This window comes from Paracoccus niistensis (assembly GCF_042432925.1).
GTDB lineage: Bacteria > Pseudomonadota > Alphaproteobacteria > Rhodobacterales > Rhodobacteraceae > Paracoccus > Paracoccus niistensis.
The window spans coordinates 1-111,803 of record NZ_JBHLWE010000004.1 but is presented as its reverse complement, the minus strand read 5'-3'; the positions used below and the strand labels follow the sequence as shown (position 1 = coordinate 111,803).

At 68.2% G+C, this 111,803-nt stretch carries 103 protein-coding genes and 5 pseudogenes (1 of these 108 running past the window's edge); 66 read left to right on the top strand and 42 right to left on the bottom strand.

Going from position 1 to position 111,803, the window contains the following annotated elements:
- Positions 1 to 692 carry the 5' portion of a LysR family transcriptional regulator gene (locus ACFFII_RS01600; RefSeq protein WP_377697135.1) on the bottom strand. The gene continues 262 nt to the left of window position 1, outside the view, so the window shows 692 of its 954 coding nt (coding positions 1-692); the start codon lies at positions 690 to 692; its stop codon lies beyond the left edge, outside the window.
- 141 nt (positions 693 to 833) lie between these two features.
- Between ACFFII_RS01600 and araD1 the strand changes: the two genes are divergently transcribed.
- The 10 genes from araD1 (at position 834) to ACFFII_RS01550 (ending at position 11,309) form a co-directional block, all read left to right on the top strand.
- The gene (gene araD1 / locus ACFFII_RS01595; protein WP_377697134.1) at positions 834 to 1,829 is read left to right on the top strand and encodes an AraD1 family protein; all 996 of its coding nucleotides are present in this window, start codon (positions 834 to 836) and stop codon (positions 1,827 to 1,829) included.
- A gap of 15 nt (positions 1,830 to 1,844) precedes the next feature.
- Positions 1,845 to 3,587 (top strand): L-arabinonate dehydratase, encoded by a 1,743-nt coding sequence (gene araD, locus ACFFII_RS01590; RefSeq protein ID WP_377697133.1) that lies wholly within the window; start codon positions 1,845 to 1,847, stop codon positions 3,585 to 3,587.
- Positions 3,574 to 4,515 carry a Gfo/Idh/MocA family protein gene (locus ACFFII_RS01585; protein ID WP_377697132.1) on the top strand — a complete coding sequence of 314 codons (942 nt, stop codon included), beginning with the start codon at positions 3,574 to 3,576 and terminating at the stop codon, positions 4,513 to 4,515. The genes araD and ACFFII_RS01585 overlap by 14 nt, the downstream gene beginning before the upstream one ends.
- Before the next feature lie 4 nt (positions 4,516 to 4,519).
- Positions 4,520 to 5,629: an aldose epimerase family protein gene (locus ACFFII_RS01580; protein WP_377697130.1), complete on the top strand. Its 1,110-nt coding sequence runs from the start codon at positions 4,520 to 4,522 to the stop codon at positions 5,627 to 5,629.
- A complete protein-coding gene (ytfQ, locus tag ACFFII_RS01575; RefSeq protein WP_377697128.1) occupies positions 5,626 to 6,576 on the top strand; it encodes a galactofuranose ABC transporter, galactofuranose-binding protein YtfQ in 951 nt (316 codons plus the stop codon). The genes ACFFII_RS01580 and ytfQ overlap by 4 nt, the downstream gene beginning before the upstream one ends.
- 73 nt (positions 6,577 to 6,649) lie before the next feature.
- Positions 6,650 to 8,161 carry a sugar ABC transporter ATP-binding protein gene (locus tag ACFFII_RS01570; RefSeq protein ID WP_377697127.1) on the top strand — a complete coding sequence of 504 codons (1,512 nt, stop codon included), beginning with the start codon at positions 6,650 to 6,652 and terminating at the stop codon, positions 8,159 to 8,161.
- On the top strand, positions 8,158 to 9,159 hold the full coding sequence (locus tag ACFFII_RS01565; protein ID WP_377697126.1) for an ABC transporter permease: 1,002 nt from the start codon (positions 8,158 to 8,160) through the stop codon (positions 9,157 to 9,159). The genes ACFFII_RS01570 and ACFFII_RS01565 overlap by 4 nt, the downstream gene beginning before the upstream one ends.
- Positions 9,156 to 10,166, top strand: coding sequence for a galactofuranose ABC transporter, permease protein YjfF (yjfF, locus tag ACFFII_RS01560; protein ID WP_377697125.1), 1,011 nt, complete (start codon positions 9,156 to 9,158; stop codon positions 10,164 to 10,166). The genes ACFFII_RS01565 and yjfF overlap by 4 nt, the downstream gene beginning before the upstream one ends.
- A gap of 332 nt (positions 10,167 to 10,498) precedes the next feature.
- A complete protein-coding gene (locus tag ACFFII_RS01555) occupies positions 10,499 to 10,654 on the top strand; it encodes a hypothetical protein (RefSeq protein WP_377697124.1) in 156 nt (51 codons plus the stop codon).
- Positions 10,655 to 10,679: 25 nt separating this feature from the next.
- Positions 10,680 to 11,309 carry a LysE family translocator gene (locus ACFFII_RS01550; protein ID WP_377697123.1) on the top strand — a complete coding sequence of 210 codons (630 nt, stop codon included), beginning with the start codon at positions 10,680 to 10,682 and terminating at the stop codon, positions 11,307 to 11,309.
- Positions 11,310 to 11,438: 129 nt separating this feature from the next.
- Here ACFFII_RS01550 and ACFFII_RS01545 read toward each other — a convergent pair whose 3' ends face one another.
- Positions 11,439 to 12,254 (bottom strand): cyclase family protein, encoded by an 816-nt coding sequence (locus ACFFII_RS01545; protein ID WP_377697122.1) that lies wholly within the window; start codon positions 12,252 to 12,254, stop codon positions 11,439 to 11,441.
- A gap of 245 nt (positions 12,255 to 12,499) precedes the next feature.
- Here ACFFII_RS01545 and ACFFII_RS01540 point away from each other — a divergent pair, with 245 nt between their 5' ends.
- From ACFFII_RS01540 to urtE, 16 genes are all read left to right on the top strand, one after another.
- Positions 12,500 to 13,957 carry a Na+/H+ antiporter NhaC family protein gene (locus ACFFII_RS01540; protein WP_377697121.1) on the top strand — a complete coding sequence of 486 codons (1,458 nt, stop codon included), beginning with the start codon at positions 12,500 to 12,502 and terminating at the stop codon, positions 13,955 to 13,957.
- Between the two features lie 72 nt (positions 13,958 to 14,029).
- Positions 14,030 to 15,496 carry an alanine/glycine:cation symporter family protein gene (locus ACFFII_RS01535; RefSeq protein WP_377697120.1) on the top strand — a complete coding sequence of 489 codons (1,467 nt, stop codon included), beginning with the start codon at positions 14,030 to 14,032 and terminating at the stop codon, positions 15,494 to 15,496.
- A 189-nt stretch (positions 15,497 to 15,685) separates the two neighbouring features.
- Positions 15,686 to 16,480 carry an SDR family oxidoreductase gene (locus ACFFII_RS01530; protein ID WP_377697119.1) on the top strand — a complete coding sequence of 265 codons (795 nt, stop codon included), beginning with the start codon at positions 15,686 to 15,688 and terminating at the stop codon, positions 16,478 to 16,480.
- 222 nt (positions 16,481 to 16,702) lie between these two features.
- A complete protein-coding gene (locus ACFFII_RS01525; protein WP_377697118.1) occupies positions 16,703 to 17,506 on the top strand; it encodes an urease accessory protein UreD in 804 nt (267 codons plus the stop codon).
- Between the two features lie 9 nt (positions 17,507 to 17,515).
- Positions 17,516 to 17,818, top strand: a complete 303-nt coding sequence (locus tag ACFFII_RS01520; protein ID WP_377697117.1) for an urease subunit gamma — start codon at positions 17,516 to 17,518, stop codon at positions 17,816 to 17,818.
- A 9-nt stretch (positions 17,819 to 17,827) separates the two neighbouring features.
- Complete coding sequence (locus tag ACFFII_RS01515; protein ID WP_377697116.1) at positions 17,828 to 18,382, top strand: HupE/UreJ family protein; 555 nt, start codon at positions 17,828 to 17,830, stop codon at positions 18,380 to 18,382.
- Between the two features lies 1 nt (position 18,383).
- Positions 18,384 to 18,698: an urease subunit beta gene (locus tag ACFFII_RS01510; RefSeq protein ID WP_377697115.1), complete on the top strand. Its 315-nt coding sequence runs from the start codon at positions 18,384 to 18,386 to the stop codon at positions 18,696 to 18,698.
- The gene (gene ureC, locus ACFFII_RS01505; protein WP_377697114.1) at positions 18,688 to 20,391 is read left to right on the top strand and encodes an urease subunit alpha; all 1,704 of its coding nucleotides are present in this window, start codon (positions 18,688 to 18,690) and stop codon (positions 20,389 to 20,391) included. The genes ACFFII_RS01510 and ureC overlap by 11 nt, the downstream gene beginning before the upstream one ends.
- A 28-nt stretch (positions 20,392 to 20,419) precedes the next feature.
- Complete coding sequence (locus ACFFII_RS01500) at positions 20,420 to 20,869, top strand: urease accessory protein UreE (protein ID WP_377697143.1); 450 nt, start codon at positions 20,420 to 20,422, stop codon at positions 20,867 to 20,869.
- The gene (locus ACFFII_RS01495; RefSeq protein WP_377697113.1) at positions 20,853 to 21,500 is read left to right on the top strand and encodes an urease accessory protein UreF; all 648 of its coding nucleotides are present in this window, start codon (positions 20,853 to 20,855) and stop codon (positions 21,498 to 21,500) included. Before ACFFII_RS01500 ends, ACFFII_RS01495 begins: the two co-directional genes overlap by 17 nt.
- Positions 21,497 to 22,114 (top strand): urease accessory protein UreG, encoded by a 618-nt coding sequence (ureG, locus tag ACFFII_RS01490; RefSeq protein WP_377697112.1) that lies wholly within the window; start codon positions 21,497 to 21,499, stop codon positions 22,112 to 22,114. The genes ACFFII_RS01495 and ureG overlap by 4 nt, the downstream gene beginning before the upstream one ends.
- Positions 22,115 to 22,383: 269 nt before the next feature.
- Positions 22,384 to 23,661 carry an urea ABC transporter substrate-binding protein gene (urtA, locus tag ACFFII_RS01485; RefSeq protein ID WP_377697111.1) on the top strand — a complete coding sequence of 426 codons (1,278 nt, stop codon included), beginning with the start codon at positions 22,384 to 22,386 and terminating at the stop codon, positions 23,659 to 23,661.
- A gap of 50 nt (positions 23,662 to 23,711) precedes the next feature.
- Positions 23,712 to 25,610, top strand: coding sequence for an urea ABC transporter permease subunit UrtB (gene urtB, locus ACFFII_RS01480; RefSeq protein ID WP_377697110.1), 1,899 nt, complete (start codon positions 23,712 to 23,714; stop codon positions 25,608 to 25,610).
- Between the two features lie 3 nt (positions 25,611 to 25,613).
- Positions 25,614 to 26,837, top strand: coding sequence for an urea ABC transporter permease subunit UrtC (gene urtC / locus ACFFII_RS01475; RefSeq protein ID WP_377697109.1), 1,224 nt, complete (start codon positions 25,614 to 25,616; stop codon positions 26,835 to 26,837).
- A complete protein-coding gene (urtD, locus tag ACFFII_RS01470) occupies positions 26,834 to 27,574 on the top strand; it encodes an urea ABC transporter ATP-binding protein UrtD (protein WP_377697108.1) in 741 nt (246 codons plus the stop codon). The genes urtC and urtD overlap by 4 nt, the downstream gene beginning before the upstream one ends.
- Position 27,575: 1 nt before the next feature.
- The gene (gene urtE, locus ACFFII_RS01465) at positions 27,576 to 28,283 is read left to right on the top strand and encodes an urea ABC transporter ATP-binding subunit UrtE (RefSeq protein ID WP_377697107.1); all 708 of its coding nucleotides are present in this window, start codon (positions 27,576 to 27,578) and stop codon (positions 28,281 to 28,283) included.
- A 125-nt stretch (positions 28,284 to 28,408) separates the two neighbouring features.
- Here the strand turns inward: urtE and ACFFII_RS01460 are convergent, their stop codons facing one another.
- From ACFFII_RS01460 to ACFFII_RS01450, 3 genes are read right to left on the bottom strand one after another with little or no spacing between them, the layout of a single operon-like run.
- The gene (locus ACFFII_RS01460) at positions 28,409 to 28,978 is read right to left on the bottom strand and encodes a biotin transporter BioY (RefSeq protein ID WP_377697106.1); all 570 of its coding nucleotides are present in this window, start codon (positions 28,976 to 28,978) and stop codon (positions 28,409 to 28,411) included.
- Positions 28,979 to 28,983: 5 nt separating this feature from the next.
- Positions 28,984 to 29,601 carry an energy-coupling factor transporter transmembrane component T family protein gene (locus ACFFII_RS01455; protein WP_377697105.1) on the bottom strand — a complete coding sequence of 206 codons (618 nt, stop codon included), beginning with the start codon at positions 29,599 to 29,601 and terminating at the stop codon, positions 28,984 to 28,986.
- Positions 29,576 to 30,316 (bottom strand): energy-coupling factor ABC transporter ATP-binding protein, encoded by a 741-nt coding sequence (locus ACFFII_RS01450; protein ID WP_377697104.1) that lies wholly within the window; start codon positions 30,314 to 30,316, stop codon positions 29,576 to 29,578. Before ACFFII_RS01450 ends, ACFFII_RS01455 begins: the two co-directional genes overlap by 26 nt.
- Positions 30,317 to 30,686: 370 nt before the next feature.
- On the opposite strand from ACFFII_RS01450, the gene ACFFII_RS01445 reads away from it, so the two are divergent.
- Together ACFFII_RS01445 and ACFFII_RS01440 are read left to right on the top strand one after the other, a co-directional pair.
- Positions 30,687 to 31,109 (top strand): hypothetical protein, encoded by a 423-nt coding sequence (locus ACFFII_RS01445; RefSeq protein WP_377697103.1) that lies wholly within the window; start codon positions 30,687 to 30,689, stop codon positions 31,107 to 31,109.
- A gap of 145 nt (positions 31,110 to 31,254) precedes the next feature.
- Positions 31,255 to 31,752 (top strand): DUF305 domain-containing protein, encoded by a 498-nt coding sequence (locus ACFFII_RS01440; protein ID WP_377697102.1) that lies wholly within the window; start codon positions 31,255 to 31,257, stop codon positions 31,750 to 31,752.
- A 764-nt stretch (positions 31,753 to 32,516) separates the two neighbouring features.
- Here ACFFII_RS01440 and ACFFII_RS01435 read toward each other — a convergent pair.
- Genes ACFFII_RS01435 through ACFFII_RS01425 form a run of 3 tightly spaced genes read right to left on the bottom strand, consistent with a single transcriptional unit; the run spans position 32,517 to position 35,870 of the window.
- Entirely contained in the window at positions 32,517 to 34,511 is a 1,995-nt protein-coding gene (locus ACFFII_RS01435; RefSeq protein WP_377697101.1) for a heavy metal translocating P-type ATPase, read from the bottom strand.
- Between the two features lie 21 nt (positions 34,512 to 34,532).
- Entirely contained in the window at positions 34,533 to 35,339 is an 807-nt protein-coding gene (locus tag ACFFII_RS01430; RefSeq protein WP_377697100.1) for a sensor histidine kinase, read from the bottom strand.
- A gap of 18 nt (positions 35,340 to 35,357) precedes the next feature.
- Positions 35,358 to 35,870, bottom strand: coding sequence for a sensor histidine kinase N-terminal domain-containing protein (locus ACFFII_RS01425; protein WP_377697099.1), 513 nt, complete (start codon positions 35,868 to 35,870; stop codon positions 35,358 to 35,360).
- A gap of 117 nt (positions 35,871 to 35,987) precedes the next feature.
- Between ACFFII_RS01425 and ACFFII_RS01420 the strand changes: the two are divergent.
- Positions 35,988 to 36,948: pseudogene (locus ACFFII_RS01420) on the top strand (IS481 family transposase).
- Here the strand turns inward: ACFFII_RS01420 and ACFFII_RS01415 are convergent.
- Positions 36,939 to 37,414 (bottom strand): annotated as a pseudogene (locus ACFFII_RS01415) (IS3 family transposase); the annotation flags it as partial. The pseudogenes ACFFII_RS01420 and ACFFII_RS01415 overlap by 10 nt on opposite strands.
- A 33-nt stretch (positions 37,415 to 37,447) precedes the next feature.
- Positions 37,448 to 38,073: pseudogene (locus tag ACFFII_RS01410) on the bottom strand (integrase core domain-containing protein); the annotation flags it as partial.
- 409 nt (positions 38,074 to 38,482) lie between these two features.
- On the opposite strand from ACFFII_RS01410, the pseudogene ACFFII_RS01405 reads away from it, so the two are divergent.
- Positions 38,483 to 39,468 (top strand): annotated as a pseudogene (locus tag ACFFII_RS01405) (DmpA family aminopeptidase).
- Positions 39,469 to 39,616: 148 nt separating this feature from the next.
- On the opposite strand, the gene ACFFII_RS01400 reads toward ACFFII_RS01405, so the two are convergent.
- The 6 genes from ACFFII_RS01400 to ACFFII_RS01375 all read right to left on the bottom strand — a co-directional run bounded on the left by ACFFII_RS01400 (position 39,617) and on the right by ACFFII_RS01375 (position 46,590).
- The gene (locus ACFFII_RS01400) at positions 39,617 to 40,591 is read right to left on the bottom strand and encodes an ATP-binding cassette domain-containing protein (RefSeq protein WP_377697098.1); all 975 of its coding nucleotides are present in this window, start codon (positions 40,589 to 40,591) and stop codon (positions 39,617 to 39,619) included.
- The gene (locus ACFFII_RS01395; RefSeq protein WP_377697097.1) at positions 40,588 to 41,490 is read right to left on the bottom strand and encodes an ABC transporter ATP-binding protein; all 903 of its coding nucleotides are present in this window, start codon (positions 41,488 to 41,490) and stop codon (positions 40,588 to 40,590) included. Before ACFFII_RS01395 ends, ACFFII_RS01400 begins: the two co-directional genes overlap by 4 nt.
- A complete protein-coding gene (locus ACFFII_RS01390; protein WP_377697096.1) occupies positions 41,487 to 42,311 on the bottom strand; it encodes an ABC transporter permease in 825 nt (274 codons plus the stop codon). The genes ACFFII_RS01395 and ACFFII_RS01390 overlap by 4 nt, the downstream gene beginning before the upstream one ends.
- Before the next feature lie 10 nt (positions 42,312 to 42,321).
- Positions 42,322 to 43,257: an ABC transporter permease gene (locus ACFFII_RS01385; protein ID WP_377697095.1), complete on the bottom strand. Its 936-nt coding sequence runs from the start codon at positions 43,255 to 43,257 to the stop codon at positions 42,322 to 42,324.
- A gap of 67 nt (positions 43,258 to 43,324) precedes the next feature.
- On the bottom strand, positions 43,325 to 44,929 hold the full coding sequence (locus ACFFII_RS01380) for an ABC transporter substrate-binding protein (protein WP_377697094.1): 1,605 nt from the start codon (positions 44,927 to 44,929) through the stop codon (positions 43,325 to 43,327).
- A 35-nt stretch (positions 44,930 to 44,964) separates the two neighbouring features.
- A complete protein-coding gene (locus tag ACFFII_RS01375; RefSeq protein ID WP_377697093.1) occupies positions 44,965 to 46,590 on the bottom strand; it encodes an amidohydrolase in 1,626 nt (541 codons plus the stop codon).
- A gap of 138 nt (positions 46,591 to 46,728) precedes the next feature.
- Here ACFFII_RS01375 and ACFFII_RS01370 point away from each other — a divergent pair, with 138 nt between their 5' ends.
- From ACFFII_RS01370 to ACFFII_RS01345, 6 genes are all read left to right on the top strand, one after another.
- A complete protein-coding gene (locus tag ACFFII_RS01370; RefSeq protein ID WP_377697092.1) occupies positions 46,729 to 47,526 on the top strand; it encodes a M55 family metallopeptidase in 798 nt (265 codons plus the stop codon).
- A 295-nt stretch (positions 47,527 to 47,821) separates the two neighbouring features.
- Positions 47,822 to 48,352, top strand: a complete 531-nt coding sequence (locus tag ACFFII_RS01365) for a sigma-70 family RNA polymerase sigma factor (protein WP_377697091.1) — start codon at positions 47,822 to 47,824, stop codon at positions 48,350 to 48,352.
- Positions 48,339 to 49,109 carry an anti-sigma factor family protein gene (locus ACFFII_RS01360; protein WP_377697090.1) on the top strand — a complete coding sequence of 257 codons (771 nt, stop codon included), beginning with the start codon at positions 48,339 to 48,341 and terminating at the stop codon, positions 49,107 to 49,109. Before ACFFII_RS01365 ends, ACFFII_RS01360 begins: the two co-directional genes overlap by 14 nt.
- A gap of 21 nt (positions 49,110 to 49,130) precedes the next feature.
- Complete coding sequence (locus ACFFII_RS01355) at positions 49,131 to 49,847, top strand: Bax inhibitor-1/YccA family protein (protein WP_377697089.1); 717 nt, start codon at positions 49,131 to 49,133, stop codon at positions 49,845 to 49,847.
- A gap of 27 nt (positions 49,848 to 49,874) precedes the next feature.
- Complete coding sequence (locus ACFFII_RS01350) at positions 49,875 to 50,444, top strand: DUF2076 domain-containing protein (protein ID WP_377697088.1); 570 nt, start codon at positions 49,875 to 49,877, stop codon at positions 50,442 to 50,444.
- A gap of 452 nt (positions 50,445 to 50,896) precedes the next feature.
- Entirely contained in the window at positions 50,897 to 51,856 is a 960-nt protein-coding gene (locus ACFFII_RS01345) for an aldo/keto reductase (RefSeq protein WP_377697087.1), read from the top strand.
- 343 nt (positions 51,857 to 52,199) lie between these two features.
- On the opposite strand, the gene ACFFII_RS01340 is transcribed toward ACFFII_RS01345, so the two are convergent.
- Positions 52,200 to 53,036, bottom strand: coding sequence for a class I SAM-dependent methyltransferase (locus tag ACFFII_RS01340; RefSeq protein WP_377697086.1), 837 nt, complete (start codon positions 53,034 to 53,036; stop codon positions 52,200 to 52,202).
- Positions 53,037 to 53,186: 150 nt separating this feature from the next.
- Here ACFFII_RS01340 and ACFFII_RS01335 point away from each other — a divergent pair, with 150 nt between their 5' ends.
- Positions 53,187 to 54,749: a winged helix-turn-helix domain-containing tetratricopeptide repeat protein gene (locus tag ACFFII_RS01335; protein ID WP_377697085.1), complete on the top strand. Its 1,563-nt coding sequence runs from the start codon at positions 53,187 to 53,189 to the stop codon at positions 54,747 to 54,749.
- 57 nt (positions 54,750 to 54,806) lie between these two features.
- On the opposite strand, the gene ACFFII_RS01330 is transcribed toward ACFFII_RS01335, so the two are convergent.
- Entirely contained in the window at positions 54,807 to 55,622 is an 816-nt protein-coding gene (locus tag ACFFII_RS01330; RefSeq protein WP_377697084.1) for a c-type cytochrome, read from the bottom strand.
- A 313-nt stretch (positions 55,623 to 55,935) separates the two neighbouring features.
- Between ACFFII_RS01330 and ACFFII_RS01325 the strand changes: the two genes are divergently transcribed.
- The gene (locus ACFFII_RS01325; RefSeq protein WP_377697083.1) at positions 55,936 to 57,153 is read left to right on the top strand and encodes an RtcB family protein; all 1,218 of its coding nucleotides are present in this window, start codon (positions 55,936 to 55,938) and stop codon (positions 57,151 to 57,153) included.
- Positions 57,154 to 57,570: 417 nt separating this feature from the next.
- Here ACFFII_RS01325 and hydA read toward each other — a convergent pair whose 3' ends face one another.
- The 5 genes from hydA to ACFFII_RS01300 form a co-directional block, all read right to left on the bottom strand.
- The gene (hydA, locus tag ACFFII_RS01320; protein WP_377697082.1) at positions 57,571 to 59,013 is read right to left on the bottom strand and encodes a dihydropyrimidinase; all 1,443 of its coding nucleotides are present in this window, start codon (positions 59,011 to 59,013) and stop codon (positions 57,571 to 57,573) included.
- On the bottom strand, positions 59,010 to 60,251 hold the full coding sequence (locus ACFFII_RS01315) for a cysteine desulfurase-like protein (protein WP_377697081.1): 1,242 nt from the start codon (positions 60,249 to 60,251) through the stop codon (positions 59,010 to 59,012). Before ACFFII_RS01315 ends, hydA begins: the two co-directional genes overlap by 4 nt.
- A 13-nt stretch (positions 60,252 to 60,264) precedes the next feature.
- Positions 60,265 to 61,002, bottom strand: a complete 738-nt coding sequence (locus tag ACFFII_RS01310) for an amino acid ABC transporter ATP-binding protein (protein ID WP_377697080.1) — start codon at positions 61,000 to 61,002, stop codon at positions 60,265 to 60,267.
- A gap of 1 nt (position 61,003) precedes the next feature.
- A complete protein-coding gene (locus ACFFII_RS01305; RefSeq protein ID WP_377697079.1) occupies positions 61,004 to 61,675 on the bottom strand; it encodes an amino acid ABC transporter permease in 672 nt (223 codons plus the stop codon).
- Positions 61,676 to 61,736: 61 nt separating this feature from the next.
- Positions 61,737 to 62,531 (bottom strand): basic amino acid ABC transporter substrate-binding protein, encoded by a 795-nt coding sequence (locus ACFFII_RS01300; RefSeq protein WP_377697078.1) that lies wholly within the window; start codon positions 62,529 to 62,531, stop codon positions 61,737 to 61,739.
- A 144-nt stretch (positions 62,532 to 62,675) separates the two neighbouring features.
- Here ACFFII_RS01300 and ACFFII_RS01295 point away from each other — a divergent pair, with 144 nt between their 5' ends.
- The gene (locus ACFFII_RS01295) at positions 62,676 to 63,362 is read left to right on the top strand and encodes a FadR/GntR family transcriptional regulator (RefSeq protein WP_377697077.1); all 687 of its coding nucleotides are present in this window, start codon (positions 62,676 to 62,678) and stop codon (positions 63,360 to 63,362) included.
- A gap of 316 nt (positions 63,363 to 63,678) precedes the next feature.
- On the opposite strand, the gene kce is transcribed toward ACFFII_RS01295, so the two are convergent.
- From kce to ACFFII_RS01280, 3 genes are read right to left on the bottom strand one after another with little or no spacing between them, the layout of a single operon-like run.
- On the bottom strand, positions 63,679 to 64,611 hold the full coding sequence (gene kce / locus ACFFII_RS01290; protein WP_377697076.1) for a 3,5-dioxohexanoate:acetyl-CoA acetone transferase: 933 nt from the start codon (positions 64,609 to 64,611) through the stop codon (positions 63,679 to 63,681).
- 2 nt (positions 64,612 to 64,613) lie between these two features.
- A complete protein-coding gene (locus ACFFII_RS01285; RefSeq protein WP_377697075.1) occupies positions 64,614 to 65,525 on the bottom strand; it encodes a 3-hydroxyacyl-CoA dehydrogenase in 912 nt (303 codons plus the stop codon).
- 29 nt (positions 65,526 to 65,554) lie between these two features.
- On the bottom strand, positions 65,555 to 66,283 hold the full coding sequence (locus ACFFII_RS01280; RefSeq protein ID WP_377697074.1) for a GntR family transcriptional regulator: 729 nt from the start codon (positions 66,281 to 66,283) through the stop codon (positions 65,555 to 65,557).
- Positions 66,284 to 66,471: 188 nt separating this feature from the next.
- On the opposite strand from ACFFII_RS01280, the gene ACFFII_RS01275 reads away from it, so the two are divergent.
- From ACFFII_RS01275 to ACFFII_RS01250, 6 genes are read left to right on the top strand one after another with little or no spacing between them, the layout of a single operon-like run.
- Positions 66,472 to 67,458, top strand: coding sequence for a TRAP transporter substrate-binding protein (locus tag ACFFII_RS01275; RefSeq protein ID WP_377697072.1), 987 nt, complete (start codon positions 66,472 to 66,474; stop codon positions 67,456 to 67,458).
- 53 nt (positions 67,459 to 67,511) lie between these two features.
- Positions 67,512 to 68,012: a TRAP transporter small permease gene (locus tag ACFFII_RS01270; RefSeq protein WP_377697071.1), complete on the top strand. Its 501-nt coding sequence runs from the start codon at positions 67,512 to 67,514 to the stop codon at positions 68,010 to 68,012.
- Complete coding sequence (locus ACFFII_RS01265; protein ID WP_377697070.1) at positions 68,009 to 69,277, top strand: TRAP transporter large permease; 1,269 nt, start codon at positions 68,009 to 68,011, stop codon at positions 69,275 to 69,277. Before ACFFII_RS01270 ends, ACFFII_RS01265 begins: the two co-directional genes overlap by 4 nt.
- A gap of 12 nt (positions 69,278 to 69,289) precedes the next feature.
- Positions 69,290 to 70,057 (top strand): SDR family oxidoreductase, encoded by a 768-nt coding sequence (locus ACFFII_RS01260; RefSeq protein WP_377697069.1) that lies wholly within the window; start codon positions 69,290 to 69,292, stop codon positions 70,055 to 70,057.
- Positions 70,058 to 70,067: 10 nt separating this feature from the next.
- The gene (gene hisD / locus ACFFII_RS01255) at positions 70,068 to 71,378 is read left to right on the top strand and encodes a histidinol dehydrogenase (protein ID WP_377697068.1); all 1,311 of its coding nucleotides are present in this window, start codon (positions 70,068 to 70,070) and stop codon (positions 71,376 to 71,378) included.
- Positions 71,375 to 72,130 carry an SDR family NAD(P)-dependent oxidoreductase gene (locus ACFFII_RS01250; RefSeq protein WP_377697067.1) on the top strand — a complete coding sequence of 252 codons (756 nt, stop codon included), beginning with the start codon at positions 71,375 to 71,377 and terminating at the stop codon, positions 72,128 to 72,130. Before hisD ends, ACFFII_RS01250 begins: the two co-directional genes overlap by 4 nt.
- A gap of 256 nt (positions 72,131 to 72,386) precedes the next feature.
- Here the strand turns inward: ACFFII_RS01250 and yghU are convergent, their stop codons facing one another.
- Positions 72,387 to 73,271: a glutathione-dependent disulfide-bond oxidoreductase gene (yghU, locus tag ACFFII_RS01245; protein WP_377697066.1), complete on the bottom strand. Its 885-nt coding sequence runs from the start codon at positions 73,269 to 73,271 to the stop codon at positions 72,387 to 72,389.
- 187 nt (positions 73,272 to 73,458) lie between these two features.
- Positions 73,459 to 73,737 carry a DUF1330 domain-containing protein gene (locus ACFFII_RS01240; protein WP_377697065.1) on the bottom strand — a complete coding sequence of 93 codons (279 nt, stop codon included), beginning with the start codon at positions 73,735 to 73,737 and terminating at the stop codon, positions 73,459 to 73,461.
- A 342-nt stretch (positions 73,738 to 74,079) separates the two neighbouring features.
- Here ACFFII_RS01240 and ACFFII_RS01235 point away from each other — a divergent pair, with 342 nt between their 5' ends.
- Complete coding sequence (locus ACFFII_RS01235) at positions 74,080 to 76,668, top strand: penicillin acylase family protein (protein ID WP_377697064.1); 2,589 nt, start codon at positions 74,080 to 74,082, stop codon at positions 76,666 to 76,668.
- A gap of 119 nt (positions 76,669 to 76,787) precedes the next feature.
- On the opposite strand, the gene ACFFII_RS01230 is transcribed toward ACFFII_RS01235, so the two are convergent.
- Genes ACFFII_RS01230 through ACFFII_RS01210 form a run of 5 tightly spaced genes read right to left on the bottom strand, consistent with a single transcriptional unit; the run spans position 76,788 to position 80,958 of the window.
- The gene (locus ACFFII_RS01230; protein WP_377697063.1) at positions 76,788 to 77,471 is read right to left on the bottom strand and encodes a 4-carboxy-4-hydroxy-2-oxoadipate aldolase/oxaloacetate decarboxylase; all 684 of its coding nucleotides are present in this window, start codon (positions 77,469 to 77,471) and stop codon (positions 76,788 to 76,790) included.
- The gene (locus tag ACFFII_RS01225) at positions 77,468 to 78,274 is read right to left on the bottom strand and encodes a GntR family transcriptional regulator (protein WP_377697062.1); all 807 of its coding nucleotides are present in this window, start codon (positions 78,272 to 78,274) and stop codon (positions 77,468 to 77,470) included. Before ACFFII_RS01225 ends, ACFFII_RS01230 begins: the two co-directional genes overlap by 4 nt.
- 1 nt (position 78,275) lies before the next feature.
- Complete coding sequence (locus ACFFII_RS01220) at positions 78,276 to 79,115, bottom strand: ABC transporter permease (RefSeq protein WP_377697061.1); 840 nt, start codon at positions 79,113 to 79,115, stop codon at positions 78,276 to 78,278.
- Entirely contained in the window at positions 79,112 to 79,927 is an 816-nt protein-coding gene (locus ACFFII_RS01215; protein ID WP_377697060.1) for an ABC transporter ATP-binding protein, read from the bottom strand. Before ACFFII_RS01215 ends, ACFFII_RS01220 begins: the two co-directional genes overlap by 4 nt.
- On the bottom strand, positions 79,924 to 80,958 hold the full coding sequence (locus ACFFII_RS01210) for an ABC transporter substrate-binding protein (protein WP_377697059.1): 1,035 nt from the start codon (positions 80,956 to 80,958) through the stop codon (positions 79,924 to 79,926). The genes ACFFII_RS01215 and ACFFII_RS01210 overlap by 4 nt, the downstream gene beginning before the upstream one ends.
- A 154-nt stretch (positions 80,959 to 81,112) precedes the next feature.
- Between ACFFII_RS01210 and ACFFII_RS01205 the strand changes: the two genes are divergently transcribed.
- From ACFFII_RS01205 to ACFFII_RS01195, 3 genes are read left to right on the top strand one after another with little or no spacing between them, the layout of a single operon-like run.
- Complete coding sequence (locus ACFFII_RS01205) at positions 81,113 to 81,808, top strand: fumarylacetoacetate hydrolase family protein (protein WP_377697058.1); 696 nt, start codon at positions 81,113 to 81,115, stop codon at positions 81,806 to 81,808.
- A gap of 38 nt (positions 81,809 to 81,846) precedes the next feature.
- Entirely contained in the window at positions 81,847 to 82,728 is an 882-nt protein-coding gene (locus ACFFII_RS01200; RefSeq protein WP_377697057.1) for an NAD(P)-dependent oxidoreductase, read from the top strand.
- Positions 82,725 to 83,555 carry a sulfite exporter TauE/SafE family protein gene (locus ACFFII_RS01195; protein ID WP_377697056.1) on the top strand — a complete coding sequence of 277 codons (831 nt, stop codon included), beginning with the start codon at positions 82,725 to 82,727 and terminating at the stop codon, positions 83,553 to 83,555. The genes ACFFII_RS01200 and ACFFII_RS01195 overlap by 4 nt, the downstream gene beginning before the upstream one ends.
- 46 nt (positions 83,556 to 83,601) lie before the next feature.
- Here ACFFII_RS01195 and ACFFII_RS01190 read toward each other — a convergent pair whose 3' ends face one another.
- The 5 genes from ACFFII_RS01190 to ACFFII_RS01170 are packed head-to-tail and all read right to left on the bottom strand — an operon-like array spanning position 83,602 to position 89,218.
- Positions 83,602 to 84,564 (bottom strand): ABC transporter substrate-binding protein, encoded by a 963-nt coding sequence (locus ACFFII_RS01190; protein ID WP_377697055.1) that lies wholly within the window; start codon positions 84,562 to 84,564, stop codon positions 83,602 to 83,604.
- A 29-nt stretch (positions 84,565 to 84,593) separates the two neighbouring features.
- On the bottom strand, positions 84,594 to 85,559 hold the full coding sequence (locus ACFFII_RS01185; RefSeq protein ID WP_090753092.1) for an ABC transporter permease: 966 nt from the start codon (positions 85,557 to 85,559) through the stop codon (positions 84,594 to 84,596).
- On the bottom strand, positions 85,556 to 87,055 hold the full coding sequence (locus tag ACFFII_RS01180) for a sugar ABC transporter ATP-binding protein (RefSeq protein WP_377697054.1): 1,500 nt from the start codon (positions 87,053 to 87,055) through the stop codon (positions 85,556 to 85,558). Before ACFFII_RS01180 ends, ACFFII_RS01185 begins: the two co-directional genes overlap by 4 nt.
- Positions 87,052 to 88,161: a Gfo/Idh/MocA family protein gene (locus tag ACFFII_RS01175; protein WP_377697053.1), complete on the bottom strand. Its 1,110-nt coding sequence runs from the start codon at positions 88,159 to 88,161 to the stop codon at positions 87,052 to 87,054. The genes ACFFII_RS01180 and ACFFII_RS01175 overlap by 4 nt, the downstream gene beginning before the upstream one ends.
- Positions 88,154 to 89,218, bottom strand: a complete 1,065-nt coding sequence (locus tag ACFFII_RS01170; RefSeq protein ID WP_377697052.1) for a sugar phosphate isomerase/epimerase family protein — start codon at positions 89,216 to 89,218, stop codon at positions 88,154 to 88,156. Before ACFFII_RS01170 ends, ACFFII_RS01175 begins: the two co-directional genes overlap by 8 nt.
- Positions 89,219 to 89,334: 116 nt before the next feature.
- On the opposite strand from ACFFII_RS01170, the gene ACFFII_RS01165 reads away from it, so the two are divergent.
- Positions 89,335 to 90,357, top strand: coding sequence for a LacI family DNA-binding transcriptional regulator (locus ACFFII_RS01165; protein WP_377697051.1), 1,023 nt, complete (start codon positions 89,335 to 89,337; stop codon positions 90,355 to 90,357).
- 182 nt (positions 90,358 to 90,539) lie between these two features.
- Here ACFFII_RS01165 and ACFFII_RS01160 read toward each other — a convergent pair whose 3' ends face one another.
- Positions 90,540 to 90,710, bottom strand: a complete 171-nt coding sequence (locus ACFFII_RS01160) for a hypothetical protein (RefSeq protein WP_377697050.1) — start codon at positions 90,708 to 90,710, stop codon at positions 90,540 to 90,542.
- 223 nt (positions 90,711 to 90,933) lie between these two features.
- On the bottom strand, positions 90,934 to 91,875 hold the full coding sequence (locus ACFFII_RS01155) for a siderophore-interacting protein (RefSeq protein WP_377697049.1): 942 nt from the start codon (positions 91,873 to 91,875) through the stop codon (positions 90,934 to 90,936).
- Positions 91,876 to 92,021: 146 nt separating this feature from the next.
- Between ACFFII_RS01155 and ACFFII_RS01150 the strand changes: the two genes are divergently transcribed.
- From ACFFII_RS01150 to ACFFII_RS01130, 5 genes are read left to right on the top strand one after another with little or no spacing between them, the layout of a single operon-like run.
- Entirely contained in the window at positions 92,022 to 94,139 is a 2,118-nt protein-coding gene (locus ACFFII_RS01150; RefSeq protein ID WP_377697048.1) for a TonB-dependent siderophore receptor, read from the top strand.
- A complete protein-coding gene (locus ACFFII_RS01145; protein ID WP_377697047.1) occupies positions 94,133 to 95,041 on the top strand; it encodes an iron-siderophore ABC transporter substrate-binding protein in 909 nt (302 codons plus the stop codon). Before ACFFII_RS01150 ends, ACFFII_RS01145 begins: the two co-directional genes overlap by 7 nt.
- Positions 95,038 to 97,014, top strand: a complete 1,977-nt coding sequence (gene fhuB, locus ACFFII_RS01140; RefSeq protein WP_377697046.1) for a Fe(3+)-hydroxamate ABC transporter permease FhuB — start codon at positions 95,038 to 95,040, stop codon at positions 97,012 to 97,014. Before ACFFII_RS01145 ends, fhuB begins: the two co-directional genes overlap by 4 nt.
- Complete coding sequence (locus ACFFII_RS01135) at positions 97,011 to 97,778, top strand: ABC transporter ATP-binding protein (protein ID WP_377697045.1); 768 nt, start codon at positions 97,011 to 97,013, stop codon at positions 97,776 to 97,778. The genes fhuB and ACFFII_RS01135 overlap by 4 nt, the downstream gene beginning before the upstream one ends.
- 7 nt (positions 97,779 to 97,785) lie before the next feature.
- On the top strand, positions 97,786 to 99,486 hold the full coding sequence (locus ACFFII_RS01130; protein WP_377697044.1) for an ABC transporter ATP-binding protein: 1,701 nt from the start codon (positions 97,786 to 97,788) through the stop codon (positions 99,484 to 99,486).
- A 109-nt stretch (positions 99,487 to 99,595) separates the two neighbouring features.
- Here the strand turns inward: ACFFII_RS01130 and ACFFII_RS01125 are convergent, their stop codons facing one another.
- Positions 99,596 to 100,444 (bottom strand): universal stress protein, encoded by an 849-nt coding sequence (locus ACFFII_RS01125; RefSeq protein ID WP_377697043.1) that lies wholly within the window; start codon positions 100,442 to 100,444, stop codon positions 99,596 to 99,598.
- A gap of 10 nt (positions 100,445 to 100,454) precedes the next feature.
- A pseudogene (locus ACFFII_RS01120) lies at positions 100,455 to 100,691 on the bottom strand (STAS domain-containing protein); the annotation flags it as partial.
- A gap of 80 nt (positions 100,692 to 100,771) precedes the next feature.
- Here ACFFII_RS01120 and ACFFII_RS01115 point away from each other — a divergent pair.
- The 11 genes from ACFFII_RS01115 to ACFFII_RS01065 all read left to right on the top strand — a co-directional run.
- Positions 100,772 to 101,473, top strand: a complete 702-nt coding sequence (locus ACFFII_RS01115; protein WP_377697042.1) for a GntR family transcriptional regulator — start codon at positions 100,772 to 100,774, stop codon at positions 101,471 to 101,473.
- Complete coding sequence (locus ACFFII_RS01110; protein ID WP_377697041.1) at positions 101,470 to 102,675, top strand: AGE family epimerase/isomerase; 1,206 nt, start codon at positions 101,470 to 101,472, stop codon at positions 102,673 to 102,675. The genes ACFFII_RS01115 and ACFFII_RS01110 overlap by 4 nt, the downstream gene beginning before the upstream one ends.
- A gap of 22 nt (positions 102,676 to 102,697) precedes the next feature.
- Positions 102,698 to 103,678 (top strand): C4-dicarboxylate TRAP transporter substrate-binding protein, encoded by a 981-nt coding sequence (locus tag ACFFII_RS01105; protein WP_377697040.1) that lies wholly within the window; start codon positions 102,698 to 102,700, stop codon positions 103,676 to 103,678.
- Between the two features lie 61 nt (positions 103,679 to 103,739).
- Positions 103,740 to 104,231 (top strand): TRAP transporter small permease, encoded by a 492-nt coding sequence (locus ACFFII_RS01100; protein ID WP_377697039.1) that lies wholly within the window; start codon positions 103,740 to 103,742, stop codon positions 104,229 to 104,231.
- On the top strand, positions 104,228 to 105,520 hold the full coding sequence (locus ACFFII_RS01095; RefSeq protein ID WP_377697038.1) for a TRAP transporter large permease: 1,293 nt from the start codon (positions 104,228 to 104,230) through the stop codon (positions 105,518 to 105,520). The genes ACFFII_RS01100 and ACFFII_RS01095 overlap by 4 nt, the downstream gene beginning before the upstream one ends.
- A gap of 4 nt (positions 105,521 to 105,524) precedes the next feature.
- Positions 105,525 to 107,018, top strand: coding sequence for a glucuronate isomerase (uxaC, locus tag ACFFII_RS01090; RefSeq protein WP_377697037.1), 1,494 nt, complete (start codon positions 105,525 to 105,527; stop codon positions 107,016 to 107,018).
- Positions 107,019 to 107,028: 10 nt separating this feature from the next.
- Entirely contained in the window at positions 107,029 to 108,237 is a 1,209-nt protein-coding gene (gene uxuA, locus ACFFII_RS01085) for a mannonate dehydratase (protein WP_377697036.1), read from the top strand.
- The gene (locus tag ACFFII_RS01080) at positions 108,234 to 109,691 is read left to right on the top strand and encodes a mannitol dehydrogenase family protein (protein WP_377697035.1); all 1,458 of its coding nucleotides are present in this window, start codon (positions 108,234 to 108,236) and stop codon (positions 109,689 to 109,691) included. The genes uxuA and ACFFII_RS01080 overlap by 4 nt, the downstream gene beginning before the upstream one ends.
- Entirely contained in the window at positions 109,688 to 110,608 is a 921-nt protein-coding gene (locus ACFFII_RS01075) for a sugar kinase (protein WP_377697034.1), read from the top strand. The genes ACFFII_RS01080 and ACFFII_RS01075 overlap by 4 nt, the downstream gene beginning before the upstream one ends.
- A gap of 67 nt (positions 110,609 to 110,675) precedes the next feature.
- Entirely contained in the window at positions 110,676 to 111,320 is a 645-nt protein-coding gene (gene eda / locus ACFFII_RS01070; RefSeq protein WP_377697033.1) for a bifunctional 4-hydroxy-2-oxoglutarate aldolase/2-dehydro-3-deoxy-phosphogluconate aldolase, read from the top strand.
- A gap of 189 nt (positions 111,321 to 111,509) precedes the next feature.
- The coding region (locus ACFFII_RS01065; protein ID WP_377697032.1) for a hypothetical protein at positions 111,510 to 111,803 on the top strand (294 nt) is incomplete at its 3' end.

Here is a 111,803-nt window from a genome sequence, read left to right as displayed (position 1 = left end):
TGGGGCAGGGGCAGCCCGCGCTCCATCAGGTAGGCCTCGACCGTGCGGCGCAAGAGCCCGGCGCGCGGCTGCATGACCCAATCGAAGCGCAGCGTCTCGGTCAGGTCCGAGGGCGGATGCACGTCCAGTTCGTGCCCCGCGCGCACGATCAGGGACATCGGCTCGGCGCCGATGGTCCGCATGGCGAACTGGGTCGCATCGACGTGGTCCGGGATGCGGCCCAGGTAGAAATTGACCTCGCCCGCGATCAGCTCTCCCACCAGCCGGTCGCTTGAATCGACCATCACGTCAAAGCGGATCTGCGGCCGCATGATCCGCAGGTTCTGAAGCACCGGCAGCACCAGGTCTAGGGATGGCCCCGAGACCGAGCCGAGGCTGACGAATCCGGCCTTTCCGTTGTTGATGTCCCGCACCTCGGTCGCGGCGCTGTCGATCTCGTGCAGGATGCCGCGGGCAAGCTCGGCCAGCCGCGTGCCCGCCGCCGTCAGGTTCACCCCGCGCGGATGCCGTGCCGTCAGCTTGACGCCCAGCAGGTGTTCCAGTTCCGACAGCATCCGCGAGGCGGCGGGCTGGGTCATGTTCAGCCGCTGCGCCGCCGCCACGACCTGGCCCGTGTCCGCGACATCGACGATCAGTTGCAGCTGTCGCAGCTTCAGCCCGCGCGCGGCGAGCGGCGGCGGTCCCTTGGTCATGGTGTCTCCTTCTCCCCTTGCGCGACATTGCAGGAACGTCATGTCGGGCGTCAATAATCGCATTTGACCGCATGACGCACGCCTCGCTACGCAAGACGTGACGCGGCCAGATCGACCGGCGGCGCAGGAAAGGGTGGACCGATGCTGCTGTCCCAGATCACGACCCGCGACGGTCGCACCACGGTGGTGATGCGCGACGGCACCGAGGCGCATGAGGTTCAGGGCTTCGCCTCGACGCTCGAACTGGCGCAGCACTGCATCGCCGAAGGAAGGACATTGGCCGAGGTGCTGTTCTCGCGCCGTCCCGGACCGGCGGTGGACCTGCGCGCCGCGCTGGACGAAGGGCGCGTGCTGCCGCCGCTGACCCATCCCGATCCGGCGCATCTGCTGGTGACGGGCACCGGGCTGACCCATCTCGGCTCGGCCTCGACCCGCGATGCCATGCACCGCGAGGATGATGTAGCGGGCACCCCGATGACGGACTCGATGCGGATGTTCCGCATGGGGCTGGAGGGCGGGCGCCCCGAGGCGGGACGCGAGGGCGTGCAGCCCGAATGGTTCTACAAGGGCGACGGCCATTGCGTCGTCGCACCGGGGGCTGAACTGCGGATGCCCGGCTTCGCCCAGGATGGCGGCGAAGAGCCCGAGATCGCGGGCCTTTACGTCATCGGTCCCGACGGCGTGCCCTTCCGTCTGGGCTTTGCGCTGGCCAACGAGTTCTCGGACCACGTGATGGAGAAGGTGAACTACCTTTACCTCGCCCATTCCAAGCTGCGCCAAGCGAGCTATGGCCCCGAGATCCTGGTGGGCCAGCTGCCCGAGGACATCTGCGGCACCTCGCGCGTCCGCCGCGGCGGCGAGGTGCTGTTCGAGCAGCCCTTCCTGTCGGGCGAGGCGAACATGTCCCACAGCATCGCCAACCTGGAACACCACCATTTCAAGTATGACCAGTTCCGCCGTCCAGGCGACGTCCATGTCCACATGTTCGGGACCGCGACGCTGAGCTTCGCGGCCGGCGTGGCGACCGAGCCGGGCGACGTGTTCGAGATCGAGGCTTCCGCCTTCGGCCTGCCCCTGACGAACAGGCTGGGCCGCGCCCCCGCCACAACGGCGGCTGTCGCCGTCCGCGCGCTGTAAGACGGGGGGAACGCGATGACCTTCGCCCCCGCTTCCTGGCCGCGCCGCCTCCGCTCGCAGGAATGGTTCGGGGGCGACAGCCGCGACAACATCTACCACCGCAGCTGGATGAAGAACCAGGGCTTCCCGGCGGACCTGTTCGACGGCCGCCCGGTGATCGGCATCCTGAACACCTGGTCCGAGCTGACCCCCTGCAACGCGCATCTGCACGACCTCGCCCAGCGCGTGAAGCACGGCATCTTCGAGGCCGGGGGCTTCCCGGTCGAGGTGCCCGTCTTCTCGGCCGCTGAATCGAGCTTTCGCCCCAGCGCGATGATGTTCCGCAACCTTGCCGCCATGGCGGTCGAAGAGGCGATCCGAGGCCAGCCGATGGACGGCTGCGTGCTGATGGTGGGCTGCGACAAGACCACGCCCAGCCTTCTGATGGGCGCGGCCAGCGTCGATCTGCCGGCCATCGTCGTCACGGGCGGGCCGATGCTGAACGGCTGGTTCCGGGGCGAGCGCGTGGGCTCTGGCACCGCGCTGTGGCAGATGTCCGAGGACATCAAGGCGGGCCGGATGAGCCGCGCCGACTTCTTGGAAGCCGAGACCGCCATGAGCCGCAGCCCGGGCAGTTGCAACACGATGGGCACCGCCTCGACCATGGCCAGCATGGCCGAGGCGCTGGGCATGGCGCTTTCAGGCAACGCGGCGATCCCGGCGGTGGACTCGCGCCGCCGGATGATGGCGCAACTGACCGGGCGGCGCATCGTGCAGATGGTCAAGGACGACCTGAAGCCCAGCAACGTGCTGACCCGCGCGGCCTTCGAGAACGCGATCCGCTGCAACGGCGCCATCGGCGGGTCCACCAATGCCGTGATCCACCTGCTGGCGCTGGCGGGTCGCGTCGGCCTGGACCTGACGCTGGACGACTGGGACCGGTTGGGCCGCGACGTGCCGACGATCGTCAACCTGATGCCCTCGGGCAAGTATCTGATGGAGGAGTTCTTCTACGCCGGCGGCCTGCCCGTGGTGCTCAAGCGGCTGGGCGAGGCCGGGCTTCTGAACCGCGACGCTCTGACCGTCAGCGGCCAGACCGCATGGGAGCAGGTGCAGGACGCCGTGAACTGGAACGAGGACGTGATCCTGCCGGTCGAGCGGGCACTCACGCAGAACGGCGGCATCGCCGTGCTGCGCGGCAACCTCGCGCCGCAGGGGGCGGTGCTGAAGCCCTCGGCCGCCAGTCCGCACCTGCTGCGCCATCGCGGCCGGGCGGTCGTGTTCGAGGACATCGATGACTACAAGGCGCGGATCAACGACGAGGCGCTCGACATCGACGAGACCTGCGTCATGGTTCTGAAGAACTGCGGGCCGCGCGGCTATCCCGGCATGCCCGAGGTCGGCAACATGGGCCTGCCGCCCAAGGTGCTGCGCAAGGGGATCACCGACATGGTGCGCATCTCGGACGCCCGCATGTCGGGCACCGCCTATGGCACCGTCCTGCTGCACACCAGCCCCGAGGCGGCGCGGGGCGGTCCCCTGGCCATCGTGCGGACCGGCGACATCATCGAGATCGACGTGCCTGCCCGTCGCGTCCATCTGGACGTCAGCGACAACGAGATCGCTGCCCGGCTGCGCGACTGGACCCCGCCGCTGCCGCGCCCCTCGGGCGGCTATGCGCAGCTTTTCCACGACCATGTGCAGGGCGCGGACACGGGCGCCGACTTCGACTTTCTCCTCGGTTGCCGCGGATCGGAGGTGGGCCGTGACAGCCACTGAGCCGGTCGGGATCGCCGTCGTGGGCCTGGGCAAGATCGCCCGGGACCAGCACCTGCCCTCCATCGCGGCCAGCCCCTCCTTCCGACTGGCGGCGACGGTCAGCCGCAACGCCAGCCTGCCGGACGTGCCCTCCTTCGCAGGGCTGGAGGAGGCGCTGGACGCGATGCCCGATGTGGGGGCGGTGGCGCTATGCGTGCCGCCGCAGGTGCGCTTCGGCATGGCGCGCGCGGCGCTGGAGGCCGGACGCGACGTGCTGCTTGAAAAGCCGCCCGGCGCCTCGGTTGCCGAGGTCATGGCACTGGACCGGGTGGCGCGCGACACGGGCCGGGTCCTTTACGCCACCTGGCACTCGCGCCATGCCGCGGGCGTCGCCCCGGCGCGGGACTGGCTTGCGGGGCGGCGTATCCTGGGCGGGCGCATCACTTGGCGCGAGGATGTGCGACGCTGGCATCCGGGACAGGACTGGATCTGGCAGGCGGGCGGCCTTGGCGTCTTCGATCCCGGCATCAACGCGCTGTCGGTGCTGACCACCATCCTGCCGGTCGAGGTCTTCGTCAGCGCGGCCGAGCTGGAGTTCCCGTCCAACCGCGACACCCCCATCGCCGCGCGCCTGACCCTGCGGACGACGGGGGGGCAGGCGATCGAGGCCGATTTCGACTGGCGTCAGACCGGCCCCCAGACATGGGAGATCGAGATTGAGACCGACGCGGGCCCCCTGCTGCTGACCGGGGGCGGCGCGCAGGCGCAAGCGGGCAGCGCGGTGCTGGCGCAGGCCGAGGCGCTCGCCTCGGAATACGACGGCATCTATTCCGAGTTCGCGCGTCTTGTCGCGGCGCGGGAAAGTGCCGTGGACCTGCGGCCGCAGCTGCATGTGGCGGATGCCTTCATGCTGGGCAGGCGGACCCAGACAGATGCCTTCGAGGACTGAGGCGATGCGAGCCCCCCGAGAAACCGGACTGGGGGGACAGGCTTCCGCCATCGACGATTTCGGCCTGCGCCCCGACGGGCAACGCGTGAGCCGCGTCGCCGTCTCGGGGCACGGGCTGTCGGCCTGGGTGCTGACGCATGGCGCGACGGTGCAGGACCTGCGTCTGGCGGGTTTTCCGCAGCCGCTGGTGCTGGGCTTCCCCCGGCTTGAGCCTTACCTGACCGAGGGGATGTATTTCGGCGCCGTCGTCGGACGCTTCGCCAACCGCATCGGCAATGGCCTCGCATGGATCGGGGGCAAGGAACGGCAACTCGACCGCAACTTCTTGGGCCGCCACCTGCTGCATGGCGGCACGGACGGGACGGGTGTGCGCAACTGGCGGCTGGGCGAGGTCACGGGGGACAGCGTGACGCTGCATGACCGCCTGCCCGACGGGCACATGGGCTTTCCCGGCGCCATGGATGTGACGGTGCGCTATGCGATCACTGCCGGGCCGGTGCTGGAAATCGGGATCACCGCCGCCACGGACGCCGAGACGCTCTGCAACTTCGCGCAGCATTCCTTCTTCAACCTGTCGGGTCAGCCCACCATTGCCGACCATCTTCTGTGCTGCCCGGCAGAGCGGTATACCGCGACCGATCCCGATCTGATCCCCACCGGCGAGACACCCGCCGTTGAAGGCACGCGCCGCGACTGGCGCCAGCCGATGCGGCTGGGCGAGCGGCTCGACGCCGGGCTGATCGACGACAACCTCTGCCTTGGCGACAGGCGTATTGCCTCGCCGCGTCCGGTGGCATGGTTGTCGGCGCCGGGCTGTCCCGTCCTGCAGCTCGAATCGACCGAACCGGGGTTGCAGGTCTATGCCGGCGATCACATCCGTCCCGGCGCGCCCGGCCTTGCGGGCCGACCCTACCAGCGTTTCGCAGGCATCGCGCTCGAGCCGCAGCTGTGGCCCGACGCGCCCAACCATCAGGGCTTCCCCTCGGCGCTCCTGCGCCCCGGCGAAACCTACCGGCAGATCACGCGGATTCGGCTGACGCCCGCAGAGGCCTCGCCGGACAGGCCCGAGGGCCATCAACGGGGCGGGGAGAGCCCCCAGAGGAGGACAAGATGAAGAACCTGACCACAGCCGCGTTGTTCGCCAGCACCGCCCTTGCTGCCCTGCCCGCGGCGGCCGAAACCGTGGGCTTCGCCCAGATCGGTTCGGAGTCCGGCTGGCGTGCCGCCGAGACCACCGTGACCCGGCAGGAAGCCGAGAAGCGCGGCCATGACCTCAAGTTCGCCGATGCCCAGCAGAAGCAGGAAAACCAGATCAAGGCGGTGAAGACCTTCATCGCCCAGGGCGTGGACGCCATCCTTCTGGCCCCGGTCGTCGCCACAGGCTGGGACCAGGTGCTGCAGGAAGCGAAGGAGGCCGAGATCCCGGTCGTGCTGCTGGACCGGCAGGTCGACTCCAGCGAGGACCTGTACCTGACCGCCGTCGGCTCGGATCTCGAACACGAAGGCCGGGTGGCAGGGGAGTGGCTGGTGCAGCAGGTCGGCGACAGGACCTGCAACGTGGTCGAACTGCAGGGCACCACCGGATCGTCCCCGGCCATCAAGCGCAAGGCCGGTTTCGAGGCGGGGATCGCCGGGCATGACAACATCACCATCACCCGCAGCCAGACCGCCGACTTCACCCGGACCAAGGGCAAGGAAGTGATGGAAAGCTTCCTCAAGGCCGAGGGCGGGGACGAGATCTGCGCGCTTTACGCCCACAACGACGACATGGCCGTGGGTGCCATCCAGGCGATCAAGGAAGCGGGCAAGAAGCCGGGCACCGACATCCTTGTCGTGTCGATCGACGCCGTGCCCGACATCTTCCAGGCAATGGCGGCCGGCGAGGCGAATGCCACGGTCGAGCTGACCCCGAACATGGCGGGACCCGCCTTCGACGCGCTGGAAGCCTATTGGAAGAACGGGACGGTGCCGCCGAAGTTCATCCAGACCGAGTCGAAGCTCTATACCCAAGCCGACGACCCGCAGGCGATCTACGAGTCCAAGAAGGACCTCGGCTACTGAGCCGCGAACCACCGGGGGCGGCCTGTCGCTGCCCTCGGTCCACCCGGACGACGCGCAGGGGGAGGGCGCTGGAATGGAGGCGGTTCTTGAGGCGCGCGGGATCACGAAACTGTTCCCCGGGACAAAGGCGCTGGACGCGGTGGACCTTGTTCTCGCCCGGGGCGAGGTCCAAGCGCTGCTGGGAGAGAACGGCGCGGGCAAGTCCACCCTGATCAAGTGCCTGACCGGCGCCTATGCGCGCGACGGCGGAACGGTGCTGCTGGACGGCCGGCCGGTCGCCCCGCGCAGCACCGCCGACGCCCAGGCGCTGGGCATCGGCACCGTCTATCAGGAGGTGAATCTGCTGCCCAACCTGACAGTGGCCGAGAACCTGATGCTGGGACGCGAGCCGCGGCGGCTGGGCCTGACCCACCGCCGCAGTGCCTGCCGCGAGGCGGCGCGGATGCTGGCGGACTATGACCTCGACATCGACGTGACCCGGCCGCTGGACGGCTATTCGGTCGCGATCCAGCAGATCGTCGCCATCGCCCGCGCGGTTTCACTGTCCGACAAGGTGCTGATCCTGGACGAACCGACCGCCAGCCTTGATGCGGCCGAAGTCGAGCGGCTGTTCGGCATCGTGCGACGGCTGCGCGACCGGGGGCTGGCGATCGTCTTCATCTCTCATTTCCTCGACCAAGTTTATGCCATCTCGGATCGCCTGACCGTGCTGCGCAACGGCCGAAACGTCGGGGGCGGCCCCATGGCCGAAGTGGACCGGCTGGCGCTGGTCAACATGATGCTGGGCCACGATCTTGCGCAGGCCGAGACCGGGCACCGTGCCCGCGCGCCCGGCGATGGCCCCCCGGCGGCACAGTTCCGCGGCTTCGGCCGCCGTGGTCGGGTCGAGCCCTTCGACCTGACAGTCCGCAAGGGCGAGATCGTGGGCCTCGCGGGGCTTCTCGGCTCGGGCCGAACCGAGATGGCCGAGGCAATCTTCGGGATCGACGGGCATGACAGCGGCACGGCCGAGGTCGGCGGCACAGCGCGGCGGCTGGATAGCCCGCGTGCCGCCATCCGCGCCGGAATGGGCTTCTGTCCAGAGGACCGCAAGACTGACGGCATTGTCGCCGATCTGGGCGTGCGCGAGAACATGATGCTGGCGCTGCAGGCCCGGCGCGGATGGACCCGCCCCGTTGCGCGACGCGAACAGGACCGGATGGTCGCCGACTACATCCGCCGCCTCGACATCCGCACGCCCCATGCCGAGAAACCGGTGGGCGAGCTGTCGGGGGGCAACCAGCAGAAGGTGATCCTCGCCCGCTGGCTGCTGATGAACCCCGACTTCCTGATCCTGGACGAGCCCACGCGCGGCATCGACGTGGGCGCCCATGCCGAGATCATCCGCGTCATCGAGGAGCTTTGTGATCGCGGCATGTCGCTGCTGGTGATCTCGTCCGAGCTGGACGAGCTGGCCACCTATTCGGACCGGGTGATCGTCATGCGTGACCGCCGCCAGGTGGCCGAGCTTGCGGGCGCCGAGGTCAGCACAGGGGCGATCGTCGCGGCCATTGCCGCCGCTCCGCAGCAAAGGACCGCGCCATGACCCTGCCCGCCGGTCTTGCCCGTATCCTGCCGATGCTGGCGACCTTGGCGCTGCTGGTTGTCGCGATCAGCCTGGTCTCGCCCGGCTTTCTCGACATCTCGGTGGCGAACGGGCGCCTATACGGCAGCCCCATCGACGTGCTGAACCGCGGCGCCCCTGTGGCGCTGCTGGCCATCGGCATGACGCTGGTGATCGCGACCGGCGGCATCGACCTGTCGGTCGGTGCCGTCATGGCCATCTGCGGCGCGGTGGCGGCGAAGATGGTGACGCTGGGCTATCCGCTGCCGGTGACGCTGCTGGCGGCGCTGGCGACCGGCGCGGCCTGCGGGTTGTGGAACGGGCTGCTGGTTTCGGTGCTGCGCATCCAGCCGATCATCGCCACGCTGATCCTGATGGTAGCCGGGCGCGGCATCGCGCAACTGGTGACCGAGGGGGCGATCCTGACCTTCTCGGACCCGGGTTTCGCCTTTCTCGGGTCGGGCGCGGCCCTGGGCGTGCCATTCCCCGTCCTCTTGTGGGCCGCCGCCGCCGTCGGCACGATCCTTGTCCTGCGCCGCACCGCGCTGGGCTTCCTGATCGAGGCGGTCGGCATCAACGCCCGCGCCGCCTATCGCGCCGGCGTGAACACGCGGGCCACGATCATCGCCGTTTACGTCGTCTCGGGCCTCTGCGCGGCGCTGGCCGGGCTTGTGGTGACGGCGGATATCCGCGGCGCCGACGCCAACAACGCGGGGCTGTGGCTCGAGCTTGACGCGATCCTCGCGGTGGTGATCGGCGGCAACTCGCTTCTGGGGGGACGCTTCTCGATCATCGCCTCGCTGATCGGGGCCATGATCACCCAGACGGTCAACACCGGCATCCTGCTGGCGGGGTTCCCGCCCGAATACAACCTGCTGATCAAGGCCTGGATCGTGCTGGTGATCCTGCTGGTGCAATCGCCGCGCCTGCGGCCGCTGCTGGCCCGCCGCAGGGCCATGCGACAGGGAACACCGACATGAGCGCGCGCCTTCTGCCCTTTGCCGTCACCTGCGCCATCTTCGTTCTGGCCTATGGCCTGGCCTGGTTGCAGTTCCCGGCCATCCTGTCCACGCGGGTGATCGGCAACCTGCTGACCGACAACGCCTATCTCGGCATCGTCGCGGTGGGCATGACGGTGGTGATCCTGTCGGGCGGGATCGACCTGTCGGTGGGCGCGGTGATCGCCTTCTCGGGCGTGTTCATCGGCGTGATGCTGCGCGACACGGGCCTGCACCCCTATGCCGTGTTCCTGCTGCTGCTGGTGATCACGACGCTTTTCGGCTTGGCCATGGGTGCGGTCATCCACCTGCTGGAGATGCCGCCCTTCATTGTCACGCTTGCCGGCATGTTCATGGCCCGCGGCGCGGCCTATGTGCTGTCGATCGACTCGATCCCGATCCGGCACCCGGCGATCGAGGCGATCCAGTCCGCCTACTGGCTGATGCCAGGAAAGGGCCGGCTGACGCTGATCGCGGGGCTGATGCTGCTGACGGTGGCGGCGGTCACGCTGCTGATCCACCGCAGCCCCTTCGGCACCCGCGTGATGGCGGTTGGCGGGGACGCCCGCACGGCGCGCCTGCTGGGCGTCCATGTCGGCCGCACCACGGTGGCGGTTTACGGCCTGTCCGGCTTCTGCGCGGGCCTCGCCGGGGTGGTCTTCGCCGTCTACACCTCGGCCGGCTATTCGCTGGCGACGGTCGGCACCGAGCTGGACGCCATCGCCGCCGTCGTGATCGGCGGCACGCTGCTGACCGGCGGCAGCGGCTTCGTGCCGGGAACCCTGATCGGCGTGCTGATCATGGGGCTGATCCAGACCTACATCGTCTTTGACGGCACGCTGTCCAGCTGGTGGACCAAGATCGTGATCGGCATGCTGCTGTTCGGCTTCGTCGCCCTGCAGAGGGGTCTGGTGCACTTGCGAACCGGAGACCGGGCGGCGCGGCGCCGTGCAACTCGCCAAGCAGAAGGACAACGCGCAACCGCCTGAATATCGGCCTGCGGAGCAGGGCAGGTCTCAGGACCGTAGCCCCAAGGCAGGATGGGTGAACTGAACCGCTGCTGGTTCATCGCGGCGTGGATCACCGGCTTCACGGCTATTCAGCCCGCGGCGGCATGGGCCGCAGGGCCGGCTTCACCCGGACAATCTATGAGCGAAGCGGAATCCTTGCTGTTCCTTGACCTACAAGGGATCGTGAGATGCTGCTCGAAAGAGAAGGCTCCCTCGAGGTGATCCGAGCGGCGGCGGCCTTATGAAGGCGGGCCGGGCCGGACGCCTGCCTGGGTTTCGTCCATGTCGTCCACGCCTCTGATCCCGAGGGCATGGACACCGTCGTTCCCAAGGGGATGGTGGGCGGCGCCGGAGCCTCGCTGCTGGTTTCGGATGCCGATCGGCCCGAGGTCGTCGGCGTTCCTCATCTGCCGGCGGCATTCCCCGTTCCGCCCGAGACTGTGACGACGCTTGCCGCCGGACAGTAGGCATCCGGGGCAGGGTGAGGGTGCCATGTGGGGCTCGCAATCCATGTCGGCTGCCATGCTGCAGTTCATGGCGGCCTACATCGTGGTCGTGCCTGGTCCGGTCGCCCTGACGATGGGCGGCTATGCCGCCCTTCACGGGTTCAGGCGGACCATCCCGCTGCTGGCCGGGATCGCGATGGGGACCGCCACGCTGATGGGCGCCATCGCCTGGAGCGCCATCCACCTGGCCTCGGGCCCGTCGCTTCCGACGGTTCAGGCGGCGGTTCCGCTGGTGCTGATCTGGCTGGCCGGGCGGCTGCTGCGTTCCGCCCGTGCCGAAGCTGCCGGCGCTGATATGCCTCCGCCCCGCCTGTGGCTCGAGCTGTTCGCCCAGGACGCTGCCGTCGCCTTTCTCGCCCCGCAGAGCGCGTCCTTGTTCACGATCGCCTTTCTGGAGGTGTTCCGGGACCACGACAGGATCGCCACCCTGGTGGCCGTGACCACGTCGATGAGCATTGCCTGGTACACGCTGATCGCGCTTCTGTTCTCGCTTTCCTCCATGCGCTGGGCAGCCCTGCAGTATCGCCGCATCATCTGCCGGGCCGCGGCCGCCGGGCTTCTGCTGATGGCGATGGTCTCTGTTCTTTCAACGCGCATGACGCAAATGCTGCCATGACGGCCGTCGGCCATCCGGCGGCAGCCTTGGTCGTCACAGACAGGCGCGGGTCTGTCGCTTTGTCCCGCAATCCACGCTGTCGGGGACCAGGTTATGAGGGCCCGTCGCCCATCGACGCCGCAGGTCGCCCTAGTGCATCGCCAGGATCCTTGCCGGGCCGCCGGTGCCGCCGCGATGCTTCGGCGCGCCGATGAAGATCGTGGCGCCGCTGGCCGGAAGCTGTTCCAGATTGGCCAGCCCCTCGATCCCGAAGCGGCCCGAGGGCAGCCAGGAATAATGCACCGCGAAGTCGGGGGAATTGCCGGGGTCCAGCGACAGGGTGTCCACCCCGATCGAGGCCGCCCCCGTCTGGGCCAGCAGGTCGGTCGCCGCTTTCGAGAAGCCGGGGAAGGCCAGCGTGCCGTCCGGCAGGTTGCGCCACGCCGGGTTCCCGATCCTGGCCGTCCAGCCCGAGTTCATGGCCACGCAGGCCCCCGCCGGGATCTCTCCATTCGCGGACACCCAGGCCTCGATGTCCGCGGGCTCGACCACGGCGTTCGGGTCCTCGGCCGCCCTGGCGGAAATATCCACGATGCACAGAGGCGCGATCAGGTTCTCGACCGGAAGCGCATCGACCGAGGTTCCGCCTTCGGCGAAATGCAGCGGCGCGTCGATATGGGTGCCCGTGTGCTCGAAGATCGTCAGCTTGAAGAGGTGATAGCCGTCGGGATCGAAGTTCTTGTCCACCTCGTAGAGGATGCCGGGCTTGCCGTCGAATGTCGGAAAGTCGCTGTCATAGGCATGGGTCAGATCGACCACCCGTCCTTTCGCCTGCGCCAGCACCGGCCGCGCGGACAGCGCGCCCGCGGCCACGCCCATCGCCGCAGTGGCCGCAGCGCCTGAAAACAGGCTGCGGCGCGAGAGCATGTGGCTTTTTACGTTCTCGATCAGGCAGGCCGTGCACATGGGGCGTTCCTCGGTTGCGGTTTGCCTCAGGGAACGGGGCGGCGCCCGAGGCTGTCAAGGTCGGCGCCGGGTGAGGGGGGAAGTTCCGCGCCTTTCCCTGGCCGCGCGGTCATGGTTGCCGGAAACTTCGCCATTCGACCGTTCCGATCCGCCGAAACAGGGTCGGGGCAGGTTGATCATCGGTTCCTTTGCGACGTATCGCCTTGCCGCCGAGGCCCGGACTCGGTCCCTGTACGAGAACAAGAATGACCGATCTGTCCCTCGGCTCCTCGGGCGGCACCGGAGAGCTTCGCCGCACGCGCGTCTTTTCGGTGCTGGCGCTTGCCGCGGCAACTTATGGCGGCCTGTTTGCGGCCGGCCTGCATGTCAACGCCGTCGTCCTGTCGATCGTGGCGATGATGACGCTCTGCCTGCTGCGCCTGCCCGTCGCGGTGGCGCTGGTCTCGGCGGCGGTGCTGGGGGGCCTGCAGGCGGGCCTGTCGATGACCGAGACGATTGCCGCCTTCAACGGGAACCTGCTGATCGGCTCGCAGGTCGGCATGACCTATGTGATGATCGGCGCCTTCGCCGTCGCGCTGGCCCGCAGCGGGTTGCTGGAACTGCTGGCCGCGAAGATCTCGGGCCATCTCGGGACCGGCGAGGCCGCCGCCAGCCGGGGCGTCAGGTGGAGCCTGCTGCTGATCCTCTGCGCGGCCTCGGTCATGTCGCAGAACCTGATCCCGGTGCATATCGCCTTCATCCCGGTGCTGATCCCGCCGCTCCTGGGCGTCATGAACCGCCTGCGCCTGGACCGCCGCGCGATCGCCTGCGTGCTGGCCTGCGCGATCAGCTCAAGTTACCTGCTGCTGCCGACGGGCTTCGGCGCGATCTTTCTCAACGACATCCTGCTGACCAATCTGAACGAGGTCGGCGCGGACCTGGGCCTCAGCGTGACCGCCGACATGGCGCCCCGGGCAATGTTCCTGCCGGTGATGGGGATCGTGGCGGGGATGTTCGTCGCCGTCTTCATCACCTACCGCAAGCCGCGCGACTACCTTGCCGTCGAGAGCGAGGCACCTGCCGCCAGCAAGCCGCCCGTGACCCTGAAGCCCGCGCAGCTGCTGGCGACCCTTGCCGCGCTGGCGGTGGCGCTGGTCTGCCAGATCAGGTTTGAATCGCTGCTGGTAGGCGCAATGGCCGGCTTCATCATCCTCGGCTTCGCGGGCATCTTCCGCTGGCAGGAACAGGACGATGTCTTCACCGAGGGCCTGCGGATGATGGCGCAGGTGGCCGTGATCATCACCCTCGCCTCGGGCTTCGCGGGCGTGCTGTCCGCGACCGGAGAGGTCCAGCCGCTCGTTTCGGCCTCGGCCTCGTTCATAGGGGACAACAAGGCGCTGGGCGCCGCGATCATGCTGCTGGTCGGGCTGTTCGTGACGATCGGCTTCGGCGATTCCTTCGCCTCGGTCCCGATCTTGGCGCCGGTCTATGTGCCGCTGGCGCAGGCGCTCGACTTCTCGCCGCTTGCGACGGTCGCCCTTCTTGGGGCCGCCGCGGCGCTGGGTGATGCCGGGTCGCCGGCTTCTACCATCACGCTGGGCGCAACGGCCGGGCTGAATGCGGACGGGCAGCACGACCACATCAGGGACAGCGTGATCCCGACCTTCATCCACGCGAACTTCGGCATGGTGCTGTTCGCCTGGATCGCCGCGCTGACGCTTTGAACCCCGCTCATTCATGAAGGCAATTTCAGGCTGCGCCTGCATGGCGCCCGCAACAGAGGCAATCAGGACCACATGAACAATCTGGAAACTTTCCTCGGGACGGTCGGGGGGATCGTCTGGGGTCCCTTCATGCTGATCCCGCTGCTGCTGGGAACCGGCATCTACCTGACCTTCCGCCTGGGTGGCATCCAGTTCCTGCGCTTGGGCGCCGCGCTGCGCCTGGGCCTGATCAAGCGCAAGGATGACGATGCCGAGGGCGACATCTCGCAGTTCCAGGCCCTGACCACGGCCATGGCCGCCACTGTCGGCACCGGCAACATCGTGGGCGTCGCCACGGCCATCGGCATCGGCGGCCCCGGCGCGCTGTTCTGGATGTGGGTCACGGCGCTGCTGGGCATGGCGTCCAAATACTCCGAGGCCTTCCTGGGCGTCCGCTTCCGCACCACCGACACGGCGGGCGAGAAGTCGGGCGGGCCGCAGTACTACCTTGAGCGCGGCATTCCCGGCCGCTTCGGCAGGTTCCTGGCGCTGGCCTTCGCGATCTTCGCCGTCTGTGCCTCGTTCGGGATCGGCAACATGACGCAGGGGAACTCGATCGCCTCGAACCTGGAACGCAGCTTCGCCGTGCCGACCTGGGCCACGGGGGCGGTGCTGGCGGCACTGACGCTGCTGGTGCTGGTGGGCGGCATCAAGTCCATCGGCAAGGTCACGGCGGGCTTCGTTCCGGCGATGATCCTGTTCTACGTGCTGGGCGCGCTTTATATCCTCGCCGCGAACATCGCCGCCGTTCCCGCCGCCTTTGGCGAGGTGTTCAGCCAGGCCTTCACCGGCACCTCGGCCGCCGGCGGCTTTTTGGGCTCCACCATCATGATCGCCGTGCAATACGGGGTCGCGCGGGGGATCTTCTCGAACGAGTCCGGCATGGGCTCGGCGGCCATCGCAGCGGCCTCGGCCCAGACCACGCATCCGGTGCGGCAGGGGCTGGTGTCGATGACGCAGACCTTCATCGACACGATCATCGTGGTCAGCTGCACCGGCCTTGTCATCATCACCACGGGCGTCTGGACCCAGACCGACCCGGCGACGGGCCAGCAGATCTCGGCCGCGATCATGACGGGCGAGGCCTTCACCCACGGGCTGCCGGGCCAGTGGGGCCACTGGATCGTCACGGTCGGGCTGGTGCTGTTTGCCTATTCCACCATCCTCGGCTGGGCCTATTACGGAGAGCGCAACGTCGAGCGGCTGGTCGGGCGCCGGGGCGTGATGCCCTTCCGGGTCCTGTTCTCGGGCGTGGTGTTCTTTGGCTGCACGGTGCAGCTTGGGGTCGTGTGGAACTTCTCGGACGTGATGAACGGGCTGATGGCGATCCCGAACCTGATCGGGCTGCTGATCCTGTCCGGCCTGATCGCCCGCGAAACCCGGCACTACCTGCGCCACGACCCGAAGCTCGAAGCCTCGCGCGCCGAGATCGAGGCCTTCATGCAGGGCCAGCCGGGATGGGAGGAATGGAAGGCCTCCGAGCGTTCCGTTCACCGCTGAGGCAGGGTCCGAGGACCGGACACCCTGCATGGCGAAAATGAAATCGAGGCAGCCGGGACAATGGACCGGCTGCCTTTTGCATGTGCGGGACCGGGCATCCGGGGTAATGCCGAACTGCGATCCCATGCGCGGATGCCCGCGCGCGAACGACTGGCCGGAACAAGGCAGGGGGAACCTCTGCCCTTTTGCATGAGGAAGCTGACGATCATGGACCTGGACATCAGGGGACTGCGCGTTCTTGTCACCGCGGGCGCGAACGGCATCGGGCTTGCCATCGCACGCGCCTTTGCGGCCGAGGGTGCGCGGGTCCACGTCTGCGACGTGGATCAGGAAGCGCTTTCGGGGCTGAAGGACAGCGATCCCGGCATCACCTCGACCCGCTGCGACGTGTCCGACCGCGCGCAGGTCGCCCGGCTGTTCGACGAGGCGCTGGCGGCGCTGGGCGGGTTGGATGTCCTTGTCAACAACGCGGGCGTCGCTGGCCCCACCGCGCGGGTCGAGGACGTGGACCCGCATGACTGGGACCGCACGCTCGCCATCAACATCACCGGCATGTTCAACTGCGTGCGCCTGGCTGTGGCGCCGCTGAGGGAAAGCGCCAACCCCTCGATCATCAACCTGTCCTCGATCGCGGGGCGCTTCGGGTTCCCGCTGCGCTCACCTTATTCCGCCTCGAAATGGGCGGTCGTCGGCTTCACCAAGACCCTTGCGATGGAGCTTGGCGAACACGGCATCCGCGTCAACGCCGTCCTTCCCGGCGTGGTCGAGGGCGACAGGGTGCGGCGCGTGATCGAGAACAAGGCCCAGGCGCGCGGCATCAGCTTCCGCGAGATGGAGGCGGAGCTGCTCGGCAACATCTCGATGCGGACAATGGTGACGCAGCAGCAGATCGCGGACCAGATCGTCTTCATGTGCTCGCCGCGCGGGCGGACGATCTCGGGGCAGGCGATCTCGATCGACGGGGACGCGCAGTCGCTGGCCTGAAAGGGGCATTGGAGTGATCCGGCAAAGACGGGGCTGCCGCAGGACCGGACATGAGATGCAGCCAGGCCAGACGCTTGGCGGATCGCTGCCTGTGTTTCGCGCCTGCCCGCGCGATCGCCAGAATGCCCAAGGCTTCCGCAGCATGGGGCATGGTGCGAGATTTCACGCAGCCTCGGACCCGCCTCCACCTGTCTCCTCCGGGCAGGTCGGTAAAGTTGGGGCATGTTCGATCACACTCCACTTCAACGCAGCGACGGTGAAGCCCGCATCGCCCTGAAGGATGGCCGGATTGCCGCCTTGAGGCAGTCCGGCTCTGCCAAGGTCATGCTGCCGCGCACCCATTCGGGCGCGCCGGAGATCGTGTTCCTCAACACCTCGGGCGGGCTGACCAGCGGAGACCGGCTGGAGTATTCCGTCACGCTCGGCGCCGGAACCAGGGCGCGGGCCACCACGCAGACCGCCGAGCGCGCCTATCGCGCCGAGGACGGACCCGCGCGGGCCATCGTGACGCTGGAACTGGGGGCAGGGGCCTCGCTGGACTGGCTGCCGCAGGAGACGATCCTGTTCAACGGCGCCAGCCTGCAGCGGCAGACCCGCGTCGAGATGGCCGGGGACGCCCGCTACCTGGGGATCGAGACGGTCGTGCTGGGCCGCGCCGCGATGGGCGAAACGGTGGCGCGGCTGATGCTGGAGGACAGCCGGACCATCCGGCGCGATGGCCGCCTGCTGCTGCTGGACCCTCTGAGGCTGACTGATGCCGCCCTTGCGCGCGCGGGCGGGATGGCGCTGCTGGGCGGCGCGCGCGCCTTTGCCACGCTGATCTTCGTCGCGTCCGAAGCGCAGGCCATGCTTCCGGCGCTTCGCGCGGAGCTGGACGAGCCAGGCGTGCAGGGCGCCGCCTCGGCACTGGAGGGGCGGCTGGTGCTGCGTTGCCTTGCCGCCGACGCCTGGCCCCTGCGCCGCCAGATGCTGCGGCTGGTCGAGCGGCTTCAGCCCGGCGCCACCCCCAGATGCTGGCAGAACTGAAGGACGCCCATGAACCTGACCCCCCGAGAAAAGGACAAGCTGCTGGTCTCGCTTGCCGCGATGGTCGCGCGCGGGCGGCTGACGCGCGGCGTCAAGCTGAACCACCCCGAGGCGGTGGCGCTGATCACCGACTTCGTGGTCGAGGGCGCCCGCGACGGCCGCAGCGTCGCCGATCTGATGGAGGCGGGCGGCCGGGTCATCCGCGCCGAGGACTGCATGGAGGGCATCCCCGCGATGATCGAGACCGTGCAGGTCGAGGCGACATTTCCCGACGGGACCAAGCTCGTCACCGTCCACCATCCCATCCGATAGGAGATTTCGATGAAGCGCCTGCTATCCCTTGCCCTGATGGTCCTTCCCGGCGCGGCGCTGGCCCATCCGGGGCATGACGCCGGCAGCTTCGGCGGCGGCTTTGCCCATCCGATCGGCGGGACGGACCACGTGCTGGCAATGGTGGCCCTTGGGCTGCTGGCCGCGCAGGCGGGTGGCCGCGCGCTGTGGCTGCTGCCTGCCGCCTTTGTCTCGGCCATGCTGGTGGGCGGCGCGGCGGGGTGGGCCGGGATGCCCTTCGGCGCGGTCGAGCCGGTGATCCTCGCCTCGGTGATCGTTCTTGGGGCGCTGGTGGCGATGGCCGCGCGCCTGCCGCTGGGCGTGATGGTCGCGATGGCGGCGGGTTTCGGCTTTGCCCATGGCTGGGCGCATGGGGCGGAAGGCCCAGCCGAGGGGCTGTTGTCCTATGCCCTCGGCTTTGCCGTTGCGACGGCGCTGCTGCATGGCGCGGGCATCCTCATCGGACGTGCCGCCGCCCGGCCCCTGCTGCGCGCGGCGGGCGGGATGACCGCCGTGGCGGGCCTCGCGCTGGTCGTAGGAGGCTGAGATGATCCCCGGAGAGATCATCCCCGCCGAAGGCTCGATCACCCTGAACGAGGGCCGCCCCGCGATCACCCTGATGGTCGCCAACACCGGCGACCGCCCCGTTCAGGTCGGCAGCCATTATCACTTCGCCGAGGTGAACGCGGGCCTCGACCTCGACCGGGACGCGGCGCGCGGAATGCGCCTCGACATCCCCGCCGGCACCGCCGTCCGCTTCGAGCCGGGACAGCGGCGCGAGGTGCGGCTGGTGTCCTTCGGGGGCGACCGTGCCGTCTGGGGGTTCAACGGTGAGGTCATGGGGGCTCTGGATGCCGGTTGAGATTTCCCGCGCGGCTTACGCGGACATGTTCGGCCCCACGACCGGCGACCGGGTGCGGCTGGGCGACACCGCGCTGGTGATCGAGGTCGAGCGCGACCTGACCATCCATGGCGAAGAGGTGAAGTTCGGCGGCGGCAAGGTCATCCGCGACGGCATGGGCCAGTCGCAGCTGACCCGCGCGGCAGGCGCGATGGACACGGTCATCACCAATGCGCTGATCCTCGACTGGACCGGCATCACCAAGGCCGACGTGGGCCTGCGCGACGGCCGGATCGCCGCCATCGGCAAGGCTGGCAATCCCGACACCCAGCCCGGCGTTACCATCGTCATTGGGCCGGGGACCGAGATCATCGCGGGCGAGGGCCGCATCCTGACCGCGGGCGGCATCGACTGCCACATCCACTTCATCTGCCCGCAGCAGGTGGAGGACGCGCTGCATTCCGGCGTCACCACCATGATCGGCGGCGGCACCGGACCCGCGCATGGCACGCTGGCGACCACCTGCACGCCGGGCCCCTGGCACATCCGCCGGATGCTGGAGGCCGCCGACAGCCTGCCCGTGAACATCGGCCTTGCCGGCAAGGGCAACGCCAGCCGCCCCGAGGCGCTGATCGAACAGATCCGCGCCGGGGCCTGCTGCATGAAGCTGCACGAGGATTGGGGCACGACGCCAGCTGCCATCGACTGCTGCCTGACGGTGGCCGAGGCCCATGACGTGCAGGTGATGATCCACACCGACACGCTGAACGAATCCGGCTTCGTCGAGAACACGCTGGCCGCCATCGCCGGCCGCACGATCCACGCCTATCACACCGAGGGCGCGGGCGGGGGACACGCCCCAGACATCATCCGCGTGGTCGGCTCGCAGAACGTCATCCCGTCCTCGACCAACCCGACGCGGCCCTATACGCGCAACACCATCGAGGAACACCTCGACATGCTGATGGTGTGCCACCACCTCGACCGCTCGATCCCCGAGGACGTGGCCTTCGCCGAAAGCCGCATCCGGCGCGAAACGATCGCGGCCGAGGACATCCTGCACGACCTCGGGGCCTTCAGCATCATTTCCTCGGACAGCCAGGCGATGGGCCGCGTGGGCGAGGTCATCACGCGCACATGGCAGACCGCCCACAAGATGCGGATCCAGCGCGGGCGGCTGGAGGGCGAGAAGGGCGGGAACGACAACCTGCGCGCCCGCCGCTATGTCGCCAAGTACACGATCAATCCCGCGGTGGCGCATGGCATCTCGGCCCATGTCGGCAGCGTCGAGCCCGGCAAGCGCGCCGACCTGGTGCTGTGGCACCCGGCCTTCTTCGGGGCCAAGCCCGAGATGGTGCTGGTCGGCGGGCAGATCGCAATGGCGCAGATGGGCGACCCGAACGCCTCCATCCCGACACCGCAGCCTATGTATTCGCGGCCCATGTTCGGCGCGCTGGGCCGGGCGCGGCACTCGGCCTCGGTCAGCTTCGTGAGCCATGCGGGGCTGGAGGCGGGCTGCTGCGATGGCCTCGGCAAGCAGGCCGTTGCGGTCGCGGGGACGCGCGGCATCGGCAAGGCCGACATGCGGCTGAACGACGCGACGCCCGTGATCGAGGTCGATCCCGAGACCTACGAGGTCCGCGCCGACGGCCAGCTTCTGACCTGCGAGCCGGCGAGTGAACTGCCGCTCGCCCAACGCTATTTCCTGTTCTGAGGCCCCCATGAGCGACATCGCGGAAACAATGCAGGATCTCGGGACCGCCGAGGCGGTGCTGGAGCAAGGCCACGGGCGACCCGTCGCGGGGCACGTCGTGCTGGACTACGAGGCCCGCTGCCTGCGCCGCAAGCGGCTGGTCACGTCCGAGGGCGCCTCGTTCATGGTGGACCTGCCGCAGACGATCAGCCTTGCGCCGGGCGCCGCCTTCGCGCTGGCGGACGGCCGCGCGGTCGAGGTCGTCGAGGCGCGCGAGCCCGTCCTGCGGATCGAGGGCGACCTTCCCACCCTTGCCTGGCACATCGGCAACCGCCACTGCCCCTGCGAGATTGCCGCCGACCACCTCGTGATCCGCGTCGATCCGGTGCTGGAGGCAATGCTGCTGCAACTCGGCGCGAAACTGACACGCAGCCTCGCGCCCTTCCGGCCGCTCGGCGGGGCCTATGGGCACGGGCGGACCTTTGGGCACAGCCACTGACACGGGCGGCCTGCTGCTGGTGCAGCTTCTGTCCCCGGCCTTTCCGACCGGGGGTTTCGCCTATGCTCAGGGGCTGGAATGGGCGATGGACAGCGGTTCGGTCCATGACGCGGCATCGCTGGCCGAGTGGCTCGCCGACGTGCTGGACCATGGCAGCGGCTGGTCGGACGCGGTGCTGCTTTCGCTGTCTTTGCGGACCGGGGCGGATCACGCGGGACTGGACGACCTCGCCCGCGCGCTGTGCCTGACGGCCGAGCGGCTGACCGAGACGCTGGAACAGGGTGCGGCCTTTGCGCGGACCGCCGCGCCGCTGACCGGGACCGAGGCCAGCCCGGCGGCGCTGCCGGTGGCGGCGGGACGGGCCTGTGCGCCTTTGGGTCAGCTCCCGGCGCGGGTCATCGCGCTTTACCTGCACGGGCAGGCGCTGAACCTCGTGCAGGCGGCGGTGCGCTTCCTGCCCTTGGGGCAGACCGAGGGGCAGCGCGTGCTGGCCGGTCTTTCCCCCCTGATCCTGCGGCTGGCTGATCAGGCGGCAACCGCCACCGAAAATGATCTGGGCACCTGCGCCATTGGCGCCGAGATCGCGCAGGCACGACACGAAACCATGCAGACGAGGATCTTCAGGACATGAGCAACGGCCCCCTTCGCGTCGGCATCGGCGGCCCCGTGGGCGCCGGCAAGACCACCCTGACGGAAAAGCTGGCGGCGGCGCTCGCCCCTCGCCTGTCGATGGCGGTTGTCACCAACGACATCTACACCCGCGAGGATGCCGAGGCGCTGATGCGCGCCCAGGTCCTGCCGTCCGAGCGTATCCGCGGCGTCGAAACCGGCGGCTGCCCCCATACCGCCATCCGCGAGGACGCCAGCATCAACCTTGCCGCCATCGCGGACCTGAATGCGGCCTTTCCCGACCTCGACCTCATCCTGATCGAGTCGGGGGGCGACAACCTCGCCGCGACCTTCTCGCCGGAACTGGCGGACCTGACGATCTATGTCATCGACACGGCGGCCGGGCAGGACATCCCGCGCAAGAAGGGGCCGGGGCTCGCGCGGTCGGACCTGCTGGTGGTGAACAAGACCGACCTCGCGCCGCATGTGGGCGTGGACCCGGTGCTGCTGGAATCCGACGCCCGCGCGGCGCGTGGCACGCGGCCGGTCGTGATGGCCTCGCTGCGCGGCGGGCGCGGGGTGGATGAGGTTGCCGATTTCATCATCCGCGAGGGCGGGCTGACCCTGCGCGCCTAATTCGCGGGCAGTGGTGCGTGCAGATGGCGCAGGTTTCGCCAGAAGCGGTCGGAAACAGCAGAAGCCGCCAGCCTTTCGTTGCCGCATTTCCGGCCCGTTGATTTGCTGCAAGTGCGAACGGCCGGAAAAGGCCGGAAGTGTGCGGCGGCCAGCGTCTGGACAACAAGGGCCGCCGCACGGGTGCAACGATGTTGCCGCATGAGCCTATCACCGCCCCCGCCTGCGGGGAAGCGACCGGATGCCTGCGGCCCTGACGGGGAAAACGGAAGATGAGGGCAAGGACGATCCTTTGCAGCGCCGGGTTGACGCTCGCGCTGGCGGGCGGGGCCTGGGCGCAGGAGGACACGATCAAGATCGGCGTGCTGCATTCGCTGTCGGGCACGATGGCGATCTCGGAAACCACGCTCAAGGACACCGTGCTGATGATGGTGGACCAGCAGAACGCCAAGGGCGGCGTGCTGGGCAAGAAGATCGAGGCGGTGGTCGTGGACCCGGCATCCGACTGGCCGCTGTTCGCGGAAAAGGCGCGCGAGCTGATCTCGGTCCAGGGCGTGGACGCGATCTTCGGCTGCTGGACCTCCGTCAGCCGCAAGTCGGTGCTGCCGGTGGTCGAGGAACTGAACGGGCTGCTCTTCTATCCGGTGCAGTACGAAGGCGAGGAGTCCAGTAAGAACGTCATCTACACCGGCGCCGCGCCGAACCAGCAGGCGATTCCGGCGGTGGACTACATGACCGAGGAACTGGGCGTCGAGAAATGGGCGCTGCTGGGGACCGACTATGTCTATCCGCGCACCACGAACACGATCCTGGAAGCCTATCTGAAGAACAAGGGCGTGGCGCAGGCGGACATCTTCGTCAACTACACCCCCTTCGGACATTCCGACTGGTCCAAGATCGTGGCCGACGTGGTCGCGCTGGGCAATGACGGCAAGAAGGTCGGCGTGGTATCCACGATTAACGGCGACGCCAACGTGGGCTTCTACAAGGAACTGGCGGCGGCGGGCGTCTCGGCCGACGACATCCCGGTGATGGCCTTCTCGGTCGGCGAGGAGGAGCTGTCGGGCCTCGATACCGCCAACCTCGTCGGGCACCTGGCCGCCTGGAACTATTTCCAGACCGCCGAGGCCCCCGCGAACGACGAGTTCGTCGCCGCCTGGAAGGCGAAGATGGGCGAAGACCGCGTGACCAACGACCCGATGGAGGCCACGATGCTGGGCTTCAACCTGTGGGTCCAGGCGGTCGAGAAGGCGGGTTCCACCGACACCGATGCGGTGCTGGCGGCGATTGACGGGCTCGAGGTGCCGAACCTGACCGGCGGCACGGCCAAGGTCCTGCCGAACCACCACCTGACCAAGCCCGTGCTGATCGGCGAGATCCGCGAGGACGGCCAGTTCGACATCGTCAGCCAGACCGAGCCGGTCGCGGGCGACGCCTGGACCGACCACCTGCCCGAGTCGGCGGTGCTCGAGGCCGACTGGCCGGGCAAGGACTGCGGGATGTGGAACACGCAGACGAACAGCTGCGTGCAGAAGCAGTCGAACTACTGACCTTCGGGGGGCGGCCCCACGCCGCCCCTATTTTCCGCGCCGGGGGGATCATGCGCCATCTTCTTCTTTCGCTGCTGATGCTGCTGGCCGCGCCGGTCTTTGCGCAGGACCTCGCCTCGGTCCTTGACGCCAACCGCGCGCAGATCGAGCGGCCCTCGCGCCAGACCATCGCCCCGGTGATCGAGGCGCTGGCTGCTGCCGGCCCGCAGGCCGGGCCAGTACTCGAGGCCTGGGCCGACCGCCGCCTCGGCCTTGCAGGAGACCGCTTCGTGATCGTTCAGGGCGACGAGGCCGTGGATGCCGTCACCGGCGAACCGGTTCCGGGTGACGTGCGCGTGCTGAGACCCAACTCGGGCGTGCGCGGGGTGATCGGCGCGGCGCTGGTGCAGTTCCAGCTGAGCGACCCCGATCCCGCCCGCCGCGCCGCCGCGCTGGACGCCATCGCCCGCCGCCCCGACGAGACCCACCTTGCCGCCCTGCGCGCCGCTGCGGCCGATCCCGATCCTGCGCTTGCCGCCCGCAAGGCGCGGCTGGAGCGGCTGCTGACCATCCGCTTCGACCCCGACCCGCAGGCCCGCATCGCCGCCATCCAGGGCTTCGAGGGCGACACGGGCGCGGACCTGCAATCCGTGCTGAACCCGCTGCTGGCCACGACCCGCATCGCCGCGCCGACGATCCCCGAAGGGGCCAACATCGCCGCCGAGCTGACCCCCGGCGACGACATCCCCGAGCACGAGGCCTATCGCCTGCTGGTGGATGCGGACCTCGCCCCCGCGCGGCTTGCCCCCGACGCGCAGAAGCAGGCGCTGGCCGCCCATATCACGGATGGCGCGGTCGGCGGCGTGCCGGTGGCCGATCTGTCCGACCCTGCCCGCCGCGACGCCGCCTATGATGCTCTGGCCGAAGCCGGGCTGGTCCCCCCCGCCGCCACCGCCGCCGAGGCAGAAGCCGCGCTGGCCGCCCACCGCTTCGCCGACATCTACGCCGAGCCGGACGCGCAGATCACCGACGCCGCCCGCCGGGCGCTGATGGCGATGCAGCTGCGGCAGGGCGCGCAGCAGGCCGCCGACCTGACGCTGGACGCGCTGTCGCTCGCCTCGATCTATTTCCTCGCCGCCATCGGCCTTGCCATCACCTTTGGCGTCATGGGCGTCATCAACATGGCGCATGGCGAGTTCATCATGATGGGCGCCTATACCGGCTATGTCGTCCAGACGCTGATCGCCGGGCGCACGCTGTCGCTGATCGTGGCCCTGCCCGCCGCCTTCGCGGTGACCTTCCTGGCGGGCGTGGTCCTTTACCGGCTAGTGATCCGGCACTTGGTCAAGCGCCCGCTGGAAACGCTGCTGGCGACCTTCGGCGTGTCCATCGCGCTGCAGCAGATCGCCAAGAACATCTTCGGCACGCAGGCCCGCCCCCTGACCGCGCCCACCTGGCTGGAGGGTTCGGTCGGCTTCGGAGAGATCGTCTCGATCTCGACCATCCGCGTGGCGATCTTTGTCCTTGCGCTGCTTTTCCTCGGGCTGTTCCTGTGGATCATGAAGCGCACGCGGCTGGGGCTCGAGGTCCGCGCGGTGACACAGAACCCCGGCATGGCGGCCAGCATGGGCATCAACCCCGACCGCATCGCCATGCTGACCTTCGGCCTCGGCTCGGGCATCGCGGGGATCGCGGGCGTCGCCATCGGTCTCTTCGCCAAGGTCACGTCCGAGCTTGGCAGCGACTATATCGTGCAAAGCTTCATGACGGTGGTCGTGGGCGGCGTCGGCAACATCTGGGGCACGCTCGCGGGCGCCGCGCTGATCGGCTTCCTGCAGAAGGGCATCGAGGTCATGAACCCGGCCAACACCCTGGCCGCACAGACCTGGATGATCCTGCTCATCATCATCTTCATCCAGTTCCGGCCCCGCGGCATCATGCCGACCCGTGGCCGCGCGGCGGAGGCCTGACCCATGCTGATCCGCAAGCATCCTTCGGTGATGATCTTCCTTGCCCTGCTGGCGCTCTTCACTCTCGCCGTGACGCTGATGTCCGAGGCCTATGGCTCGGGCGTCGTCCCGACGTCGACCGTCAAGACGCTGGGCAAGACGCTGTGCCTTGCGCTGGCGGCGGTGGCGATGGACCTCGTCTGGGGCTACGCGGGCATCCTGTCCTTGGGGCACATGGCCTTCTTCGCGCTCGGCGGCTACATGATCGGGATGTGGCTGATGTATGCCCGCACGGGCGAGATCGTCGCCGCCACGCTGGCGAACGCGCCCATCCCGCCCACCCCCGATGAACTGCGGCAGGGCATCACCGGCCAGATCTTCGGCGTCGTGGGTTCGGCCGACCTGCCCCTGACATGGAGCTTTGCGGGCAGCCTGCCCCTGCAGTTTCTGCTGGTGCTGGCGGTGCCGGGGCTGCTCACGTTCCTGTTCGGTTGGCTCGCCTTCCGCAGCCGCGTCAACGGCGTCTATCTGTCCATCCTGACGCAGGCGATGACGCTGGCGCTGTCGCTGTGGCTGTTCCAGAACGACAACGGATTCCGCGGCAACAACGGGTTGTCGGGGCTTCAGAACATCCCCGGCCTGACCGAGGTGCCGCAGTCGGTGATCTCGATCTGGTTCCTCTGGGCGTCGGCGCTGCTGCTGGCCGGGGGCTACCTGCTGGCGACGTGGCTGACCGCCGGAAAGTTCGGCAGCGTCATCCGCGCGATCCGCGATGACGAGACGCGCGTGCGCTTCCTCGGCTATCCGGTCGAGGGCTACAAGCTGACCGTCTTCACCCTCAGCGCCATGATCTGCGCGGCGGCGGGGGCGCTGTATTACCCGCAGGCCGGGATCATCAACCCGGCCGAGCTTGCGCCCATCGCCTCGGTCTACCTGGCCGTTTGGGTCGCCATCGGCGGGCGGGGGCGGCTTTACGGCGCGGTCGTCGGCGCGGTGGTCGTCTCGCTGCTGTCGAGCTGGTTCACCGGCGGCCGCGCACCCGCGCTGGACCTCGGCTTCTACCGCATCGAGTGGGTGAACTGGTGGCAGGTGCTGCTGGGCCTGGGCTTCGTCGCTGTGACGCTGTTCGCGCCGCGCGGGCTGTCCTCGCTGGTGGATGCGCTGGCCGGGCTGCGCCCCCCGCGCCGGATGGGGGCCGACCTCGGCCCCGATGTCAGCGCCCTGCGCGAAAAGGAGGCCGAGGCATGACCGCGCTTCTGGAAGTCTCGGGCGTGTCCAAGTCCTTCGACGGGTTCAAGGCGATCAACGACCTGTCCTTCAACATCGGCCCGGCCGAGCTGCGCGCCGTGATCGGGCCGAACGGGGCGGGCAAGACGACCTTCATGGACATCGTCACCGGCAAGACCCGGCCCGACAAGGGGCAGGTCCTGTGGGGCGAGCGGTCGCAATCGCTGCTGAAGATGTCCGAGGCGCAGATCGCCCGGGCCGGGATCGGCCGCAAGTTCCAGCGCCCGACCGTCTTCGAGGACCAGTCCGTCGCTGACAACCTGACCATGGCGCTGAAGGCTCCGCGCGGCCCCTTCGCCGTGCTGCGCTGGAAACCCTCGCGCGCCAGTGCAGCGCGGGTGGCGGAACTGGCCGGAGAGGTGGGCCTCGCCGACCGCCTGACCCGCAAGGCGGGCGAGTTGAGCCATGGCCAGAAGCAGTGGCTGGAAATCGGGATGCTGCTGGCGCAGGAGCCGCGCCTCTTGCTGGTGGACGAACCCGCTGCCGGCATGACCTTGGCCGAGCGCGAGCAGACCACGACCCTTTTGCGGCGACTGGCCGAGACGCGGGCAGTGGTGGTGGTCGAACATGACATGGACTTCGTGCGCCGCCTGAACTGCAAGGTGACGGTGCTGCACCAGGGGGCCGTGCTGGCCGAGGGCTCGCTGGACCATGTGTCCGCCAATCCCGACGTGATTGACGTGTATCTGGGGCGCTGAGATGATCGAGGCCGAGAACATCACCCTGCATTACGGCGGCTCGCAGATCCTGCATGGCGTGTCGCTCAGCGCCGCGCCGGGAGAGGTCGCCTGCGTCATGGGCAACAACGGCGCGGGCAAGACCTCGCTGATGAGCGTGCTGGCCGGGCGCCATCCCCGCTCGGGCGGCGATCTGCGGCTGATGGGCGAGCGGCTGGGCCGGGTGACGGCGCAGGAGATGGCGCGGCGCGGCGTGGCCTATGTTCCGCAGGGCCGGGCGATCTTCCCGATGCTGACCGTGCGCGAGAACCTGGAAACCGGCCTCGGCTGCCTGCCGCGCGGCGAACGCCGCATCCCCGACGAGATCTATGACAGCTTCCCGGTGCTGGCCCAGATGGCACAGCGGCGCGGCGGCGACCTGTCGGGAGGACAGCAGCAGCAGCTGGCCATCGCCCGCGCGCTGGTGATCCGGCCGAAGGTGCTGCTGATGGACGAGCCGACCGAGGGCATCCAGCCCAACATCATCGCCCAGATCGGCCGCGTTATCGCCGCCCTGCGCGACGCGGGCGAGATGGCGATCGTGCTGGTCGAGCAGTATTTCGACTTCGCCTGGGACCTCGGCGACCGCTTCGCGCTGATGGAGCGGGGGCAGGTCGTCCTTGGGGGCAAGCGCAGCAACCTGGCCCGCGACGACCTGCATGGCCGGCTGGCCGGTCTGGCCGGTTCCTGACGGAGCGCCTTCCGTTCACCGGCCAACCTGCGCCGCGATGACCATGATCCCGCAGCTTGGTTAAGACAGCCGAGCCTTGATGCGCTCTTTACGGGTCGAAGGACGCGGAATTATCTCCGTCGCGGTCAGGGCCGCAGGCTGCCCGCGTTCACGCGATACCAGCCCAGCGTCTGCGGGCGGACCCTTGCGACCGCCTGCACCAGCATCCCGGTGACCGCCGCCTTCAGCAGGTCTCCGGGTATGAAGACCGCGACCAGCATGAAGGCTTCGGACAGCGGCTTGTCGGCCACCATCGACAGCCCGGTGGCGCCGAAGACGTAAAGAACCGCAATGCCTCCGATAACGGCCCCGAGCGCGGCCCGCAGCCCGGCCGAGCGCAGCCGGATGTGCTCGACCACCAGCCCCGTCACGAAGGCCGCCGGCAGGAATCCCAGCGCAAAGCCTGCGGTGGGCGAGACAAAGACGCCCAAGCCGCCCCGGCCGCCCGACAGGAGCGGCAGGCCCAGCGCCACCAGCAGCAGGAACAGCCCCATCGCCGCCGCGCCTGCCCGTGCACCCAGCACGGCGCCTGCCAGCATGGCACCCATCGATTGCGCCGAGATCGGCACGCCGAAGCCCAGCGTGATCGGCGGCACCACCCCCAGCGCCGCGACCATGGCGGCGAAAAGGGCGATCTGGGCGATGTTGCGTTCCATTCGGGTCAGTCCCTTGTTGTTGTTCCAAGCGGTCCACCCCGCGCGCGCAGAGCTTCGCCGACATGATCGGCGTCGTCCAGAGCACCCAGCATCAGCGGCAGCATCAGCCGCCAGCCCGGTCGCCGGACGCTGCGCGCACGCCAGGCCTCGGCCAGCCGCTCGGCGCGGGCGATCAGGACCGGCGTGAAGCGGATCACCAGCGGAATGGCCGTTTCCAGCAGATGCGTCGGCAGCCCCATCCGGCGCAAGGGCGCGGTCAGGCGGCGGACCAGATCGACCATTTCGGAAAGCCCCGTCGTCATGGTGACGAGGTTGGCCAGCGCGATCAGTGTCACCATGCGAAGGGTGATGATGACCCCCCGCGCCGCGTCCCCGGTCAGCAGGTGCCAAGCCAGCAGGACGGCGACGAAGGGCAGCGCCACCCGCAGCGCCCTCAGTCCCGCCCGCAGGAACACCGCGCCGGGAGCGGCATAAAGCGCAAGCGTCGCCCCCGCCGCCGCCAGATGCAGCGCAGGGCTGTCGGTCAGCAGCAGCCCCGTCGAGGCAAGGCAGAGCCCGCCCAGCTTGACCCAGGCGGGCCATCGATGGGCGCGGGTTTCAACCGGCGAGGTCAGCGATATCATCAAGATCCCCCAGCCGGATCATTTCGGCGGTGAAGTCGGGCAGCAGTTCCGCGGGCGTTCCCCGGGCGACGATCCGGCCCCGGTCCAGCCAGAACAGTTCGTCGCAATCTGCAAGGTCCGAGGGCTCGTGCGAGATGTGGAGCAGCCGCGTTCCGGCCCGGTTCAGATAGCGGCCAAGCTGCCGCCGGGTGGGAATGTCGAGCCCCGCATAGGGCTCGTCGAGGATCAGCAGCCGAGGGCTCATCGCCAGCACCGCCATCATGCAGACGAGGTGCTTCTGCCCCTGGGACAGGATTGCCACCGCCGCGTCCTTCCAGTGCAGCTTGTCGAACGAGGCAAGCACCGCTTCGGTGCGCGCCTCGGCCTGCGTGCGGCCTATGCCCTGCTGGCGCAGGCCGAAGGCGATCTCTTCGGCGACGCGGGGGAAGATGATCTGGTGCTCGGGATTCTGGAACAGGATGCCGACCGTGGCCAGCGCGGCCCGGCGGTCGTGGAACGGGTCGATCCCGCCAAGGCGGATGCGCCCGGCACCGGGCTTCACCAATCCCGCAAGCAGCCGCGCGAGCGTGCTTTTCCCCGATCCGTTCCGTCCCACCACGCCGATCCGGCGGGCCGAGCAGCGCAGCGTAAGGTCCGACAGCACCGGCCGGCCGCCCGCCTCGTAGCTGACAGCGTCAAGCTCGATGGTGAAGTCGGATGTCCTGGCATCGGGCAAGAGGGGCCTCCGGTTGGGTCTGACCGCGTCGGGTTCTGATCGCCTTCTCTACCGGCGACCGGACGTGAGTGCATCCGGATAACCCGGCAGCGCAGACAGCCCAAGATGGCACGGAAAGCCTGCGCGCGCGTCTGCGCCCAATCGACGAACTGGCCCATGTCACCACCGAGGTGCGGCACGCGAAGGGTAGGCAAGGACATCCGGCGTTGCGGAGCCCGCTCTGGCGGACCGCACCGATCCCTGATGCCCGGCCTGTCGAGCGGGCTGGGGAAGCATGGTCAGGCGCCAGGCTGCAACGTCGCGCCCAGCACAGGGCAGAGGGATCAGGGGGCGACATGGAACAACTCACGGTCACCGGCGTTCCTGCGGCATGAAACGGCTGGTCCTCGGCACGAAAGCTGCGTCGATCCGGCAGAAGCTTGCGGCTGCGATCGCGCTTCTGGCAGTTGTGATGTTCGTGACGCACGCCGCCGCGGCCAAGGGCATGGGTTCATACCTTCACGATCATCACCTTCCTCACGCTGGTGCCTTGCTCGTCACGGGCGACGGGGCGCATGAGCCGGGGCATCGCCATGAGCATTCACAGGCTGCCGGTCATATGCATGGCTCCGCCGACAAGGGATCGCCTCCCTGCTGTGGCGACGCCTGCCTGGCGGCCCTGGTTCCTGACGAGGACCCTCCCTTGGGCGACCCTTGGGGCATGCCGTCGCGATGCTCTGTGACGGCGCTTTCCTTGACGGGGCATGATCCTGAACGACTGCGCCGCCCTCCGCGCCTTTCCCGCGCCGCCTGAGCGATTCCAGCGGAAGTCACCGTCGTGGCCGGTTCGAGGATGGCCCCACTCCGGCTTTCGGCGGGGAATGTGCCTGGGCAACGCAAGCCGCCGGATAACGGCCCCATGACCCATGAAAACCCATTGTATCCTGAGGAGAACTCTCATGCACAAGCGTGAACTCGCCGCTGCCCTTGCCGTCCTTCTTGCCGCCCCGGCGGCTCTCGCCCAGGAGAGCGGGACGGCGGGGCAGGCGGCCCCCACAGCTTCCCAATCCGGGCAGATGGCCGACCTGTCGATCCTGCCGCAGGGCTGCCGGGATGCGATCCAGCAGGCCGGCATGCCCGGCATGATGTCCGGCATGAACATGCAGGGCATGATGGGCGGCATGCAGGGCATGGACGAAGCCCAGACCGCCTCGATGGAGGCCATGATGAAGATGAACGGCCCGATGATGGCCTCTCATGCCATCAAGGACCCGGATCTGGCCTTCCATTGCGGGATGATCGCGCATCATGCCGGCGCCATCGCCATGGCCGAGGTCGAGCTGAAATACGGCGACAACGAGGAGTCGAAGGCCATGGCCCGGAAGATCATCGAGGCCCAGGGCCCGGAGATCGAGGAAATGACCGCCTGGGTCGAGAAGAACGCGAGCCGGAAGTAGGCGTCCTTTCCGCCGCGGTCCACGGCCGCGGCGGTTCCTTGCGAGCATGCAAAAAGGTCGATCAGGGGAACGACTCAGCCTTGGCGACGAGCCATGCATCCCGAGATCTGACAGGTGGGGCCGCTAGGGCAGGCGCTGGAACTGCGCTCCGCAAAAGCATAAGTGGCGCGATCCGCGCGCTGCCGGCAGGTTCCATGGTCCATGCCATGACGACCATGCGGTTTCGCCCAATCCCCACTGGCATGATCTGCTGGGAAGTGCAGGCAGGATCCAGCACATCAGCGGCGACCATGGCGCTTCGGCCAGTGACCCGTCCGGCCTCCGGGACGACTGCTGCAACCAGTTCTGCACGATCACGGCCCTTCTGCCCGAGAGCACGCGGGTCGTTCCACCAACCGACGGCGAGGTCGTTCCGGGCATCTCCGCTGACTGCTCGGGCCGGACGCCTGATGGAGTCCTGCGGCCGCCACCTTCATCCGCGGCTGCGTAAAGGCGCTCTGGCGTAAACAGGCCACGCCCTTTCGGCCACATCAGCCAAGCGGCGGCGAGCGCCATGCGGACATCGAGGATCCCCGGGAACCATGCGTGCGCTGCGTGACGCTGCCTCCTGTCAGCATGGATGAACAGCAATGAAACGAACTGCAGTCGCCCTCTTCCTTGGACTCGCGGCGGGACTGCCGGTTGCTGCCTTGGCCCAGTCCGCGCCCGGGCATGAGGCTCACCGATCTGCCGTTGGAATCAATGCAGGATGAAATGGTGATCGTCTAACCACCGAGCCTGGGGATGGAAGCCGTCGGAGAACCGGCAGGCTGCGCGCTGTCCGGCATGGCTCCCCCAGACAAGATGCCCAGCGAGGGCAAGGGTCCGGCCGGCCGCCGAATGGGATCGGAAAGCAGCCGCAGGCCGTTCAGCACCACCAGCACGGTGCCGCCCTCGTGGCCGATGACGGCAAGGGGCAGCGGCAGGTCGAAGAACAGCCCTCCGGTGACCAGAAGGACCATCGCCCCCATGGCAAAGGCGAGGTTCTGGCGGATGATCCGGGCCGTGCGGCGCGACAGGCGATGGGCCTCGGCGAGCCGTCTCAGGTCCTCGGACAGCAGTGCCACGTCGGCGGCCTGCAGCGCGACCTCGGAACCGGCCGCCCCCATGGCGATGCCCACATCGGCGCGGGCCAGGGCGGCCGCATCGTTCACCCCGTCTCCGACGAAGGCCACCCGGCCCCGCTCGGCCAGGGCGGCCATCTCGCGCACCTTGTCCTCGGGCAGCATCGCTGCGTGGATCTGTTCGGGATGAAGTCCGAGTTCCCGGCCGATCCGCAGGGCGACCGGTCGCCGGTCCCCCGTCATCATCACGATCCGCCGCACGCCGCCTGTCCGCAGCGCGGCCAATGCGGGGGCGGCGCTGGCGCGCGCCTCGTCGGCTACGGTGATCGCTCCAAGCAGCTGCGGCCCGCGTCCCAGATAAACCAGCGTCTGCGATCCCGTATCCAGCGCGGCGAGCGCCGGATGGCCGAGGTCCGCATCCATCTCGGCCGCCAGATAGGGATTGCCCGCCCAGACCGTGCCCAAGGCATCAGTTCCGACGATGCCCTTGCCGGGGCGGTTGACGGTCTCCGCGACCGGCGCGGGCGTGATCCCCCGCGCCGTCGCCGCGCGGCGGATCGCGGCGGCAATGTGATGTTCGGACTGCGCCTCCACCCCCGCCAGCAGCGACAGGAACCCGTCCTCGTCACCGTCAAACGCCAGGACCCGTGTGACCGAGGCCCGCCCCGTGGTCAGGGTGCCCGTCTTGTCGAAGGCGAATGTCTCGACCGCGGCCAGCGTCTCCAGCGCGGCGCCGCCCTTGAAGAGCACGCCCCCGCGGGCCGCCGCCGACAGCGCCGACAGGATCGCCGCGGGAACCGAGATGACGATGGCGCAGGGGCTTGCCGCGACCAGCAGCGTGGCGGCCTTGTAAAGCGCCCCGTTCCAGTCGTGCCCCAGCCAGAGGAAAGCGGCGAAGGCCAAGATGGCGCCGACCAGCACGGCGACCGTGTAGCGCTGGCCGAACCAGGCGCTGAACCGCTCGGACGGGGCCTTGGCGGCCTGCGCCTCGGTCACCAGCCGGATCATGCGGGCGATGGTGCTGTCGCCCACCCCCCGCGTCACGGTGACGTCCAGCACGCCGTCGAGGTTGACCGTGCCCTCAAAGACCGGATCGCCCGGCGCCTTGGACACGGGCATGGATTCGCCGGTGATATGCGCCTCGTCCACGCCGCCCCGGCCTTGGGCGATCACCCCGTCCGCGGGCACGCGGGCGCCCGGGCGCAGCACCACCGCATCGCCCGCAACCAGCTCGGCGGCGGGCACCTCGGCGACCGTGCCCTCCGGTCCCCGGCGCAGCGCGGTTTCCGGGCGCAGCGCCATCAGCGCCTCGATCGCCCGACGGGCGCGGCCGAGCGCGCGCCTTTCCAGCGTGCCCGACAGGCTGAACAGCGTCAGCAGCACCGCGCCCTCGAAGGGCGCGCCCACGGCCGCCGCCGCCAGCGCCGCCACCACCATCAGCAGGTCGATGTCCAGCACATGTTCGCGCCACAGTTCCCTCAGCGCCCGGGCGGCCGCCGGAACCCCGCCGGCCAGATAGACCAGCGCGAGGCCGGGGGCGACGAGAACACCCAAGGCGCCGTTCCCCAGCCACAGCCCCGACGCGGCCAGCGCCAGCCCCAGCACCGCCGCAAGCGACAGCGCGAGCGAGAGATCGAGGGAGGGGATGCGTTTCATGGCAGACTCCTTCGGCCGATCCTAGCGCAACCGGGCAGGGCTTGTCGAAAACCTTGCCTCGAAGCCGCCCATCCGTCCCTCGGCCGGAGAGAGCAGCTCGAGCCGCCCGCCGGTGCCCTCGGCGATCGCTTGGGCGATGGCCAGCCTCAGCCCGCTACCCTGCGCCTCGGTCGCGCGGCGCTCGAAGGGGCGGGTGAGCCGCCCGAGCCGGTCGGCCGGGACCGCCGGCCCCGCGTTGACCACGCGCAGCAGACCCGCGGGGGACAGCGACACCTGGACGGGGGTGCCTTGGTCCCCGTGCCGCAGGGCGTTCTCGATCAGGTTGCGCGCGAGGGTCGCGAAGGCGTCGGGATCGATGGAGGCCGGGACGCCCGCGGCGAGTAGCGCCAGGTCGATCCGCCCTGCCGCGTGGCGGGTCATGTCGGCCACGAGCATCCTCAGGACTGGGACAAGATCGACCAGCGCCTCGGCCTGCAACCGCCCGCCCTCGGCAAGGGCAAGCTGCATCAGCTTTTCCGACAGCCGTGCCAGCCGCTGCAGAGCGGCCTCGACGTCGCGGGCGCGGGCGCGGGTGGCCTCATCGGGGGCCTCGAGCACCAGCCGCTGCACCTGCGCCAGCGCGCCCGCCACCGGCGTCCGCAGGTCATGGGCCGAGTTGGCGGTGAAGCTGCGCTCGGTCTCAAGCGCCCGGCGCAGGCGGTCGAGCAGGTGGTTCACCGCCCGCGCGTTCGGCTGGAACTCGGAGGGCAGCCCCTCGGCCGGGATCGGCGACAGGTCGCCCCGGCCCCGCACCTCGATGCCCTCCCGAAAGCGGCGGATCGGGGCCATGGCGGCGCGGACGGCGGCTCAGACCCCGAGAAGGCTGGCCGGCACGATCAGCGCCAAGGGCAGCGCCAGCCCGGCCAGCGCCTTGCGCGCGGCGGCACGGCGGTGGGCCAAGGGCTCGGCCACGGAGATGGTGATCGTGCCCCGCAGGGCGCTGTCCGAATAGATGCGGTGGGTGGGCGTGGTGGTGAAGCCCATGCCGGTGACGGGCGGGAAGACCGCCGGATCGGCCCGGTGCGAATGCAGCAGCACCCGGCCTTCCGCATCCCGCACGATATAGGTCAGAAGCTCCTCATGCGCGCGCAGCGTGGTCACGCCCTGCCTGGGGCTGTCGTCCTCGTCCCGCCCGATGATGTCGCGCACGGCGAGCGGCAGCAGGCGCTGGCCGGCTTCCTCCAGCGCGCTGTCGAAGACCGCGTTCATCTCGTCGCGCAACTGCCCGGCCGTCAGGGCCGCGGCCAGCGTCCACAGCACAGCCGCCCCCAGCGTCAGCCCCAGCGACAGCCGGTCCTGGAGGCTGGCCGGCCGCCTCACCGCCCCTCCCCGAGCCGGTAGCCCATCCCGCGCAGGGTCTCGACCGCGCCAGCACGCTAGGTGTTTGATCCCATGGTTTGATGGTGTGATCCTTTCTCATGGATGGAAGGAGGCACTATGGGCCAGGTTCGTCACGGGAGCGCCACGACCACGCATGCCGTCCGAGCAGCAATACGAGCCGATCGCAGGCTTCGCTCGCACAGTTGAGCCGGCAACTGGGGATCAATCCGAAGACGGTGGCGAAGTGGCGCAAGCGGGCGACGGTCGAGGACCTGAAGACGGGGCCGAAGGAGCCGCGCTCGACGGTCCTGACCAAGGCCGAGGAAGCGGTGATCGTTGCGTTCCGGCGTCACACGCTGCTGCCGCTGGACGATTGCCTCTCCGCCCTACAGCCAACGATCCCGGATCTGACCCGATCAGCGCTGCACCGGTGCCTTCAACGGCACGGCATTTCGCGTCTGCCCGATGTGGAGGGCGACAAGCCGAAGCGGCAGCGCTTCAAGCGCTATCCCATCGGCTACTTCCATATCGACATTGCGGAGTGCAGACCGCTGAAGGCAGGCTCTACCTGTTCGTAGGCATCGATCGGACGAGCAAGTTTGCTTTTACCCAGCTCGTCGACAAGGCAGACAGGAAGACGGCGTGGGAGTTTCTGGAACACCTTCTGACAGTCGTGCCCTACCGCATTCATACAATTTTGACCGATAACGGCATCCAATTCGCCGACCAGCCGCGCAACCGGAACACCGCCTGGTCGCGGCAGATGCGCTTCGACATAATCTGCGAGGCCAACGGGATCGAGCACGGGCTGACAAAGGTGAAGCACCCTTGGACAAACGGCCAGGTCGAGCGCATGAACCGCACGATCAGGGAGGCGACCGTGAAACGCTTCCACTACGACGATCACAGCCAGCTCCGCACCCACCTGGCGGACTTCAAGGCAGCCTACAACTTTGGTCGCAGGCTCAAGACGCTGAGCGGCCTCACACCCTACGAATTCATCTGCAAGATCTGGACTTCAGAACCGGACAGATTCACCCTCAATCCGATCCATCAAATGCCGGAACTGAACAGATAGGGGCGAACGATCTGAATGCCGTTCTGGCGCATCAGGCGCCCGACACTGCGCTGACCGACACCGAGACCGAACTCGTTCAGTTCTTCGGTCATGCGAGGCCGGCCATAGCTGCCCAAGCTTCATCGGTGCTGATCGCGGATTTGTGCTAGAAGCACCATGTTGCGCCGTTAGCAATGGGATAGCGGCCTGCGCTTCCATGCCCGCAGCCCACGATTCGTCACGCCTATGAAGCGGCACAGCCAGCTGCGCGAAAGGCTACCGCGGTAGCTGGCAATGAACCGAAACTTCACGGCTTTTGAGCCGCGAAGAATTGAGCTGCCGTTCTTAACACCTCCCGCTTTCGCCGGGGAAACAGTCCCCCGGACTGTTTCCTGATCCGGCTCAAATCCTGCAGGATGCGGCTCTCTTTGGGCAGACGCTCACTCTCGCGCAGCAGATCGCCGTCCTGGTCGGGAGCCCTGGCCTCTGGCCTGCCCCCATGAGGTGGTCCGTTTGCATCCTAGTGCATGACGGGCCTTGGCGCTGGGGTGGGGGTGGGGGTGGCGGGCGTAGCGGTTCCGGGTGGCGAAGCTGGCCACTGCACAGCCCCGGGAGCGGGAGGCCGGTAGCCCTGAACTGAATGCGGGCGTTTGGTGTTGTAGTGCCGGCGCCGGTTCTCGATGACGATCCTTGCTTCGGCGAGGCTGTAGAAGATCTCGCCATCGAGCAGTTCGTCGCGGAGCTTGGAGTTGAAGCTCTCGCAGTATCCGTTCTCCCAGGGTGATCCGGGCTCGATATAGGCGGTCCTGGCACCGACAGCGGCGATCCAGTCCCGCACTGCGGTGGAGATGAACTCCGGGCCATTGTCGGAGCGGATGTGGCTGGGCACCCGCGGAGGATGAACTGGTCCGACAGCACGTCGATGACCTCGGTTGACCGAAGCCTGCGATCGATCCGGATTGCCAGGCATTCCCGGGTGAACTCGTCGAGCAGGTTGAGCATGCGGAACCTCCTTCCGTCATGGGGCCGGACCTCGACGAAGTGGTAAGACCAGACGTGGTTCGGCCGCTCCCGCCGCATACGGAGGCACGATCCGTCGTTGAGCCAAAGCCTTCCTTTCTCCGGTTGCTTCGCAGGCACCTTCAGCTTCGCCGGGGAAGCGCCCACCGGGGCCTTTCCTGATCCTCCTCAGTCCCGCCGCCAGATCCGCCGCGCGTGATCGATGCCACGACCCGGGCGGGCGGGGCTCGAGACAGTCTCCCGATGCAGCTTCCCTCAAGATCCTTCTTCGCCTCGGCCATCGACCGGGCCTGTGACACCAGCATGTCCACCCGGTCCGCAGTCTGGCAACGATCTCCTCGGGCTTGTGCTTCTTCTGTCGCATCCTTCCACGCTCAATCCGGCTCGAAAGCCGGCTTCACGGAAGCTATCTTGCAGGGGGAGGAGAACACCCCGAAGGTAGCGCCAGGACTTGTCACGCACTAAGATCGAAAACGTACCACCTGAGGGGGAAGACAAGATCAGAATACGCGAGTTCGGGATCATTCCGGGGATCATGCCGACGGGCCGGCGCAACGCCATCACCGATGTGCCGGGGCTGCGCGTCGGCCATGTGACGATCTCGGAAGGTGACGTGAATACGGGTGTGACGGCCATCCTCCCGCAGCCCGGGAACCTCTTTCAGGCCAAGCTGACCGCCGCCGTGGACGTGATCAATGGCTTCGGCAAAAGCGCGGGCCTGGTGCAGGTGGCCGAACTGGGCAGCCTCGAGACGCCCATCCTGCTGACCAACACCTTCGGCGTCGGCACCTGCTGCAACGCGCTTATCCGGCATGCCGTCGGCCAGAACCCCGGGATCGGGCGCACGACCTCGACGGTCAACCCGGTCGTCTGCGAATGCAACGACGGCGTGCTTTCCGACATCCAGGCGATGGCGGTGACAGAAGCCGACGCCCTGCGCGCCATCGAACTCGCGGGCGAGGAGGTGGCCGAAGGCTCGGTCGGGGCCGGCACCGGCATGATCGCCTTCGGCTTCAAGGGGGGATCGGCACGGCCTCGCGCCGCATGACTCTGCAGGATCGCGAGCATGTCCTGGGCGCGCTGGGTCTGGCGAACTTCGGCCGGGCAGGGGACCTGATACTGCCGGACGGGCGCAGGCCCGATCCGCGCGTGGCGCCGGACGCGGAAAAGGGCTCGATCATCGTGGTCCTGGCGACCGACCTTCCGGTGGACCAGAGACAACTGGCGCGCATCTGCCGCCGGGCCGGGGCCGGGATTGCGCGGACGGGGGCGTTCTACGGTCATGGCAGTGGTGACATCGTCCTGGGCTTCACCACCCGCAACCGCATCGCGCATCAGCCTTCCAGCGAGGTCTCGTTCCTCGAGCGCATGTCCGACGACCGGATCGACGACGCCTTCCGAGCGGCCTGCGAGGCGACCGAGGAGGCCATCCTGAACGCGATGTGTGCTGCAACACCTGTGCCGGGGCGGGACGGGGCTACCCGCCCGTTGCTATCCGATTGGCTGCGGGGGTCCCGGTAGGGAGCGAACCCCATGGATCATGGGCAAAGGGCTGGCCTGAAGACACAGGCTCTCCCCTGCCAGATCGGGAAGGCGCCGCCGCCTGAGCAGGCTGCCATCCCATCATGGCGGCGCGGCTGTTCATCCGGCGGCCCGCCACCGGAAAAGGTCAAATCTTGCGCACCCGCACACGGTGGTCCTCTCCAATGCTCATCAGGACACTGGGCTCTGGCGGCTGGCTGATGTCGGGGCGGCGGTCCACGGGAGGCCAGAAGACGCTGCCGGATGGCGGCTCGGGGGCTGGGGGCAGGATCTCGCTTGCGCCGCCGGTCAGGCGGGCGGGGTTCGGGATCGTCTCGATCAGCCGTCGGGTATAGGGATGGGCGGGCGCGGTGAAGACCTCGCGCCAGCCGCCTTCCTCGACGATCTGGCCTGCGAACATCACCGCCACGCGATCCGAGACATGTTCCACCACGCCCAGATCGTGCGAGATCATCAGGTAGCTGAGGCCCAAGTTCTGCTGCAGGTCCATCAGCAGGTTGATGATCTGCGCGCGGATCGAGACATCCAGCGCGCTGACCGGCTCGTCCAGCACGATCAGGCGCGGACCTAGGATAAGGGCCCGGGCGATGCCGATGCGCTGGCGCTGGCCGCCCGAGAACTCGTGCGGATAGCGGGCGGCGTGCTCGGGCAGAAGGCCGACCTGCCGCAAGGCGGTGGCGACGCGCTCGGCCCGTTCGGCGCGGCTGCGGACGCCGTGCAGCATCAGGGGCTGGGACAGGGCGCGGCCGACCGTTTCGCGCGGGTTCAGGGTCGAGAAGGGGTCCTGAAAGACGATCTGCGCCAGCCGCGCCCGCGCCCGCCGGTCGGGCGCGCCGGGGCCGTAGACCGGGCGCCCTTCGACCGTGATGGCGCCGGAACTGGGCGGCTGCAGGCCCATGATCGCCAGCGCAGTGGTGGACTTGCCGCAGCCGCTTTCCCCGACAAGGCTGAGGCACTGGCCCGGCTGGACCGACAGGTCCACGCCGCTGACCGCGTGGAGGATGCGCTTGCGCCCCAGCAGACCGCCCGAAACGGGAAAGCGCACGTGCAGATCCTCGACTTTCAGGATCGGAGCGCCGGCGGGATCGGGTGCGGCGCTCATGCGGGCTCTCCCCTGGGGATCAGGTGCGTCGCGGCGAAGTCGGGGGCATTGCGGTCGATGGTCATGTCGAGATCGGCCAGCCGGTGGCGGCCTTCCGTGGCGCGGCTGCCGAGGCGGGGCAGGGCGGCGAGGAGGCCGCGCGTGTAAGGGTGGCGCGGGTCGGTGAACAGGGCCCTGGCGTCCCGCAGTTCCAGCAGGCGGCCGTTCGCCATGACACCGACCCGCTGGCACATCTGGGCGATCACGCCCAGGTCGTGGCTGATCAGCAGCACGGCCGTACCCTCGCGCTCGCACAGCTCGCGGATCAGGCGCAGCACCTCGGCCTGGACGGTGACGTCCAGCGCGGTGGTCGGCTCGTCGGCGATCAGCAGGTCCGGGCGGCAGGCCATCGCCATCGCGATCATGACCCGCTGCCGCAGCCCGCCCGACAGCTGGTGCGGGTAGGCGCGGGCGCGGTCCTCGGGGTTCGGGACCTGCACGGCGGCCAGCGCCTCGACCGCCCTGGGGCGCGCCTCGGACCAGGAGAGCCCCCGGTGCAGCACGAACATCTCTGCGATCTGGCGACCGATGCGGGCCAGCGGATTCAGGGCCGTCATCGGCTCCTGGAAGATCATCGAGATCCGGTTGCCGCGCAGCTTGCGCATGGACCGGCGCGGCATCGCCAGCAGGTCCTGTCCGCCGTAAAGCGCCTGTCCCCGCAAGGTCGTCAGCGGGCGGCGGTTCAGGCCCATCAGCGCCAGGGCCGAGGCCGACTTGCCGCTGCCCGATTCACCCACCAGGCCGAAGACCTCGCCCGGCATGATGTCGAAGCTGAGGTCGCGGACGATTTCCAGCGGGGGACCGGCCCGGTTCGGGATGCCGATGGTCAGGCTGCGGATGTCCAGAAGCGGGCCGCTCATGCGCGCACCTGCATGCGGGGGTCCAGCCAGTCGCGCACCCCGTCCCCCAGCAGGTTGAAGCCGAGGACGGTGATGAAGACGGCAAGGCCGGGGAAGATCGTGGCCCAGGGGACGCTGCGGATCGCCTCGCGCGCGTCGGTCAGCATGTTGCCCCAGGAGGGCGCCGGGGGCCGGATGCCGAGGCCCAGGAAGGACAGCGCAGCCTCGGCCAGCACCGCCTCGCCGATGCCGAGTGTCGCCATCACGAGGACCGGCCCGACGATATTCGGCAGCAGCTGGGTCAGCATGATGCGGATGTCGCCGTAACCCAGCGTGCGGGCCGCCTGGACGTAGCCCTGCGACTTCAGCGACATGACGGCGCTGCGGGTGATGCGGCAGCTCCAGCTCCAGTTGGTGAGCCCGAGGGCGATCAGCAGGCTGATCACGCCGGGGCCGAGCACCGCCATGATGGCCAGCGCGAAGACCAGCGAGGGGATGGCCAGCATCAGGTTCGTCAGCCCGTTGACCACGTCGTCCCACCAGCCCCCCCAGTAGCCGGCCGACAGGCCCAGGGCGATGCCGATGGTCGAGTTGATGGCCTGCGCCACGATGCCGATGGTCAGCGAGACCCGCGCCCCATAGAGCACGCGTGCAAAGACATCCCGCCCCTGGCTGTCGGTGCCGAACCAGTGGTCCCACGAGGGCGGCATTTCCGAGTTCATCAGGTCGGCGTCGAGGATCGGGTCATGCGAGGTCAGCAAAGGCGCGAAGACCGCGCCGAGGATCACCAGCGACACAAGCGCCAGCCCCAGAGTCAGGTTCAGGCGAAAGGGAATGTGCATGGGCGCGTCCTCACCGAAGGCTGATGCGCGGGTCGATCGCGGCATAGACCAGGTCGACCAGCACGTTGATGACGAGGAACCACAGCACGATCACCAGAATCGTGCCCTGCACCACGGGAATGTCGCGGATCGCCACGCTGTCCACCATCAGCGAGCCGAGGCCCGGCCAGGAAAAGAGCTTCTCGATCACCAAGGCCTGTCCCAGCAGCGAGCCGATCTGAAGGCCCAGCGTGGTCACGATCAGGACCATGGCGTTGCGCACGACATGCCAACGGACCATCTGCGCGGAGCTGTCGCCCTTGGCCATGGCGGTGCGGATGTGGTCCGAGGACATGACCTCCAGCACGCCCGCCCGTGTGGTCCGCGCCAGAAGGGCCATCGGCGCGAAGCCAAGGGCGATGGCGGGCAGGATCAGGTTCCGCAGCTGCCCGTCGCCATAACCGAAGCTCGGCAGCCAGCCCAGTTGCAGCGCAAAGACATACATCAGCAGCAGGCCCAGCCAGAACTGCGGCATGGACAGCCCCGACACCGCGCCGATCATCGTGACGCTGTCCAGCAGGCTGCCGGGGCGCATCGCTGCCAGGAAGCCAAGGGGGATGCCGACCGTGACGGCCAGCGTCATCGCCGCCAGCGCAAGCTGAAGCGAGGGCCAGATGCGCGCCGCGATCAGGTCGATCACCGGCTCGCGCGTGCGGAACGAGGTGCCGAGGTCGAACTGCACCAGCCGCACCAGATAGTCCCAGAACCGCACCGGCAGCGGCTTGTCCAGGCCGAACTGGGCGTTGATCTGGGCGACCAGTTCGGGGGACAGCGCCCGTCGGCCGCCACCCGTCATGGTGCCGGCAAAGCTGCCGGGCAGGACGCTGAAGATCAGGAAGATCAGCGCGGCCACGGCAAGCAATGTCGGGATCATCTGCAGCAGCCGCCGCAGGACGTAACGGCCCATTCTTCCGCCCCCTGTCGTTGGTGAAGGTCCGGTCCCGCAGCGACGGCGCGCCGCGGGACCCTTGGCCTTACTGCGGCTTGCGGTCGGCGGGCGCGGTGTCGTCGATCCAGATCTTGTCGTAGTCCTGGATCGCCAGTTCCTGCGGGTTGCCCTTCAGCCCGTGCACCCAAGGCTGATAAGCCATCACCGCCTTGTTGTAGTTGAAGAACCAGTAGGGCGCTTCCTCGCGGATGATGCCGTCGGCCTGACGGATCAGGTCGTTGCGCTTGGCCTCGTCGCGCTCCTGCTGGGCGGCCTCGTAGAGCCTGTCCACCTCGGGGTTGCTGAACTTGGTGTAGTTGCAGGCCGACTGCGCGGTCTTGCTGTAGAAGCAGCGCAGGATGTTCAGCGGGTCCGGGCCGCTCGACAGCGACCAGATGAACGAGGTGAAGTCGCCGCCCGTGATGCGGTCTTCCAGCACGGCGTTCTCGACCGGCTCGACGCTGGCGCGGATGTTGGCCTTGGACAGCATCGGGATGATCGCCTCGACGATCGGGGCGCCCCAGCTTTCGTTCTGGTTGGCGATCACCGGCAGGTCGATGCCGTCGGGGTGGCCCGCCTCGGCCAGCAGGGCCTTGGCCTTCTCGGGATCATAGGCATAGCCCTGCGCGTTCGGGTCGAAGGCGGGCGAGGTCGTAGGCATGAAGCCCACCGCCGGAAAGGCCTTGCCCTTGACCAGCTTGTCGATGATCAGCTGCTTGTCGATGCCGTAGTTGACCGCCTGGCGGACGCGCTTGTCGTCGAAGGGCGGCTTCGTGGTGTCAAAGCCGACGACGCGGGTGAACAGCTCGGCGACCTCCAGCAGGCCCTTCGACAGATCGGGATCGGCCTGGTATTCCTGGTACTGCTGGCTGCCCAGGACCGAGACGTCGATCTCGCGGTTGCGGAAGGCCACGTCGCGGGCCGCCGCCTCGCCCATGATCATGATGTTGAGGCGGTCGAGGTAGGGCTGGTCATCCTGGCCGAAAAAGCCCTCGAACCGCTCGAAGCTGACGCGAGAGCCGGGAACATGCTCGACGAAGCGGAAGGGCCCGAGGCCGACCGGCTGGGTCGCCTGCGTGCTGCCGTCCACGTTCGACGGATAGATTGGGACATAGTTCTGCATCAGGTCGAAGCCGGGGTCCTGGCTTGCCGTGAAGGTGATTTCCAGCGTGTGGTCGTCGATCTTCTTCAGGCCCGACATCTCGGTCGCGCTGCCGCCCTGGACTTCGTCGAAGCCGTTGATGCGCGAGATGAAGTTCGCGCTGGGCGATGCCGTCGCCGGGGTGGCGATGCGGTTGTAGCTGAAGATGACGTCGTCGGCCGTGAAGGGCTTGTCATTGTGGAACACCGCGTCGCTGCGCAGCTTGTAGGTATAGGTCAGCCCGTCATCGCTGACGCTCACCTCGGTGAACAGGTCGGGCTCGGGCTTGCCGGTCTCGGGGTTCCACTTGTACAGGCTGCGATGCATCGCATGGGCCACGATCTCGGTCTGGACCTCGGCCGAGGCGGTGATGTCCAGCGTGCCCACGCTGCTGCCGTAGGGCGCCGTGAAGTTCAGCGTCCCGCCCCGTTGCACCTCTTGCGCCCAGGCAGGCGCGCACAGCGCGGTTCCCGCCAGCAGCAGGGCACCGATGGTGGCTCTGATCGTCATCGTCATTACTCCCCAGTTTATTGTTGTTTGTGTCGTCAGGCGGCGTTGCGGTCGAAAGCCACGCGGCCGCCCAGCACCGTCAGTTCGCAGGCGGTGTCGTTCAGGATCTGCTCGGGCGTGGCGGTCAGAAGATCGCGCGAGAAGATCGCGATGTCGGCCACCATGCCCGGCTGCAGCCGGCCCTTGAAACCGTCCTCGTGCGCCAGCCAGGCCCCGTTCTCGGTATAGACCGTCAGGGCGGTTTCGTTGTCCACGGTCTCGCGCGCGTCCATGACCGTGCCCTTCCAGGTCCGGCGGGTCAGCATCTGGTGCAGGTTCGGGCGCGGATCGGTGCGGCAGACGGGCGAGTCGCTGCCCGTTCCCGGCCGGAAGCCCATGTCGAGCCATGTCTTCAAAGGGGAACAGCCTCGCGTCACCTCCTCGTCCATGACGGCAAGATAGCTGTCGCCAAAATCATGGACGAAGACCTGCTGGGGCGAGGGCGCGATGCCCGCGGCCTTCATGCGGGCGTGCTGCTCGGGCGTGGAAAAGCCGCAATGCTCGACCCGGTGGCGGCGATCGGGGTCGGGATGGGCCGCCAGCACCTTTTCATAGGCGCCGATCAGCTGGCCGATGGCCATGTCCCCGATGGCGTGGCAGGCCAGTTGGTAGCCCCGCGCGTGGTAATCCGCGACCAGCCCTTCCAGCTGCTGGGTCGGCAGCATCTGCACGCCGAAGTTGTCCGGCTGGCCGCGATAGGGCCGGCTTACCCATGCGGTTCGTCCCCCCAGTGAGCCGTCGAGGAAAATCTTGACGGCACCCACCCGCAGCATCTCGTCCCCGACCCCCGTGACAAGGCCCGCCTGAAAGCAGGGCTCGACGATCGAGGTGCCGGGATCGCCCAGCAGCGTCAGCGAGACGCGCACCGGCAGGCGTCCGTCGCGCCGGGCAAGGTGATAGGCGCGGATTTCGTCCATGCCCGCGATCATGCCGACGGCGGCGTCCATGCAGCTGGTGATTCCATGTGCCAGCAACTGCCGCCCGCCCGCCTCGATGGCGTCGATCAGCTCCTCCATTCCCGGCGTCGGAATGTGGTTGCTGACCAGGTTCTGGGCATTCTCGGCCAGCATCCCAGTCAGGGTGCCGTTCTCGACCTCGACCACGCCGCCCTCGGGGGCGGGAGTCGCGGCGGTCACGCCGGCGATCTCCAGCGCGCGGCTGTTGGCGACCGAGACATGGCCGCAGGCGCGCGTCAGCCACACCGGATGATCGGGCGCCGCAGCGTCCAGTTCCGTCCGGTGCGGGTGGCGGCCGATGTCCAGCTTCTGCTGCTCGTAGCCCCGCGCCCGGATCCAATCGCCCTTGGGGGTGACGGCCGCCCGCGCCCGGATCGCGTCGAGCAGGGCGTTCAGCGTCGGCGCGGCCGGCGGCGAGGCATCGACATGACCCAGCACCAGCCCGGTCGAGATCAGGTGCAGGTGGTCGTCGTAAAGCCCCGGCATGGCGAAGCGCCCGTCCAGCTCCACGACACGGGTGTTCGCCCCGATCAGCGGCGCGATCTCGGCCTCGCTTCCCACCGCCAGAACCCTGCCGCCCCAGGCTGCCAGCGCCTGCGCGACCGGCAACCCCGCCCCGCACCAGATTGTGCCGCCTCTCAGGACGAGATCCGCAACCGGGCCCATTGATCCTCCGGGATGTTCCGTCCGGGGCAGGTTAGCCGTTGGTGCGGAGGTGGCAAGGAAACTCTCTGAAAAAATCCTCTTGTGTTTTCAGCGGCTCCGGCACAGCCTCGCGCCTCGCCGAAGGCGGGGAGCCCACGAATGAAAGTCTTCATCAGCGCCGACATGGAAGGCACCGCAGGCATCACCTGCTGGCCCGAGACCGAGCGCGACAAGCCCGAGTATCCCGAGTTCCAAGAACTGATGACCGCCGAGGTGGTCGCCGCCTGCGAGGGCGCCCTGCAGGCGGGCGCGACCGAGATCGTCATCAAGGACGCCCATCACACCGGGCGCAACCTGCTGGTGGACCGGCTGCCGCCGCAGGTGCGGATCATTCGGGACTGGGCGGGCCATCCCCATTCGATGATGTTCGGCATCGACGGCGACTGCGCGGCGGCGATCTATACCGGCTATCACGACGCGGCCGGCACCGACAGCAATCCGCTGGCGCACAGCTTCAACGGCAAGGTCATGCGCCTGACGATCAACGGCGCGCTTGCCTCGGAATTCACCGTGAACGCCCTGACCGCGGCCTCGCTGGGCGTGCCCTCGGCCTTCCTGTCGGGCGACAGCGGCATCTGCGCGGCGGCGGCTGGGTTGGCACCGGGGATCGTGACGGTCCCTGTCAGCCAGGGCTTCGGCCCCGCCACCTCCTCGGTGACCCCCGTCCGCGCCCGCGAGCTGATCCGCGAGGGGGTCGCGGCGGCCCTGTCCGACCTGCCGTCCCGCAGCCATCACCCGCTGGCTGACCAATGGGAGGTCGAGGTGGAGTTCGCGACCCCGCGCGACGCTTATCGCGGCAGCTTCTTCCCCGGCGTCGACTACCCCGAGCCCCGCCGCCTTCGTTTCACCCGCGACGACTGGTTCGAGGTGCTGCGCACGCTGCGTTTCCTGTGGTGAAACGGCAGGGCTGAGCGGGGGCGGCGGCCCGCTCGCCTTCAGGAAGGCTGCGCTTTCTCAAGGCCCGGACAGGGCGGAAAATACCTCCAAGCGCCTGGATCGCTGCGGGGCGGGCTGCGATCCCCGGTCCGCCATCTGTCCTCGCGCCAGTATCCGCTGGTCTCCTCTGGGACGTGGAGGCGCTATCTATCGGACGCCGGTTGCAGCCACCGTCCTGCAAGGGACAGCGAGCTTCCGAAAAAATCTTCCGGCGCTCGGGAAGAAAGCCGCCTTCTGTTCCGTCTATCTTTCCAGGATGACCCGACGCGACCCGATCCTTGCGCTTCTGACGCCCTTGCGGCGCTATGCCTTCGCCCTGACCCGCGACCGGGCCGAGGCGGATGATCTCGTGCAGGACGTGCTTCTGCGCGGGCACGAGCAGCGGCGGCAACTGGCTGCGGGGCAGGCGTCCGGACCTTGGCTGCGGGGCATCCTGCGCAACCGCTTCCTCGACCGACGCCGCCAGAGCCAGAGCGTCAGCCGCCGCGAGGCGGCTTATGCCGAACTGAGCCCCCGCGCCATCGAGGCGCCGCAGGACAGCGTCCTGCGCCTGTCGCAGTTGCGGCAGGCCTTCATGGACCTGCCGGACGACCAGCGCGAGGCGCTTCAGCTTATCGCCATCGAGGGGCTGTCCTATGCCGAGGCAGCCGCCCTGATGGGCGTCGCGCCGGGCACGGTGATGTCGCGCGTCTCGCGCGCCCGCGCCCGGCTCCGGGCCTACGAGGAAGGCGAGGCGCCCGCGCGGCCCTCGCTCAGGCTGGTGGGAGGTCAGGGTGCTGAAAGATGATCCGCAGATCACCGAACTGGATCTGGATGCCTATGTCGACGACCAGCTGTCCGACTTGCAGCGCTCCGAGATCGAGGCGCATCTTGGCCGGAACCCCGAGGCCGCCGCCCGCGTCATGCGGGACATGGCGCTGCAGCGCGAGTTGCGCCGGGCGCTTGCGCCGCCGCCCGCGCCGCCGACCCTGCTGAAGGCGGGGCGTCAGCTGGCGCGGGCACGCAGGCGCGACGCCCGGCTGCGCCGGATGCTACGCCTTGTGCCGGCGCTCATGCTGGTGTCGCTGGGCTGGCTGGCCCATGCCGGGCTGACGCCCCTGTCGGTGCGCGAAAGCCAGGCCTCCACGCCGACGCCGCCCATGGTCACGGCCGCACTTTCGGCCCACGAGGTCAGCCTTCTGCGTGCGGCCATGTCCTCGCAGCCCGAAAGCGCGCTTCTGGATCCCGACGAGCTGCGCGCGGCGACGGGCATCCGCCTTCCGGGCTTCGATCCGTCCTGGACGGTGCGTGACGCGCAGGTCTTTCCCTCGCCCCAGGGGCCGGGGATCGAGATCCTGTTCGACAGCCCCGGGCTGGGGCAGGTCAGCCACTTCGCGGTGCGCACGGGCGGCTTCGAGGTCACCATGCCGCGCGCGCACGAGGCCCCGGGCCAGAGCATCACCTGGTTCCAGATCGGCGAAACGGCCCATGTCCTGATCGCCGGTGCCGGCCGGGCCGATGCGCTGCTGGAGGCCTCGCAGAGCCTGTCGGACACGCTTTACTGATCCCAACCTTCGGAGCTTGCCATGCAACCCCTACGCCAGACCGGCCACAGCGCCGGCTTCGCACCTGCCGCCGTCCGCGACGACGGCCTGCGCGCGCATATGCTGCGCATCTACAACTACATGGGCCTGGGCCTTCTGGTGACAGGTCTTGTGGCCGTGCTGGTCGCCTCGGTCCCGGCGATCTACGTCCCGATCTTCGGCACGCCGCTCAAATGGGTGGTCATGCTGGCGCCGCTGGCCTTCGTGATGTTCCTGTCCTTCCGGATCGAGACCGTCTCGGGCGCCACGGCGCAGGCGCTGTTCTGGGCCTTCTGCGCGGTGATGGGGCTGTCGCTCGCCTCGATCTTCCTTGTCTTCACCGGCGCCTCGATCGCGCGGGCCTTCTTCGGCGCGGCCGCCATGTTCGCGGGGATGAGCCTTTACGGCTACACCACCCGGCGCGACCTGTCGAAGCTCGGCAGCTTCCTGATCATGGGCCTGATCGGCGTGGTCATCGCCAGCATCATCAACATCTTCCTGGGCTCTTCGGCGGTGCAGTTCGCCATCTCGATCATCGGCATCCTGGTCTTCGTCGGCCTGACCGCCTGGGACACGCAGTCGATCAAGCTGGCCTATGCCGAGCACCATGACGCCGAGACGCAGCAGAAGCTGGCCGTGATGGGCGCGCTGTCGCTGTACCTGAACTTCATCAACATCTTCCAGCTTCTGCTGAGCCTGACCGGCCAGCAGGACGAATGACGCAGGAAAGAAGAAGGAGAATACGTCATGGATCACAACGACAGGCAGGCCATCGAGGGTCTGTTCGGCAAGCTGTCGCAGGCCAGCCGCGCACAACCGCATCGCGACCCCGAGGCCGAGACCCTGATCGCCGACCTGATCGCCCGCAATCCGGGCGCGGCCTACTACCTGGCCCAGACCGTGATCGTGCAGGAACACGCCCTGAACTCGGCCCAGCAGCAGATCCAGGAACTGGAGCAGATACAGCGCCAGTCCCCGCAGGGCGGAGGCATGTTCGGGCGCCTGTTCGGCGGCGGCCAGCCGCAGCCGCAGCGGCCGATGGCACCGCGTGCGCCGCAGGGCTACGGGCAGCCGCCGCAACCGGGGCAGGGGGCCGGACCATGGAGCGGCGGCCGCCCGGCGGGCGGCGGCGGCTTCATGGCAGGCGCGGCGCAGACCGCCATGGGCGTGGCGGGCGGCGTGCTGCTGGGCAACGCCATCGGCAGCATGTTCGCCGGCGACGCGGCCGCATCCGAGCCCTCCGCCGAGGAGCCGATGGAGGAAGAGGCCGGCTATGACGAGGCCGGTTTCGACGACGGCGGCGACGACTTCGAATAAGCGGCAGCAGTCATGCTGCAATCTCCTCCGCGCCAGGCGGCGCGGGGGAGGACCGAAGGCAGGCAGCCGATGTCGCGCCTGAACGACGAGAGTGCCGCGCGGAGGTTCCGGGGCAGAGCGGCGGTTTCGGCTTGAGCAGGCCCTCGATACACCCTCTCACGCCGCTGTCCTCCGGGCCTGTGAACAGGGGCCGAAGACGGCTCCGGCATCCACGCCCTGTCATTCCCGCAGGGTGAAACCTGTCACGGCGGGCTGTCGCGTCCTGCAAGGCGAAGGCCGCCAACAGCTTCCTTACGGTGTGTCAGTACGGATGGCTCATTTTGGAAATCCCCACTGCGCCGTCTGGACGGCCGATTGCCGAGCAATGCCAGATGCCCGCGATGCGGCCGCCGTCCCTTGACGGGCAGGACCGGGCGCGCTTCCTTGCCGCGGCCCGGCAAGAGGAGGCGCAGATGGAACAAAGACGGCTCGGTACCCGCACTGTCGGGGCCGTCGGCTTCGGCACCATGAGCTTCGGCGGGATCTTCGGCCCCACGGACGAGGCGACCTCGCTGGCCTGCCTCGACGCCGCGGCGGATGCGGGCATCACCCATTTCGACACGGCCGACATCTACGGCATGGGCCTGTCCGAGCGGATCATCGGCAGATGGGGGCGCCGCGACATCCATCTGGCCACCAAGTGCGGCATCGTCACCGGGCCGCCGCGGACGGTCCGCAACGACGAGTCCTACATCCGCCAATCCCTCGAAGCCTCGCTGCGGCGGCTCGGGCGCGAACATGTGGACCTGTATTACATCCACCGCCGCCAGCCCGAGATCCCCGTCGAGGACCTTGCCGGGACGATGGGCAGGCTGGTTCACGAGGGAAAGATCGGCGGCTATGGCCTTTCCGAGGTCGCGCCCTCGACCCTGCGCCGCGCCCACGCCGAGCATCCGGTGACTGCGGTCCAGAACGAGTTCTCGCTCTGGACGCGCCTGCCGCAGCTCGGCCTGATCCAGGCCTGCAGGGAACTGGGCGTGGCCTTTGTCGCCTTCTCTCCGCTGGGGCGAGGGATGTTCGGGCGCGAGCCGCTGAAGCGTGCCTTCCGCACCGGCATCGACTTCCGCGACACCAACCCGCGTTTCCTCGAGCCGAACTTCTCGGCCAACCTTTCGGCCATCGCGCCCTTCCGCGCCCTGTGCGCCGCGCGGGGCTGGTCGGTTCCGGGAACGGCGCTTGCCTGGGTTCTGGCGCAGGGGGATCACATCATTCCGATCCCCGGCACGCGGAGAGCGGAGCATCTGCACGACTGGCAGGTTCCGCGTCTCGACCCGGCCGACATTGCAGCGATCGAGCGCGTCCTTCCTGCCGGTTTTGCCCATGGCGACCGCTACGGCGATCACCAGATGGCCTTCGTCGAGCGTTACTGCTGAGGGCAGTGGCCGCGCGGTTTCGAAGCACCGCGCTGACACCGCAGATATCATCCTTGGTGAGCGCCACAGCTCGGCAGGTGCCGAACCCCTGTGCACGGAGAAAGACGACCGGCGGGGGGCCGCCGCTCGTCCTGTGTGCAAGTGTCGATGCCACCCAAACGGCTCACCGCGCCCTCGATCTCAACGCCGGGGTAACGGATCGTGCTCCCCATCTCGTCCCGGAGTGAACCGGGCCGGGCAAAGGCGGTCCTGTTGGGGAACTGGGTGGCCTTGGTCCGCCACATGGATCGCCTGCCACAGGTGCCGGGCTCCAGCCTGACAGCGCCGCGAGACGCGTGGCTCGTCAGGCCTTGGTCACCACGATCTCGGCATATTCCGAAGGCAGCCGCAGGGTGCCATCCGTGGCCGAGTTGAAGCGCGCCATCGCGGCCAGCAGGTCGTGCTCGAGCCCCTGCTGCCCTGCCGCATCCAGCGCCAGGAAAGCCTTGTGGATCGGGCCGTAGAAGCGGCGGAACTCGTCCAGAAAGTCCTGCGGCGAGGCGTAGCGGAAGACGAAGGACTTCGGGGTGAAGGTGATCGCGCTGGTAGTCGGGCCGAAGGTCGCCTCGATCCAGGCGCGGTCGCCCCAGCGGGAGGGCGGCTTTAGGCCCGCAGGCGGGGGCATGTAGTGGCCGAGCGTGCGGAACACCTCGCCGATGAAGCTGTCGGGTGTCCAGTTGGCCAGCCCGATCCGGCCTCCGGGACGGCAGACGCGCAGCATCTCGGCCGCAGCCCGGTCCTGGTCGGGGGCGAACATCACGCCGAAGGTCGAGGTCACGGCGTCGAAGCTGCCGTCTGCAAAGGGAAGCGCCTCGGCATCGGCAACCTGGAAGGCAACGGGCAGCCCTTCGGCCTCGGCGCGCTGGCGCCCCCGATCCAGCAGCGCAGGCACGTAGTCGGTGGAGACCACCGCCGCCCCGCGCCGGGCGAGCGCAAGGGTCACGTTGCCGTTGCCGGCCGCCACGTCCAGCGCACTTGCGCCCGCGGGCAGGTCCATCGCCTCGGCCAGCGTCTCGCCCACGATCTGCAGGGTGACGCCGATGCGGGCGTAGTCGCCGGATGCCCAGGCGGCCTGCTGGCGTGCCTTTATGGCGCCGTAATCGGGATGGGAGACGTCGGGAGCGGTTGGTGTCATGGTCATGCCTGAGTCCTCCAAGGGATGGCTTCGTGTCCGGGATCAGTCTGTCGGGATCCTGGACCGGGCCGAAGATAGCTGCCGCTCCATGGCCGTGCTTGAGGACAGCGTGGGGATTTCGTGGTAAGATCGCGGGGCCTGCAAAGGACCGGGGCGATGATCTACCGCCTGGGCGAGTTCTGCCTTGATACGGGCCGCGCGGAACTGTCCGGACCCCACGGCCCGGTCGCGCTTGAGCCGAAGGCCTACGACCTGCTGCTGCTGCTCGTGGAACGGCGGGACCGGCTCGTCACACGGGAAGAGGCGATCGAGGCCGTCTGGGGTGGGCGCTTCATCTCGGACGCGGCGGTTTCGACCGTGCTCAAGTCCCTGCGGAAGGCGCTGGGCGACGACGGCACGGCGCAGCGGTTCATCCGCACGATGCGCGGTCGTGGCTTCCGCTTCGTGGCGGATGTGTCGCACCAGCCGGCTGCGGGCCGGCCCCGGGTCGCAGAGGAGAGCGGCGCGGCAACCGGTGCCGGACAGGTTGGTTCCAAGCCGTGCGTCGCCATCCTGCCGTTCCGCCAGGTGGGGCCATCCGGCGGGTTCGGGGTTGTCGCGGACGCGGTGCCGGCCGACCTGATCGCCGGCCTGTCGCGTCTGCGGTGGCTTCAGGTTCTGGCGCAGGAGACGACCTTCCGTCTGCGGAGCACGGAGTCGCCGCAGTTCGGTACCCTCGGATTGGGCGCGACCTATGCGCTTTCCGGGACGATCGAGCATGCGGCGCGCAGGATCGTGACCTCGATCGAGCTTTCGGATCTCCGATCCGGGACCGTCGTCTGGGCCGAGCAATTCCATGGCAGCCTGGAGAACATTCACCAGACGCGGGGGGACATCGCGACCGCCGTTCTGGCCGCGCTCGAGATCCAGATCCCCCTGAACGAAGCCCTGCGCGCCCGGTCCTGCCCGACCGAGCAACTGGACGCCTGGGCAGCCTATCACCTCGGGCTGCAGCACATCTTCCGTTTCACCGAAGCCGACAATGCCATCGCCACCGGTTACTTCGAGCGTGCGACGCGTCTGGACCCGAACTTCGCCAGCGCCTTCGCGGCCCTCTCCTTCACCAGCTACCAGTCGGCGGCGATGAGATGGACGCAGGACCGCCCCTTGGCCGTGGCGCAGGCGCAGGCCCATGCCGAACGCAGCCTTGATCTCGACCCGCTGGACCCCTTTGCAAATCTTGCCGAAGGACGCCTGTTCCTGCTGCTCGACCGGCCCGAGGACGGCAGGCCGTGGCTCGACCGGTCCGTGCAGCTCAGCCCGAGCTATGCCAAGGGCTATTACTCGCGCGGCTTCGCCGCCATGCTGGCCGGCCGGACAGCGGACTGCCTTGGCGACATGGACCATGCCATTGCGCTGAGCCCGCTTGATCCGATGCTTTGCGCCATGCAGGCCTGCAAGGCCGTGGCCCTGCTTGCCGCGGGACGCCCTGACGAGGCGGTCGTCTGGGCGAACAGGGGCGCACGGGCGCCCCATGCCCATATTGCCATGCTGATGATCGCCGTGGCGGTCTGCCTGCGGGCCGGGGACAGTTCCGGCGTCCGGACCTGGCAGGCCGTCCTGCGCACCCGCTACCCCGGCGCAAGCCTGCAAAGGTTCTTCACGGTGCTGCCCTTCACGGACGCCGCGCTGAGGACAATGCTCGGGGATGCGCTGCGGGAGGCGGGAACGCCCGAATAGGGTGGATGCCCCCGCGATGTACTCCTCGCGCTGCCAGGCTTTGCGGCGACACTTGCGTTAATGATGCAGCGGCAGCGGCTTCAGGCTGCGCAGGTACAGTATGACCGCATCAAGATCGTCCGAGGTCATCCTTGCCAAGTAGGCATACGGCATCGGCGGCATCATCGGCGTTCCGTCCGGATGGACGCCTTGCGTGATCATCGCCTTCAATTGCTCGTCGCTGTATCTGGCAATGCCATCCTCCGGATGGGGCGTCAGGTTCGCGGCAACGGAGATACCCCACGGCCCGCGGAACTCGAAGCCGCCGGCCCCGGCATGGGTTTCAAGCATCGGACCCTGCGGACCATGCGGCGTGTGGCACTCCATGCGATGCGCCACGGGTCCGGCGAGATAGGCGCCATATCCCACGGTCACCCCCTCTTCGGGATGGGCGACGCTGACGACCGGCGGTCCGTAGTCGGGTGGAAGCGGGATGTTGTAGACACTGTCCGGCTGCTCGCCTTCCACGGCCGGCACCGTCCTGAGGTAGGCCACGATGGAATGCACGTCATCGTCCGACAGCCCGCGATAAAGCGCAAAGGGCATCGGCGGCCCGATCAGTGTTCCGTCAGGCCGCCGCCCTTCGCGGATCGCCCGAACAAGTTCCTCGTCCGTCCAGCGCGCCATCCGCCCGCCGGGCGTGATGTTTGGTGCATAGGCGGTGAAGGCCGGGTTCTCGTCCACCAGACGTCCACCGAGCGCCCTGGAGAAGTCGGGTCCCTCGGGCCCGAGCGGCGTATGGCAGTTGCCACAGCCTGCCGGACCCGTGACCAGGTATTCGCCTCGCGCGACCGACGGGGCTGCGGCGACAGCATCCGGGCAGAGCAGGGGCATGATCCCGACTCCTCCGAGCAGCAGGACTTTGAACACGATCAACCCTCCAACTCCGGTGCAACAGGTGCCGGCAGCGTAGATTTATCAGATTTCCAGGCTTCAGTCGTCCGAATCGCCATGTCCGCCAGCCGGGCAGCGGCAGAGGTCGAAGGGCGGAAGGCGCATCCAGATCCTGCCCGCCGATGGGCATACCGGCTTGCTCGACCGGGGAACCGTTCAGCGCCTCTGCACTTGAGCGTCGGGACGATTTGAAGCGAGGACCAGGGATGCCGAGGGAACCCCGGAACGGAACCAGGCGCGCGGGCCGCGGGCGATGACGGTCAGGGTCTTCGGCAAGGCCGACCCGGCCACCCTCGCCCAGGCAGAGCGCTGCGCCGTCGATGCAGAGGCCATGCTGCTGATGGCCGATAACCACAAGGGCTACGGCATGCCCGTCGGCGGCGTCGCAGTCTACAAGGACAAGGTTCCGCCCGCGGGCGTGGGGTTCGACATTGCCTGCGGGAACAAGGCCGTCCTGACGAACCTCAGCCTCGGCGACATCGAGGGCCGCCTTTCGCGGCTCGCCGACGAGATCTATGCAAGCCTGTCCTTCGGCATCGGGCGCAAGAACGCCACGCCTGTCGTTCACCGTGTCTTCGACGATCCGGCCTGGGACGAGGTCGGGTTCCTCAAGAGCAACCCCGATCTCAAGAAGAAGGCGCTGGACCAGCTTGGAACGATCGGCTCGGGCAACCATTATCTTGACGTCTTCGCCGACGAGGCGGACCGGATCTGGGTCGGGGCGCATTTCGGGTCGCGCGGACTGGGCCACGCCATTGCCACGCATTTCATGAAGCGCGCCGGCGACAACCCGAACATCGTGGATGAGACCCCGAACACGCTGGATGTCGGCAGCCGCCACGGGCGCGACTACATCCGGGCGATGCGGCTTGCGGGTGACTATGCCTATGCCGGTCGGGACTGGGTATGTGAAACCGTCGTCGGCATCCTGGGCGGCAGGATCATCGAGGAAGTTCACAACCACCACAACTTCGCATGGCAGGAAACCCATGGCGGAGAAAGCTACTGGGTCGTTCGAAAAGGCGCCACCCCGGCCTTCCCCGGTCAGCGCAGCTTCATCGGGTCCTCGATGGGCGACGTTTCGGTCATCGTCGAGGGCGTGGACAGCGAACTTTCACGCGCGGCCTTCTATTCGACCATCCATGGCGCGGGGCGGATCATGTCTCGCACCAGGGCTGCCGGCAAGCGGCGCAAGCGCATCGTCGAGCAAAAGCAGCCGGACGGCAGGGTGAAGAAGATCACCGAGTGGTACACCGAGGGTGGGGCGGTGGACTTCGAAGCGGTGCGGCTCAGGATCGCGCAATCGGGCACCCATCTTCGCGGCGCGGGCGCTGACGAGGCCCCCGAGGTCTACAAGAAGCTGGCCGACGTTCTTGCCCATCATGGCAGCACCGTCCGGATCATCCACACCCTCAGGCCGCTGATCGTCTGCATGGCCGGAGGAAACGAGTTCGACCCTTACAAGGACTGACCATCGCCGCTGCCCGGCACGGCCCGGTGCTGAAGGACGATGAGGGGAACGACCGCGCGTGTCTTTCGCGGCGCCTGGTTCCAGCCGGGCACCTCGACCCATTTCGGCTCGGCTGGCTGCATGGGCGCGCAGAACCGGGACGAGTTCCCGACCGCGATGGAGCGCTTCCTGGTGCCTTGGGTCTGTACCACACAGGCATCCCGGCAACTGTGCAGCAAGGCGCGCCGATGGCCTTTCAAAAGGGGCGTTCATTGAGCCTGCCCAGACAGGACAGGATCGTGCCCGTTCAAGGCAAACCGGCAGAGGGCAGGGGCGCTTCGCCGCCGTCGCCAAGGGCAACAGTGATCGTTTTGCTGCCTATGCGGTCAGGCTGAGGGGCAGGGTCCGACGCAGCGTAGCCGGGGGTCGTCTGCCGGTTCAGGGGGGCGGAGCCAGCCCATGTCCTGCCTGCGCAAATGCCTCGCTGGTTCCACGGGGCAGGTAGGTCCCCGTGGGTTCGGCCATCGGGACGCCGTCCAGCGCGATGGCGCGCCCGCGCAGGAGGGTGCGGACCGGCCAGCCGGTGACCTCCAGCCCTTCATAAGGCGTGTAGTCGCAGCCGTGGTTCAGGTCGGCCTGCCGGATCCTGCGGGTCAGGGTCGGGTTCCACAGCGTCAGGTCGGCGTCCGCACCGACGGCGATGCTGCCCTTCTGCGGATACAGACCGTAAAGCCGCGCGGGGTTCGTCGAGGTCAGCGCGACGAAGCGTTGCAGGGTGATGCGGCCCTTGGACACGCCCTCGGAAAACAGGATCGGCAAGCGGGTTTCCACGCCGGGGATGCCGTTCGGCACCCAGCGGAACGAGGTGCGGGCGCGGGGATTGTTCTTGCCGGTGTCCGCCGGGCCCTCGAAGCGGAAGGGGCAGTGGTCCGAGGAGAACAGGTCGAAGGTCCCGTCGCGCAGCCCCTGCCAGATCGCTGCCTGGCTGTCGGTGTCGCGCGGCGGGGGCGAGCAGACGTATTTCGCCCCCTCGAAATCCATGTTCAGCCCGCGAAGGTCGTCGGCGGTCAGCGCGATGTACTGCGGGCAGGTTTCCGCGTGGACCTTGAGTCCGCGCGCCCGCGCCCACTGGATCTGCTCCATCGGTTCTCGACCCGAGACATGGACGATCACGATGGGCAGGTCGATCAGCTGGGCATGGCTGATGGCGCGGTGGGTCGCCTCGCGTTCGGCTATCTGGGCATGGGCCTGACCGTGGTAATAGGGGGCGGTCCGGCCCTCGGCCTCAAGACGGCGGGTCAGGTGCTTGATCGCATCATGCCCCTCGGCGTGGACCATGACCAGGGCGCGCTCACGCCGGGCGACCTCGAAGACGTCCAGCAACTGGGCGTCGTTCAGCACCAGGTCGTCATAGGTCATGAAGACCTTGAACGAGGTGTAGCCGTCCCGCACCAGTGCCGGCAGTTCCTGGCCCAGCACCTGCGGGCTAGGATCGCTGATGATCAGGTGGAAGGATACGTCCGTGTGGCAGCGGCCGTCGGCCTTGCGGTGATAGTCCTCGACGCAGGCGCGCAGGGACTGACCCCTGATCTGCAGGGCAAAAGGCAGGACCGTCGTGTTGCCGCCCGCCGCGGCCGAGCGCGTGCCGCTGGCGAAGTCGTCCGCCATGACCGTGCCGTCCGAAGTCGGCTGGTCCAGATGCACATGGGCGTCGATCCCGCCGGGCAGCACCAGCAGGCCGTCCGCGTCGATCGTCTCGGCCCCCGTCAAGGCATCGCCGATCGCGGCGATGCGGCCGCCTCGAACGCCGACATCCGCGCGGTAGCTGTCCGCGGCGGTGACGACTGTTCCCCCCCGGATGACGAGGTCCAGCGCGGTCATGCCGCCGCTCGGGCCAGGATCGAGGTCAGCGCCTCGGTCAGCCGGTCCACCTGCTCGACCGTGTTGTAATGCACCATCGAGACGCGCAGAACGCCGCCCGCGTGATCCTGTCCCAGGTGCTCGACCAGACGGCGCGAGTGGAAATCGCCAAAGCGCATGGCGATACCGTGGTCGTCCACCGCGCGAACGATCTCGCCCGAATCCCGGCCGTCGAACTTGAAGGCGATGGTGGGGACGCGGGTGCTGCCTTGGTTCGCCGCCTCGCCGATGATGCGGCAATCGTTGCGCGATGACAGCCAGGACAGCAGGCGGTCGGTCAGCATGTCCTCCTGCGCGGTGATCAGATCATAGGCGGCGGCGACCAGCGCGCGGCGGTCGCCGGTGGCGCCGTGATGGCGGGCAAGGGTGGTGAGGTAGTCCACGATCCCGTCGGTGCTGTAGGCGGATTCGTAGCTGGGGTTGCCGGGCTCCAGCTTTCCGGGGACTTTGTCCTTGCCGTAAAAATAATGGTACAGCCCGTCCAGCTCGGCCAGCAGGTCGTATTTCCCGTACATCAGCGCGCCATGCGGGCCGTAGGCCTTGTAGAGGCTGAAGACATAGTAATCGACGTCCCAGGCCCGCACGTCGATCAGCCGGTGGGGCGCATAGGCGACCCCGTCAACGCAGATCAGCGCGCCGCGCTCATGCACGAAGCGGGCGAAGTCGGCGACCGGATGCACCTTGCCCAGGATGTTCGACACATGGGTGACGCAGACCAGCCGCGTGCGGTCGGTCATCAGGGGGGCGAGGTCGGACAGCTGCAGATCCTGCGTCTGCGGATCCAGCGGCCAGACCTTCACGGTCACGCCGAGGTCCTTCAGCCGCATCCAGGGGCCGATGTTGCTTTCGTGGTCGGCCATGGTGACGATCACCTCGTCGCCCGGGCGGAACTGGCTGCACATGGCGGTGGCGAGATTCTGCAGCAGCACCGTGGTCGAGGGCCCGAAGACGATTTCCTCGGGGCGGGCGGCGTTGACCAGCGTCCGCGCGGCCTCGCGGCCCATTTGCAGCGCCTCGGCCGCGGCCTGCGAGACCGCGTAGCTGCCGCCGATCTGGACGTTGCGGTGGGTCAGGAACTCGACCACCCGATCCAGCGCCGGCTGGCAGATCTGCGATCCGCCCGCATTGTCGAAGAAGGCCCAGTCGTCGCGCAGCCTGGGAAACTGAGACCGGACGTGGTCCATGTCTAAAGATGTCATCTGTTCTTCGCCTTCAATGGTTCAGCACGGCACCGAGGAAGTTCGGGGTGCGCGGCTCGAGGGGGTTGGAAAGGACCTGGGCGGGCGGGCCCTGCTCGACGATCTGGCCCGCGTCCATGAAGATCACGCGGTCGGCGACCTGCGAGGCGAAGCCCATCTCGTGGGTGACGACGATCATGGTGACGCCGGTGCGGGCGAGGTCGCGCATCACGTCCAGCACCTCGCCCACCATCTCGGGGTCAAGGGCGCTGGTCGGTTCGTCGAACAGCATCACCTGCGGGTCCATGGCCAGCGCGCGGGCGATGGCGACGCGCTGCTGCTGGCCGCCCGACAGGTGCTCGGGATACTTGTCCGCCTGGTTGGCGATGCCCACGCGGGCCAGAAGCTGGTCGGCCCGCCGCGCGGCCTCGGCGCGCGGAATGCCGCGCACCCGGCGCGGGGCCAGCATGACATTCTCGCGCACGGTCAGGTGCGGGAACAGGTTGAAGGACTGGAAGACCATCCCCACCTCGGCCCGGACGCGGGCCAGCGCCCGTCCCGTGGCGACGGGGATGCCGTCCACGCGGATCTCGCTTTCCGGGGAAAAGCCTTCCAGCCGGTTGATGCAGCGGATCAGCGTGGACTTGCCCGACCCCGAGGGGCCGATCACGCAGACGACCTCGCCCTTGGCGACGTCGAGGTCGATGCCTCTCAGCGCCTCGAAGGTGCCATAGGATTTGCGCAGGTTCCGGATGCTGACAAAGCCGGGCATCTCAGCGCCTCCTTGCGGCAAAGCGGCGTTCCATCCGCGACACGGCGGCGACCAGGGGCCACAGGAACGCGACGTAGATCACGGCCGCCACGATCAGGGGCGTCGGGTTTGCAGCCAGCGCCTGCGCCTGCGTGGCCTGCTTCAGCAGGTCGGGCATCGCCACGACCGAGGCCAGCGCAGTATCCTTGACCACGTTGATCGAATTGTTGGTCAGCGGCGGAATGACGATCTTGACCGCCTGCGGCAGGATCACGTCCACCATGGTCTGCGTCGGGCTGAGCCCCAGGGCGGCCGAGGCCTCGAACTGGCCCTTCGGGATTGCCTCGATACCCGCGCGGAAGATTTCGGCCGTATAGGCGCCCGACACCAGCGTCAGCGCCGACATGGCCGACACGAAGGGCGACAGGCGCAGGCCGACGAAGGGCAGGGCGTAATAGACGACGATCAGCAGAACCAGCAGCGGGATCGAGCGGAAGATGTCGATGTAGACTCGCGCAAGCACCCGCAGGGGGGGCGCGGCGTAAAGCCGGACCATCGCCAGCCCCAGTCCCAGGACAAGTCCCGCCACGATGCTGGCCAGGCCAAGCTGCAGCGTGATCCACAGGCCCTGCATCAGCATGGGCATGCTGCGCCGCATGACCTCGGCGTTCAGAAAGGTGTCGAAAAGATCCATGTAATTCCTATGCCGGTGCTCCGCAGGCCCGGGGACGCGCCCCGGACCCGCGCGCCCCGGATCAGTTCAGCGAAGGCATCGGCAGCACGGTGATGGTCGAGGAGCCGGCGTCGGGCGCCACGCCGAACCATTTCTCGTGCAGTTCGGCCATGAACCCGCTGGTCTTCAGCTCGTCCAGCACCGTGTTCACGCGCGTCGCCAATTCCGCGTCCTTGGCGAACATCATCGAGTATTTCTCGCCCGTCTCGATCCGCGCCACGACCTTCAGGTTCGGCTTGTCCTTGACGTAGTAAAGTAGCGCCGGAATGTCGGAAATATAGCCGTCGATCCGCCCTGCCGTCAGATCCAGCATCGCCGGGGCCAGCCCCTCGTAGCGACGGATCTCGGCAAAGCCGTAGGTTGCCTGCTGCGCGCTGGCCCACATGTCGCCGGTCGAGCCGGTGTCCACGCCCACGACCTTGCCCTTCATCTCGTCAAGCGAGGCGGGGCCGCCCTCGGCCACGGTCAGAGACTGGTCGCTGTCGTAATAGGGCTGCGCGAAGCTGACCGACTTCAGCCGCTCGTCGGTGATGGTGATGGACGAGGTCGCGATGTCGATGCGGCCCGACTGCACCGCCGAGAACAGGCCGTTGAAGGGGATGTTCACCGTCTCGACCTCGGCCCCCAGGCGCTCGGCGATGGCGGCGACAAGGTCGATCTCGAAGCCCACGAACTTGCCCGAGTCGTCCTGGAACTCCCACGGAACGTTGCCGATGTTGGCGCCCACCGTCAGCTTGTCCTGGGCCACGGCAGCCCCCACCGAGCCCGCCAGCAGCGCCAGTGCCAGCCCCAGCCGTCGCATTCTGTTCCCGCGCATGATACTTCCCCGTTGTACTTGTTTTTGGTTTGACCGGGCAAACCGGTCTGACCAGTAATGAGCCGTGCGCAGGAAGGCTTTGCAACATTTATGTTGCCGGGTCAGCAGGGGGGACCGGAAGTGCCGCAGGAGGGGACGACGGACATGATGTGGGACAAGGGTCCGCTGACCGAGGCGATTGCCCGTCGTTTGCAGCAGATGATCCGGTCAGGCGAGTTGAAGCCGGGGCAGAAGCTTCCCTCGCAGCGGGTGCTGGCGGAACAACTGAACGTGTCGCGCCCTTCGCTGCGCGAGGCGCTGCTGACGCTGGAGACGCTGGGGCTCGTGCAGACCCTGCCCGCGCGCGGCACCTTCGTGCTGGACCCTGCGTCCCGCCCGGCCCTGCCTGCCTGGCGGTATGACGACGCGCATGACCTGCGGGACGTCTTCCAGACACGCATCCTGATCGAGGCGGAACTGTGCCGCCTTGCCGCGACGGCCATGACGCCCTCGGTCCTTGCGGATCTGAACGCCGCAGCCCAGGCCTTCGAGGAGGCCTGGACCTCCGGAGACCTGGTGGCCCATGTCGAGGCGGACCTGGCCTTTCACCTCGGCATCGCCACGGCCTGCCCCAACCGGATGCTGACGAACCTCTACCGGACGGTCCGGCAACTGGTGACCGAAACCCAGCGCCACCCCATCCCGAACACGAACCCCGACCGGATGCTGCAATCCATCGCCGAGCACTGGACGATCGTCGAGGCGCTGGAACGTGGCGACAGCCAGGCGGCAGGGGCAAGGATGCACGATCACGTCCGCAACACCGCGCGCGGCGCTGGAGTCCAGATTTGATTGAGACTTCGCTCGTCCGGGAAGGCGGTTGATCCTGATCCCCGCGACCGTTTTCATGACCCTTCGCAGGACGTCGGGCTTGCGGCGGCAGTGAAACGTGAGGGACTGATCGGGTCAACCAGCCTTGGCATGAAGCGCGTCGGCATGAGGGAGTCATCATGGCCCATGCCCGATGCGCAAGGGTCCTTGATCGAGTGATACACCAAGCATCGTTCCGGCACTGCCCGGAACCAGGCGGCCTAGGTTCGGAACATCGGGCCGAAGGGCCCGAACCCCGAACGGACCGGCCTGACGGGCAGGCCGGCCTTGTCACGTGTCAGAAGCCGACCGTATCCGCGCCCTTGAGCGCCAGCATGTCCCGCGCCTCGTCCGGGCTCGCGATCTCGAGGCCCAGACCCTCGATGATCTGCCGGACGGCGGTGACCTGTTCGGCGTTGCTGATGGCCAGGCGGCCGGGGCCGGCCCACAGCGAATCCTCGAGCCCGACGCGGACGTGACCGCCAAGCGCCGCCGCGATCGCCGCCACCGGAAGCTGGTTCTTGCCGGCGCCAAGGACGGACCAGCGGTACTGGTCGCCGAACAGCCGGTCGGCCGTGCGCTTCATGTGCATGACGTCGTCGTAATGCGCGCCGATCCCGCCCATCAGTCCGAAGACTGTCTGGATGAACAGCGGTCCCTTGACCAGCCCGGCATCGTGGAAGTGCTTGAGGTTGTAAAGATGCGCGGTGTCGTAGCACTCGAACTCGAAGCGGGTGCCGTTCGCGCCCAGAGTGGTGATGATGTGCTCGATGTCCGCGAAGGTGTTGCGGAACAGGATCCCCTTGTTGCCGAGGTATTCGCGTTCCCATTCGTGCTTCAGCTTGCTCTCGAAGCGGGCGAGCATCGGGAACAGGCCGAAGTTCATCGAGCCCATGTTCAGCGACGCCAGTTCCGGCTTCCACGTCGCGGCGGGGCGCACCCGGTCCTCGATGGTCATGGTCGGCGCGCCGCCAGTGGTGATGTTGACCACGCAGTCCGTGCGCTGCTTGATTACCTGCAGGAAGGGCGCAAAGGCCTCGGGGGTCTGGTCGGGGCGGCCGTCCTGCGGATCGCGCGCGTGAAGGTGGACGACGGCTGCGCCCGCCTCGGCGGCCCCGATCGCCGCTTCGGCGATTTCCGAGGCCGTGACCGGCAGGTGTTCCGACATCGACGGAGTGTGGATCGCGCCCGTGACGGCGCAGGTGATGATGACCTTGCGTTTGGCAGCCATGCTTACTTCTCTTCCTTCAGGGACTTCAGAAACTTGTCCAGCGCCGCCAGCTTCCTGTCGCGGCTGCGGCTGAGTTCGGCGACCCGGTCGCTGCCCGGCAGGGCCGCGGCGGTGATCTCTCCGGCCTTGCGCGTGAACGCCTCGCCCCGCGCGGCGCTGTCGCTGAGGCGCGCCATTGTCGGGCCGTAGCGGTCGAGGTAGTCCGCGACCCCGCCCGGTGCGTTCAGGTTGATCGTCGCGAGCGGCCCCAGCAGCGTCCAGCGCCGCCCCAAGCCGTGGCAGACCGTGTCGTCCAAGCCTTCAGGCGAGACGATCCCCTGTTCGACCAGGGAAAGCGCCTCGGCGAGCAGAACCGCCTGAAGGCGGTTCAGGACGAAGCCGTCGATCTCGCGCGACAGCCGCACGGGAACCTGCCGGGCATCCCGCATCAGCGCCTCGGCGCGATCCATGACCTCGGGCGCCGTGTCCGGGGAAGGGCAGAGCTCGACTACCGGGATCACATGGGGCGGGTTCACGGGATGGGCGACGATGATGCGGTGCCGTCCGTCGAGCCCTTCGGCGAACTGCGAGGCGACAAGGGCCGAACTGGAGGAGGCGAGGATCGTGTCCGGCGCCGCCAGCCGGTCGAGATCGGCATAGATGCGGCGCTTGATCTCGATCCGCTCGGGGCCGTTTTCCTGCACCCATTCCGCGCCTTCCAGCGCCGACTGCATGTCCGCTGCGATCGTGACGCGTGCCAGGATCGAGGGGTCTTCGCCCGCCTCGACGCAGGTCTCCTGCAGCCTGTCCATCGCGCTTGCCAGGGCTGCGGGGTCGGCGTCCCACACGCGGACCTCCAGTCCCGCCCTTGCAAAGACGATGGTCCAGGCTCTGCCGATCAGGCCGCAGCCGATGATGGAAACGGTCTTTGCCATGTTATCGATCCTTCTCCCGTTCCAGGGGCTCAAGCCTTGCCGGCAGTTTTTGCCGGCCCGTAGTCGCGCAGCGTCCGGCCCAGATCGGACGCTGCATCGGAAATGTCGCGGATGATGGCGGCCTGCAGGGCCGAAGCATCGCGCTCGCGCAGGGCAAGCTCGGCGGCGCGGTGGCTTTCCATCGAGCGGCCGAAGTGGTTCGGGGCCGTGACCGCCAGCCGGATCAGGGGGCCGACGCGCAGCCACATCCGCTCGATCACGCCCATCAGGATCGGGCGCGCGGCCGCGCGGTAGATCAGCGAATGGAAGCGCCAGTTGCTTTCCAGGTAGAGGTCCGCATCGCCTGTGTCGGCTGCACGCTGCATGACGGTGCAGGCGTTCGAGATGAGCCGCATCTGCGAAGGCCCGATGCCGTCAAGCGCCTGGGCGGCCGCAAGGCTTTCCAGGTTGATGCGGATGTCGCGGATGTCGATGAGCTCGGCTTCCGACAGGACCGGCACACGCAGGACGCGGTTGCCGCCGAAAACCTCGAGCCCGCCGTCGCTTTCCAGCTGGCGCAGGGCCTCGCGGACAGGGGTCACGCTGGTGCCGAGCGCAGTCGAGGCGCGGCGCAGGCTGATTTCCTCGCCCGGGCGGAAATAGCCGCTGATCAGTGCGTCCCGCAGCCGCGCATAGACCTGCGCCTGGGCCGTCGTGCCTTCGTCAAAGGTCAGGGGTCCCAGCCGGGACCAGCTGTCTGATTCACTGCCCCGGATCATGTCTCCTCCCCCAGAGTGTGATCTCAGTTTCGATGCAAACTGATCCTCAGTTCAACTAATGTCCAGCAAATAATAGGTATATTTGTGGGTTGACGGGGCCAAGGTTTGGAAACTAGCGTAACCGAGATCACGGATTTGGGGCTTTGATGAGCCTTGTTACGCAGCTTGAAGGAGGGGAGGTCCTGAAAATGCGGCACTTCAACATCATGGGAATCACGACCGTCATGGCTCTGCTGGGGTCGACCGCGCTGGCGCAGGAAAGCCGCACGTTCGACGTCAGTTTGGCGCTTGGCGCGCAGTCGCATCATGCCGTCGGCGTCCACAAGTTCGGCGAGGAGCTGGAGCGCCTGTCGGAAGGGCGGCTCAAGATCCGCCCTCATTACGACAACGCACTGGGCGCCGAGCGCGAGGTGGTCGAAGGCATCGGGCTTGGCCTGATCGACATGGGCGTCACCTCGACCGGCCCGATGGGCGGATTCACGAACGAGTTCCTGCTGTTCGACCTGCCCTACATCTTCCGCGACCATGCCCATGCCCACGGCTTCCTTGACAGCGAGCATGGCGATGCGCTGGCCCAGCGGCTGCAGGACGCGGCCGGGGTCAAGATCATCGGCTGGATGGAAAACGGCTTCCGCTACGAGACCAACAGCGTCCGCCCGATCAATGCGCTGGAAGACCTGAAGGGCATCAAGCACCGGACGCAGGAAAGCAGCGTTCAGGTGGATACCTGGACGGCGCTTGGCGCGAATGCCGCCCCCATGGCCTGGACCGAGGTCTTCACCGCGCTGCAGCAGGGCGTGATGGAAAGCCAGGAAAACCCGATCCCGACGATCTACGACGTCAAGTTCAACGAGGTTCAGGACTACCTGGCCATGACCCAGCACGTCTATTCGCCGGCCCCGCTGATGATCGGCGCGCAGCTTTTCGACTCTCTCTCGCCCGAGGATCAGGCCATCGTCCTTGAAGCGGCCAGGATCGCGACGCCGGTCCAGCGCGCGGCTTCGCGCGAGATGGATGAGCGTCTGGTGGGCGAGCTGGAAGCCCTCGGGATGGAGGTCACCCGTCCCGATCTCGCGCCCTTCCGCGAGGCGGTGCAGCCGGTCATCGACAAGTGGAAGGACACCGTCGGGACCGAGCTGGTCGACGCCGCGGCGAACTTCCAGGCGGCGCAGTAACGACAAGGGGGGCGGAAGCCCCCCATTTCCTACATTCCCTCAGGAGGTCGCAGATGCGTGATGCGCTGCGCAAGGTCGTCCGCACGGTGGACGGCATAAACTGGCTTGTCGGCTGGCTTCTCGCCGCGCTGATGCTGGTGATGACGGTCCTGATCAGCTGGCAGGTCTTCGCCCGCTACGTGATGGGCAACTCGCTGACCTTTTCCGAGGAAGTCTCGCGCTTCTCGATGGTCTGGATGACGATGCTGGGGGCGGCCTATGCCTATCGGCAGGGCTCGCTGATCGCGGTCGATCTGCTGACGTCCATGTCGGGGCCGAGGGTCAGCCGGGTCGTCCATCTGCTGATCGCTGTGGCGTCCTGCACCTTCGCCTTTGTCCTGCTCAAGTATGGCCTTGCGATCACCGAGCGGGTGGCCACGCAGACCGCGCCCAGCACTCGCGTCTCGATGGCCTGGCTTTACGGGGCAATGCCCGCAGGGGCGGCGCTGATCTTCCTGAACGCGCTGGCCATCATCGCGGACGACTTCTCCGGCAAGAAGGATGCTGCCGCATGATCGCGCTTCTGTTCGGGCTTCTGCTTCTGCTTCTGCTGATCGGCGTCCCCGTCACCTTCGCGCTGGGCCTCGCGGCCGTGGTGACCATCTGGCAGGGCGACATCATGCCCCTGCTGATCGCCCCGCAGGAGATGATCCGGTCGGTCAACTCGTTCCCGCTGCTGGCGATCCCCTTCTTCATCCTTGCCGGAAACCTGATGCAGGCGGGCGGGATCTCGAAGCGACTGGTCGATTTCTCGAAGACGCTGGTCGGCAGCACCACGGGCGGGCTGGCGATGGTCGCGATCGTGACCTCGGCCTTCTTCGCGGCCATTTCGGGCTCGGGCGCGGCGACAACCGCCGCCGTGGGTGCCATCCTGATCCCCGCCATGGCGGCTCAGGGTTACGGCAAGCCCTTTGCTGCCGCGAACCAGGCAGCGGCAGGGGCGCTTGGCGTCATCATCCCGCCCAGCATTCCGATGATCCTTTACGCGATCTCGGCCAACCAGTCCGTGGGCGACATGTTCATGGCCGGCTTCCTGCCGGGTCTCGTAGTCGTGGTCTCGCTTCTGATCTATGCGCGCATCCACGCCAGCAATCTGCACATGCCGGTCGAGGAACCGACCAGCGTCGGCAGCGTGGTCAGCGCCGGCCGGTCGGCCATCCTGGCCCTGCTGATGCCCACGCTGATCCTCGGCGGGATCTACGGTGGCATCGTCACCCCGACCGAGGCCGCGGTCGTCGCGGTCGTCTATTCTCTGCTGGTCGGCGGCATCATCTATCGTGAGCTGCCGCTGCGCGAGATTCCCCTGATCATGCGGGACAGCGCCATCACTTCGGCCGTCGTGCTGTCGATCATCGCGGCAGCCGGACTTTACGGCCGGATCATCCTGTCGCTGCAGGTGCCGACAGTCATTTCCGAATACGTGATCGGGGCCATCGACAGCGCCTGGATGTTCATCATCCTGGTCAACCTTCTGCTGCTCGTTGTCGGCATGTTCCTGGAGGCCGCGGCCGCCATCCTGATCTTTACCCCGATCCTGCTGCCCATCGCGCTCAGCTTCGGCATCGACCCGGTGCATTTCGGTGTCATCATGGTGGTGAACCTCGCCATGGGGATGTTCACGCCGCCCGTCGGGCTGAACCTGTTCATCGCGTCGCAGATCGCAGGGATCGGCATTCCGCAGATCGCCCGGGCGGTGGTGCCCTTCGTGATCATCCTGCTGGTCGACCTTGCCATCATCAGCTTCCTGCCCTGGCTCTCGCTGGTCTTCACGGGCCGATAAGGAAAAACGCACATGGATCTTTCACTGGGCAAGGCCCGCATCATCGTCACGGCAGGCGCGGGCGGCATCGGCCGCGCCATCGTGGACGCCTTCCTGGCCGAGGGCGCCCAGGTCGCCACCTGCGACATCGACGAGGCGGGTCTGGCGACGCTTCCCGAGGGCGTGTTCCGCCGCCGCGTGGACGTGCAGGACGCAGCCGCGCTGGCGGGCTTCATGGACGACGCCATCGCGGCGCTGGGGGGGCTCGACTGCCTCGTCAACAACGCCGGCATCGCGGGGCCGACCGGCCGGATCGAGGAACTGGAGCTAGACGCCGTCCGGCAATGCCTCGACATCTGCCTGACAAGCCAGTTCGTCACCACGGGCCGGGCCGTTCCGCATCTGCGGAACAGCGCCAACCCGTCGATCGTCAACATCTCTTCGCTGGCGGGACGCCTGGGCTTCAGGCTGCGCAGCCCCTATGCGGCGGCGAAATGGGGGGTGATCGGCCTGACCCGGTCCATGGCGATGGAACTGGGCGGGGACGGGATCCGGGTGAACGCGATCCTGCCCGGGCTGGTCGCGGGCGAGCGTCAGCGGCGCGTGCTGCAATCGCGTGCCGATGCCCGCGGCATCAGCTTCGAACAGGCCGAAAGCGAGGCGTTCTCGCACACCTCGATCAAGGAATACGTCACGCCGCAGCAGATCGCAGACCAGATCCTGTATCTGGCAAGCCCGCGCGCCCGCACGATCTCGGGGCAGGCGATCTCGGTCTGCGGCGATACCGGAATGCTGGGGTAAGGGGGCAGGAATGGCGATCACATATCTCAAGCGCGGAAAGTCCGACGCGGAACGCGACCAAGACGACAGCCGCACCCGCGCCACCGTCGAGGCCACGCTGAAGGACATCGGGACGCGCGGCGATGCCGCCGTCCGGGAGCTGAGCCAGAAGTTCGACAGCTACGCCCCCGACAGCTTCCGGCTGTCGCAGGAACAGATCGACGCCCTGATCGCGGAACTGAGCCCGCGCGAGCTGGAGGACATCCGCTTCGCCCAGTCCCAGATCCGCCGTTTTGCCGAGGCTCAGCGCGCCTCGATGCAGGACATCGAGGTCGAGACGCGTCCCGGCGTGATCCTGGGCCACAGGAACATCCCGGTGCAGTCGGTCGGCTGCTACGTGCCCGGCGGCAAGTTCCCGATGGTGGCCTCCGCGCACATGTCGGTGCTGACGGCCAGCGTCGCGGGCGTGCCGCGGATCGTCGCCTGCACGCCGCCGTTCAAGGGGCGCCCCAACCCGGCGGTGATCGCGGCCATGCACCTGGCCGGCGCGCATGAGATCTATGTCCTCGGCGGCATCCAGGCCATCGGCGCAATGGCGCTGGGGACCGAAAGCATCCAGCCCGTCCACATGCTGGTCGGCCCGGGCAACGCCTTCGTGGCCGAGGCCAAGCGCCAGCTTTACGGCCGCGTCGGCATCGACCTGTTCGCGGGTCCGACCGAGACCATGGTGATCGCCGACGACAGCGTGGACGCCGAGCTTTGCGCCACCGATCTGCTGGGGCAGGCCGAGCATGGCTACAACAGCCCCGCCGTGCTGGTCACGAACTCGCGCGCGCTGGCCGAAGGCACGATGGCCGAAGTGGAACGGCTGCTGCAGATCCTGCCCACCGCCGAGACCGCATCCGCAAGCTGGCGCGATTATGGCGAGGTGATCCTCTGCGACAGCCATGACGAGATGCTTCAGGTCGCCAATGACATCGCCAGCGAGCATGTGCAGGTGATGACCGACCGCGACGACTGGTATCTGGACCACATGACCTCCTACGGCGCGCTGTTCCTCGGGGCGCGCACCAATGTCGCGAATGGCGACAAGGTCATCGGGACGAACCATACGCTGCCGACGCGCAAGGCGGGGCGCTATACCGGCGGGCTGTGGGTGGGCAAGTTCCTCAAGACCCATACCTACCAGCGCATCACCACCGACGAAGCGGCGGCCGAGATCGGCGCCTATTGCTCGCGCCTGTGCCTGCTCGAAGGCTTCGTCGGCCATGCCGAACAGGCCAATATCCGCGTCCGCCGCCATGGCGGGGCGAACATTCCCTATGGAGGTGCCGCGGAATGATGCGGGCGAATTTCGATCTGACCGGCAAGCGAGCCCTGGTCACCGGGGCCGGCCGCGGCATCGGACGCGGGGTGGCCGAGGCGCTGGCCTCGGCCGGGGCGACGGTCACGCTCTGCGCCCGCTCGGCTTCCGAGATCACCGAGGCGGCCGAGGCGATCGTCGCCGCGGGCGGCAGCGCCGACACCCTGGCACTTGACGTGACGGACACCCGCGCCTTCGCCCGCGAGATCGACGCGCGCGAACCCTTCGACATCTTCGTCAACAACGCGGGCACGAACCGGCCCGCGCTGGTGCAGGATGTCACGGAAGAGGAGTTCGACCTGATCATCGGCCTGAACCTCAGGGCCGCGGTCTTTGCCGCGCAGGCGGTCGCGCGCGGCATGGTCAAGGCGGGGCGGGGCGGGTCGATCATCAACATGTCCTCGCAGATGGGCCATATCGGCGCGGCGAAGCGCAGCATCTACTGCGCCTCGAAATGGGCGATCGAGGGCTTTTCCAAGTCCATGGCGATCGAGCTGGGTCCGCAAGGAATCCGGGTGAACACCATCTGCCCGACCTTCATCGAGACACCCCTGACGCAGCCCTATTTCACCGACAAGGCCTTCCACCAGGAGGTGCTTGGCAAGATCAAGCTGGGACGGCTCGGTCAGGTGCAGGATATCGTGGGCGCGGCGGTCTTCCTCGCCTCGGACGCCTCGGCGCTGACCACGGGCTCGGCCCTCATGGTCGATGGCGGGTGGACGGCGGAGTAGTCTGCTGAGACCGGATCAGGTGGGCGCAAGGACGGGGCAGGGGCCTTTGGTTTCCGCGCAATGCTCGGCGGCATTCACGGGTGTCGCCCACCTGAAACGTCCCTGCCGCAACCTGCAGGGCGCAGGTCCTTGCAGGCGGCAAGCCTGCGCGGGCGGAGCTTGTCGCCGCAGGCGCGAACTGCCCGCCCGTCGGGCAGGCAGGGGATCGATGGGGCGGACCGCCTCGCCCTTTCATGCCATGTCCCGGGTCCCGGCCTCAGGCCCTTTCATCGCGGTCGCCGCTGGCACTGCGCTTCAGGGACTCGAAGTCGCCCTTGTCGTGGCGCTCGAGAAGCTGGGTGGACGGGTCGCCGCTGACGCGGTTCACCATGTAGCCGCGCTGCACCGCAGGCCGGGCCCAGACCTGCTCGGTCCAGCGCTGGAGAGGGCGATAGTCCTGCACCTGCAGGAACTCTCCGGCGTCATAAAGCTCACCTCGTGCCAGCTGGCCGTACCAGGGCCAGATCGCCATGTCGGCGATGGTGAACTCGGGCCCGCCGACATATTCGCTTGTGGCCAGGCGGCGGTCCAGCACGTCAAGCTGCCGCTTGGTTTCCATGGCGAAGCGGTTGATCGGGTATTCGAATTTTTCGGGGGCATAGGCGTAAAAATGGCCGAAGCCGCCGCCGAGGTATGGCCCGCTGCCCACCTGCCAGAACAGCCAGGACAGGCAGGCCGCCCGCGCGGCGCCCTCGGCGGGAAGGAAGGCGCCGAACTTCTCGGCCAGGTAGACGAGGATCGCGCCGGATTCGAAGACCGGCACCGGAACAGGGCCGCTCCGGTCCACCAGCACCGGGATCTTCGAATTGGGGTTCACCTCGACGAAGCCGCTGCCGAACTGGTCGCCGTCGCCGATCCGGATCAGCCAGGCGTCGTATTCGGCCCCCTCGTGGCCCGCCTCGAGCAGTTCCTCCAGCATGATGGTGACCTTCACGCCATTGGGCGTGCCCATCGAGTAAAGCTGAAGCGGATGCCGCCCCACATTCAGGGGGCGGTCATGCGTCGGGCCGGCAGCGGGGCGGTTGATCGAGGCGAACCTTCCGCCGCTTTCCTGATCCCACACCCAGACCTTCGGCGGGACATAGCCCTGCTCGTCTCCCATTCGACGTTCCTTCCATTGCCAGGCCGCCTGCCAGTCGCGGCGCAAGTTCAAGGGACGATGCTTGCGGCCATCTGCAGGAACGTCAATCGCCCGTGACCGGGTTCTGCCTTGCAGCCGCGCGGAACTGCGGCGGTTTGCAGGGCCGAACCCCGGCCCGGCCAAGGCTGCCGGATGCCGGTTGTGGCGCTTATCCCTTGCCGAGATAGGGGATCGATCCCGCCACGTCGGTATCGTCGATCAGGTAGAAGTTGCTGACGCTGCCCGACTTCCGCGCTTCGCCGAAGGGCGCGTAGTCGGGATCGGCGGCAAACCCCATCGCGGCCTCGCGCGGGGGAAACTCGATCAGCGCCACCAGCGCGGCATCGGGCGCCTCGCCTTCAAGCGCCTCGATCCTGCCGCTGCGGTGGCTGCAGTGGTCCTGTTGCCGTTTTTCCCGCTCTTGCTGCATCACGATGAAAGCACCCATGTCCTTCGCTCGGATATCCTTGCGCCTTTCTGTCAGATTGCCGGTGAGTTGCAGGCATTACTCGGTGCTGCACTCAGTCAAAAAATACAGGGCAGGGGAGGATTTTTCTGACAAGAGGAATGGCAGCGAAGCAGGAAAAAACCTGACCAGTGGTAGAGCCGTCCATCGCCTCTGCCTTCCATCGGGCAAAAGGCAGGGCCGTGATAAAATCCTGCGAAGGTCCGCTGGAGACAGCCTGGTCTTTCGGACACAAAGGTCGACCTGCCGCTCTCCACCTGAAGTTGCGTCTTTTCATCGGCCCTGAACCCCTTCACAGTCTGGTGAGTGGAGGGAGGAGACAAGATGTTCAGGCAGGCACTCACTTCGGCTCTGGCATTCGGCGCGGCCTTCGGGGCTGCGCCGGTTCAGGCAGAGATCGGCTCGGCGGTGATCCGAGACAGCCGCAGCGTCGCGGGGTTGGAGCAACCGGCGGAAATCATCATCGACCATTGGGGCGTGCCGCATATCTATGCGGGCACCGACCGCGATGCGCTGTTCCTGCAGGGCTACAACGCCGCCCGTGACCGACTTTGGCAGATTGACCTGTGGCGCAAGCGCGGCCTCGGGCGGTTGTCGGAAAGCTTCGGTCCGACCTTCGTGGATCAGGATCGCGCCGCGCGGATGTTCCTGTATCGCGGTGACATCGAGGCGGAATGGGTGGCCTACGGCCCCAATGGCCGCACCCACGCCGAGGCCTTCGTCGCGGGTGTCAACGCCTATGTCCAGCAGGTGCTGGACGGGCGCGAGCCTCTGCCGGTCGAGTTCCGGCTGACCGGGTCGAGGCCGGAACTCTGGTCGCCCGAGGACGTGGTCCGCATCCGCAGCCACGGCCTGACCCGCAACGCCAGTTCCGAAGTCAGCCGGGCGCAGATCACCTGCGCCGAAGGGATCGAGGCCGACCGCCTGCGCCAGAAGCTGGAGCCTGAATGGACGCCGACGGTCCCCGAGGGGCTCGACCCCTGCACGGTTCCGGCCGATGTGCTGGATGTCTATGACCTTGCCACCCAGAACGTCGAATTCGAACTGCCTGCCGAGGAGGCTGCGGAGGCCCCCGCCGCCCCTCCGGCTGCAACGGAGACCCCGGAAGCGGCCGAGCGTCCGGCCGATCCCGCTGCGGAAACGGACACCGGGCAGGAGGTCCCGGCGGCTGCGCCCCCAGGTTCCAGCCGGCCGCCGACTCACGAGGACGGGCAAAGCTCGGGCAGCCGCAGCGGCGGGCTGGATCCGGCGCGCTTCCTGCGCACGACCTCCGCCAACGTGCAGGAGATCGGGTCCAACAACTGGACCATCGCGCCCTCGCGCACCGAGACGGGGCGGCCGATCCTCGCCAACGACCCGCACCGTGCGCATGGCGTGCCGTCGCTGCGCTATGTCGTGCACCTGAACTCGCCCGGCATGTCGGTCATCGGGGCGGGCGAACCCGCCCTGCCGGGCATCTCGATCGGCCACAACGGCAGGATCGCCTATGGCCTGACGATCTTCGCCGTCGATCAGGAAGACCTGTATGTCTACGAGCTGAACCCCGAGAACCCCGACCAGTACCGCTACAACGGCGAGTGGGTGGACATGGAGGTGATCGAGGACAGCATCAACGTCCGCGACGGCGAGCCCCAGGCCGTGACGATGAAGTTCACCCGCCACGGCCCGGTGCTGAAGGTGGACGAGGAAAGCGACCGTGCCTTCGCCTTCCGCAGCGTCTGGTTCGAGCCGGGCACCTCGGCCTATTTCGGCTCGGTCGACTACATGGGCGCGCAGAACTGGGAGGAGTTCAGCACCGCGATGGAGCGCTTCTCGGCCCCGTCCGAGAACCAGGTCTATGCCGACACCGAGGGCAACATCGGCTGGATCGTCGGGGCCATGTCGCCCCTGCGCGAGAACTGGGACGGGCTGCTGCCGGTGCCGGGCGACGGGCGCTATGAATGGGGCTTCCTCGACCGCGACAAGCTGCCCTCGGTCTACAACCCCGAACAGGGCTGGTTCGCCACCGCCAACCAGATGAACCTGCCCGAGGATTACCCCTACAAGGAAAACAAGGTCGGTTTCGAATGGTCCGATCCTTCGCGCTTCAACCGGATCTCCGAGGTGCTGTCGGCCAATGACAAGTCGTCGCTGGCGGATTCGATGGCTCTGCAGAACGACGACCACAGCTTCATGCAGCGTCGGCTTGTCGGCGTGATGAAGGGGCTGGTGCTGCCCGAAACGGCGTCGCAACGGGACCGCGACGCGCTGGCCCTGATCCAGGGCTGGGATGGCGTGACCTCGGCCGACAGCGCGGCGGCCGCGTTGGCCGAAACGCTGCTGAGCAAGCATCTCGTCAAGACGGTCGCGCCGCGCGTCCTGGGTGACGAACTGTCCTCGCTGCTGGGCCGCGGGGCGATCACCCCGGTCCTGGACCTGCTGGAAACGCCCGACGACCGCTTGGGCGACGCCCCCGAACAGGGCCGCGACGAGATCCTCGCCACCGCCCTGTCGGCCGCCGTTGCCGAGACGACCGAGCGTCTTGGGCCGGACATGGCGCAATGGCGCTGGGGCGACCTGCACAAGGGCAATTTCACCCATGCGCTGTCGGGGATCGCGCCCGCAGGGATGGCCAGCCAGATGAACGTGGGTCCCCTGTCGATGGGCGGGTCGGCCTTCAGCCCCCGCGCGGCCAGCTACAACGACCGCTTCGAGGTCACCTCGGGCGCGTCCTTCCGCATGGTCCTTGACGTGGGCAACTGGGACGCGAGCCGGTTCGTCAACACTCCCGGCCAGTCCGGCGACCCGATGAGCCCTCATTACCGCGATCTCGCGCCGCTCTGGGCTGCGGGCAGCTATGCGCCGCTGCTTTATTCGCGCGACGCCGTGGAAAATGCGGCAAGTCGCGTGATCTCGCTGACGCCGGGGAACTGAGGTCGCACCGCTTGGCAGGCGCCACCGACATTATCGTTGGCGCCTGGCTCTGGCGGATACAGCCGCCCGGTAGTCCGGCTGAAACAATCCGGTTGCTCAAAGCCAATCGACCCGCGCAGTCAGACGTAGCGAAAGCCCTTGGCGGCAAGACGATCCCGCAGGCCGAGGAGGTCGAGGCTGGACTCGCCACCCGCCAGGCGTTGGCGAAGAGCCGCCTCGGCGGTCAGGCGAGCGTTTGCGGTCTCCAGCACCTGTGCGGCTTCCTCGCGGCGCACGACGCAGACGCCGTCGTCGTCGGCGACGATCACGTCGCCCGGCTGGATCGTCTGGCTGCCGCAGGTGATGCGCAGATTGACCGTGCCGAGCGTCTCCTTCACCGTGCCCTGCGCGCTGACCGCCCGCGACCAGACGGGAAAGCCCATCGCGGTCAGATCGCGCACATCGCGCACCCCCGCGTCGATGACCAGACCTCGGCAGCCCCGCGCCATCGCGGCGGTCGCCAGCAGATCCCCGAAATAGCCGTTGTCGCAGGGCGAGGTCGGCGCCAGCACCAGGATGTCGCCTTCATGCAGCAGCTCGATCGCGACGTGCAGCATCCAGTTGTCGCCGGGCGGGGCCGAGATCGTCACCGCCGAGCCGGCGATGCGCGCGCCCGCGAAGATGGGGCGCAGATGCGAGGCAAGGCAGCCCCTCCGCCCCTGCGCCTCGTGAACGGTGGATACGCCCGCCTCGGCAAGACCAGCGATCACCGCCGCGTCGGCGCGCGGGATGTCGCGGACGGCAAGGCTTGCGCCCAGGGTCACAGCTCGCCACCCGCGCGGCGGACGCGGGGGCGCCTGACTCGGGGCGGGGGAGGCGCCCCGGTCTCGGCTTGGGGGGGCATCTCGCCTGCGGTCAGGGGCGAGCGGTCCGTCGCCTCTGCCAGCAAAGTGACCTGTCGCACCCCGTCCAGCGTGATGCGGTAATGCTGTTCCAGCAGCATGCAGGCGAGATCGGCGTCGCGTTCAAGTGCGGCATGCAGAAGCGCCTCGTGTTCGCCGGTCGCCCCGGCACGGCGCAACTGGCTGGCCTGGGCGTTCATCGACACGTTCCGGTAACGCACCGCATGATCGATCATGGTCGCACAGAAGCCCAGCAGCCAGCGCGACCCGCAGGCGTCGAGCAACGCCAGATGGAAGTCGCGGTGGCGCGGCTCCCATTCCTCCGAGATCCGCTCGCGCCCGGCCTCGGGGGGCAGCAGGCGGCTCGTCCGCGCCAACCGGTGATAGCTGAGGACCAGCCGCTCCTCCCAGGCTTCGTCCCCCCGTTGGATCGAGGTGCGCAGCGCCAGCGTTTCAAGCTGGATGCGCGTGCTGACCAGTTCCTCGAGATCACTCAGCGACAGCAGCGAGACCGAGAAGCCGCGGTTGCTTTCCCGCACGACCAGCCCCTCGGCCGAAAGCCGGTTCAGGGCCTCGCGGATCGGGACCATGCCGATCTCGTAGCGGTCGGACATGGCCTCGATCAGCAGCTTCTCGCCCGGCAGCCGCTCGCCCAGGATGATGTCGCGGCGGATGCGGTCGTAAGCCTGCTCGGACAGGTTCCGCGGCTTGGTCGGCTCGCCCATGTCAGACGGCCCCCGGCCCCATGTGCCCGGCCTTGTTCCAGAACACCAGCCGCCGCTGCGCCCAGGCCACGATGAAGTAAAGCGCAAGGCCGAGGAGGCTGAGATACAGGATCAGCGCGAAGACGCGGGGCGTGTTCATCTGGCTGGCCGACTGCCGGATCAGGGCGCCCATGCCCTTGCCGCCGCCCAGGAACTCACCCGTGATGGTGCCGGCCATGACGCCCACGGTCGCGATCTTCAGCCCGGTGAAGATATAGGGCAACCCGTTCGGCAGCTTCAACTGGAGCAGCGTCTGCATCCGGCCCGCGCCCATCGCCTTGAACAGCATCCGCTCGTTCTCGCTTGAGGCGGAAAGCCCGGCGGCGGTCGCGACGACGATCGGGAAGGTGGCGATGAAGGCCGCCAGTGCCACCTTGGATTCGATCCCGAAGCCCAGCCAGGCAATGAACAGCGGCGCAAAGGCGATCTTGGGCATGGTGTCGATGGCGACGAGATAAGGCAGCACCGCGCGTTCCCCGAACTTCGTCTCACCCACCAGCACGCCCAGGCTGAAGCCGATCGCGGCCGACAGCAGGAAGGCGTAGATGGCGGTCCGGGTCGTCGTCCACAGCGCCGACAGCATGTAGTCGCCAGCCAGAAGGTTGCCGCCCACGAAGACCAGGTCGTCCAGTGTCTCGCGCGGGGTCGGCAGGATGATCGGCGACACCCAGCCCGCGCGCGTCACGATGTCCCAGACCAGCAGGAAGGCCGCGAACAGTATCGCCATTGCCAGCCAGCGGGGGATGCGGTCCAGCAGCGCCTCGCGCTCGACCCAGACCGTTGTGTCGGATGCCTCCGTCATTGCACGGCCTCCCGTCCCAGAAGATCGCGGATATGGCCGACATAGCGGCCGAACTCGGCGGTGTTGATCATCTCAAGCGTGCGCGGCCGGGGCAGGTCGATGGTGACCTCCTCGACCACGCGGCCGGGGCGGGCGCGCATCACCAGGATGCGGTCCGACAGGATCACCGCCTCGGCTAGCGAATGGGTGACAAGAAAGGCCGAGGCGTTCGTCTCGGCGCAGATCCGCTGCAACTCCATGTTCATGAAGTCGCGCGTCAGTTCGTCCAGCGCCGAGAAGGGCTCGTCCAGCAGCAGCACGGCCGGTTCCGTCACCAGCATCCGGCAGATCGAGGCGCGCTGCGCCATGCCGCCGGACAGCTCGCCCGGGTAGACATCCGCGAAGTCCTTGAGCCCGACGAGTTCGAGCAGCGCCTTGGCCCTGGGCCGCGCCGAATTGGCGGCGGCGCGGCCCTGCCGGATGCCGATCGGCAGCACGACGTTTTCCAGCGTGGTCTTCCAGGGCAGCAGGGTCGCCTGCTGGAACATCATGCCGATGTCGTCGCGTGGACCCATGACGGGCCTGCCTTCCAGCACGACGCGGCCGGTCGTCGGTGGGCTCAGCCCCGCCATGATCTTCAGCAGCGTGGACTTGCCGCAGCCCGACGAGCCCACGACCGACACGAACTCGCCCTTGCGCAGGGTCAGCTCGACCCCCTCCAGCGCGACGAGCCGGTTGCGGGCATAGGTCTTGGACAGGCCCGAAATCTCGTAGACGGGCCGTGCCGGGACGCGCAGGTCGCCGGGATCGCGGAGGGGCTGAACCGCGCTCACGAGGCGTTCCACCCTTCCACGAACTCGTTGGTATAGACCTGCGACAGGTCGGCGATCGGCTGCTCCAGCGCGCCCGCCTCGACCGCCGAGTCGTGGATCATCTGCCAATGCTCGGGCGGCTGATAACCCCAGCCCTGCGGCAGGAACGGCTCGGTCGGGGTGATGCGGTCGATGACGCCCTGCAGCAGCGAGGCTGCGAACTCCTTGTCCTCGCCTTCCTGCGGGTTGCCTGCCGCGCAATGGGCCAGCGTGGCCTCGGCATTGGCCGGGTCGATGCCGAAGCGCGTCCCGCGCACAAGGGCGCGGCCGAACTTGGGCGCAAGGTCCGGCGTTGCGGCCATCTGGCTTTCCAGCATGGCGAAGCCGTTGCCGAAGAAGCCAAGATAGCCCTCGGGCGTGATCTCGCGCAGGTTCAGCCCCCGCGCCCTAAGGATCGCCGCGTCGGACACGGCCCCGGCGTAGGAGTTCACCTCATCGCGCAGGAAGGCGACCGCCGCCGTGCCGCCGTCGCCCACCGGCAGGAAGCTGTAGTCCGTCCCCTCGGCCATGCCCGCGTCGGTCATGATCGCCCGGATGAAGGCGACCTCGGCCCCGTCCGCGGTGCCCACGCCCACCACCGTGCCCTTCAGGTCCTGCGGGGTCTGGTAGGTGCTTTCCTCCTTCACCAGGAGACCGAAGACCGACTTGGGATAAAGGTTGTAGATGAACTTGACGTCCAGCCCGCGGGCCCGCGCACCTAGGACAGGCCCCGGACCCGGCGCGCCGATCTGCGCCTGTCCCGCCGACATTGCCTGCAGCACCGAGGACGAGCCGTCCACCGCCTCCAGCGTCAGGGAAAGCCCTTCCTCCTCGAAGTAGCCTTCGCCGACGGCGACCCAGTAGGGCATCCAGGTCAGCGCGGACGGGTTCGGCACCGCAAGCGTGACGGCGGTCTGCGCCCGCACGATGCCGGGACGGAACAGCGTCGCCGCAGTCGCACCCGCCGCCAGCGCACCGAAGCCGCGACGTGAAAGCTTCATCCTGTCGGTCATGATCCCCTCCCCGAGACTCGACCTTGTCATGTGGAACCGGAACCGGTCCGTTTTCGAGGCTACACGATCAATCAAGTGAGTCGAGAAGAATGTATGATTGTTCTTCATTCCTCATTCTGTATCGTAAAGGCAGATCAGGGAGGATCTTTACTGCATGTCATACGTCTTCAGCCCGCCGCCGCAGGCGCATCTCGATGTCACCGGATCGCCGGACCGATTTCCCGTCCGCCGCGTCTATTGCATCGGCAAGAACTACCTCGCCCATATCCACGAGATGGGCTCGGACGAGCGTGATCCGCCGGTGATCTTCCAGAAGCCGGCGGATGCGGTCGTGCCGAACGGGGGCGAGATCCCCTATCCCGTCTTCACGACGAACTATCATTACGAATGCGAGCTGGTCGTGGCGCTGAAGTCGGGCGGCTACAACATCGCGGTCGCGGACGCGCCTTCGCATATCTACGGCTATGCGGTCGGCCTCGACATGACGCGGCGCGACCACCAGGCCGCCGCGATGGCCAAAGGGATGCCGTGGGAGGTCACCAAGGCCTTCGACCAATCGGCCCCCATCGGCCCGATCACCCCTGTCGAGACCTCGGGCGTGCTGGAAAACGGCCGCATCGTGCTGAAGGTCAACGGCGAGGTGAAGCAGGACGCCGACATCTCGCTGATGATCTGGAAGGTGAATGAGATCATCGCGAAGATCTCGGAACAGCACCGTCTGATGCCCGGCGATATCATCATGACCGGAACGCCCGCAGGCGTCGGCGCGGTGACATCCGGCGACGTGCTGGACTGCGAGGTCGAGGGCCTCGCGCCCCTGCGCGTCACCGTGGGCCCGCCCGCCGCCTGAGCCCGCCACCGCACGCAGCACAGCAACCGAGGATCACCATGACGCAGCCGACTGTCGGCATTGCCGGAACGGGCCGGATGGGCACCGCCTTTGCGCGGCGCCTGATCGAATGCGGCTTCCCCGTGACGGTCTGGAACCGCACGCCCGCGCGCACCGCCGAAAGCGTGGCGGCTGGAGCTACCGAGGCCCATGACCTTGCGGGCCTCGCCGGCTGCGAGGTGATCCTGCTGTCGCTGACCGACGCGGCGGCGGTGCAGGCGGTCGTGGACAGCCTGATCGGGGTGGGCATCCGGGGGCGGCTGATCGTGGACACATCCACCGTTCCGCCCGAGGTCCCGGCCGCGCTGGCGGAAAGGCTGGCCGGGGCAGGGGCCGATTTCGTCGATTGCCCGGTCGGCGGCACGGTCGGCCCTGCGCTCAAGGGGCAGCTTCTGGGCTTTGCCGGGGGAACCGAGGCCGCTGTCGCCCGCGCGCGCCCGGTCATGGAGGCGCTCTGCCGCCGGGTCGAGCATGTGGGCCCGGCAGGCCACGGTGCGCTGGTGAAGCTGGCGGTGAACCTGCCGCTCGCGCTTTACTGGCAGACCTTGGGCGAAAGCCTTGCCCTGCTGCAGGGCAGCGGCATCCCTGCCGAGACGGCCGTGTCGCTGATCGCTGACAGTTCCGCCGGACCGGCGGTGCTGAAGAACCGCGCCGACGTGGTGGTGCGGACGCTGGGGGGCGAGGACCAGCCTGGCACTTTCGATATTGCAGGACTCGCCAAGGACCTGGCGCTGGCAAGCGACCTCGCGGCCCGCAGGGGCAACAGCCTGCCCCTCGCCGGGGCGGCGCAGCGGTCCTATGCCGCCGCGCTCGACGCAGGCCTCGGCCGCTTCGAGGGCGCGAGCCTGTCGCGCCGGGTGGCCGAGGGTCCGCAATCGTGAGCCTGCTTGCCGATCCTGCGTCCCTTGTCGCCCTTGTCCTGTCGCTGGCGGTCGCGGGCGCCCTCATCGGGTTTCTCGCCGGGCTTTTCGGGATCGGGGGCGGCGCGATCTCGGTGCCCGTCTTCTACGAGCTTTTCCTTTTGCTCGGCCATGCGCCGCAGGTGGCGATGCCCACGGCCGTCGGCACCTCGCTGGCGGTCATCATCCCGACCTCGATCAGCTCGGCCCGAGGCCACTACAAGCGCGGCACCGTGGATGTCGGGCTGCTGCGGCAATGGGCGGTGCCGGTGATCCTGGGGGTCGTGATCGGCGCCGTCGTCGCGACCTTCGCCGAGCCCGCGGTCTTCCAGCTTGCCTTTGTCGTCGTGGCCTCGATCAACGCGGCAAAGCTGCTGCTGGGCGGCGCGGGCTGGCGGCTGCGCGACAGCCTACCCGGCCGGATCGCGCTGAAAGGCTTCGGTATGGTCGTCGGCTTCGTCTCGACGCTGATGGGCATTGGCGGGGGCGCGATCTCGACCATGTTCATGACGCTGCACAACGTGCCGATCCACCGCGCCGTCTCGACCTCGGCCGGGGTGGGCGTGCTGATCGCGCTGCCGGCGACTCTCGGCTACATGGCGGCGGGCTGGGGCAAGCCGGACCTGCTGCCGGATGCCATCGGCTATGTCTCGCTGGGAACCTTCCTGCTGACGATCCCGACCTCGCTGCTGACGACACGCGCGGGGGTCACGCTGGCGCACGCGCTGTCGCGGCGGCGCCTGGAAACGGCCTTCGGGCTGTTCCTGGCGCTCGTCTCGCTGCGCTTCCTGTTCGCCCTAGGGGGCTGAACGGCAGAAGGGCGCCGCCTGCCGGGGCGCCCTTTCGTTTCTCGTCTCAGAACGGGCTGTCGGGGAAATAGAACTGCTCGGCGTTCTCGGGGGTGATCAGCTGGCTGCCGATGATGTAGCGGCCCGCCATCGGCGCGTTCGACACGAAGCGCAGCGCCGTCATCTCGATCGCGGACGAGATCAGCGCCGGAGGATAGGTTACGTTCACCGGCAGTTGCGGATCCTTGTCCATGATGCGCTTGACGATGTCCTTCATGCCGGCGCCGCCGACCACGACCATCTGGTCCTCGCGGCCCGCCTGGGCGATGGCTTCCAGCACACCCACGGCCATGTCGTCGTCGGCCGCCCAGACTGCGTCGATCTGAGGATACTTGGCCAAGTAGTCCTGCATGACCTTGAAGGCGTCGTCGCGGTTCCAGTTGCCGTGCTGCATGTCGAGGATTTCCTTGTCGGACCCCTCGAGCGCCGCCTGGAAGGCCTCGACCCGCTCGTTGTCGAGCGTGGTCGGAATGCCGCGCAGCACGACGATTTTCGCGCCCGCCGGAAGGTTGTCGCGGAAATACTCACCCGCGACCCGGCCAAAGGCGGTGTTGTCGCCCGCGACATACAGATCCTCGATCCCCTCCTCGGACAGGCCACGGTCCACCACGGTCACGAACTTGCCCGCCGCCTTGACCTGCTTGACCGGATCGGTCAACGGCTCGGATTCGAAGGGCAGCACCACGAGGCCGTCGATGTTGCGGGTGGCCAGCATGTCCTCGATGTCCGAGACCTGCTTGGCGGCGTCACCGGCGGTGGACAGCACGAATTCGAGGTTCGGATAGACCTCGCCCAGACGTGCGATGGTGTCCTGGGCGTGCCAGTTCAGGCCGCCCATGAAGCCGTGGGTGGCCGAGGGGATCGACACGCCGATCACCTTCTTTTCGGCCTCCTGCGCATGGGCCATGCTCCCCGCCAGCGTCAGGGCGGCTGCGGCCAGCGGCAGCTTCAGCAGATTGCGACGTTCCATTCCCTTGTTTCCTCCCTAAGGCCGGCCCGCTACTCGGCGGACCTTTTTTCCCGCTGCAGCACCACAGCAAGCACGATGATGACGCCCTGGATCGCCCCGTTCAGATAGGGGCTGACCAGGTCCGCCAGGTTCAGGATGTTGTCGATCAGCGACAGGATCAGGACGCCGACCACGGTGCCCCAGACGCGCCCCCGCCCGCCTTTCAGCGCGGTGCCGCCGATGATCACGGCGGCGATGGCCTCAAGCTCCCACAGAACGCCGGTCGAGCCCGAGGCGGATCCGAGGCGCGGCACGTAAAGGATCGTGGCGAGCCCGACCAGCGCGCCCAGAAGGACATAGGTCATCAGCCGCACCCGCTCGACGTCCACGGCCGAATAGCGCGCCACGCGATCGTTCGAGCCGATCGCCTCGACATGGCGGCCGAAGCGCGTGTGCCGCATGGTCCATTCGCCGAGGATCGCAACGATGGCGAAGACGATGATCGGCCAGGTGATCCAGCCGATGCCGCTGAAATAGACGGGCCGGTAAAGCGTCCGGAGCCCGGAATCCAGGCTGAGCGTGCCGCCGTCCGCCAGCCAGGTGACAAGGCTGCGGAAGATGCCCATCGTGCCCAGTGTGACGATGAACGCCTCGATCCGAGCGCGGGTGATCAGCGCTCCGTTGACGAAGCCGGCCAGCACCCCGCCCGCCATGGCGACGCCCATGCCGATCAGGATCGTGCCCCAGTTCTCGCCCGTGAAAGGGGCCAGTGCGTTCATCGCCATGATGGTGATGCCGGCAAGGAAGGCGGCCATCGAGCCCACCGACAGGTCCAGCCCGCCTTGGGTGATGACAAAGGTCATGCCGACCGCGATCAGCCCGATGAAGGCCGAGCGCGCCAGCACGTTCGACAGGTTCGCGGGCGCAAGGAATGCCGGGTTCAGCAGCGCGCCCAGAATGAACAGCCCGACCAGCGCGACCAGGGGACCGAGAAGATGCAGGTCGATGCGTTTCATGCGGGCTCCGCCTCGCGCCCGAGGCCCATGGCCAGGCGGACGATGTTTTCCTCGGTGATCCGGGCGCCTTCGACCTCGCCGGCAAGGCTGCCCTGCCGCATCACCAGCACGCGGTCGGACAGGCCCATAACCTCGGGCAGTTCGGACGAGATCACGATCACCCCCTTGCCCGCCCGTGCCAAGGCGCGGACGAAATTGTAGATCTGCTGCTTGGTCCCGATGTCGATGCCTCGGGTCGGCTCGTCGATCAGGATGATCTCGGGCTCGGTCAGCATGGTCTTGGCCAGCAGCAGCTTCTGCTGGTTGCCGCCCGACAGCGCGCCTGCGGGCATTGCGGCCGAAGCGGCGCGGATGTCGAAGTCGCGCGTCGCGTCGTCCATGGCCTGCCGTTCGCGCGCACGGTCGATGCGGAAGCCGAATCGGTCCAGCGCGGCCAGCGTCAGGTTCTCGGTCAAGGGCTTGTCTAGCAGAAGCCCGGCTTCCTTCCGGTCTTCGGTCAGATAGGCGATTCCGGCCGCCGCGGCGTCGCGGGCGTGGCGGATCGCTGTCGGTCGGCCCCGGACAGCTATCGTTCCGGTGGATGGGCGCAGGCCCGCAATCGCCTCGGCCAGTTCCGTGCGGCCGGAACCGACAAGACCTGCGATCCCCATCACCTCGCCCCGGCGCAGGGTCAGCGCGATGTTCCTGACTTGAACCGCGCCGGGCACGCTCAGCCCCTCGACGCGCAGCAGTTCCTCTTCGGCGGGCGTGTCCTTGGGCGGGAAAATGTCCCGAAGCTCGCGCCCGACCATGGCGGTGGCCATGCCGTCCTCGGTCAGTTCCCCCCGAACGGCCCGGCGCACCACCGCGCCGTCGCGCAGGACGGTGATGCGGTCGGCCAGCCGCGCGACCTCGTCCAGCCGGTGCGAACAGAACATCAGCGCCACGCCCTCGGCCCTGAGCCGGTCCACCTGCGCGTAAAGCGCGTCCACCTCGCGGTGGGTCAGAGCGGCCGAGGGTTCGTCCATGATGAGGACGCGCGCCTTGCGCGACAGGGCCTTTGCGATCTCGACCATCTGGCGGTCGGGCACCGACAGGTCGCGGATGCGTGCCTGCGGGCTGATCTCGGTGCCGAGGCGGTCCAGCAGCTCGCCTGCTGCCGCGCGCATGGCCGCGTGGTCCAGCCGGGGGCCGCGGGTGATTTCGCGCCCAAGAAAGATGTTGGCCGCGACGGACAGGTCGGGGGCGAGGTTGAATTCCTGGTGGATGACGACGATCCCCGCCGCCTCGGCCTCGGGTCCGCTGCGGAAAGGGGCAGGGCGGCCGTCCAGCAGCACCTGTCCCGAGGTCGGGGCCAGGAAGCCCCCGAGGATCTTCATGATCGTCGACTTGCCGGCGCCGTTTTCGCCGATCAGCGCGTGGACCTCACCTGCATTCAGCGCAAGGTCGATGCCGTGCAGCACCTCGACCGGGCCGAAGCTCTTCGTGACCTTGTCGAGCGCGAGCACCGGAGTCACGGGCGCACCTCGACCCATGCGCCGTCCCGCGCGGCCGAGGCCTGCGCCGCCGCGATGAAGGCCATGCCGGACAGCCCGTCCTCTAGCCCCGGCAACCGCGCCAGCGGTCCTTCGTCGCCCCGGATCACGGCTGCGATATCGGCGTAAAGGTTGGCAAAGGCTTCAAGATACCCTTCGGGGTGGCCGGGCGGGGTGCGGAAGGACGCCGAACGGTCCTGTGCGCGGGTCAGGATGCGGGGCGGCTCGCCCTTCACGGTGAAGACCAGCCGCTCGGGGTCTTCCTGATGCCACTCAAGCGCACCCCTGGTGCCGAAGACGCGCAGCGACAGGCCATTTTCGCGCCCGACGGTGACCTGGCTGGCCCACAATCCGCCCCGCGCGCCCGAGGCATAGCGCAGCATCACCCGCACGTCGTCGTCCACGCGCCGTCCCGGCACCATGCTGGACAGTTCGGCGGCAAGCGCGACCGGCGTTTCACCCGTCACGAAGGCGGCGAGTTGCCAGGCATGGGTGCCGATGTCGCCGATGGCCCCCGCGCCCGCCTGCGCCGGATCGGTGCGCCAGTCGGCCTGCTTGCTGTGCACCTCGTCCGCAAGCCAGCCTTGAAGGTATTCCGCCTGGACCAGCCGCAGATCGCCAATCCCACCCTCGGCGACGATGGCCCGGGCCTCTCGCACCATCGGATGGGCGCAGTAGTTGTGCGTCAGGAAGAACCGCGCCTGGCTGTTGGCAGCAGCCTTGGCGATGACCTGCGCCTGCTCCGGCGTCGCGGCCAGGGGCTTGTCGCAGATGACGTGGATGCCCGCGTCGAGAAAGGCGACGGCGACGGGCGCGTGCAGGTGGTTCGGGGTCACGACCGACACCGCCCGGATCCCGTCCGGGCGCACCGCCTCGGCCCGCGCCATCTCGCGGAAATCGGCGTAAGCGCGGTCCAGCCCCAGCGCCCTGGCCGAAGCCTCAGCCCGTGCGGCATCCGAGGACAGCGCGCCTGCGACCAGCCGGAAGTGGCCGTCCATCCGCGCGGCGATGCGGTGGACCGCGCCGATGAAGGCGCCTTCGCCGCCGCCGACCATGCCCAGCGGGATGGGGCAGGGCGCCTCAGCCATCGGCCGCCAGCCCCAGAGCACGGCGGTTCGCCGTCTCGTCCGTGCGCTGCGCTGCGAAATCGTCGAAGGCGTGGGGAGTCGTCCGGATGATGTGGCGGCCGACGAACTCTGCCCCCTCACGCGCTCCATCCTCGGGATGCTTCAGCGCGCATTCCCATTCCACGACCGCCCAGCCGTCGAAGTCGTATTGCGCGAGCTTCGAGAAGATCGCGCCGAAATCCACCTGCCCGTCGCCGAGGCTTCGGAAACGCCCCGCGCGGTCCACCCATGACTGATAGCCGCCATAGACGCCCTGTCGCCCGGTCGGCCGGAACTCGGCGTCCTTGACGTGGAACATGCGTATGCGGTCGTGGTAGATGTCGATGTTGTCGAGATAATCGAGCTGCTGCAGCAGGTAGTGCGACGGGTCGTAAAGCATGTTGGCCCGCGGATGCTGGCCGACGCGGTCGAGGAACATCTCGAAGCTCGCGCCGTCATGCAGGTCCTCGCCCGGGTGGATCTCGTAGCAGATGTCCACGCCGTTCTCGTCGGCAAGGTCGAGCAGCGGCCGCCAGCGGCGCGCAAGCTCGTCAAAGGCAAGGTCCACCAGCCCCGGCGCCCGCTGCGGCCAAGGGTAAAGGTAGGGCCACGCCAGCGCGCCCGAAAAGCTTGCCATGGCCTTCAGCCCCATCGCGGCGCTGGCGCGGATCGCCTTGCCGACCTGATCTGTCGCCCATGCCTGCCGCGCTGCCGGATTTCCGTGGACAGAGGCCGGCGCAAAGGCATCGAAAGCCGCGTCATAAGCCGGATGCACGGCGACCAGCTGGCCCTGCAGGTGGGCAGAAAGCTCGGTCACCTCGACGCCGTTCGCGCGTGCCGTGCCGAGAAACTCGTCCCGGTAATCCTGCGACCCGGCGGCAAGGTCGAGGTCGATCAGCCGCGCGTCCAGGCTGGGCACCTGCACGCCCACGTAGCCGAGCGATGCCGCCCAGCGGGTGATGCCGTCCCAACTGTCGAACGGCGCCTTGTCCCCGACGAACTGCGCCAGAAACAGCGCAGGCCCCTTGATGGTCTGCATTCAGATACTCCCCCTGACAGGAAGGCTAAACCAAGGATGTAATCGTTTGCAACGGTCATGTTGAAACCGGCATGCGGATGCTTGCGCCCGGGTTCCCGCACCGCATAGTTCAGGTCATGGGCGATGCGGAATCCGAGCGGACAAGGCAGGGTGCGGCGCGGCTTGCAGACGTGGCGCGCCTTGCGGGCGTCTCGGTCGCCACCGTGTCGAGGGCGCTTTCCCGGCCCGATCTGCTTTCAACCGACACGCGCGATGCGGTGCAGCGGGCGATCACCGCCACCGGCTATCGCATGAACCACGCCGCCCGGAACCTGCGGAAGGGGCGGACCGGCGCAATCGGGGCGCTGGTTCCGAATCTGGGCAACCCGTTCTTCGCCAAGATCCTCGCCGGGATGGGCGCGGCCATGAATGCCCAGGGGTATGACCTGTTGGTGGGGGACACGATGGCGCCGGGCGGACGCCATCGCGCGTTGCGCCGTTTCCTCGACCCCTCGCGCGTGGACGGGATCATCCTGCTCGATGGGCAGGTGACGGCAGGCGACCTCGCGGCGCTTTCCGGCGCGCCGCCGGTGGTGATGGCCTGCGAATGGATCGAGGGCGCGCCGCTTCCGCGCGTCGTCCTGGACAATGCCGCCGGCACGGAACTGGCGGCCCGGCACCTGCTGGCCTTGGGCCATCGCCGCATCGGCTGGATCGGCGGCCCCGAGGACAACGTCCTGCACAAGGCCCGGGTCGAGGGCCTGGCCCGCGCGCTGCCCGATCCGGGGCCGTGCTACGCGGGCGATTTCACGCTGGAATCGGGCGTCCGCGCAGCCGAAAGATGGCTCGACACCCCCGCCGCTGACCGACCCACGGCCGTGATCGGCTTCAGCGACGAATCCGCCGCCGGGTTCATGGGCGAGCTTCAACGTCGCGGCGTCTCGGTGCCCGAACAGGTCTCGGTCGTCGGCTTCGACGGGATTGACTGGGTGGCGCATCTGCCGGTCCCGCTCACCACGATCCGGCAGCCCAAGCGAGACCTCGGCAGCACTGCGGCGCGCGTTCTCATGGCGCTGATCGCGGGGCAGCCTGTTGAGCCCTGCACCGTCCTTGCGCCCCAACTGGTGCTGCGGAAATCTGCCGGCTCGGCGCCGTCATGAAGGATGCTGGGCAGGGGAGACGGCTTTTGGCATTCCCCGGCGGCAAGATGCGTTCAGCCGGGAAATGACGTCCAGCTTTCAGGCCCCGTGCGGCCGGGCGAGAAGAGAAGGGTCGATGGACATGGCCGTCCTTTTCGCCCGATCTTTGGCCGCTCCGACTGCCCGAGGGTAGCCATCCGGTATCATGGTCCGCCGGCCAGAGAGCCGACGATCACGAATGTCAGGGCATCGAGGTCTATCTCGCCGTTGACGGTAAGCCGGCTGTCGGCCTGGGAAACCTTGAGATTGCATTCGGGATCTTCGGACTGCCGCCTCAGTTCGGTCAGGATTGCGTCTCGAATCTGGTCTTCCATGCCGTCCTCCCTATGATTCCCGAAGGGCGAAGCAATTCCGCCCGCTCCGAAGCTGAGCAGTCTCAGCTGCAGACCTTTGCTCAATCGGTCAGGTGTGTCCCGGGTTCCTGCGGGTGCGCGTTCCTTGCGGGTTTGTCGAAGGCGCTGGATCCCGGGGCTTGATGACCGGGCAGTCCGCCGCTGAAATCCCTGCCGCGAGAATGCATCGCGGCAAGGTGCGGGATCACGCCCAATAGGCTGCGACAGTGAAGCTCTTCCTGGCGCGGCCGAGTTGCAGCAGGTGCTGGCGTGCCATGCGTGCCTGATCGGCGTTGCCCGCGAACCACAGGAAATCGTCACCCTGCAGGGCTTCATGCTGCCGGAAGGCCGACAGAAGATCCTCGCAGCGCGTGACCCGGGAATCGATGCCCAAGCTGCCCAGATCATCCGCAGGGCAGCGCAGGACGGCGCGCACCTGCCCGCGCGCAAGCTTCAGCATCCGCGCGATTGCGGGCAGGGCGGTCTCGTCCCCGAATAGGCACAGCCGCTCGGCTTCGGGGCACCAGCCGCCACCCGGCCCGATCACTCCGACCTCCTGCCCCTCGGGACTTCCTTCGGCCCATGTGCAGGTGGGGCTGCCGGGATGGCGGAAGATGTCGAACTCCAGCCAGTCATCCTGCTGATCAGTCACGGTATAGACGGGCCGGTGCAGCGCGTCCGGTCCCTCGGGCCAGGCGGTGCGTCCACTTTCGGTGACCCTTGGCCACTGGGCAGCGCGGCCTGCGGGCGGCAGAAGCAGGCGGAAATGCAGGCTGCCATTGCCGAAGCGCGCAGCCTCGGCTCCGGCCAGTCGCACCCGCAGGAAGTTCGGGCCAAGCCGCGAGACGCCGGCGACCCGCATCAGCGATAGCCCCGGCGCAAGCGCCCCCACGTCGACATGGTCCCAGACGACGCTCAGCCCGACCTCGGCGAACAGCTCGGTGGCGCTTTCGCGCAAGTTGCCGACCAGCCGCTGCTCGGGTCCGGACAGATCGATGCGCAGGCTGTCGGGAAGAGGCGTCAGGCGCAGTTCGCAGTCCCAGACAAGCAGGCTCAACCGGTCGGGGCTTTCGATCAGCGGCACGTCCCAGGCGGCCGCCCGCGCCTTCAGCGCTGCCACGGCTGCGCCCGAAGGCTGAGGGATCACGCCTCCGCTTCGAAAGCTTCGCAGGTCCGACATCAAGTCCTCGATGCTGATCGGCAACATTGCCGACGCACGGTTAGCACGGGCCGTTGACATAACCTAGTATTTCAATCAACCAAGATCATCTTCTGTTTGAGTAGGCCGCTGCCATGTATCCCGATTTCCGCACTGCCCTTCTTGCCAGCGCCAGCATCCTTGCGGTCTCGGCCGCCGGCGCTGCTGCGCAGGAAACGGAGGCAGTCACCCTTGACACCATCACCCTGACCGCCACGACCGATGCCTCGGTGCAGGCCGAAGGCTTTGTCAGCGATTATGCGCAGGCCTCCACCAAGTCGGACACGCCGGTCGGCGAGACCCAGCAGTCCGTGTCGGTCGTGACGACCGAGCAGGTCGAACAGCAGGGTGCCGAAAGCCTGGGCGAGGCGCTGACCTACTCGACCGGCGTGCTGGGCCAGCCCTTCGGCGCCGATCCCCGCTTCAACTCGCCGACGATCCGCGGTTTTACCTCGGACAACGCGCAATATGTGAACGGGCTGCGGCAGGGGCGGCTGTTCGGCGCCCAGGCTTATGAGATCTACGGCATGCAGCAGGTCGAGGTGATCCGCGGTCCGTCCTCGTCGCTGTACGGGTCGGGCTCGCCGGCGGGCGTCATCAACCAGGTGCAGAAGCGCGCGCAGGCCGGCGACTTCGCCGAGGCCGGGGCAGGGCTGGACAGCAACAGCTCGGGGCAGTTGTTCTTCGACGTCAACCGCAGCCCCAGCGAGGTGCTGTCCTGGCGCCTGACGGGCATCGCCCGGGACGACCAGACCCAGCTTGACGAGTTGACGAACAAGCGGGGCTATCTTGGCGCGGCGATGCGCCTGAACACCGACGGCGCGACGACGATCGACCTTCTGGCCTCGATCACCGACGATTCGCCGATCAGTCCGGTGGGCATCCCCTATGCGCTGACCTCGCTGGGGGACAGCCCCTTCCGGGGCGACGACGAGGATCTGCGCGACATCTACACGGGCGAGCCGGGGTTCGACGCAAGCGACCGCCGGATGTGGAACCTGGGCGTCGAGATCAGCCATGAACTCGACAACGGCTGGACGCTCGCCCAAGGCTTCCGCTACGAAAAGTTCGACTGGGACTACACCGGCACCTCGGTGCAGGGCTTCGAGCCGGTCATCAATCCCGACGGCACCTTCAACCGCACCACCATCGACCAGAGCGAGGACAGCGAGACCATCAGCCTCGACACGCGGTTGAGCGGCGAGCTGACCACGGGACAGGCGGTGCACCGGCTGCTGTTCGGCCTAGACGTGCAGAAATACGACGCCAGGGACTTCACCATCTTCGGCTCCGCCCCGGCCTTCGACCTGCGCGACCCGCAGTATGACTCCGACGCCGTCACCCTGGACGGCTTCCGTGGCGGCCGCGACGTCACCTTCAAGCAGGTCGGCCTGTATGTTCAGGACGAAGTGGAGTGGGGCAACTGGCGCGGCACCTTCGGCCTGCGCCACGACTGGGCCGAGCAGGACGGCCTGGCCTATGGTCTGGATTCCAACTTCGACGACAGCCAGACGACCGGACGGCTGGGCCTGTCCTATGTGATGGACAACGGGCTGATGCCTTATGTCAGCTATGCGACCTCGTTCGAGCCCCTGCCGGGCAGCGACATCGCCGGCAACGCGCTGGAACCGACCGAGGGCAAGCAGTGGGAAGCGGGGCTGAAATACAGCCCGTCGGCCTTCGAGGGGTTGTTCACCCTCGCCGTCTATGACCTGCGCCAGACCAATCTGACCCGCCCGGCGTCCGAGGTGATCGACGGCGAAACCCGCACCGGCCTGCGCCAGATCGGCGAGGTCAGGTCGCGCGGCGTCGAACTGTCGGGCATCGCGTCGCTGACCGATGCCTGGGACGTCCAAGCCAGCTATTCCTACAACGACACCGAGCAGCAGGAAGGCGCCAACGAGGGCAACGCCCTGCCGAACGCGCCCAGACACCTTGCCAGCCTCTGGGCGATGCGCGACTTCGGCAACGGGCTGCAGGCGGGTGGCGGCATCCGCCACGTCGGCGAGCGCTTCGGGGACGAGGCCAATGCCGATGAACTCGACAGCGTGACGCTTGTCGATCTTGCCGCCAGGTGGGAGCGCGAGAATGTCGAGGCCACGCTGAACGTCTCGAACCTGACCGACGAGGCCTATGTCGCCAGCTGCAGTGCCTTCGGCTGCTTCTATGGCGAGGGCCGCACGCTGTCTGCCAGGGTTGCCTATAAATGGTGAAACGCCGGGCCGCTTCCCTCCGGCCCACACGTCGCACCATTTTGACCGCCGCCGGCATCATGCTGGCGGCGGGATTGCCCTTGCAGGCGGCACCTGCCGCGCCGCGCCTTGCCGCCATCGATTGGGCGATGCTGGAAACAGCCGTCGCGCTGGGCCACATGCCGGTCGCCGCATGCGAGCTGATCCGCTTTCGCGCCGACGCCGTCGAGCCGGCGATTGCGGCCGAGGTCGTGGACCTCGGGCTGCGCGGTGCGCCGAACTTCGAGCTATTGCAGTTGACGCGCCCCGACCTGATCCTGACCTCGCCCTATTATACCCGCTACGAGGACCGGCTGGCGAGCCTCGCCCCGGTCCTGAACCTGCCCTTCTACATCCCGGCAGAGCCGCCGCTGCCCAAGGCTTTCGCCGCGCTGCACGCATTGGCCGAGGCGATCGGCGATCCGCAGGCCGCCGTTCACGCCGAGGCGCGGGCCGAGGCAGAACTGGACCGCCGGTCCGCTGACCTGTCCGATTTCGCCGACCGGCCCGTCTGCCTTGTCAACATCGGTGACGCCCGCCACCTGCGCGCCTTCGGCTTCGACAGCCTGTTCGGCAGCACACTCGGTCGGTTGGGCCTGCGCAATGCCTGGACCGAGGGCACGCAGTTCAGCTTCCTTGCGCCCGTCCCGGTCGAGCGTCTGGCCTCCATGCCCGACGCCCGGCTGGTCATCGTCGGCGCCGTCCCCCCCGAGGTGCGACGGGCGCTGAACCGCAGCGTGCTGTGGCAGGCATTGCCCCAGGTCGCAGAAAAGCGGGTCTATCATCTGCCCGAGGTCAACGCCTTCGGCGGGGTCCCTGCCGCTCTGCGCTTTGCGCGGCTGCTGTCGCAGGCACTCGCCGCCGGATCGGTCGCCGGCATATGACGCCGGTGCTGCGTTTCTGGCTGCCGCTTGCGGCAGTGCTGGCCGCCGGGCTGTGGCTGGTGGCGGCACTACAGGCCCTGCCTTGGGCCGACTGGCCGGGCTTGCCTCTGCGGCCCGGCGCCATGAGTTTGAACCAGATCCTGCTGGGCTTCGGACTGATGCCGCGCGGGATGATCGCGCTGCTGGCGGGTGCCGCGCTGGGCCTGTCCGGGGCGATCCTGCAGGCAGTGCTGCGAAATCCCGTTGCCGACCCGACGACACTTGGCATTTCGTCGGGGGCGCAGCTTGCGCTGGTGCTCGCGACGATCCTTTCCCCGGATCTGCTGGCGGAGGGGCGCTGGCCGGTCGCCATGACAGGTGCCGGGCTGGCTGCGGCGCTGGTGCTGGCGATCGGCGCAAGGCGAGCCTTCGCGCCGGTGACGATGGTGATCGCGGGAATGCTGGTCGGCATGACCGCCAGTGCCATCGCCGCCGCCGTCACGCTGGCTCAGGGGCAATACCTGCTGTCGCTGGTGATCTGGAACGGCGGCTCGCTGGTCCAGCAGGACTGGTCGGGCGTGCGCGCGCTGGCCTTGGTGCTGGCGCTTGGCGGGATCGCCGCTGCCTTGCTGGCACGGCCCCTGCGGGTGCTGTCGCTGGGCGCCGAGGGGGCCGCGGGCCTCGGCATGAACGTGGCCCTCGTGCGGCTGGCTGCCGTGGCGCTGGCCGTCTGGATCGCGGCCAGCGTGTCGGCCGAGCTGGGGCTGATCGGCTTCGTGGGCCTCGCTGCCCCCGCCCTGGCCCGCACCCTGGGCGCGCGCGACATGGTGCAGGTGCTGACGCTGTCGCCGCTGATCGGCGCGCTGATCCTGTCGGTCTGCGACGGGGCCGTGCTGCTGGTCGCGGGGGCCAGCGGCGAGATGTTCCCGACCGGCGCGCTGACCGGCCTTCTGGGCGGGCCGCTGCTGATCTGGCTGCTGCCGCGCCTGCGCGGCTCGACCCCGCCGGGCACCGAGGCCGCCGAGGGCCCGGCACCGCGCCTGTCCCGGCCCGGCCGGTTGTTGTGGGCGCTGGCGGGGGCGCTGGTCGCCGCTGTTGTGGTCCTTGTCTGGATCGGCCGCGTCCCCGGCGGCTGGGCGGTGCTGGACTGGCAGAGCTTCCGTGCCTTCCTGCCCATGCGCCTGCCGCGCCTGATCGCGGCGGCCTCGGCCGGGGCGGCGCTGGCGGTGGCGGGCGCAATCCTGCAACGGCTGACGGCGAACCCGCTCGCCTCGCCCGAGGTGTTGGGTGTCTCGGGCGGCGCCGCGCTGGGCTTCGCGGCGGTGATCTTCGCCCTTCCCGCGCCCGGCGCCCTGATGCTGAACGCGGGAACCATCGCCGGAGCCATCCTTGCGCTGGCGCTGGTCGCGGCCTTCGTGAGTCGCCGCGAGATGCCTTCAGAACGTATCCTGCTGGCCGGGATCGCCGTGTCCGCACTGGCCTCGTCGGTGCTGTCGGCGATGATGGCCGCAGGAGACGCACGGGCCTGGGCGATCCTCGGCTGGCTCAGCGGATCGTCCTTCACCGTCGGAACGGGCGGCGCGCTGGCGCTGGCCGCCGTTGCCCTGATGCTGTGGGCCTCGGCGCTGGCTGCGCGGCGCTGGCTGGGCGTGCTGCCGTTGGGCGCGGGCGTGGCCGGGGGCCTGGGCCTGCCGCTGCGGAACGCAAGGCTGGCGCTGATCCTGTTGGCGGGCGTGGCGACGGGGGCGGCCACGGTCTTCGTCGGCCCGCTGTCCTTTGTTGGCCTGATGGCGCCGCATCTTTCCCGCCGCATGGGGCTTGCCCGCCCCGAGCATCACGTCACTGGCGCCGCCCTGATCGGCGCGGGGCTGATGCTGGCCGCCGATTTCGGCGCGCGCATGGCCGGGTTCCCCTATGAACTGCCGCTGGGGCTGTTCGCCTCGCTGATCGGCGCGCCCTGGCTGATCTGGCTGATGATGAGGTCCGGGCGATGACCCTGTTTGCCATCGGAAACCTGTCCGTGCACGTCCCCGGCCGCCGCCTGCTGGACGGGATCACGCTGGACCTGCCGGCTGGACAAGTGATCGCGTTGATCGGGCACAACGGCTCTGGAAAGTCCACGCTGCTGAAGGTGCTGGCGCGGCAGATCGCGGCCAGTGGCCGTATCGCCTTCGAGGGCCGCACCCTGTCCGACTGGCGCCCGCGCGACTATGCCCGCAGGCTCGCCTTCCTGCCGCAGACCACCCCTTCGGCCGAGGGGATGCTGGTGCACGAACTGGTGGCCCTCGGTCGCTATCCCTGGCACGGGGCGCTGGGTCGCTTCGGCCCGCGCGATCATCAGGCCGTGGCCGCTGCGATGCAGGAATGCGGCGTCGCGCCCTTCGCCGACCGGCTGGTGGATACGCTGTCGGGGGGCGAGCGGCAGCGGGTCTGGCTGGCGATGATGGTCGCCCAGCAGGCCGGAACCCTGCTGCTGGACGAGCCGATCAGCGCCCTGGACATCGCCCATCAGGTCGAGGTGCTGGCGCTGATCCGCCGGATGTGCCACGAGCAGGACCGCAGCGCCGTGATCGTCCTGCATGACGTCAACATGGCGGCACGCTTCTGCGACCGCATCGTTGCGCTGAAAGGCGGGCGGCTGGTGATGCAGGGCAGTCCCGCCGAGCTGATCCGGACCGAGGCGCTTTACCGGATCTATGGCCTGCCGATGCAGGTCCTGACGAAAGACGATGGCACCCCCGTGGCCGTCCCTGCTTGAGAAAACCATGCTGCGCGACTTCTTTTCCTACTATCGCCCCTTCATGGGCCTGTTCTGGCTCGATTTCGGCTGCGCCGTGCTGTCCGGCCTGCTGGAACTGGCCTTCCCGGTGGCGATCACGGGCTTCATCGACCACCTGCTGCCGCAGGGGAACTGGACGCTGACAATGCTGGCCGCCGCCGGGCTGCTGGTGCTTTACGCGGTCAACGCCGGGCTTTTGACGGTCGTGATCTACTGGGGCCACAAGCTGGGCATCAACATCGAGACCGAGATGCGCGCCCGCGCCTTCGACCACCTGACGCGGCTGTCCTGGCGCTGGTACGACCGCGCCCGCACCGGCAAGCTGGTCGCCCGCGTGACCCGCGACCTGGAAGAAATCGGCGAAGTCGCCCATCACGGCCCCGAGGACGCCTTCATCGCGCTGATGACCTTTGTCGGCGCCTTTGCCCTAATGTTCTGGATCAACCCGCAACTCGCCTTCATCGTGGCGCTGATCGTGCCCGCGATGCTGGCGCTGGTGATCGTCTATGGCGGGCGGATGACCCGTACCTGGCGCGACATCTACTCCCGCGTCGGCAACTTCAACGTCCGGCTCGAGGAAGCCCTGGGCGGCATCCGCGTCGTGCAGGCCTTCGGCAACGAAAGCCACGAAACCCACCTGTTCGGCCATGACAACGCGCGCTACCGGCAGGCCAAGCTCGATGCCTATCGCGTCATGGCGGCAAGCTCGGCCCTGCAATACATGGGGCTGCGGCTGGTGCAGGTGATCGTCATGGTCGTGGGGGCGGGCTTCGTGCTGTCGGGCGACCTGACCACGGGCGGCTTCGTGGGCTTCCTGCTGCTGGTCGGCGTCTTCTACCGCCCGCTGGAAAAGATCGCCGCCGTGATCGAGACCTACCCCCGCGGCATCGCGGGCTTCCGCCGTTATCAGGAGCTTCTGGCGACCGACCCCGAGATCGCCGACACTCCCGATGCCATCGAGGCCCCGGCGCTGAAGGGCGACATCCGCTTCGAGAACGTCAGCTTCGCCTACAGCGAGGAACGCCCGATCCTGCGCGGCATCGACCTGCAGATCGCGGCGGGCGAGACCGTCGCCTTCGTCGGCCCATCGGGCGCGGGCAAGACCACGCTTCTGGCGCTGCTGCCGCGCTTCTACGAGCCGACCTCGGGCTGCATCACCATCGACGGTCTGCCCCTGGATCGGATGCGCCTGAACAGCCTGCGCCGCCAGATCGGCCTTGTCAGCCAGGACGTGTTCCTGTTCGGCGGCACCCTGCGCGAGAACATCGCCTATGGCCGCCTCGGTGCCACCGAGGCCGAGATCCGTGAGGCCGCCGCGCAGGCGCAGCTGACCTCGATGATCGAGGGCCTGCCCGAGGGGCTGGACACGATTGTCGGTGAGCGCGGCGTCATGCTGTCGGGCGGGCAGAAGCAGCGCGTCGCCATCGCGCGCGCCTTCCTGAAGAACCCCCCGATCCTGATCCTCGACGAGGCGACCAGCGCGCTGGACAGCCAGACCGAGCGCGAGATCCAGTCTGCACTGGACGCCCTTGCGGTCGGCCGCACCACGCTGGTGATCGCCCATCGGCTGGGCACGATCCGCAAGGCCGACCGTATCGTGGTGATGAACGAGGGCCGCATCGCCGAGATCGGCAGCCATGCGGAACTGCTGGCGCGCGAGGGCATCTATACCGCGCTGGCCGGATGATTCCGGCCGGCGCATTTGCCCTGCACGTGGCCTGAAGGCGGGGCTGCCGCACAACCTGCGGCGCACCCGAAGCCCTGCAAGGTGACATCGCCATCCGTGCCAGAGCCGGTCACCGCACCAGCAGCGCCGGCAACTGGACCTTCTGCAGGATCGCCGTGGTGGTCGAGCCGACCATCAGGCTGCGGATGCGGGAATGGCCATAGGCGCCCGTGATCAGGAAGTCCGAGCCGCTGTCCTGCAGATGGGTCAGGATCGCCTCCTCGGGGACGCCGGACAGAAGCCGCGTGGTCGCGACGATACCTGCTCTTTCCAGCGCGGCCTGCGCTTCCGCCAGCGAGGCCTCGCCATCCGCACCCTCGCCCGCGCGCACGATCTCGATTTCCAGCCCCCGATAGGCGGGCAGCCGGGTCACCCGCTCGACCGCCCGGCGTGCCGACGGGCTGCCATCATGGGCGATGGTGGCGCGCCTGATCTCGCGCATGTGACGCGGGGCCATCAGCACCGGCAGCGTCGCGGCGCGCACGATGCGTTCGAAGTTCGACCCGAGGTGTCCCGGCGCGCGGTCGGCGCTTTCGCCGCGCTTGCCGATGACGATCAGGCCCGCCCCGGCCTCTTGCCCCGCGACGCTTTCCAGCAGGTCGCCCTGGCGCAGTTGCGCCGTCACGCTGCGGACTCCGGCGGCCTTCAGGACGGCCATCGCGTCGTCCAGGATGGCGCGGCCCCGCACCATCGCCAGACGGGCGCGCTGCTCGTCCAGCGCGGCCAGTTCGCTCAGCAGGGTCGAGCGGGCGCCGAGGCCGATCTCACCAGACAGATCCACCCTTGGCAGCGATTTCGGGGGCAGCACTTGCAGCAGCCGCACCGCCGCGCGGTTGCGCGTCGCGGCCCAGGCGGCGAGGTCGAGAACCGGACGCGAGAACTCCGACCCGTCGATCAGGGCGAGGATGGTGCTGGTCATGTCGTCCTCCTCAATGCGCCACAAGCCTGTCGGTCGCCCCCGGCTTGTCATGGACCGCCAGCCGCTCAACGATCGTCCCCGGGGCCGCGTTCATGCCGATGATGTCCACCTCGGCCCCGTCAGGGCGGAACTTCAGCACCGCCATGTCAAACGCCCGGACCGAGGAAATGTCACAGACACGGGCGCAGGACACGTCGATAGTCACGCACTCGACCGCCTCGCTGGAGTTGAAGGCGGCCATGAAGTCCTAGACCGATGCAATGTCACTACAATGAACGTTGACTAGTATGGTAGTAACAGGCTAGCTCGCCACAGGGAGAAGGGCGGATGGCGAATCCTTTACAGGGTCAGGCGCTGGAGCACAGGACGGCGGTGGGGCCGCAGCTTTACCGCATTCTGCGTGACCGGATCATCCGGGGCGACTTCGCCCCCGGCGCGCGGCTGTCGGAAACCGAGATCGCCTCGATCTACGCCGTCTCGCGCCAGCCTGTTCGTGAAGCCTTCATCAAGCTGGCCGAGGAGATGCTGGTCGAGGTGCGCCCGCAACGCGGAACCTTTGTCAGTCTGATCTCGGTTCCCGCCGTCACTACTGCGCGCTTCATCCGCGAGGCGGTCGAGGCGGATATCGTCCGCCGCGTGGCCCTGACCGCCGATGACGCCGCCATCGCGACCCTGGATGCGCAGATCCGGACGCAGAATGCCTTGGTCGCTGCCGGAGGCGAGGCCTTCATGGCCGCCGACGAGCAGTTCCATCGGACGCTGGCCGAGATCGCGGGGCAGGGCGCAGTCGCGGATTACCTTGAGAACCTGAAGATCCACATGAACCGCGTCCGCTATATCAGCGTCCGGCAGCCCTCCCGCAGCAGGCTGGTCGCGCAGCACACCGAAGTGGTCGAGGCGATCCGCGCCCGTGATCCTTCGCGCGCCGAGGCCGCCATGCGTGCTCACCTGCAGGAGATCCTCGTGGACCTGCCCGGCGTCGTTGCCGCCCATCCCGATTTCTTCACCTCGGCGGAGCTTGTCGGATGAACGTGCCCCCACGTTCCCGCATCGCGGATGAGGCCGCCCGGCGCGCCGACTGGTTCTGGACCGACTTCCTGCCGGTGTGGCTCGGTCGCGTGCAGGATCCCGAAGGAGGCGTCCATGACGCGCTGGACGAGGACGGCGTTCCGCGGGCCGATGGGCCCAGGACCGTGCTCGCCCAGGCGCGGACGCTGTTCGTGCTGTCGCATCTGGCGCTGCTGTCCGGGGACCCCGCCCTGACCAGGATGGCCGCGCGGCAGCGACAGTTCCTTGCCCGGCTGCGGAAGGCGCCCGGCCTGTACCGTTTCGCATCTGCGCCCTCGGGCGTGCCGACCGGCGAGCCCTCGGACGGGCGGGCGCGCAGCTATGACCAGACCTTCCTGATCCTGGCGCTGTCCACCTGGAACCGACTTTCGCCCTCGGCCGAATGCGAGGCCGAGATCGAGGCCTGCTGGCAGGCCCTGGCGACCACCCTGACCGACCCCGCGACCGGCCTGCTGCTGGAAGATGACGGACTGGCCGATCCCGCAGCGCCGGAGGCGCCGCCCCGCGCGCAGAACCCGCACATGCACTTATACGAAGCCTGCCTGCAGGCTTTCGAGATGTCGGGACGCAGGGAGTGGCTGCACAGGGCGCAGGCCGTCCGGTCGACCGCGCTGCGGTATTTCCTCGATGACGACAGCGGCACGATTGCCGAGTTCCTGACGCCCGGCCTGCAGTCCCTGCCGGGCCCGTCCGGCCTGCGCCGCGAGGTCGGGCACCAGTGCGAATGGGCCTGGCTGCTGATGCGCGAGGTCGAACTGGGCGGCGACCCGGCAATGAACGCCATTGCCGAAAGGTTGCTCGGTTTTGCGTCCCGGCACGGCTTCGCCGGATCGGGGCCGATGGCGGGCGCCTGCTTCGACGCGGTGTCGGCGGAAGGCGGCGTGATGGAGGAAAGCTTCCTTCTTTGGCCGCAGACCGAGGCGATCAAGGCCCATGCCATGCGCCACATGGCAGGGGAACCCGGCGCGGGCGAAGCCGCGCAGCAGCTGCTGTGCCTGATGTTCCGCCGCTGGTTCGACGGCCGCCCGGCCTATGTGAACCAGCTTGGCGCCGATGCCGAAACGCTTCAGCCGCAGGCGCTGACGCGGCTCATGTATCACGTCGTTCTCGCACTGACGGAGGGAGTGCGGGCGCGGCTCTGGCCCGGAATGGACCGGGCCTGAAACCGACAAGGGAGGAGAAACCATGATCAACCTGAAGACCATCGGCCTTGCGGCCGTGCTGCTGGCCTCGACCACGGTCGGGGCGCTGGCGGAAATCCAGTTCGCGCTGTCCACATCGCAGAACGCCACCGATCCGCTGGCCATCGCGATGGACGCGGCGGCAGCCCGGATCGAGGAACGCACGGGGGGCGAGATCGACGTGACGGTCTATCCGTCCTCGCAGCTCGGCTCGGACAACGACGTGCTTGAACAGATCCGCAACGGTGCGGCGATTGCCGTGCTGGTGGACGCGGGGCGCCTGGCGCCGTTCAAGAAGGAGTTGGGCATCCTTTCGGCGCCCTACCTTGTCGAGGACTGGACGCAATACGCGGCCATCACCTCGTCAGACCCCTACAAGCAGTGGGTCGAGGACATGGCCGCCAGCTCGGGCATCCGGCTTCTGAACTACAACTGGTTCCAGGGCACGCGGCAGATGTTCACCAACGCGCCCGTGACGAAGGCCGAGGATCTGAGCGGCGTCCGCGTCCGCACCATCGACGCGCCCGGCTGGCTTGCCACCGTCAACGCCATGGGCGCGACCGCCGTGCCGATGCCCTGGTCCGAGGTCTATTCGGCGCTTCAGATGGGGGCCATCGACGGGGCCGAGGCCCAGCTGACCGGCGCCTACGGCATCAAGCTGCACGAGGTGACGAAGAACCTGGCCTTCACCGGCCATGTCCAGCTGCTGACCGGACTCGCGACGTCCGAGTCGTGGTTCAAGGGTCTGACGCCCGAACACCAAGCGATCCTGACCGAGGAACTGCAGAAGGCGGGCGACGAGGCCTCGGCCGCGACCGTCGCCAAGGGCGAGGAGGTCCTGGCCGAGATGAAGGCGGCGGGCGTGACCGTCAACGAGGTCGATCCGGCCGAGTTCAAGGCCCGGACCGAGGGCGTTTACGCCGAGATGGGGCTGGTGGAAGCCCGCGCTGCCCTGCAGCCGTTCATCGACGCCGCCAAGCGCTAACAAGACGATCGGGCGCGGACGAAGCTGCCGCGCCCGAGTTATGCGCGATCGGAGACATCCCATGTTGAAGAAGCTTGACCGCCTCGAGGAGGTGGTGGCCGTCATTGTCCTGTCGGGAACGGTGCTGGCCGTGCTGGTCGGCGCCATCGGCCGCGCCATCGGCCGCCCTTACCCGGCCGCACCCGAGATCGCGCAGCTCCTGCTGATCTGGACGGTCATGCTGGGGGCCGACCTCGTGATGAAGCGCGGCGATCACATCCGCATCTCCGCCATCCCCGACGCGATGCCACCGGGCCTGCGGCGGCTGGTGCACCTGTTCTGCGTCACCTGCATGCTGCTGTTTCTCGGCTATGCCGGCTGGCTCGGCTGGAACCTCGCCATGTCGAACTGGGCGCGCGAGATGGGGGCCTCGGGGCTGTCCTACGGCTGGGTCACGCTGGCCATGCCGGTGGGCTGCCTGCTGATGTCGATCTCGCTGATCCGGCGGCTGGTCGGCCACGGCCTGCTTTATTCGATCGAGCCCGAGCATCACCAGCAGGAGTATCCGCTATGACGTCCTTCCTGCTTCTCTGCCTCGCGCTGGGGTTGATGGCGATCGGGATGCCCGTGGGCTTCGCCATCGGTGTGTCGAGCCTTGCCTATTTCCTGCTGCCCACGACCATCATGCCCGACATCACGGCGGTGCAGCGGATCGTCGCGGCCAGCCAGTCCTTTCCGCTGCTGGCGGTGCCGCTGTTCATCCTGGTCGGGCACCTGATGAACGGCTCGGGGATCACGCCCCGGATGATGGTGCTGGCGACGACGCTGGCGGGCTGGATGCGCGGCGGGCTGGCGCAGGTCAGCCTGCTGCTGTCGGCGCTGATGGGCGGGATTTCGGGCTCGGCGGTGGCGGACGCGGCGATGCAGTCGCGCATCCTGGGCGGTCCGATGATGAAGGAAGGCTATTCGCCCGGCTTCACCGGCGCGCTTCTGTCCATCGGCGGGCTGATCACCGCCACCATTCCGCCCAGCCTCGGGCTGATCCTTTACGGCTTTCTGGGCGAGGTCTCGATCGGGCGGCTGTTCATCGCCGGGATCGTTCCGGGCGTGCTGCTGACCATTGCCCTGATGATTGCCACGGCCTGGGTGTCGAAGAAGCGCGACTACAAGCCGGTGAACGACCGTCTGCCGACTTTCGCCGAAGTCGTGGCTGCGGTGAAGACCAGCTTCTGGGCGATCCTGTTCCCCGTCTGGCTGATCGTCGGCATCCGCTTCGGTCTTTTCACCCCCTCCGAGGCCGGCGCATTCGCCGTGGCCTATGCGGTGGTTGTCGGCGGGCTGATCTACCGCGAGCTGACCTGGGCCGCGATGGTCGAGGCGCTGCTGCTGTCGGTGCGCGACATCGGCATGATCATGATCATCATCCTGCTGTCCGGCGCCTTCGGCTATGTCATCACCTTCGAGCGGGTGCCGAGCACGCTGGCCGAACTGGCGCTGGGGCTGTTCTCGTCCCAGACGGCGCTGCTGTTCACGATCTCGGGCTTCCTGCTGATCTTCGGGATGCTGGTCGAGGCAACCGTGATCGTGATGCTGCTGACGCCGATCCTTGTCCCGGTGATCACGGCCGCGGGCGTCGACCCGGTGCATTTCGGGCTGGTGATGATGACGCTGGTCACCTTCGGCGGCATGACCCCGCCCGTGGGCGTATCCATGTTCACCGTCTGCGGCATCCTGAAATGCAGCTACAAGGACTATACTATCGAGGCGATGCCGCTGTTCGCGGCGGTTCTTGCGGTCGTGGTCATCATGATCCTGTTTCCGGGCGTGGTGATGTTCCTGCCCGACGCGATGATGGGGGGCTGATCCCGTGATCCTGCATCCCGACCGGCTGCTCCCGGCGGACCCCGCCACCCGCGCCATCGCCCGCGATCTTTATGCGGCGGTCGCGGAAAAGCCGATCGTCTCGCCGCACGGCCATACCGATCCGCGCTGGTGGGGCGAGAACCCGGCCTTCGCCGATCCGGCCGAGCTGTTCGTCATCCCCGACCACTACGTCGTGCGGATGCTGGTCAGCCAGGGCGTCCCTTACGAGGCGCTCGGCATCGGCGAGGGGGCCGAACGGGACGCGCGCGCCATCTGGCGGACCTTTGCCGCGCATTACCACCTGTTCCGCGGCACGCCTTCGCGGCTGTGGCTGGACCATGCGTTGTCCGAGGTCTTCGGCATAACCGAGCGGCTGTCGCCCGCCAATGCCGACGCGCAGTTCGACGCCATCACCGAAAAGCTGGCCGACCCGGCCTATCGCCCGCGTGCGCTTTACGAGCGGTTCGGGATCGAGGTCATCGCCACCACGGACTCGGCGCTGGACGACCTGCACTGGCACCGCATGGCGCGCGATAGCGGCTGGAAGGGGCGTGTCCTGCCCACCTACCGTCCCGACGGCGTGATCGACCCCGACACCGACGGTTTCGCCGCCAATCTCGACCGGCTGGGCGAGATCACCGACTGCGACACCGGCCGCTGGAGCGGTTATCTTGACGCCCACCGCGCCCGCCGCGCGTTCTTCCGCGAGATGGGCGCAACCGCCACGGACCACGGCCACCCGACCCCGCAGACCGCCGATCTGCCCATGTCAGAGGCCGAGCGCCTGTTCGACCGCATCCGCAGCGGCAAGGCTTCCCGCGAGGACGCCGAGCTTTTCCGCGCCCAGATGCTGACCGAGATGGCGCGCATGTCCGTCGAGGACGGGCTTGTCATGCAGCTTCACGCCGGGTCGTTCCGCGGGCACAGCGCCGAAGTCCTGGCGCGCTATGGCCGCGACCGCGGCTTCGACATCCCGGTTCCGGTCAGCTTCACCGCCGCGCTGAAGCCGCTGCTGGATGCGGTGGGGCTGGACCCCAAGCTGCGGCTGATCCTGTTCACGCTGGACGAGACGACCTATTCGCGCGAGCTGGCGCCCTTGGCCGGGGCCTACCCCTGCCTGCGTCTCGGCCCGCCCTGGTGGTTCCACGACAGCTTCGAAGGCATCCGCCGCTTCCGCGAGATGACCGTCGAGACGGCCGGCTTCCACAACACCGTGGGCTTCAATGACGACACCCGCGCCCTGTGCTCGATCCCTGCCCGCCACGACGTGAGCCGCCGTTCGGACGCGGCCTTTCTGGCCGAACTGGTGGTGACGCACCGGCTGGACGAGGCCGAGGCCCATGAACTTGCCCCGCTGCTTGCCTGCGATCTCGCGCGCGAGGGATACCGGCTGGAAAAAGGCGTCCAGGGAGCGCGTCCTGGGGGCATCGACGACATCGGGATTTCGGTCCCGCCTGCCCGTGGTCGGACTGCCACGGCAAAGCAGCTTGAAGGATAAGGGAAGTTCAATGCGACACACCTGGCGCTGGTTCGGTCCCAAGGACCGGGTTTCGATCGACGACATGCTGCAGGCCGGTGTGCAGGGCGTCGTCACGGCCCTGCATCACGTCCCGACCGGCGCCGTCTGGACGCCCGAAGAGATCGCGAAGCGCCAGGCCGAGCTTGCCGTCATGCGCGACGGCAGCCCCTCGGGCCTGAAATGGGAGGTGATCGAGAGCCTGCCCGTCAGCGAGGCGATCAAGACCCAGACCGGCGACTGGCGCGAGCATGTCGCGAACTGGATCACCTCGATGCGGCACCTGCGCGACGCGGGGACCGAGGTGCTGTGCTACAACTTCATGCCGGTGCTCGACTGGACCCGCACCGACCTTGCCTGGCGGCGGCCTAACGGGGCGCGCTGCATGCGCTTCGACTTCACCGACTTCGCCGCCTTCGACATCCACATCCTCCAGCGCAAGGGCGCGGCCGAGGACTTCCCCGAGGAGATCCGCGACGAAGCCGCCCGCCGCTTTGCCGCCATGGACGACGCCCGGCGCGAGGAACTGGCGGGCAATGTCGTCTTCGGCCTGCCGGGCGCGGCGGAAAGCTTCAGCCTGCAGGACGTGCGCGACCTGCTGGAAAGCTATGCGCCGGTGACGGACGCAGTGCTGCGGCGGCATTTCCACGACTTCCTGGAACAGGTGGCCCCCGTCGCGCAGGAGATCGGGATGCGGCTCTGCTGCCACCCGGACGACCCGCCCTTCGGCCTGCTGGGCCTGCCCCGGATCATGTCCACCGAGGCCGATTATGCCGAGCGCATGGCCGCCGTGGACCTGCCCGCGAACGGGATCACCCTCTGCTCGGGCTCGCTGGGGGCGCGGCCCGACAACGACCTGCCCGGCATGATGGACCGCTTGGGCGACCGGGTGCACTTCCTGCACCTGCGGAACGTCCGCCGCGACAGTGACGCGATCCGCGGCTCGTTCTTCGAGGACGAACACCTCGGCGGCCAGACCGACATGGTGGCACTGGTAGCCGCGATCCTGCGCGAGGAGGCCCGCCGCCGTGAGGCCGGGCGGTCGGATGCCGTGATCCCCATGCGTCCCGACCACGGGCAGGACATCCTCGACGATATCGGCCGCGGCGGCCAGCCCGGCTATCCCGCCATCGGCCGCCTCAAGGGGCTGGCCGAACTGCGCGGGGTCGAGATGGCGCTGAGCCACGGGGGTGCGGCATGACCGCCCGGCTGACCTCTCTTGGGGACCTTCCGCCTAGCGTCCGGCGGCCCGCTTATGACTCGGCAGCGCATGGCGCGGGCATCCTGCACCTCGGCCTCGGCGCCTTCCACCGGGCGCATCAGGCGATCTTTACCGACGACGCGCTGGCGGCCGAGGGTGGCGACTGGCGCATCATCGGCGCCAACCTCCGCAGCCGCGACATCGCGCAAGCGCTGAACGCCCAGAACGGGCTTTACACGGTGCTGGAACGGTCCGAACAGGACCGTGCCCGCGTGATCGCCATCCATGCCTACGCCATCGGCGGGGACGCGGCCGAAATCCTGCGCACGGCCTGTGACCCGGCCATCCGCATCCTGTCGCTGACCGTGTCCGAAAAGGCCTATGGCATCGATCGGACAGCGATGGACGCGGACACCGGCCATCCGGCGGTGGCGCATGACCTGATGCAGCAGCAGGCGCCGCAAGGCGTGCTGGGGATCATCAGCGCAGCCCTCGCCGCGCGACGGGACGCGGGAACGGCGCCCTTCACGGTCCTTTGCTGCGACAACCTGCCGGACAACGGTGCGCTGCTGCGGGCGGGAGTCACAGGCTTCGCCCGCCGCCTCGATCCCGGCCTTGCCGACTGGATCGCGGACAACGTGGCCTTCCCCGCGACCATGGTGGACCGCATCACCCCGGCCGTGACCGACAAGACGCTGGCCGATGTCGAGGCGATGACCGGCCGCCGCGACCTCGCCTGCGTCGAGACCGAGCCCTTCAGCCAGTGGGTGATCGAGGACCACTTCCCGCAGGGCCGCCCCGCCTGGGAAGCGGGCGGCGCCCAGTTCGTCCGCGACGTGCGCGCGCATGAGGCGATGAAGCTGCGGATGCTGAACGGCAGCCATTCGCTGATCGCCTATGCCGGGCAGATGCTCGGGCTGCCCTTCGTGCGCGATGCCGTGGCCGACCCCGATCTTGCGCCCCTGATCCGCCGCCACATGCGGGCGGCCGGCACGACCCTGCCGCAGGGCGCGGGGCTCGACCCGGACGGCTATGCCATGGCGCTGATGGCGCGTTTCGCCAACCCCGCCATTGCCCACCAGACGCGCCAGATCGCCATGGACGGGACCGAGAAGCTGCCGCAGCGCTGGTTCGCGCCCGCCGCCGAAGTGCTTGAGGCGGGCGGCGATGCCCGCCCCTTTGCGCTGGCCACCGCCACCTGGCTGGCCTGGCTTTCGCAGCTTGCCGCAGTGGGTCAGGCCCCCGACGACCCGCGAGGGGCGGCGCTGCTGGACCTCGCCCGCCGGGCAGGCAGCGACGATGCAGCACTGACGCGCTCGGTGCTGGCGCTGCCGGGACTGGCGCCGGCAAGCGTGACGGGCAATCCTGCCTTCACCGAAACGGTGCAGGCGATGCTGAGCCGCATCCGCCGCGATGGCCTGCGCCCCGTCCTGAAGGCCGAGTTGACCGCATGAGCGACAGCAAGCTGATCCTGTCCATCGGCGAGGCCATGGTCGAACTGTCCGAGGCGGGGCAGTCCGACCTCTGGCGGCTGGGGATCGCCGGCGACACCTTGAACACCGCCTGGTACCTGCGCCGCCTGCTGCCTGCCGACTGGCGCGTCACCTATTGCAGCCGCGTGGGCCACAGCGAGTTCTCGGGGAAGATGCTCGACTTCCTCGACGCCGAGGGGATCGAGACGACCCATGTCACCCGCGACCCAAAGCGCGAAATCGGGCTCTACGCCATCTCGCTGAAGAACGGCGAGCGCAGCTTCAGCTACTGGCGCGAGACCTCGGCGGCCAAGGGGCTGGCCGACGATCCGCAAGCGCTGGCCGCGGCGCTGGACGGCGTGCGGATTGCCTATGTCTCGGGCATCACCCTCGCCATCCTGCCTGATCCCGGCCGCGCCCGGCTGCTTGACGCGCTGAAGGCGGCGCGCGCGGCGGGCACGCAGGTGGTCTTCGACCCGAACCTCCGCCCTCGGCTCTGGTCCGACGGCGCGACCATGCGGGACCGGATCGAGGCCGCGGCAGGGATCGCCGACCTTGTCCTCCCAAGCTTCGACGATGAGCGCGACCATTTCGGCGACGCCGACCCGCAGGCGACGGTGGCGCGCTATCTTGCCCGGGGTGCCGGGCAGGTGGTGGTCAAAGCGGGTGGAGATCCGGTCCACTATGGCGGGTCCGAAGGCGAGGGGCTGATCGATGGACTGGAGCGCGAGCAGCCCGTGGACACCACTGCGGCGGGCGACAGCTTCAACGCGGGCTATCTCGCCGCGCGGCTGCAAGGGGCCGGGATCCCCGCTGCCATCCGCGCCGCCCATGACCTCAGCCGCCGGGTGATCCGCCATCGCGGCGCGCTGGTGCGCGAGGCGGTGACGCGGAACTGACGCGCCAATCCCACAATGGAGGCCGGGCAACGCTGCCGCTTCCTTTATGCCCACAAGGAGACGCCGCATGACCGACGCCTTTGCGCGCATCGCCGCCATCGGGGTGGTTCCCGTCATCGCCATCGACAGCGTGGACCATGCCCTGCCGCTGGCCGACGCCCTGCTGGAAGCGGGATTGCCGACGGCCGAGATCACCTTCCGCACCCAGGCCGCCGTCGACGTGCTGGCCCGGCTGCGCGACAAGCGGCCCGAACTGCTGATCGGCGCCGGCACGCTTCTGTCGCCCGCGCAGGTGCGCCAGGCGGTCGAGGCTGGCGCCGCCTACGGCCTCGCCCCCGGCTACGATCCGGCCGTGGTGGACGCGGCCCGTCAGTCGGGCCTGCCTTTCATCCCGGGGGTGATGACGCCCTCGGACATCACCCTTGCCGTCGCCCGGGGCTGCCGCCTGATGAAGTTCTTTCCCGCCACCGCGGCGGGCGGACCTTCCATGCTGAAGAACATCGCGGCGCCCTTTGCCCATCTTGGCCTGAGCTTCATCCCGACCGGCGGAGTGAAGATGGAAACGATCGACGACTGGCTGGCGCTGCCCGAGATCGCCGCCGTAGGGGGCACCTGGATCGCGACCACCCGGCAGATGCACGAAGGCGACTGGTCGGGCATCCGCAACCGCGCGTCTGCCGCCATCGCCAGAGTGAAAGAGCTTCGAGGATAGTCTCCGGGCTATCCTGAAGGCGTGCGGGGCGCATCAACGAAAAGACGCCCTGACGGCCGCCCTGGTGCACCGATGGATCCCGGCACGCTGAAGGCCAAGCTTGACAGGTGCAGCCCTCGTTGCGCTTGATGGTGGCAAACGGGGTGGGATGTGATCAGGCTTCTTGCCGCAGGTGGATTCTGGGCCGTCATGGCGGCCGCGGCCCTCGGGCAGGGCGGTGGCGCTTCCACCGATCTGCCTGCCGAGGGGCAGGCAGCAGCGCAAGTGACCGGGCCGGATCGCGAACTCGATGTCGCGGCGGCCGAGACACAAACGGCCGAAAATGATGTGCAGGCGCGCCTGGCCACGTTGCGCCGGGAGACGGCCGAGGCCGAAGCGCGCCTGACGGACCTGAGGCAGCAGAGCGGGGAACTGGAACGGCAGCTTTCCGACCTGACCGCGCAGCGCGACGCGGCGCGGGAGGAGATCGCCGCGCTGGAGGCG

Excerpts from the sequence above, each read along its gene's own strand:
- ACFFII_RS01390 (WP_377697096.1), bottom strand. The coding sequence starts at position 42,311 with ATGCACATTCCCTTTCGCCTGAACCTGACTCTGGGGCTGGCGCTTGTG.
- ACFFII_RS01400 (WP_377697098.1), bottom strand. The coding sequence starts at position 40,591 with ATGAGCGCCGCACCCGATCCCGCCGGCGCTCCGATCCTGAAAGTCGAG.
- ACFFII_RS01280 (WP_377697074.1), bottom strand. The coding sequence starts at position 66,283 with ATGATCCGGGGCAGTGAATCAGACAGCTGGTCCCGGCTGGGACCCCTG.
- ACFFII_RS01190 (WP_377697055.1), bottom strand. The coding sequence starts at position 84,564 with ATGGAACGTCGCAATCTGCTGAAGCTGCCGCTGGCCGCAGCCGCCCTG.
- hydA (WP_377697082.1), bottom strand. The coding sequence starts at position 59,013 with ATGACCGCGCTGGACCTCGTCATCCGGGGGGGAACAGTCGTCACCGCC.
- uxuA (WP_377697036.1), top strand. The coding sequence starts at position 107,029 with ATGCGACACACCTGGCGCTGGTTCGGTCCCAAGGACCGGGTTTCGATC.
- ACFFII_RS01115 (WP_377697042.1), top strand. The coding sequence starts at position 100,772 with ATGGCGAATCCTTTACAGGGTCAGGCGCTGGAGCACAGGACGGCGGTG.
- ACFFII_RS01375 (WP_377697093.1), bottom strand. The coding sequence starts at position 46,590 with ATGGGCCCGGTTGCGGATCTCGTCCTGAGAGGCGGCACAATCTGGTGC.
- ACFFII_RS01530 (WP_377697119.1), top strand. The coding sequence starts at position 15,686 with ATGAGGAAGCTGACGATCATGGACCTGGACATCAGGGGACTGCGCGTT.
- araD1 (WP_377697134.1), top strand. The coding sequence starts at position 834 with ATGCTGCTGTCCCAGATCACGACCCGCGACGGTCGCACCACGGTGGTG.
- eda (WP_377697033.1), top strand. The coding sequence starts at position 110,676 with ATGACCGACGCCTTTGCGCGCATCGCCGCCATCGGGGTGGTTCCCGTC.
- ACFFII_RS01340 (WP_377697086.1), bottom strand. The coding sequence starts at position 53,036 with ATGACCATGACACCAACCGCTCCCGACGTCTCCCATCCCGATTACGGC.
- ACFFII_RS01385 (WP_377697095.1), bottom strand. The coding sequence starts at position 43,257 with ATGGGCCGTTACGTCCTGCGGCGGCTGCTGCAGATGATCCCGACATTG.
- ACFFII_RS01310 (WP_377697080.1), bottom strand. The coding sequence starts at position 61,002 with ATGCCCGGCTTTGTCAGCATCCGGAACCTGCGCAAATCCTATGGCACC.
- ACFFII_RS01145 (WP_377697047.1), top strand. The coding sequence starts at position 94,133 with ATGGTGAAACGCCGGGCCGCTTCCCTCCGGCCCACACGTCGCACCATT.
- ACFFII_RS01235 (WP_377697064.1), top strand. The coding sequence starts at position 74,080 with ATGTTCAGGCAGGCACTCACTTCGGCTCTGGCATTCGGCGCGGCCTTC.
- ACFFII_RS01100 (WP_377697039.1), top strand. The coding sequence starts at position 103,740 with ATGTTGAAGAAGCTTGACCGCCTCGAGGAGGTGGTGGCCGTCATTGTC.
- fhuB (WP_377697046.1), top strand. The coding sequence starts at position 95,038 with ATGACGCCGGTGCTGCGTTTCTGGCTGCCGCTTGCGGCAGTGCTGGCC.
- ACFFII_RS01545 (WP_377697122.1), bottom strand. The coding sequence starts at position 12,254 with ATGTGCACGGCCTGCCTGATCGAGAACGTAAAAAGCCACATGCTCTCG.
- ACFFII_RS01445 (WP_377697103.1), top strand. The coding sequence starts at position 30,687 with ATGAAACGGCTGGTCCTCGGCACGAAAGCTGCGTCGATCCGGCAGAAG.
- araD (WP_377697133.1), top strand. The coding sequence starts at position 1,845 with ATGACCTTCGCCCCCGCTTCCTGGCCGCGCCGCCTCCGCTCGCAGGAA.
- ACFFII_RS01270 (WP_377697071.1), top strand. The coding sequence starts at position 67,512 with ATGCGTGATGCGCTGCGCAAGGTCGTCCGCACGGTGGACGGCATAAAC.
- hisD (WP_377697068.1), top strand. The coding sequence starts at position 70,068 with ATGGCGATCACATATCTCAAGCGCGGAAAGTCCGACGCGGAACGCGAC.
- ACFFII_RS01540 (WP_377697121.1), top strand. The coding sequence starts at position 12,500 with ATGACCGATCTGTCCCTCGGCTCCTCGGGCGGCACCGGAGAGCTTCGC.
- ACFFII_RS01315 (WP_377697081.1), bottom strand. The coding sequence starts at position 60,251 with ATGACATCTTTAGACATGGACCACGTCCGGTCTCAGTTTCCCAGGCTG.
- ACFFII_RS01570 (WP_377697127.1), top strand. The coding sequence starts at position 6,650 with ATGGAGGCGGTTCTTGAGGCGCGCGGGATCACGAAACTGTTCCCCGGG.
- urtD (WP_377697108.1), top strand. The coding sequence starts at position 26,834 with ATGACCGCGCTTCTGGAAGTCTCGGGCGTGTCCAAGTCCTTCGACGGG.
- ACFFII_RS01165 (WP_377697051.1), top strand. The coding sequence starts at position 89,335 with ATGGGCGATGCGGAATCCGAGCGGACAAGGCAGGGTGCGGCGCGGCTT.
- ACFFII_RS01555 (WP_377697124.1), top strand. The coding sequence starts at position 10,499 with ATGGACACCGTCGTTCCCAAGGGGATGGTGGGCGGCGCCGGAGCCTCG.
- urtC (WP_377697109.1), top strand. The coding sequence starts at position 25,614 with ATGCTGATCCGCAAGCATCCTTCGGTGATGATCTTCCTTGCCCTGCTG.
- ACFFII_RS01200 (WP_377697057.1), top strand. The coding sequence starts at position 81,847 with ATGACGCAGCCGACTGTCGGCATTGCCGGAACGGGCCGGATGGGCACC.
- ACFFII_RS01380 (WP_377697094.1), bottom strand. The coding sequence starts at position 44,929 with ATGACGATCAGAGCCACCATCGGTGCCCTGCTGCTGGCGGGAACCGCG.
- yjfF (WP_377697125.1), top strand. The coding sequence starts at position 9,156 with ATGAGCGCGCGCCTTCTGCCCTTTGCCGTCACCTGCGCCATCTTCGTT.
- ACFFII_RS01525 (WP_377697118.1), top strand. The coding sequence starts at position 16,703 with ATGTTCGATCACACTCCACTTCAACGCAGCGACGGTGAAGCCCGCATC.
- ACFFII_RS01305 (WP_377697079.1), bottom strand. The coding sequence starts at position 61,675 with ATGGATCTTTTCGACACCTTTCTGAACGCCGAGGTCATGCGGCGCAGC.
- ACFFII_RS01185 (WP_090753092.1), bottom strand. The coding sequence starts at position 85,559 with ATGAAACGCATCGACCTGCATCTTCTCGGTCCCCTGGTCGCGCTGGTC.
- ACFFII_RS01520 (WP_377697117.1), top strand. The coding sequence starts at position 17,516 with ATGAACCTGACCCCCCGAGAAAAGGACAAGCTGCTGGTCTCGCTTGCC.
- ACFFII_RS01325 (WP_377697083.1), top strand. The coding sequence starts at position 55,936 with ATGACGGTCAGGGTCTTCGGCAAGGCCGACCCGGCCACCCTCGCCCAG.
- ACFFII_RS01550 (WP_377697123.1), top strand. The coding sequence starts at position 10,680 with ATGTGGGGCTCGCAATCCATGTCGGCTGCCATGCTGCAGTTCATGGCG.
- ACFFII_RS01225 (WP_377697062.1), bottom strand. The coding sequence starts at position 78,274 with ATGGGCGAGCCGACCAAGCCGCGGAACCTGTCCGAGCAGGCTTACGAC.
- ACFFII_RS01460 (WP_377697106.1), bottom strand. The coding sequence starts at position 28,978 with ATGGAACGCAACATCGCCCAGATCGCCCTTTTCGCCGCCATGGTCGCG.
- ACFFII_RS01105 (WP_377697040.1), top strand. The coding sequence starts at position 102,698 with ATGATCAACCTGAAGACCATCGGCCTTGCGGCCGTGCTGCTGGCCTCG.
- ACFFII_RS01135 (WP_377697045.1), top strand. The coding sequence starts at position 97,011 with ATGACCCTGTTTGCCATCGGAAACCTGTCCGTGCACGTCCCCGGCCGC.
- ACFFII_RS01335 (WP_377697085.1), top strand. The coding sequence starts at position 53,187 with ATGATCTACCGCCTGGGCGAGTTCTGCCTTGATACGGGCCGCGCGGAA.
- ACFFII_RS01515 (WP_377697116.1), top strand. The coding sequence starts at position 17,828 with ATGAAGCGCCTGCTATCCCTTGCCCTGATGGTCCTTCCCGGCGCGGCG.
- ACFFII_RS01500 (WP_377697143.1), top strand. The coding sequence starts at position 20,420 with ATGCAGGATCTCGGGACCGCCGAGGCGGTGCTGGAGCAAGGCCACGGG.
- ACFFII_RS01130 (WP_377697044.1), top strand. The coding sequence starts at position 97,786 with ATGCTGCGCGACTTCTTTTCCTACTATCGCCCCTTCATGGGCCTGTTC.
- ACFFII_RS01330 (WP_377697084.1), bottom strand. The coding sequence starts at position 55,622 with ATGCCCCTGCTCTGCCCGGATGCTGTCGCCGCAGCCCCGTCGGTCGCG.
- yghU (WP_377697066.1), bottom strand. The coding sequence starts at position 73,271 with ATGGGAGACGAGCAGGGCTATGTCCCGCCGAAGGTCTGGGTGTGGGAT.
- ACFFII_RS01080 (WP_377697035.1), top strand. The coding sequence starts at position 108,234 with ATGACCGCCCGGCTGACCTCTCTTGGGGACCTTCCGCCTAGCGTCCGG.
- ACFFII_RS01355 (WP_377697089.1), top strand. The coding sequence starts at position 49,131 with ATGCAACCCCTACGCCAGACCGGCCACAGCGCCGGCTTCGCACCTGCC.
- ytfQ (WP_377697128.1), top strand. The coding sequence starts at position 5,626 with ATGAAGAACCTGACCACAGCCGCGTTGTTCGCCAGCACCGCCCTTGCT.
- ACFFII_RS01095 (WP_377697038.1), top strand. The coding sequence starts at position 104,228 with ATGACGTCCTTCCTGCTTCTCTGCCTCGCGCTGGGGTTGATGGCGATC.
- ACFFII_RS01160 (WP_377697050.1), bottom strand. The coding sequence starts at position 90,710 with ATGGAAGACCAGATTCGAGACGCAATCCTGACCGAACTGAGGCGGCAG.
- ACFFII_RS01150 (WP_377697048.1), top strand. The coding sequence starts at position 92,022 with ATGTATCCCGATTTCCGCACTGCCCTTCTTGCCAGCGCCAGCATCCTT.
- ACFFII_RS01175 (WP_377697053.1), bottom strand. The coding sequence starts at position 88,161 with ATGGCTGAGGCGCCCTGCCCCATCCCGCTGGGCATGGTCGGCGGCGGC.
- ACFFII_RS01205 (WP_377697058.1), top strand. The coding sequence starts at position 81,113 with ATGTCATACGTCTTCAGCCCGCCGCCGCAGGCGCATCTCGATGTCACC.
- ACFFII_RS01370 (WP_377697092.1), top strand. The coding sequence starts at position 46,729 with ATGAAAGTCTTCATCAGCGCCGACATGGAAGGCACCGCAGGCATCACC.
- ACFFII_RS01110 (WP_377697041.1), top strand. The coding sequence starts at position 101,470 with ATGAACGTGCCCCCACGTTCCCGCATCGCGGATGAGGCCGCCCGGCGC.
- ACFFII_RS01565 (WP_377697126.1), top strand. The coding sequence starts at position 8,158 with ATGACCCTGCCCGCCGGTCTTGCCCGTATCCTGCCGATGCTGGCGACC.
- ACFFII_RS01300 (WP_377697078.1), bottom strand. The coding sequence starts at position 62,531 with ATGCGCGGGAACAGAATGCGACGGCTGGGGCTGGCACTGGCGCTGCTG.
- ACFFII_RS01125 (WP_377697043.1), bottom strand. The coding sequence starts at position 100,444 with ATGACCAGCACCATCCTCGCCCTGATCGACGGGTCGGAGTTCTCGCGT.
- urtA (WP_377697111.1), top strand. The coding sequence starts at position 22,384 with ATGAGGGCAAGGACGATCCTTTGCAGCGCCGGGTTGACGCTCGCGCTG.
- ureC (WP_377697114.1), top strand. The coding sequence starts at position 18,688 with ATGCCGGTTGAGATTTCCCGCGCGGCTTACGCGGACATGTTCGGCCCC.
- ACFFII_RS01075 (WP_377697034.1), top strand. The coding sequence starts at position 109,688 with ATGAGCGACAGCAAGCTGATCCTGTCCATCGGCGAGGCCATGGTCGAA.
- urtB (WP_377697110.1), top strand. The coding sequence starts at position 23,712 with ATGCGCCATCTTCTTCTTTCGCTGCTGATGCTGCTGGCCGCGCCGGTC.
- ACFFII_RS01455 (WP_377697105.1), bottom strand. The coding sequence starts at position 29,601 with ATGATATCGCTGACCTCGCCGGTTGAAACCCGCGCCCATCGATGGCCC.
- ureG (WP_377697112.1), top strand. The coding sequence starts at position 21,497 with ATGAGCAACGGCCCCCTTCGCGTCGGCATCGGCGGCCCCGTGGGCGCC.
- ACFFII_RS01265 (WP_377697070.1), top strand. The coding sequence starts at position 68,009 with ATGATCGCGCTTCTGTTCGGGCTTCTGCTTCTGCTTCTGCTGATCGGC.
- ACFFII_RS01295 (WP_377697077.1), top strand. The coding sequence starts at position 62,676 with ATGATGTGGGACAAGGGTCCGCTGACCGAGGCGATTGCCCGTCGTTTG.
- ACFFII_RS01210 (WP_377697059.1), bottom strand. The coding sequence starts at position 80,958 with ATGACCGACAGGATGAAGCTTTCACGTCGCGGCTTCGGTGCGCTGGCG.
- ACFFII_RS01260 (WP_377697069.1), top strand. The coding sequence starts at position 69,290 with ATGGATCTTTCACTGGGCAAGGCCCGCATCATCGTCACGGCAGGCGCG.
- ACFFII_RS01285 (WP_377697075.1), bottom strand. The coding sequence starts at position 65,525 with ATGGCAAAGACCGTTTCCATCATCGGCTGCGGCCTGATCGGCAGAGCC.
- kce (WP_377697076.1), bottom strand. The coding sequence starts at position 64,611 with ATGGCTGCCAAACGCAAGGTCATCATCACCTGCGCCGTCACGGGCGCG.
- ACFFII_RS01510 (WP_377697115.1), top strand. The coding sequence starts at position 18,384 with ATGATCCCCGGAGAGATCATCCCCGCCGAAGGCTCGATCACCCTGAAC.
- ACFFII_RS01220 (WP_377697061.1), bottom strand. The coding sequence starts at position 79,115 with ATGACGGAGGCATCCGACACAACGGTCTGGGTCGAGCGCGAGGCGCTG.
- ACFFII_RS01535 (WP_377697120.1), top strand. The coding sequence starts at position 14,030 with ATGAACAATCTGGAAACTTTCCTCGGGACGGTCGGGGGGATCGTCTGG.
- ACFFII_RS01170 (WP_377697052.1), bottom strand. The coding sequence starts at position 89,218 with ATGCAGACCATCAAGGGGCCTGCGCTGTTTCTGGCGCAGTTCGTCGGG.
- ACFFII_RS01350 (WP_377697088.1), top strand. The coding sequence starts at position 49,875 with ATGGATCACAACGACAGGCAGGCCATCGAGGGTCTGTTCGGCAAGCTG.
- ACFFII_RS01365 (WP_377697091.1), top strand. The coding sequence starts at position 47,822 with ATGACCCGACGCGACCCGATCCTTGCGCTTCTGACGCCCTTGCGGCGC.
- ACFFII_RS01240 (WP_377697065.1), bottom strand. The coding sequence starts at position 73,737 with ATGGGTGCTTTCATCGTGATGCAGCAAGAGCGGGAAAAACGGCAACAG.
- ACFFII_RS01275 (WP_377697072.1), top strand. The coding sequence starts at position 66,472 with ATGCGGCACTTCAACATCATGGGAATCACGACCGTCATGGCTCTGCTG.
- urtE (WP_377697107.1), top strand. The coding sequence starts at position 27,576 with ATGATCGAGGCCGAGAACATCACCCTGCATTACGGCGGCTCGCAGATC.
- ACFFII_RS01435 (WP_377697101.1), bottom strand. The coding sequence starts at position 34,511 with ATGAAACGCATCCCCTCCCTCGATCTCTCGCTCGCGCTGTCGCTTGCG.
- ACFFII_RS01440 (WP_377697102.1), top strand. The coding sequence starts at position 31,255 with ATGCACAAGCGTGAACTCGCCGCTGCCCTTGCCGTCCTTCTTGCCGCC.
- ACFFII_RS01250 (WP_377697067.1), top strand. The coding sequence starts at position 71,375 with ATGATGCGGGCGAATTTCGATCTGACCGGCAAGCGAGCCCTGGTCACC.
- ACFFII_RS01345 (WP_377697087.1), top strand. The coding sequence starts at position 50,897 with ATGGAACAAAGACGGCTCGGTACCCGCACTGTCGGGGCCGTCGGCTTC.
- ACFFII_RS01430 (WP_377697100.1), bottom strand. The coding sequence starts at position 35,339 with ATGGCCCCGATCCGCCGCTTTCGGGAGGGCATCGAGGTGCGGGGCCGG.
- ACFFII_RS01395 (WP_377697097.1), bottom strand. The coding sequence starts at position 41,490 with ATGAGCGGCCCGCTTCTGGACATCCGCAGCCTGACCATCGGCATCCCG.
- ACFFII_RS01580 (WP_377697130.1), top strand. The coding sequence starts at position 4,520 with ATGCGAGCCCCCCGAGAAACCGGACTGGGGGGACAGGCTTCCGCCATC.